Raw genomic sequence first — 115,343 nt, 5'->3', positions numbered from 1 at the left:
TCCCGCCTTACGGCCGTCCACGGATGCGTTGGTATTCAAGCCCATGGCCACGTTGGCATTGACCGAGTAGACTCCCGGGCTGAACTCGCCGCCTCTCGGATTCTTTCTTCCTCTGATATGTCTGCAGTAGCATTCGAACATGTAGCGGAACAGTTCATCCGCATAGTCGTCGTCGTTGCCGTAGTGGTGAACCTTGGAGCTGTTTACAAGAGCGTAAAGCTTTTCATGGCCTTTCCAGTTGTCCTTCACCGCTGCAAGCAGTTCAGAACCGGTACAGCGCTTCTCATCAAACACGAGCTGCCTGATCGCAGCCAGGCTGTCCGCGCAGGTTGCCATGCCGCTGGCCTGCGGGCCGGTGCCGTTATACTTGGCTCCGCCTTCCGTCAAGTCCCTGCCCGATTCCATGCAGTCCTCATAAAATGCGGATACGTAAGGTACCGGCTTTAAGGCGCGGTGGGCGTTGTCGATGATATTCAAGCTGCTGCACATCTGATCGGTCCAGTAAGCAAACTGTTTATCTACACTTTCGAGAACCTCGTCGAAGCTCTGATAGGTATCCAGGCTTCCGGTATCCGGTCCCAGATGGCCGCCGAGGGCGCCGCATTTCTCCCATCTTGCACAGTGAGGTCCGCAGTCCAGACAGCGTCCGCCGTTTAATACCATTTCCATCATCTTCGCCGTGTTGACGTAGGCGGCGTCATGCCAGCCGTACTCCTTGCCGGGAAGATCGATCTCCACACAGCCTACGACACAGTAATCTCTCGCTTCTTCCAGGGTCATGCCTTTTCTCATCATGCCTTTAATCGCCGGGGCATCGTTGAAAAGCTTTGGATGGCCGTAGCCTGCGCGGATACATTCCACGGTCTTGACCTTTAGCTCATAGGGGGTATTTTCATGCATACGCACGCAGACCCACGGATTCATCATGCGGGTATGGGCGGAGCCTTCCAGCATCAGCATCGTCAAGTCATTGGTGGCGTCATTGCCGTCTCTGTCCACGCCGCCTATGGTCAGGCTCTCGCCTCCGAAACCGCGGCCGTTGCGCACAGCCATACTTCCCTTATCCTTTAACTTGGTCGGGTTGTTCATCTTTACGTATTCGACCTCGATCAGTTCCAGGACAAATTCCTTTGTGATAGTGCCGTTTTTCATGTCCGCCTCATAGTACGGATACAGCCACTGATCCATACGGCCGTAGGAAATGGAGTGGCCGTTGCTCTCAACCTGAATGAGTGTTGTGGCTATATTAAATAACTGCATTGCCTGCCAGAACGTCTTCGGCACACCGCCTGCGATCTGACGGCAGTTATCCGCCATGGCTTCCAGCTCTTTCTTTCTCACCGGGTCCTGCTCTTTGGCGGCATACTCATCAGCCAGCTTCGCATAGCGCATGATGTATTTTTTCGCAGCCTCATGCATGATAATCATAGCCTGGTAGGTATCCCGCTTGTCGCCGTATTCCGGATCTCTCTTATCCAGCTTCTCCAGACCCGCTTTGGCATTTTCGATCAGGCCGTTGTAACCGACCCTCATCAGCTTCGCATAATCGATGGCCAGATGTCCGGCGCCTGCGAAATGGTACAGGTTCGTCTGGAAGATCTTCTTTCCTGCTTCGGAACCCTTAATCTGCTCTTCCTCCAGCCGCACATTGATTAAATCATCCACGGTTCTGCCCTGCCAGTATTTGCACAGCTCGATAATTTCTTTTCTCTCTTCGTCATTTCTTATGTAGAACTGGTCGTGTTCGCGCTCCTCAAACGGCGAGTGAAGGATCTCTTCGATGATCCAGTTCACGGAAAACTCCGGATAGATCGGCGATGCCTTGGGCGGCGCGGCGATCTCACCCAGAATCAGATCTCCGTCATCAATATACAGCTTCGTATTGAGCAAAATGTTCTCAAAGGCGTAGGCACACTGAAGCTTGCGGGGACAGACTTCATGCTCTTTATAGCTTTCCGTCACCAGCCTTAGCCGCTCCACATCGACCTCATAAGGTCTGTCTAAAAATGTCTGTCTGAGCATGTTTACCCTTGGAAATGGGGACCAGTCTTCATGGTGAACCTGGTAACCCAGACTGTAGACATGATCGAAAGGTTCTGTTCCACACGCGTTTGTGTGATTCTCGTTCATTGCAATTCCTCCTGAAAATATGATATAAATTGGTTTACTGTTTTTCCTTTGTTCCCACCAGGCAGTGAATTCCCCGGCTGTTAAAATACTCTGCAAGCTCGCCCACATGCTTCTGAAAGACCTTTCTGTTGATCTTCACGTCCTCCATCTGATAGGGCATTCCCAGGGAGGCGTATTTCTCTTCCCCAAGACGCATGAAGCTTAAAAGCTGCAGCGTTCTGACGCGGCCGCCCAGCTCGTTTATGATAAAATCGGCTGTGGCTTCTATGTTGGCCATATCATCGTTGACATTGGGGATCACCGGAATCCGAAGGATCAGTTCCCGGTCCCCGCCGGCCAGTCTCTTTAGATTTTCCAGGATTCTTTCGTTGCCTGCTCCCGTGTATTCTTTATGAATCCTGCTGTCCATGTGCTTGATATCGGAGATAATGAGGTCCGTATACGGCAGAACCTTCTCGACTTCCTTCCAGTCGGCGCAGAATGTGGATTCACAGCAGGTATGGATTCCCTCTTCCTTGCACGCCTGAAACAGCTCCGCCACAAAATCGCTCTGAATCAGCGGTTCCCCTCCGGATACGGTAACGCCCCCGCCGGAACGGTCGTAATAGCCCCGGTCCTTTCGGATCTCCTTCATGCAGTCTTCCACGGACATTGACTGCCCCCACTGCTTGATCGCGTCCGACGGACATGCCTGATAGCAGGCCAGGCAGTTGGTGCATGTACTCCGGTCGATTAAAGTCAGCTTCCCGCGCGTAAATTTAAGCGTGCCTTCTGCCGGACAGGCTTCCTCGCACGAACCGCAGTTCTTGCGGGAAATGCATTTGCTTTTATAGATCCCCGGCTGGATATGCGCAGTCCAGCTCTCGGGATTGCTGCACCATCTGCAGCGCAGCGGACATCCTTTTAGAAACAGTTCCGTCCGCATCCCCGGTCCGTCATGGATTGTGAAACGCTGAATATTGAAAATAATTCCCTGTTGTGACAATCGGCCCCCTCCTCCCAATGGTCGTTCTCTCCGGCACTTCTGCTTGATTGTATCTCTCTTTCGGCTTGATTGTATCTCTCTTTCGTTGTCCCGGAGTTGTTTCTGTATGTTAAAATTATATCAAACCTGACGTGCTGAAAAAAGTGGCCACCTGTAGTATTTCGTATAGGGAATGTTCCCTATTTCGACAGGGAAATGGGAGTCTTTCGGAGTCGCTCAGGTGTTTTCCGGTTTATACATAACAAAAAAACAGCTCAATCAGGAAATAAACCATCTCTGATTGAGCCATTCTCTTCTCACACTTTTATCTCATTTATACGAAAAAACAATTTTCTCCAATACAGCCCTTACCTGGCTGCAAACCGTCCATCCTCTACCGGTTCTATATTCTGTTTCTCCTCCAGCGTCTTCACCAGCACATCATAAACCGTCATACCGGTACTCTCACTCTCGAGGATAAAGCTTTCCGGAACTATGGTATCCATAATGGCAACCGTATAGACCTTCTCCTTATCGACCGCATTTCCATCTGCCGTCTGTATCGTCCCGATTCGCTTTCCCGGTTCCGCTGTGGGGTCATAGCTCATGGAAAGTCCGGAAAAATAGTAAAACCAGCCGGACTGATTCTCCACAACAATCGATTTTTCCAGAGTCTCCATCAGGTTTTCTCCGGTTATTTTTATTACACGCATCTCTCCGGTATCGGGACTCTTCAGATCCGGAAGAATGCATTTTAAATCCACATTCGTCACATCACCTTTGTAGAGTCTGCCGCTCAGTCCCTTGCCGTTATATAAGCCGTCTTTCCCATTATCCATGAACAGGGCGATCTCCGCACCGCTCTGCCCGCGCATGGCGTCCGTAATAAAATTTCCAGTCTGAATCAGGGTGAAGTCAGAAGCCGCTGTTCCATAGATCTCCGGATCAGCCTTATGAACAGGCTTTTTGTTTTGCTCATCCACCATCTGTATCACGTCTTCTTTCGTCTTCTCTCCCCTCAGCATCCCCGCCAGGCCTTCCTCCAGCGCTTCCTGACCATGCTCCAGCTGGCCGAACACCGCGTAGCGGCCGGCGCGCAGTACCGGAATTAACGATTCTATTTCAGGGACATCCGGCAGGTCCGTGTCGTTCAGACTGGAAAACATCGCTCCGGTGTCCGCCATCATGGCCTCCTGTCCCTCCGGCGTGGATATGAAATCCATAATCTTCATCACCTGACGATACTTATCACGATTTTCAGGCTCCGCCAAATGTTTGTTCACTCCCACATAGCATACCATATAAAGCCTTGCCCAGTCGTCGTTGCTGCCTGGATTGAAAAACGGCATGAGCGCAAACTCATCACCCATTTTGGAAATTTCATGCCCTCTTCTGGCCAGAAGCGCAGAGTCCTCGACCATGGCGCACTCCCTGGCGTAAAGCATGGTCTCCCGTTTGGAGTACTCAATCTCCAAATCAGAAGGCTTCCAGATTCCTTCCTCCGTCATCTGCTGAAAGACGTCTAACGCCGGGCTAAAATGATCCCCGAAGCTGCCGGTTCCCTTGTTATAATTCGCGATCCACTGCTGATCCTCCGGCTTGCTGAAGCAGCTGCCAAAATTAAAACCGGTAAACGCCGTATTTAAGACCTCTGAATTCTCAAATCCCAATTGAATTGACCGGATTCCGCTGGCTTCTATAGTTTTACAGAGTTCTGTAAACTCCTCGTAATTACCGGGAACCTCCCAGCCGTTTTCCTGAAACAGGGTCTTATTATACAGAATTCCTCTCACCTGAGAAGGTCCCGGCAGATAAAAAAGCGTTCCATCCCTGGAAATATTATTTAACATTGAAAGCTTGTATCGGCTCGTAAAATCTTCACCAGACAAATCCAGGAGTCTGTCCGCCCAGTACTCTTCCCCTGCATCCAGCGGCCACGTCATCACAATATCCGTCAGATCGTCGTGCTCCAGCCTCCGGCTGTATTCTTCAATCCCCATATCTGGAGTATAATTACCAATCTGGACAATATCGATATCCGGAAATTTCTCTTCCACTGCTTTTTCAAAGCTGTTGATACTGAACGCATACTTTACCAGAATGGTTACCGCAGTCCTGCCCTCTTCCACCTTTTTCTGAGAAATGACGTCATAACTGCCGCTATCCTTATTTCCTCCGCATGCGGTCAGAAACAGCATGCCGCACGCGAGGCCGATCAATCCCGCCTTCTTAACTTTACTCCGGTTCTCCCAACGGATCACTTTTGCGCACCTCCGCTAAACTTTCACCAAAAGCCTTCTGCTCAAACGATGCAATGTTCATGGGCTTATCAAATATATACCCCTGAATGTAGTCGCAGCCTTCCTGCTTCAGCATCTCCACCTGTTCCCTGTACTCCACGCCTTCCGCGACCGTCACCATCGAAAGGGAGTGGGACATGCGGATGATGCCGCCAACCACAGCCTTCAGGCGGTCTAATTCCATCGTCTTATCTTTGAAAAATACCTTATCAATCTTTAAGGTATCAACCGGAATCGACTGAATAAGATTCAAAGAAGAGTAGCCGCTTCCGAAATCATCCATCGAACAACCGAATCCCGCTGCCCTGATTTGTTCAATGATCTTAATCAGGCGCTCCGTATCTTCAAAAACCACACTCTCCGTAAGCTCAATCTCAATCAGGCTCCTGTCAATCTGATATTGATCTGCGATGGCCAGATAGGCCTGTAAGAACTTCTCATTTTTAAAGTGGACGCGGGAACAGTTGACAGAGATCTTCACCGGCTTCACTCCTCGTTCTGTCCAGGAACATAAGGTGCGGCAGACCTCCTCAAATACCCACAGATCCAGCGTAACGACAAATCCGTTTTTTTCAAACAATGGGATAAATTCATCCGGATAGATCATTCCCTCCGCCCTGCTGCACCAACGCACCAGCGCTTCCGCCCCGCCGATCTTTTCCTCGGGCAGGTGGTATTTGGGCTGCAAGTACACCTGGAATTCCCTGTTTTTCAGAGCATCTTCCATCACATCCGACAGCTGCTTCTCCCGAAACATACGGGAACGGGCAGCGTCATCGTAAAATGCATACCGCAGCTTGCTGCCGGCCTGCCGCAGCGTCTCCTTCAGCGCAAGCTTCGCCCTGTCGATCATCTCCGGAAACGGCATATCCTTGTTCTCGATCACATAGACGCCGAATTCGATCTGGGGCATCCCCCATGCGGGATTCAGCCTGCCGATATACGCCTCGGCTCCGGCCGACCAGTCTTCAAATCTCTTTATCATCTCCTCTTCACTCCGGCAGAGCAGCATGATACAGAAATTATCGGCAAACAGCCTGCCCATGCACTCGTTTTTATTCAGTACAGAGGATAAATATTTGTAAAACTGCTTTAGGATCATATCACAGTTTTTCCGTCCGATCTGCGCGTTCAGAATTTTGAAATTTTCTATATTGGTATAGACCAGCGCATACTTCTGCTCCGGTACTGACTCCATCATCTCGGCTGCCAGCTCATAAAACCTCTGTATGGTATTCCCCTCGGTTATTCCATCCACGTAAGCGAGTCTCTCCAGCTTTCTTTTATTCGCACGGAAGATCCAGAACAGGATGGCCACAAGCCCGCAAAACAGAATTACAAGCAGCCCGCAGATACGCAGTGTCATAACCAGCAGCATATCCGACTTCTCGTTCACCGCCTGAAACGGAACAAAGGTCAGAAGATACCAATCATCCGGCTGAATGGGCGTATAAACCATATATCTATGTACACCGTCTAAAGAAAAACTGATCTGGTCCGCGACATTCTTCTCAATGTCGCTGTATACTTTCGCCAGACTCCCTTTTTCATCCATCTCCGCATTCTGAAGCGTGGAAAAAATATTATAACCGCTCTTCATGGCAAACGGGAAGCTGGCCTTTGTCACAAGCGTCCCCGATTTCGTGATAATCTGAGAATATGCCTGACCGTTAAAGGAGGTCATCGACAGCACCTGATTCAGCGTATCCGGGTCATAGCAGGCGGCCAGCGCCATAATCTTTTCCCCGCCGACCGTGACATGATCCAGGGAAACGGCAAAAACAAAGTACTCTTTATTGTCCATAATCTGGGCTTTTGCAATCGCGGACTTATAGGCCAGCATGCTGTCGAGCATGGCATCATCGAAGGAAAAAAATACCGATTTGCTGTCCGCAATATTGTATGCTCTTCCGGATTCCTCCACCAGCATGATTGTATCAAGCTCGCCAAACCCCTGCTGCTTCTGCAGAAGCTGCCTGACTTCCTCCATCGTCTCAGGCTCCGTCGTCTCCAGGGATGCACCCATCATGTTAAGCATGGCGAAATTATCTTTCGTTATGCGGTCAAGATTGGCGGCAACCCTTCTGGAAACCTCCTGAAGATATGCCCTGCTCTCTTCTCTTATGGTCTTATGCAGGTTCCTGTAATACAAAAAACTAAAAGCACTCGCTAAAATACAGATCACTATAAATACAACAAAAATCCACCGGTATGTCCCGTTTTTCTTCTTAAATCCAGCCTTCCTTCGCTCCATACATCAGACCTTATTACCTTTCCCCGCAGGCTTATTTTATTTTGTTTTTGTCAAATGCATTGATTACTGGTCAAATGGCGATGCTCATCCCTTGTTATTCTCTGCTTATGCAGCCCTCCTCCGCTCACATCCTGGCAGCCTACTGCTCTCTGTTTTCCAGCCACTTATATAACTGAAAGCGGCTTTTTACTCCACACTTGGTATAGATATTCTGTACATGCTTCTTCACCGTATGATAGCTGATCACAAGCTCATCAGCGATGGCCTTGTAGGTCAGTCCGTTGTACATAAGCTCCGCTACCCGCTGCTCCGCCTGTGTCAGCGGCAGCATGGTCCCGGAGCCTTCCGGCAGCTTTCCTTCTTCTTTCCTGGATATGGTAATCCAGTGATACCGGTCGATGATTCCATTGGAATAGCTCTGATCGTACGTATAGATTGTAAAAATATAATTTTTAATTACCCGTGTCTGGACCCGGTCCGCCGTAAAATTCTCCTCCTCGCCGCCCAGTAAGAACGGCAGCCAGCTGCACGGTGTGGTCGTGCTGATCTGCTCGGCGATGGAAGGGCCCAGGATCTCTTTTAAATAACTCTGAGCCGTCTTGTTGTAGCTCATGATATGCATAAAGTCATCCGTGACAAAATAGGCCTTTTCACCGGATGAAATGATCTCACTCTGAATATTAGACACGATCTTGGCCTGCTCGTATTTCTTGAAATTCTTATAGGAGTTGGCCACATAGACGTAGATTTCATTCAGCGCCTCAATCTCCTGGTCTGTAAAATCCCCATTCTCCAGGCTCTTAAAAAAGGCGACCTGGATATAGGCGTTAATGCCGAATGCCATCGTCACGCTGTAATGCGCATGGAAATTTTCCTCCAGAAAGCGGACGTAGGCGGAGTGGGCGTAATCGACAGGACTGATAACGTCCGTGGATTTATACAGCCTTGGTATCACATTAAAGTAAGTCAGGTGGTCACGGACCGCGTCCTGATAAACCACATGCCTGATGACATCATTTGCAACAAATTTCCTGTACGGATGTTCTTCACAGTCCAGCAGGATTCCGTTCCGATTGATCCATGAAAGAAATGTTCCATGTGTATCGAAATAGGATATCAGCACATGCTTTAAGCCGAAATTTCTATCCAGAGAATCCAGCAGAACGTTGCTGAAAAATTCACGTGCCGAAATCTGATGTTCCGCCATTTCCGAGAAAAAATTCATCTGGCCGGCATTTTCGTATTTCATGGTTTCTTTCCCCCATTTTTCGTTTTGGATTGCGCTCTTAAGCGGTAAGGCAGGTTCCATCCATCTTACCATACTCCAAATACATGTAGAAATTATAGCATGAGAAGCAGGAACTCTCAAGCGAAATTGATGCTGCCTTTTTCACATTAAATTCCGGTATCCTGGCGCTCTGAAAAGGTACAAAAATAACCGCCCCTCCCGTGAGTTGCGGTCATTTTCATGTGGTTGTATTTTATGCATCTTCGCCCAAAATATACGGAGTTTCCTGATAGACGTAGAAATTCAGCCAGTTACCATACAGCGTGTTCGCCGCGTTCCTCCAGGAGAGCACCGGTACTGCGAAGGGATCGTTGTCCTCATAGTAATTGCATGGGAGTTCCGGATTGAGTCCCTTTGTTAAATCCCTGTGATACTCATTATTCAAAGTCATGCGGTCGTACTCCGGATGGCCCTGGACAAACACCTGGCTTCCGTCGCGCTTCATCACCAGATAGACGCCCGCCTCCTCCGACACTGCAAGAATCACCAGATCAGACACCTTCTCAATGTCCTTTCTGCGCACCTCTGTATAGCGGGAATGCGGGGCCATGATAAAGTCGTCCATGCTGCGTACCAGCGGCACCTTGCGGTCCAGAACCTTGTGGCGGTAAATGCCGGAAAGCTTCTTTTCCCGTTTGTATTTCGGTATCCCGTAATGGTAGTAGAGTCCGGCCTGGGCTCCCCAGCAGATATGTAAGGTGCTTGTCACATGACTCTTGCCCCATTCCATAATCGTCTGAAGCTCTTCCCAGTAATTGACCTCCTCATACTCCAGGTTCTCCACAGGCGCGCCGGTGATGATCATGCCGTCGAACTTCTTATTCTTAATCTCGTCAAAGTAAACATAAAACTTGTTCAAATGGCTGGCCGACGTATTCTTCGACGTATGGGTGGCCAGCATCAGAAATGTGCAGTCCACCTGAAGAGGCGTATTGGAGAGCGCCCGCAGAAGCTGCGTCTCCGTGTCCTCCTTCACCGGCATCAGATTTAAAATAAGAATCTCCAGAGGGCGGATGTCCTGGCTCATCGCCCGGTCCTCCGCCATGATGAAGATATTCTCTTTTTCCAGTATCGCCTTCGCAGGCAGATCTTTTTGTACTTTAATCGGCATATTTTACTCCCCCAGCATCTTGATAAACTCTTCCTCGGATATGATCGGCACGCCTAAATCCTTGGCCTTCTTATTCTTGGAAGAATTGGACGCCACGTCATTGTTGATCAGATACGTTGTCTTTGAAGTTACAGAGCCTGTGGCCTTACCTCCCCGCACTTCGATGGCCTCCTGCAGTTCCTTTCGGTTGGCGAAATGTTCCACGCTTCCGGTGATCACGAAGGTCATGTCCTCAAAGATGGCCTCCTCCGTGGATTCCTCCTCCTTCTCAAATGTGAGTTCTGAGAGCAGGTGGTCCACAATCTCCTGATTCTTCTCATCGTCAAAGTAGCGGATCCATGCATCGGCTAAGACTCCGCCGATTCCATCGACCTCGATCAGCTCCTCCGCTGTGGCATGACGCATGCGGTCAAAATCGAACTTAAACTTCCGACACAGCATCTTCGCATTGGCCAGACCGATCCCGGAGATTCCAAGGCCGTAAACCATCCGTGCAAGAGTCGTGTGGGACGCGGTCTCTGTCGCCCGGATTAAATTATCATAGGACTTCCGGCCGAAGCCTTCCATCTGGGTAATCGTCTCCTCATGCCGGTCAAGATGGAAAATATCTGCAAATTCCTTAATAAAACCGGCGCCGATAAATTTCTCCAGAGTCGCCTCCGAAAGGCCGTCGATGTTCAGCGCGTCGCGGCTGACAAACAAGGCGAAGCTCTTGATGCGCTTGGCCTGGCAGTCTGGATTCGTGCAGTAAAGGCTGCGGACATCGCCTACCTGGCGCACCTCCGTCTTACCGCCGCAGACCGGACATTCCTCCGGAATCCGGATCTTCCCGCTTCTGGTCAGGTTATCGGCAATCTGCGGGATAATCATGTTGGCCTTATATACCGTGATGGTGTCGCCCTCGCCCAGAGCCAGGGACTCCATAATGCTTAAATTGTGTACGCTGGCGCGGCTCACCGTGGTTCCCTCCAGCTCTACCGGTTCGAACACGGCGACCGGATTGATTAAACCGGTCCGTGACGGGCTCCACTCGATATATTCCAGCTTCGTCTCCTTAATCTCGTCCGCCCATTTGAATGCGATCGCATTTCTCGGGAATTTGGCAGTCCGTCCCAGAGATTCTCCGTAAGCGATGTCGTCCAGAAGAAGCACCAGGCCATCGGAAGGGATATCGTAGCCGGAAACGGCTTCGGCAAACTCTTCCACCGCCTCCGGCAGCGTCTCCGCCGTAACGGTCTTGTACTCTACCACATCGAATCCCTGTCTCTTCAGCCACTCAAACTGTTCCTTCCGGGAGTTCTTAAAATCCACGCCCTCGGCCGTAACCAGGGCAAATGCCTCGAAATTCACGTTCCGCTCCGCCGTGATCTGGCTGTTCAGCTGACGGACCGAGCCGCTGCATAGGTTTCTGGGATTCTTATATTTGGCATCCACATCGTCGATGGCCTCATTAATCCGGTTGAATTCCGAATAACGGATGACGGCCTCGCCGCGCAGCACCAGTTCTCCCTGAAAAGAGATGGTGACCGGCACGTTCGCAAACACTCTGGCGTTGCTGGTAATGACCTCGCCGATCTCACCGTTGCCGCGGGTAACGGCCTTCTTCAGCGTTCCGCCGCTGTAAGTGAGGACGACGGTCAGTCCGTCCAGCTTCCAGGAGAGAATTCCCGTCTGATCGCCCAGCCATTCCTGTAAATCGGCTGTGCTCTTCGTCTTGTCCAGCGACAGCATGGGACTCTCGTGGCGCTCCTTCGGAAGTTCGGAGAGGACCTCATATCCTACGTTCTGTGTCGGGCTCTTGGACAGCACAACTCCGGTCTCCTTCTCCAGTTCCACCAGCTCGTCGTACAATTTATCGTATTCGTAGTTGCTCATGATCTCACGGCTTTCCTGATAATACGTCTTCGCCGCGGCCGTAAGAGTGGCAGCCAGTTCTTTCATTCTGCTGATTTTCTCGTCCACTTACAATCTCCTTTTCACTGCGTTCTTTCCTTATTAATGCATGATTGTTGTATTACTGTTTATGATCGATAGTTCTGGGTTCTGGTTCCGATCACTATTACGATTTTTTATTTGATCACTTATACCGACCACTCTTCCTTATCATACCGGAAAAAGTGCCTCTCCATGCATCACTTCCGCTTTCCAGGGGCTTTTTTTCGTTTATCTGTCCGAATTTCCAGATTTTCATTCCGGCCATATTCATTTTTCGTACGACCTTTTAGATCTTCATTCCGACCTTTTTCATTTTTTGTACGGTATTTTGGGTCTTCGTTCCGGCCTTTTTCATTTTTTGTATGGCCTTTTGTATCTTCATACCGGCCTTTTTCATTTTTTGTCCGGCCTTTTAGATCTTCATTCCAGCCTTTTACATTTTTCGCTCGGTATTTTGGGTCTTCATTCCGGCCTTTTTCATTGTACGTACGGTATTTTTGGTCTTCATTACGGTCTTTTTCATTTTTCATACGACCTTTTAGATCTTCATTCCGGCCATATTCATTTTTCGTGCGGTATTTTTGGTCTTCATTACGGTCTTTTTCATTTTTCATACGACCTTTTAGATCTTCATTCCGGCCATATTCATTTTTCGTGCGGTATTTTTGATCTTCATTCCGACCTTTTTCATTTTTCGTACGACCTTTTAGATCTTCATTCCGGCCATATTCATTTTTCGTACGACCTTTTAGATCTTCATTCCGGCCATATTCATTTTTCGTACGACCTTTTAGATCTTCATTCCGGCCATATTCATTTTTCGTCCGATATTTTTGATCTTCATTCCGACCTTTTTCATTTTTCGTACGACCTTTTAAATCTTCATTCCGGCCATATTCATTTTTCGTCCGACCTTTTAAATCTTCATTCCGGCCATATTCATTTTTGGCGCGGTCTTTTCTATCTTCATTCCGGCCTTTTTCATTTTTTCCCCGATCTTTTTCATTCACCGTCCGGTCTTTTAAGGAGAGGCCGGATGTATCTTCCAGCCGGCGCATCAGTTCCGCGTATTCCTTCTTCGATACAGGCCGTGATTCACCGGCTTTTAGATCGCCCAGCTCTATATTCATGATTCTGACACGCTTCAGTTTTCGCACCTTGCAGCCCAGCTGCTCGCACATCCTGCGGATCTGGCGATTCAGTCCCTGGGTCAGTACAATGCGGAACGATTTTTCTCCCGTCATCTCTGCGAAACACGGCTTTGTCGTCACATCCAGCTCCGGGAGAAAGACTCCCTTTCTCATCTTCTGTATAAATTCCGGTTTCACCGGCCGGTCAATAAACACGAGATACTCTTTCTCATGGCCGTTGCTGCCGCGCATCAGACGGTTCACTAAATCACCCTGGTTGGTCATCAGAATCAATCCTTCAGAATCCTTATCGAGACGGCCCACCGGATAAATCCGCACAGGGCTGTCCACCATGTCCACAATATTGGGGGCACGGTCCTTGTCCGAGGTGGTGCAGACGATTCCGCACGGCTTATGCACCGCTAAGAGCACCCGGTCCGGTTTCTTCTCGGCGCCCTTTGTTCCTGCCGCAATTGTCCGTCCATTACAGACAACTGTTTCTCCATTTTTTATCTTCTGTCCCGGAACGGCGGTTCTTCCGTCGACCGTTACCTTACCTTCTTCTATCAGCCGGTCTGCTTCTCTTCTGGAGCAGATTCCAGCCCCGCTTAAGAATTTATTCAGGCGAATTCCGTCATCTCCCATGTCTTATCTCCTTTTGCTCATTAAGTAAAAATTATATCATTGTTCCATGGCAGAAGTCAATTTATTCCGGGAAACGATTTGCGGAATTTTCCAATTTATCCGCGTGTCACGTACGTTTGAGCGAAATCTCTGCAAAGGCGATTTCCTATCGCCTAATTACTCTGTACATATACGTAGAAATGCACAAAGTAAGGAAACTATTCGTACTCCGCCGCACACTTTGGCGGAAAGGGAGCAGAGGTCTCATCAGTTTTCATAACAAAGTATGCAAAAGCCCCCGGGCAGCAAATCATATATCCAGCAATATGGTTTGCTGCATGGGGGCACCCCTCTAAACGTCTACATTCCTACAAAAACGCTCTTGCTATAGTCGTAAACAAAAAGCATACAACAATTCCGGTAACGGTAGGAACCAAGAAGGAAGCAACCGTCCACTTCACACTCTGGGTCTCTTTTTTTATTGTAAGGCAGGTAGTGGAACAGGGCCAGTGCATCAGGGAGAACAGCATGGTGCTGACAGCCGTGATCCAGGTCCAGCCGTGGCTCACCAGAAGATCTCTTAGTACTGACAGATCGCTGATATCCAGCAGACTTCCCTCTGCCATATAGGCCATGATGATGATCGGCACTACGATCTCATTTGCTTGTGTCAAGACATACATAAAAAAATTATCTTCCTAATTAACGGAAGTTCCAATTTATTTCAATTACATGGTCAGATTGAATCCGTATCTCCTGGATCAGTGCTACCAGCAACTCTCTTGACAGTGTTTCCACGAAGGCATACCGTCCCAAGTCATGTTCCTCCACTTGCGCCAATTGTTCAACGTTTTGTAATTGCCGAAACAATTCTTCTTTCTCCGCTTGAAGTGCTGATATCTGTTCAGCAATTTTCTTCTTTTCCATAATAAACTGTTCGCGGTCAATCAAGCCACCTGCAAATCGTTCAAACTGTATCATCTGATTAGATTTATATTTACCCATTTGTCCATCTATTTTTTCAAGGTTCTGTCTGATCGTTGTTTCCGATCCGCTCTTATCAGATGGCTTATTTTCCTGCATAAGCTGAATTTGATACTTCAAAGCAGAAAGAACCGTCTGCTCTAATTCTTTTCTCTCTATACGAATTTCCGCACACAGCGAATCAGGTTCAAATCTTCCGGTGACGCATCGAAAATACGGATTTTTACAATCAATCCGGTCTAATGCTTTTCCACATATTCCACATTTCAAAAGGCCTCTGAATGGTTCCGATGGCGTTACTTTATTCCGATTTCCGCGTCGAACCAGCGCTTCCTGAGCCTGCCCAAATTCTTCTCTTGTGACAATGGCATCCATTGCATTCTCCACTCGAATCCACTCTTTACGGTCATTTAGTTTTATCTTTTTTGTAGAAATATCAATGCGCTGCTTCTTTTTGCTAACCAGAACACCGGTATACCTTTCATCACGAATGATAGCCGCTATCCTGGCCTGCGTCCAGATATTGTGTTCTGTTGCCGTAGGGCATTGAAAATGTTCGTCCATTTTTTTCTGTTTCCGGTAACTCAGCGGGGGTAAAATCCCCTCTTTGTTAAGCAGGACGGCAATCTGAAGCGTCTTAACTCCTGAAGCAGCAAGAGAAAAAATACGTTTGACTATGCCTGCGGCTTCCGGATCTATTTCCAGACCACTTTTAGAATCCTTTGACTTCTGATACCCATAAAATGCAAAACTGCCTGCATAATGGCCGCTCTTCATTTGCTCCTCTTTGACACTGCTGATCTTCTTTGATAAATCCCGGCTGTACATTTCGTAGACCATTGCTTTTAGAGATACATCCAAACCAATGGTACGTCCTGCATTATCATTACTGTCATACCCCTCATTAACTGCAATAAACCGGACGCCGAGGAAGGGGAAAATCTGATCCAGATAGTTTCCTACTTCAATCAGATTCCGGCCGAAACGTGAAAAATCCTTGACAATAATACACTGTACTTCTTTACCGGCCAGTTTCAGAAGCTTTCCAATACCCGGCCGGTCGAAGGTCGTTCCTGACCAACCATCATCCTGAAATTCCAAAACATTCCAATCTTTGAATTCCTGTTTGCTCCGGATATAATGGTATAGAAGATCACGCTGGTTTTGAATTGTGGCGCTTTCGCCCAGATTTTCGTCCTCATTTGACGCCCTGGTATATAAAGCCAATGTATTCATACCTGCACCCCCTCTGTATAGCTTATGAGGGTTTGATACTCGTCTTTAAAATTCCATGTAATATGAACGTCATTCCGTCCCTCTATTGTGATATGATGAATCAATTCCAAAACCATAGCCCGGGAAAGCTGCTTTACTCCATCATATTTGCGGCAAGCCTTTATCCATTCGTTTTCAGGAGAGAGCGTCTTTGCATAAACCACCTGCTCAGCAAGAAGCTGTTCCTGTCTTGATAGTAATTCCGCCGCCTGTACATCGTATCGCTGTTTCATATACAAATATTCTTCATCACTGACCACATTATCATTATAACTTTCAAACAGGGCAGCACGTCTTGCCATATTTTTAGAAATCGCTGTTTGAATCTCAGCCAGGGAACTTTCCAGTTTCCGCTTTGTCTTTTGGTATTCCGGCTGTGCCTTCAACCTTCTCAAAAGATTTTCCTGCTCAATTGTAGCCGCAATTTGAATACGGATACTTTTAAGAATAATGTCAAACAGCTCCTGTTCACCAATACTTTTCAAAGTGCAGCCGCTCATACCTTTGCTGGCTTTACGAATACGACAGCAATATGTATAGCGAATATGTCCTTTGCGGGAGCAATTTTTATACCGCCCCATAGTCCGGCCACAATCTTTGCAGTATACCATACCAACTAATAGATTCTCTGTTTTCGGAAGCTGCCTTTTTTCTGTATTCTTCGTCTTCGCTTCACTGTTTATTCTTTGTACACGATTCCAGGTATCCTCGTCAACAATGGGTGTATGCGTATTGCGTACAATAATCCAATCCTGTCGTTCCATTTCTTTGCGCGGAATCCCTTCACACAAGGAACGTATTTGCTTTCCCTGTGCCATATGTCCCGCGTAAACCATATTATTTGTAATATTTTTGACCGTTTGTGCCACCCACCGCGTTCCTACTGTACGGGGCGAATCTTTTTTAAATTCCCCTCTCAAAAAGCGAACCATTGTAGGACACAGGATTTTCTGCTCATTCAGCCTTTTGGCAATTTCGTCATATCCCAGTCCTTCCAGACGCCATGTGAAGATATCTCGCACGATAGGGGCGGTTTCTGGATCTATGATAAGATGGTTTTTATCCTCCGGGCTTTTTAGATAGCCATAGGGCGTCCATGAACCAATAAATTCTCCCTTTTCCTGTTTACGTCTAAGCGCAGTGCCGGACTTTTTAGAAATATCCTTAGCAAATAAAGAGTTTACAATATTCTTCAGTGAGACGACCATTTCATCACCGTCTGCACACTTCAAGGTGTCATAGCAGTCATTGACTGCCACGAATCGAACCCCAAGAAACGGAAAAATCTTTTCCAGATAATATCCTGTTTCTACATAGTTGCGTCCAAAACGCGACAAGTCCTTCACCACGATACAATCAATCTCGCGGCGGCGGACAGCTTCCATCATACGTTCAAAATCCGGGCGGTCGAAGTCCGTACCGGTCGCTCCATTATCACAGAATATACCAACTAATTTCATGTCCTGCTGTGTTTTTACATATTGTTCTAAAAGGCATTGCTGCATTTGAATAGAATCACTGGTGTGATATCCATTATCCTCTTTAGAGAGCCTCACATATAGACCGACACAGTAAACCCGCTCAACCAGTACCGGAGCAGCAGGCGATACCGTCTGTTTTCTGCTCACTCTCGCCATATCAGACCACCTCCTTTACACCAGAGGCCTGAATCATGGCAAGCGCACGCTCATAGTCGGCCTGATAACGAAATTCGATTTGCAGGCGGTAGTCCTCGTATACGAGAATTCGTTCAATCAGGGTAACGACCATACGGCGATCCAGTGTATCAATGTTCTGATATGCCCTGAAATGTTCAATCCACTGGGAATTTACAGACTGATTTTGCAGAATGCTTTCAAGCTCATCTTTTACTTTCACTTCTTCGCTCCGGGCTTCCTGCATTTTTTTATCATATACAGCCTTTAACTCCAGATATTCCGACTTATCAATCAGACCGTCTGCCAGAGCTTCATAAAGGGTAGCTTTTAATTTCTCATACCTTTTTATTTCTTCCTGTTTACTGACAAGACGGGCATCTGCTTTCTGCACCTCTGCCCTCTGTAAGGGCAATCCAGCCAAAAATTCCAGTGTCTTTTCTATCTCAAGGACAGTTGAAATATGTTCCTTTAAGGACATGAGCACCGAATCTGCAACTGCTTGCTCCGGGATTCGATGGCTGCTGCATCCTTTTTTTGCACGATTGGTACAGCACATATAGTAGCTGTAAGTTTTGCCAGCCTTGCAAACACCATTTTTAACCATGTTTTGACCACAATCACCACAGAAGATCAGACCTGAAAAAAGAGAGACAGTATTCTGATCTGGCGCAACACGGGTGTCCTGCAATAGGAGCCGCCCTACAGCAGAAAATTCTTCTATTGTCACAATAGGCTCATGATTGTTTTCGATCCTTACCCACTCGTTATTCGGCTTTTCGATTGTCTTTTTTACCTTATGATTGGGTGTTGTACGTTTCCCCTGTACTAATGTACCGATATAAAATTCATTGCGCAGAATTCGGCCAACGGCTACTGCTGTCCATTTTGCCTTCGTACTGACCTGGAAGCCGGTACGGTATGCCATACCGCAATTTTTTTTATACTCCATCGGGGAGAGGATGCCAAGCTCATTCAATCGATCCGCAATACGCTGCTGGCTTAGGCCGTCAATCTTCCATTTGAAAATATCCCGCACCACATTGGCTGCAAATTCGTCTACAATGAGTTTATGCCGATTGTCAGGATCTTTTAGATAGCCATACACGGCAAAAGAGCCAACGAAATCTCCTTTTTTTCTTTTGACTTCAAGCTGGCTTCTGACCTTGATAGAAATGTCGCGGCAAAAGGCGTCATTAACCAGATTTAAAAAGGGCAGTAAAACATTATCCGACTGGCTGCGGCCTTTAGCGCTGTCAAAGTTATCATTGATAGCAATAAAGCGAACGCCGTACTCTGGGAAAATCTGATCGATATAACGCCCTGCTTCAACAAAATTTCTTCCAAAACGGGATAAATCTTTGACAATAATACAGTTGATTTTTCCACTCTTTACATCTTCCATCATCTTTTGAAAAGAGGGCCGGTCAAATGTCGCACCGGAATATCCATCGTCAATCTGTTCGTCGACAAGCTGTATGTCCGGTTTATCTGCAAGAAAATGCCTGATCAAATCCCGTTGGTTTGCTATGCTGTCGCTTTCCACTTTATCGCCATCTTCTTTAGATAGGCGCAGGTATGCGTCCGCACGATATATTCTATTATCTGTTAAATTTTTCATAGTGAACCTCCGATTGTAAAAAATCCTCAGCCAAACTTTTCACAATGGGACTTCACCGGTATGCTTATTGGTTTAGAATATACCATTATAAAGCAATGGAGTCAAGCCCGTTTGCTTACAGCTGATCGTCTTGCTTTTCATAGTGTTTTCAGATAGTGTTCCAGCCTATCCTCCAGAGTTACCTCTGTATCGGTAAAGCCTACTTTCACCACAGCCTTCCCACAACGATAGCAATAGGGATTTTTGATTTGACGGATAAAATCCGCCATTCTTTCTTCTCGTGGCAGTTTTCGATTAATATGTACATCGTTTATATCCGCCAGTGATTCTCTGTCAACTGTCCTAATATCAACATTTTTCATTTCTTCCATGTCCATGGCTATAACTGGTTCCATATCCGCACCTCCTTTATTTCAGGATATGTTTTACCAACTTGTCTGAATGTCTGTAATTTATGTAAAAAGCGCTTTTAGCTTCGTTAATAGTATTCACCGTCCAAGTTCTTCGCTGCCATCATTCAGATCAAGCTCATAATCCTCTTCATACTTAGCCTCGTATTCTGGTCCAACACTTCTCATACATTCAGACATTGCCATTACGATATCTTTGAAAGGGCTATCGGCTGATAAATCCGTTCCGTTGACACACTCCACATTCATGGGTATCTGAGCTATATATTTTAATGAACCTAGCAATTCAACTGTTTTTCGTGACAAACGGCTTGCGGCATTGATTAGCAGGGTATCAGCAGCATATTCTTTTGCAGCCCTTTCGATCTCAGCCATATCAGGGCTGTCCGGTTCCAGACTGGAACCGTGTCCCACTGTATAGCCTGAAAGAGTGTACCCACAGGATTCAGCATATTGTTTCAATTGTTCCACCTGATTTTCAATGTCTGTCTGATCGGCTCCACCGCACCGGCAATAGCCCCAGACTCTTTTTTCTATCTGATCCATTTTATTTCTCCGGACTTTTTGCTTTGGAAATATAAAATACCTTAAAGCAAAAAGTATTCTCCAGTTTTTTTCTCTGCAATAAAACGTCTTATTTCTTCAATTCGACCAGTGACCGGCATGTCCGGCAACGCCTTCAACACATCATCACGGTATCTTCCATGTATACCAACTCTGCTGTCCAGAATCGAAAAAACCGCCGTATCCGTTTCTCTCCGAATACCACGGCCAAACCACTGTCTCAGTTTAATAATCATCCCCGGAGTGATGATTTCCTTCACATATTGCGAAAAATCATCATACTTTGTCCGCTCATATTCCAGAATCGGACTTGGCACAGGAAAAGGAAGTTTCACTATTATTACACTGGACAAAATATCTCCCGGTAAATCAATTCCTTCTCCAGCGCTGTCGCTGGCAAAAAGAACGCCATTTCCGCTTCTCCTGAATTTTTCAATCATATCCATTCTCCCTCGTTTCATGATAAAGAGCGGGAATGATTGGATTTCCTGCTTTACTTCATAAAAAATACGTTCCATCAGCCAGTATGATGAAAACAATATCAATGTATGTCCAAAAGTTGCGCAGATTAAATGAATAATCTCTCTGGATATGGCCTCAATATATTTCTCATCATGAATATCCGGGAAAGGCAGCTCCTCTGGTATATAAAGAATTGCATTCTGTGAATAGTTGAATGGGGATAACTTGGAAACCTCCATAACCCGTCTGTTTTGTGGCTGCAGCAAGTCAATTCCCGTCATACGCTTAAAATGATCGAAATTGCCTCCAACCGATATCGTGCCCGAAGTAATAATGCTGTGCACCCCCGTATGCCACAAATCATGATATAAAATGCGTTCCAATTCTCTTGGCAGCGAACAAAATTCCAGGCCCCCGCTGTCCGACTTCTCGATCCAACTGATATTCTGCTTTGCACTTAAAAATACATTGAGCCTGTCCTCTATCGACTGTGCTGTATTCCGGATCGTTTTCACACGGCCACAGGAATCCATTTTCACTGTTACAAATATACGGCCCAATTTTTCCAACATGCCAATCAGATCTCGAATCCATAATCGTGTACTCCTGTCTTCTTCGATGGTCCTGCTGATATTTTCCATTTGATTGGACTGTATGAAAGCTCCGCCAGTCTTTTGAAACAGCCGGGTATTTTTTTCTGACAAACCAGTACAAAGCTCCATCATTTGTCGCTGTGAACTCTTGTCTACAAAACGCTCTGGTGAAATTAAATGAATTAGCTTAGGGATCTCATTCTCTGATAACCGGGTACAGTAAATCTGCCTGGCTGCATCGATCAATTTATGAGCTTCATCAAATACCGCTATATTATAATAGGGAAGTAACTTTTTCTTCCCTTCCCTGCGATTAACAACATCCGCTAATATGTAATTGTGATTTGATATCTGAAAGTCATAACTCTCAGACAGCCAACGCCGACTGAAAGACGCGAACCTGCAATAGGAAGAATGCGGACAAAATTCGGAACACTGAGATACATTGATTCTTTCTTTTACATAGGGTGTTAATGGAAAACCATCCAGATCCAAATAATGTTCCTGTTCTCTCCACAGTTCCCCCAATTGTGCCAAAAGTCCCTGATCTTCCGGACGATTCTGATTTCGAATAGAGCTTTCGTAAGTCTTTAGCCTGGAATCACATACGAAATGAGATTTTCCTTTTCGTACCACAAAAGATAACGGCTTATCAATGATTCGATGCTCCAGCAATATTCGTGAAATCTGGGGAATATACTCTTTTGTAATGGCCTCCTGCAAAGCAATTGTTGACGTTGATATCATTGTCGGAGTTTTACTTTGTGAAAATAGATTATGGATGGTGACCGCCAGAATGTAGGCGTGAGTTTTTCCCGTCCCGACCTCTGCTTCACAAAGTGCAAGCTTATTTTCCTGTAAGGCTCTCAACATTGATAAGGCAAGTTCCTTCTGGCTTTTTCGCTTCGCCATGCCATACTGTGGCAGTATTACATCGAATATATAGGAAAGCAGATGCTGCGCCCTTTTATTCTCATCTAACTCCAGCTCCATATTCTCGTCCAATTCATTAATTTCCAGCTCTGATAAACGCTTGGCTACGATTTTATAACTTTCCTGTGGAAAAGGTGTTTTTCTGGCGCACAGATACCGGGTACGATAATCAAACAGATTTATGGCCCGATAGGTTGTTCTTATTTCTCCTGCATTTTCCAAAAGGGCGCACTGGCCCGCAACCATTACCACGTCTTCATTTTCTCTTAATATCCCTGCTTCATATAAATGATTCCTTATGTCAGCTGGGTAAATCATAATTTTATCCTGCATACTTTTCCGCCTCCTATTATCTCCATGTCAGAGCAGCACAGGCATAGGCTGGAAGGGAGTTTCAGTGAATTTTCTTGACAAATAGGATCCGATCCAGCCCATGGTATCTGCTGCTCTAAAAAATATGCAACAGGCATTCCGCTGGCTGTTATCGAATCAATCTCGATAGCGGACATCATAGACGCCGCCCCGCATTCTTTCTCAAATACGGGTGTGCAGTCTCTCCCGATCGGTTATTGGGAGCCTGAATGGAAGTATCATTATTAAGCCTTGGAGGTCATCGCAGATTCTACCCCGCCACAGGGTATAACAGCCACGAACAGGGATCGCTTGGGATTATGTCCCGCATGGCGCTGTTCTGGCTACGTGCTTTCGGTTATACCGCTCCTTTGGCATTGTACCTGTTACACAAATATTTGATTGTCAATGTACAGGTGAGATATGCTCTCACCTATAGGAGATGGGAAAAGGAAAAATATCGGGTTTGAGAAATCTTTTTGAATTTTTCTTTTGAATACTATAAAGGGTATGGGCAGTACCATTTTGCACTGCCCATAAACCATTGATCTTGTTTTAAGCCTTATTGTTTTAAATGGACGGCTAATCGCTTCAGACCATTTGATAAACGCTCTGATACACTGCTCTGGGAACAGCCCAATTCTCTGGCGGTCTCCTCCTGGGTGTATCCTTCCCAAAAGATCAGTTCAATGACTTCTTTTTGTTTAGTCGTGAGTAATTTTAGTGCAGCTGCTAGCCTCTCATCTCGAACTTGCTCTGTAAAATCTTCATCTTTTCCAGCATAAGATTCCTGTTCCTGGTATCTGGTCATGCTTTCCTGATAGACGAGCTCCTCACTCATCGCATCCAGAGAAGAAAAGTGATATCGCTGTTTTCTGTCTGAATTTGCTATAATCCTGTCTTCCTGTTCCAGGATTTCGATCCAATTAATTGATTCCAATTTGTTCCTCCTGATTTTGAAGTGTGAATTTCAAAATCAGGAAGGCGGCCCGCGAATCCGAAACAACCATTTACTAAAACAAAAAAGCGCAAAATTTGTCGAAAAAAAGAAGCCGTAACCCTGGCTGCGATATGCCAGGATTATGGCTTCTTTTAAACTATTATGTAATTGATTTCGCTTTTTCTCTTTCGTCAATCAGCTGCAACTCCCTTTACAGGAACCGGCCATTGTCTGGCGTCATAATATTCATGACAGGTCCCGGCAATGCTTTTGTATTTGCAGCTGATTATAAAAATTCAAAATAACATTTTCTTAGATGTAACTTAGCAATAACTTAACATTTTTTCGATTCTAATTTAAAACGATAGCCTCCTCCCCTTATGGTTTCAATAAATATTGGATCTGATTTATCCGGCTCCAACTTTTTCCGCAGGCGCATAATCAGTGTCTCTACACTATTGCTTCCCACACCTATATCTTCCTTCCATAGATGATAGTAGATCTGTTCCTTGTTAATCACCTGCCCTTGATTGGAAGCTAAATAATATAAAAGTTGAAACTCTTTTACTGTCAATTGAATTGACCTACCATTTTTCCAGACCGCCATTTTTTCTAAGTCCATGGTCAGACCATTTCGGAAAATGACATGATGATTTTGTCCGCCAATATTCAATTCTGTATATCTGCGGATCAATGCATTTGCCACTGATAAACATTCTTCCAAACGAAAGGGTGCTGCTATCCAGGCATCAGCTCCTAAATCAAGGCAGATGGTCTTATTTGTGATAGAATTTATCAACGAATAAACCAAAATCGGAACAGACTTCACCTCTCGCAGGTACTTTAACATTTCCAACAACCGATTATTTCTGCAATCAATTTCGATTATAACTAGGCAGTACTCTCGTTCCAGATATCTTTTAAAGCCATCTTTTATATCAACAGCATAGTATACATTCGTATACGAATCTTGAAGATTGTACTTAATTAATTTACAGATTAATTTATCATTGACAATTATTAGTATCTGCTTCATCATAACGGTAAACTCCTCCACTTGTTCCATTAAATAAAATTGGGGTAATAAATTCTTTTATATCAAAATGTCTGACTCCCCAACAGAAAAGTTAAAGCATGATCCGTTTATCAAAAAAGTCCGATCCGAATACCTTCCAGATATTTCTGATCGAACTTTTTAACAATCAATTTAATTTTTTAGTTTTAAGATATTCTCTCATCATTCCAGTCCAGTCTGTCTGGATAATATCAAAGCCTTTATCCATCAGCCATCCCCAGCCTTCTTCCGGATTACCTGTAACCGATATATCATCACTATGTCCAGCACTCAAAGGGACCTTGGATGAATACAGGATTCCATTGGCCCACAGCAATTTCCCCTTTTTCTTCATACAATCAATAAACTCATCACTGGCAATCTGCGCCTGTTCCGATGTAAAAGTACACTCCGCTCCAACAAACCGGAGGTTTCTGCCCTCCAGAATCTCAGTACAGTGATCTTCCTCTGATAAAATCGGCATATACATGTAATCCGGCGCCACTTCTTCCAGCATCCGAAAATACTTTTCCTCCGGATGACTTTTTAAAATAACCTGATCCCTCATCTGATGACGTTCCACACATTCCCTTACCAGTTTCCAATCCTCCCAGCAGCGGTCTAAATTAATCAGGCATCTTCCTTTCAATGCTTCCAAAACATCGTCCAGTTTATTGATGCACTGTTCTGTCTCAAAAAAATCTCCGTTCACATAATGGAGTTTTTCTACTTCTGTTGAGGACAGTGCCGTCACATCAATATCGCGGTTTAACTGCATCCGTTCCTTACCTGTATGGAAAATATACAATTGGGAATCCGTTGTCTTAAATACATCCATTTCCAGGATATCCGCCCCCTGTATGAGAGCTGCTTCAAACGCTTCAATTGTATTGCACGCAATATTACCACCTGCCACACCGCGGTGAGCGGCTATCAAAACGCCCTTCTCCTTTACTTTTTCAAATAAATCCATTTCTCTTACCTCCTTATGAGTCCGGTTATTTCCCGCCCTCTCAATTTGCGAAGAAGGTCTTCATATCCGTCTACCGGCTCTTCAAACGCGATGCCTCCCTTGGCCAGGTCTTCTGTCATATGAAAATCGGATCCGGACAACGCAATTAAACCGTATTTCTCAGCAGCCTCTTCTGCCGCACCCGCATCATAGGGCCATTGATGATTCCCGTTATACACTTCGATTCCCTCAATACACGCAGGGTCAGCCAAAACGTTTACCCCCGTTCTCATTGGATGCGCCTGTATTACCAAAGCTCCAGCTTTCTTAAAAATTTCTGACGCCTCTTCTATGGATAACCGGAACAATTCTTCTCTCTCATATAAGAACTGTTCTGTCAGGCCAAAAATCAGAAAATCGTTAATATGCTCGACAGATCGGAACTCAATACCGAGAAAAATATCCATTCCGATTTTCGCTCCTTCCGCTTTCGCCTGGCGGTATCCTTCCAGATAATGATCCACCTTCTCCTTCCACGTCTCATTCGGAAAATGATCAAAAAATTCCCTGTTATAGTGGTCAGTGATAATTAATCCCTGATATCCTTTTTCTTTGTATAAATGTACCACATCTCTAGCAGCCACTCTCGCACAATAGCTGCTTTCTTTCGTATGAATGTGTATATCCATCTGATACATATGACATTCTTCCTTCTTTCTTTGATAATTCTACCACATTAAATCCGAGTGCCTTAATCTTGTCAGAAAAATCATTGGAAAAGTGCATACAGTATACGCGTTTCCTATATTCCACTGGCACCATATCAGCCAAAAGTTCAACGGGACAGTGGGATAAGTGCGGAGTCCAGAATTCCGTTGTATCCTGATAGACAGCTTCAATCCGGCCTTCCAGCAAACGTTTCAATATCGCTGGAGGAACCTCACATGCATCGCCGCTGTAATAGACCGTCCTGCCATATGTGGTAATCAAGTAGCCATAACATTTTAAGTCTTCTACATGTTTTACAGAAAATGCTTTTACTTCAAATCCGGTGAGTTTTAACAAATCCGGTTTCTGGAATATATAAGCCTCTCTTGCAATTCCCATATGATCCAGTAAAGTGATAAGCGAGCGATTCGGATGAATGACCGTCACCTTCTTCTGTTTTACATAATAGCAATAAGAGATCAGGGACGGAAGACTTCCCACATGATCTGCATGGGTATGTGTAATCAATACATAAATCTCTTCATACTGTTCAAAAATCCCAAGTTCAAAAAGGCGTGCATATACACTCTCTCCACAGTCTAAAAGTACAAATCGTTTTCCATCTTCAATGTAAGCACTGGTATTACCCAGTTGCGGATTAAAAGCAGAGCCACAACCTATAAATTCAAGAATAACAATCACCTCATCTCCATCATTTATATCAATTTTCCAGTGAAATCGTACCTTCCCCAGATGCAGCCAGACTCATAAGCCTGATCCTGTCATATCCAGCCGGAAATAGAACAGATGCTTTAATATCATATTTTCCATTTTCCTTCTGACTCCAATCCACTGAAATAATATCTATCTGTTCTTCCGACAATACACTTCTTAATTCATCAATTCCGGCGCTTTGATTCTTAAGCACCAATTTGACAACTTCACCTTTTCGTTCTTTCCCTGTAAAAACCTCTTGATGAAGCAGGATCTGGGCCAGGACAATGAAAAATGCGGTTACTACTCCGATATAATACAAGCCTGATCCCACTGCCATACCAATTCCTGCTGTAGCCCAAACACCAGCAGCAGTCGTCAAACCGCTTATAGAATTATTTCTTACAAATATAATTCCCGCTCCCAAAAAGCCGATACCGCTGACAATCTGGGCCGCAACACGGGAAGCGTCATAGTCTGGGATATCCGAAAATCCATACTTGGATACAATCATGATCAGAGCCGCCGCAAGCGACACAATTGCATGAGTTCTGATCCCCGCTCCCTTATTCCTGCTTTCGCGTTCATAGCCGATAATGCAACCGCAAATACAAGCGACAACAATCCTGAGCAGCAGCTCTGACTGCGTCATAAAACTGTAAAAATCCATCAGCCTTTCAAACCTCCCTGCGATACTCCGGATACAATCTTGTCTGCCATAAAAATATATATAAGCAGCGTTGGCATAAATACAATCACAACAGAAGCAAACATTCCTGCGTAATCTCCCGTAGTAACCATGGACTGTATCGTAGAATAAAGACCAACGCCAATTGACTTGAGCTTCTTATCATTCGCAAATACAAGAGCCATAAAATATTCATTCCACTTTCCTATAAAGTTAAATATGGTTACAGTCACGATTGCAGGCTGAATAAGTGGAAAGATAATGCTCCAGAAAGTTCTTATCGGCCCACAGCCATCAATTGCCGCTGCTTCTTCATAAGTAACCGAAATATTGTTATAGTAAGACATCAAAAAATATGTAGTAAATGGTATGGAAGTAGCCGTATACAAGATAATCAATGTCAGCCTGGAATTCGTCATGCCAATTGCATTGACTACTGAAATCAGAGGCATAATAATCATAACACTGGGAATCCCCATACCAATTACCATGAGCTTCTGCAAAAAGCGATTTCCCCTGAAGACATAGCGCTGCAAAGCATAGGCAGCTGGAGCAGAGAACAAAATAATCAGAATACAGGATGGAACCGTATAGATCACTGAGTTTACCAGATTCAGCAAAGCATCGTTTGCAAATAATGCCTTTATGTAATTCTCAATATGGAAGCCGGAATGAAGAAGTTTATCAGTAAAAATCTCTTTTGTGGTAGAGAAGGAGGCCAGGACAATCCAGCCAATCACTACAATCGTAAACACAGACCACAAGCCAACCAGTATGTGCGCCGGCAGCGCTTTTAATATTCTTTTTCCTTTTTCTTTATTCATCTGGCTTTCCCCCTAATATTCATATTTCTTATCTTTAACAAGCAAATTGGTTGCTACAAATAAGATAATGATAATAACCGTCATCACCACTGCTGATGATGCCGCCACACCTGCATTTGATTCTACCGACACTTCGGTGCCAAACAGTGCATTATACGTATAAACCATAGGCGTAATCGTAGTAGCGCCGCCAAATACCAGTGATAATGCGAAGAATCCAATCACCTTATTGGACCAAAGAGTCAAAGATGACTTAACTGTACTGGCAATGAGCGGAAAGGTGATATAGATCATCTCATGAAGTCTGTTAGCCCCCTCCAGTCTGGCCGCCTCATAAAAGTCTTCCGGTATCCCTTCAATCGCTGCCATATATGTCAACATATAATAGCCTACCGAACTGAACACATAGGCCACGCACATAGCTGTGAATATGTATGACGGCGAAGTCCACGGAATCTCAGCCAGCCCTTTCAATCCAATGGCATGAAACACTTTTGCAAGCAGGCCAAACTTATTATTAAAAACGTACAGCAGCCACATATAGCCAATAGCAATTCCCGAGATAACATTCGGCAGGTAAATAATCGTCCTGTAAATACCTTTCCCTTTAATTCCTCCAACCAAAAGCACCGCAAACAGAAAAGCCAGTCCCAATGCCGCAATTCCACAAAACAGCCAGATCTTGGCAATATTAATCATGGATATACGAAACAATGGTGTAGAAAATAGTTTTGTAAAATTATCCAGCCCCACAAACGACCATTGGGAAATCGGAGTCGTTACATTGGACATTTGAAACAAGCTCATTGCCGTAGTTCTCACCGTAGGATAAAGAAAAACAAACATATATAGCAAAAAAGCCGGTCCCAGGAAAATAAACAGTGTACTTTTTTTTGTTTTCATAGAATATACCTCCTCCAATGGTTCGTCACATCTGTTTTTGTGAGTAACCGCAACAGTACGGCTGCCGCATTTTAGTTAAAAACGGCAGCCCATTCTGTTTTTTTATTATTTCGGTCTGCACTCGCTAATAAACTGTTCTGCAGTGATCTGCCCTGCATACAACTTGATACATGCAGTTTCTATAATTGGCTGTGTATCACTATTCATGCGGATAGCCGTCTGAGACGGATAGCGGTAGGTCAACTGATCAAACACCGTCTTTGCATCTTTTAAAGCTTCCGGCCATTGGGCATCATTTGACATCGGTATAGCCGCAGCTTCTTCCGACATCTTTTGATCCCATTCGCCTGTGGTCAGATACACAGCAAATGCGAATGCCGTATCTGGATTTTGACACTGATTATTTATAGCAATTCCATAGGAACCGTAAGCGCCTGCTTCCAGACCGTCTACACCACCCGGAACCGTGGTAAATGCAAATTCTCCCCAATTAAAATCAGAACCTGCCGTATCCTTCACCTCGTTTGGAAGCCATGTTCCATTTAAGTACATAGCTATCTTTTCTTCCAGCACCATCTCCTGCTGCCCTAAAGGAAGCGTATTGGACCCCACATTCGATGCAAAATATCCCTTCGCTACCATATCCTCGAATACTTTTGCCGTTTCAAGCACTGCCGGATCATCCCACAATTCACCTGTTGTATCGTAAGCCAGCTTCTCAACAAAATCATTTCCTTTTAATCTGGAAAGATAATAGCCAAACATATTCTCCGCATATTTGTCATCCGTAGTAATTGGCGTATACCCTGCGTCTTTCAGAGTTTGACAAACCTCCGTAAATTCCTCCCATGTAGTAGGAACTTTGGTTATTCCCGCATCCTCGAATATAGTTTTGTTGCAGAACCACATGAATGCCTGCGGACAATACGGAACGTAATACAGCTTATCATCACCGATCTGGCGGGCCAGTGAAACCATGGAGGGCATAATTACATCTATGTACTTCTCACCGTTTGTGGTGGGATACGTCTGTTCATAATAATCATCCAACGGAATAATCGTATCCATCCAGTATACCTGAATATTATCTGCATTCGCATCGTACATATCAATCTGTTGTCCGCCCTGCAGCGCTGGATTAACCAGCTTTCGGTTATCTCTTCCATTAAATGTCAGATCAATCTTCACCTCCGGATATAATTTCATAAACTCCGCTGCCGCTGCTTCTATTACTTTAGCCTGAGGTTCTGTAGAGTTCCAGCTTGACCAGTAACTTAAAGAGCCGGAATACTGTGGACCGCCGGCTGTCTCCTCCACTCCGCTTTCCTCTTTCACCTTTTCCGTCTGCTCTGTCTTTGCCGCCGTCGTATCCGCACCTCCATTAACAGTTGACGAACTTCCACAGCCTGCCAGGGTCGATGTACAGACAGCTGCCAGAACCGCTGCTGTAGTGAGTTTTTTTAATACCTTCATCTTCATCCTCCTCAATATGTTTTTGCGTTAAAATATCTTACGATTTTGTTATATCACTTTTATTATAACGTGTCAATATATTTTTTATTATTTTTGTTAGTTTTTCTTTCTTTTATTTATTATTATTTGTGACATTCTTTATTTTAAAGCATTTATGTCAATTAAATCGTTATAAATATTAAGTTTTTAATTGTTAAGTTTTTTTGTGTTACAAAATTTTATCTTTACTTACGTAATTTTCCTTGACAATACATGGGAACGGTTCTATTATAACGTTATAAAATTTCTTTTTTAATGGAGGATACTATGAAATTACAATTAAACGGAACCGGTGCATCTGAAGCTTTTCCATCTCTATTTTGTACCTGTAAATACTGCACAGAAGCAAGAGAGCTGGGAGGTAAAAATCTTCGCCGGCGCACAAGCTCATGCATTGACGAAAAAATTCTTATCGACTTTTCTGCCGACACGTATGCACTCAGTACACAAGCACACGTTGATTTAAGCAAAATTCATCATCTTATTGTAACCCATTCTCATGCAGACCATTTTTTTCCTACAGATTTTCACTATCTACTCCCCCCTTTCTGCATTGAACCGCATCCTTTCACGATATACGGAAATTCATCTGTCCATAAAAAATTCAAAGAAGAGCATAGAGACAATGCGGCACTGCTCTCGCATGTAAAGTTCTGCGAATTGACAGGAGGCGTACCGTTTTTCATTGATGATTATAAGATTACTCCTGTGTCCACGCTGCACGATGCAAAAGAGGACTGTTTTATTTACATTGTGGAAAAAGATTCCAGAGAACTGCTCTACGCTCACGACAGCACCTTCTTTCCTGAAGAAACATGGCGCCATCTGAGTAGTCACCGTTTTTCTCTGGTCGTCTTAGATTGTACCAGTATAGAAGTCGGACACCATTTTCCAAATCACATGGGGCTCCCTGATAATATACTGGTAAAAGAACGGATGCAAAAAGAAGGCATGGCCAATGAAAATACCCGGTTTGTCATCACTCATTTCGCCCATACCTTTAATCCGCTTCACGAACATACAGATTCCCTGGCCCGTACTAACGGTTTCATCGCCGCATTTGATGGAATGGTACTGGATATCTAATATTTCTGCAAAACAAAAAAACGGAAGGCATGTAACTATACGACGTCTTCCGTTTTACTTTAAAATGATGTTAATTTAATAAATCACGTTCTATAGCCTTCTGCGCAGTATCCAGCGCCTCTCCCGGCTCCATTACACCGACGCTCACGTTCTTTACAGCAGTCCCCAGAATGCTTAAAAATTTCCGTTCATTAAATGGTTTCATCTGATCCGGCGGCCGACGCCGGGTCTCTGACATAGCGAAACAATCTTTCGATAATTCGAGCCATGGAAAAACATCAACAATATCGTATATCTCATACGTTTTATTACAGGGAGAGACGCTTCCAAGCGCCGCCAGCGCCGAGGCCACCGGTTCCCTGGTCATCCATTTGATAAACGCCAGAGCATCCTCCGGATGACGACTCTTCTTTGCAATCCCCAATGATCCTCCTCCTATCAAAGGATTCCTCCCTGGAACAAAAGCACACCCCACTTTATCAATGATTTTTGACTGATACCCCAGAATCTCGGAGGCATAATTGCTGAACATAATGGACATTGCCACATCTCCATCGGAAAAAGCCTTTGCTGAATCCGTCCACCACGGCACATTGGCTGGACCGATGCACTTCATAGACTTCATCAAATCATGCAGGGCGCGCACTCCAATTTCATTGTTGATCTCAATATGTCCATTCTCCTGGTAAAGATTTTTCTGGTAGCTGAAAAATCTGGTAAGGAATTCTGTCGCTGCCACCCCCGTATTTCCAAGAGTCAGACTGGTGCCATACCGAACCGGCGAATTGCCATTCATTTTTTTAGTAAAAAAACCTGCAATCCGATTAAATGCCTCAAAGCTTTCCGGAACCTTCAACTCTTCACGATACATCTCCTGATACTGGCGCCTCATCGCCACATTTTCAAACAAATCCTTGCGGTAAAAAAGCAACTGGGCGCTGGGCGTCACGGGAAGTGCATAGACCCTTCCATTTACTTTGGAATATTTGTCCGTAAGCGCCGGTATATATTCCGGAAATATCTCAGAAATATCAGGATCAATCTCATCAATCGGAAGCAGTATTTTATCAGCAAACCACGACAGCCATGTCACATCAATTCGAAAAACATCAAATATTCCGAAATCTTCACAATTCACAAACGCCTCATATATTTCATCATAAGAGAATACTGCTATCTTTACCTCTGTTCCCGTCTTCTCTGTGTAAAGTCTGGCAAGGCCTTTCATGGCAAGCGCTTCCGGACTCTCCAGGGCCAATACATTCAGACACTTCGTCCCGGGTTTTTTCAGTTCTATCTGGTGCCACTTTCTCTGTCCATCATTATCCATGATGTGGTTTTCCAGCTTCGGTTTGTCCTTTATGGATTTAATCAGATTCTCTGCCACCTCTCTACCGAGATAACTATAGTTCAATTCATACTTGCTATAGTCTTTTTCAGGCAGTGTGAAGACCGGAGCAAGCGTGTGTATGGGCAACTCATCTTTTCCGGAAAAAGAGTTCCTTATCTGTCGTATTTTATCCGCAAAGCCGATATTCGTCGTAAAAACCGCATCAACTTTCCTTTCCCCGATCAATGCAGTCAAGACCGTATGGGAGATTCTTCCCGCATCCGTGGAAATGTGGGTTACCGTGCAATCCCCCCCTACCTTTACCATCTGCTTAAATGCTTCTGCAAACTCATTTTCATTCGAAAAACGTGTGGAACCAGTAAATACTAAAATATCCTGATACCCTCTTCTCACGGCAGATTCCGCCATCTCCCGACCTGCTGCAGAGTAGTCGAAACCATAATAATCAGCCGTAAACTGGGGCCTCCGCTCAACAAAGCAGACATTAGTAAAACCGGCCTGCCCATACTTGTTTTCAGAACCTTCCAAACACGAAAACACCGCTATCCCTTCACTCATTGCAGATTTTGCCTGCTGAATCAGAAGAAGTTCCTCCTCCGGATTATCATTAGATATAAGAATATTTGTAGTATAGCCATTTTTGATCGCATAAGCCCTCAGACTGGTATAAAAATCGCGATAATGCCTGAACTGAATATTAGGCAAAATAACCGCTATAATATTGCTGCTCCCCTTCCTCAACATCTTTGCTTTTTCGTTGATAGTAAAACCCAACTGCTTTGCAGCCTCTTCTACTACCTTTATTTTTTCACTGCTAACATTTCCCTTCCTGTTCAGAACATTTGAAACTGTCCCCTGGGAAACACCCGCCAGATTTGCTACATCTAATATTGTCGCCATACGATATCCACATCCCATCTGTTTTATAACGTTACAAACTTATAATTCTATCATAACACATTTTCTTTTCTTCTGTAAAGAAGGTAAGGACACATAAATACTTAGCAATCAAATTTACTTGTCTGATTTAGTATGGAATAAAGTTAATTACCAGGCAGATTAGGTCAGTTTACAAGGAACTACACGCAGACCACGAAACGGGGGCTGCTGACAACAAATAAAGGCTGAGTATCAAGCACCGGGAAAGTGCGGGATATTCAGCCTGTTTTGTTGTCAGGGGTTTCCAAAGGGGCTTGCCCCTTGGCACACGACTTTGCTCGCAAAGTGTAGTGTGTTATACGCTCTGTCGGCGTTGCCGTGAAAATGCCGTTGCCGCCGGAGAGGGCAAGGGCATTTGAAGCGGCAGGAAAGCAGGGCTGTGATTGCGTGGCGTGGAGCCGCAAACGCAGGACTGGTTTTATCAGCAGACAGGGCGTATATGAAAGCCCCCGTTCCTCGTCCCACGCCGGACTTCGGGACAAAATGTCCCGAACTTGTGGACACACTCACGAAAAAACAGACGGATTTTTCTCTCAAAATTGAAATGGGCGGGAAGCCGTTTTAGGGCTTTGCTATTTCCCCGATAAACTTGAAGTTGTACTTATGCACAGGCAATCAAGCATCCCGTTTAATCAAAGCGGCATCGGAGTCCGGGCAATCACAATGACTGCCAAAACAGCGCCCGCAAACGCTGCTGCGCCGATAACTGCCGCCGTTTTTTTGCTGAGGTTCTTCTTTACTGCCTTACAGATTAGCATGGCGCAAACCACGCAAACAGCCGCAACCGCAAGCGCAATAACCAGCGTCTCCCATAACCATGAAAGTTCGTATAATATTCTCATTCGCTCACCATACCTTTCTCTTGCAAACTGGAAGTTACTTTTTCATATACACGCCTTTGCCAAATCCCGATTTATCCCTTTACTTTCTCCCCCGCTGCGGTTTTGGGTTTTTCAGCAAGTCCGACTTCTGCGCAATCCTTTTCAGCCACTTTCTTTCTTCCTCCGACAGCTTCCCATAGTTCAGCTTGAGCCGTTTACAGATAAACGCCATCGCCGCCTGTTCCGGGTCGCTGCCCGGAGTGGACGCTGCTTCTGCGGCTTGCAAAAAATCTTCCAGAGGATTGTCCTCCGGGACGCTGAAAAAATCGTCCTTATGGGCTTCCCGCAGGTCAAGGGCTATGCCGTTTATGTCCTGCTGTATTACATAGCGGCAAAAGCTGTCATCGTCAATATGGGCGGCGATAAGCTGCCTTAGCTGCGGGTCGGACAAGCCGGGATTGTGCTGCTTCATAATGGTTGCGCTCATAATATCCACAATGGCATTTGCGCTCTGTACCTGCTTGACTGCCGTTCCGTTCACATAGATTTCAAGGTCAGCCATGAGCCGGGGGAAATCCGGGTGTACCGCCAGTTCACACAAGAGGAAATTATCCACCAGCCCGCTTTTCAACAGTTCAATCATATCATCACTCACACGCAGGTCTGCAAGATCGGCGTTTGGGTGATTTTTTGTTTCGGACAGCCCCAGCAGGTAATCGGCGGTCACGCTGTAAAACTTCGCCAGCTTGATAAGGGCATAGTGGCTGATGTCCTTAAAATCCTCCGCTTCATAACTGCCCAGCGCAGACTTGGAGAGGTGGGTCTGCTCCGCAAGCTGTTCCAGCGTCAGCCCACGCTCTACACGCAGGTCTTTTAGGCGCTCTTGAATGGTTAAAGCCATATTTTGTTCCTCATTATATTGCCGTTATCATATTTTCTAACTTAAATCTTTCGAGCTGCGGAATGTTCTTGGCAGAAATATTTAGGCCATATTCTGGTTTCGACTTTTTACCCTCGTATGAATGGTAAACAAAAGTATTACTACTGTCGTTATCCCATGTGGTCGCAGGAATTAAATATTCTATGGGGTGTTCGCCATCATTTAGCAAAAGCAAGAACAAGTAAAGTGATTGGTCTGAAATATCAAAATATTCCTCCCGCATAAAAACATAGCCTGTTCCTTTGCGAATGGCTTTAACTTGAAACTTCAAAAATCCTCTCTTGCTTTCTGCAATAAAATCTATTCCATGGTCATCAACCTCGGAAGTATAAATGCTCACTCCATAAGAGGCTAATGACATTTTTGCGTAGTATTCACAGAACGTCCCCAGCTTTTGCCGGGTGAGGTCACTTCTTGACCAATTTAGGTTATACATTTCATTTCCACCTCCTGCTACATTTCTCTTTTTCATTCTACCACAATTCCGAGAGCGTGGAAATAGGCAGTTTTTTTGGCGGATTTCCTACCTCTTGGATATACGGGACGAACGGTCATTTAGGTGTAGACTTAGGGTAGTTCATCGATGGACAGCACCTTGAAAACCGAATGACCGTCCGAAAAGAAATACCCCGGCCGGGGAAGCACCGCAAGGAGACGGACTTCTGGACACTTTGTCCAGAGGTCACTTCGGGACAAGTGTCCAGAAGCTGCGGGGAGCGTGCCAACGCCGGAACACGCCGCAGGAATGGGGCAGGAAGCCTTTTCGGGGCGAACGGCAAAAGCGAAAAATGGAGGGAACGCATGAGAGATAACCCCTATAAAGACTTGCCACCGCTGGAACGCAGGCCGGACGGTTCCCTTTACCGCATGACCCCAGCGCAGCGGAAACAGGCAAACGCCCTGATCCGCCGGGAGTGCTGCTGTTATGAGGACGGGAACTGTATGTTCCTTGACGATGGGGACACCTGCACCTGTCCGCAGACGGTTTCTTTCTCGGTCTGCTGTAAGTGGTTCCGCTGGGCGGTTTTGCCGCTGGACAAGACGCTGGAAGCGGAGATTTTCCGGGATAAGGACTTGAAACGCTGTGCGGTCTGCGGCGGTGTGTTCGTCCCTAAATCCAACCGGGCAAAGTACTGCCCCGACTGCGCCGCCAGAGTTCACAGGCGGCAGAAAACAGAAAGTGAACGGAAAAGGAGGTCTACTGTGGACAGTTAGGGGCTGAAAAGTCCTTGATTTTCAAGGCTTTGCAAGCACAGAACAGGGGCAGGCAATAGAAACTACCGTCTGCCCCCGGAAACAGGCTTCTAACCGTCCACAAAACACGATATGGCAAACACCATTTATATCCATCAGCCGGAAAAGGCGGTCAGCTTTACCCGGCTTCCCAATTTCCTTTTTGAAGCCCCCACATTCACACCCCTGTCCAACGAAGCAAAGGTTCTGTACGCCTTTATCCTGCGCCGGACAGACCTATCCCGAAAAAACGGCTGGGCAGATGAATACGGGCGGATTTACCTCTACTATCCCATTAACGAGGTAGTGGAGCTGCTCCACTGCGGGCGGCAGAAAGCGGTCAATACCCTGCGGGAGCTACAATATGCCGGACTGGTGGAAATCCAGAAGCAGGGCTGTGGAAAACCCAACCGCATTTATCCAAAATCCTATGAAGCGGTTTCAAACACCGACTTCAAGAAATCCGGTTATGGAACGCCGGAGGACTGAAAACCGCACTCATAGAGTACGATAATCAATCCTCTTGAAGTACGAAAACCGGACGGTATATAGAAATACAGAGATTAAAACGATTTTATTTATATCTATTCCATTCCAATCCTATCAGAGATAGTTTCGGCGGGATTTTCCCTGTGGAAAACCCGCTGGAAAAGAATGGAACGAGGAAAGGAGCAGAATGGCACAACACGCAATCTTGCGGTTTGAGAAACACAAGGGCAACCCGGCAAGGCCGCTGGAAGCCCATCACGAACGGCAAAAGGAACAGTACGCCAGCAATCCCGACATTGACACCAGCCGGAGCAAATACAACTTCCACATTGTTAAGCCGGAGAGCAGGTACTACCACTTTATACAGAACCGTATTGAACAAGCTGGCTGCCGCACCCGTAAGGATAGTACCCGGTTTGTGGATACGCTGATTACCGCCAGCCCGGAGTTTTTCAAGAAGAAGCCCCCAAAGGAGATACAGGAATTTTTCCATAGGGCGGCTGATTTCTTAATCGGGCGGGTAGGCCGGGAAAATATCGTATCGGCAGTGGTACACATGGACGAGAAAACACCCCACCTGCATTTGGTCTTTGTCCCTCTGACAGAGGACAACCGCCTGTGCGCTAAGGAGATTATCGGCAACAGAGCCAATCTCTCAAAATGGCAGGACGATTTTCACGCCTATATGGTGGAGAAATATCCCGACTTGGAGCGTGGGGAAAGTGCCAGCAAGACAGGCAGGAAGCATATCCCCACCCGTCTGTTCAAGCAGGCGGTCAATCTATCCAAACAGGCAAGAGCCATTGAAGCCACGCTGGACGGCATTAACCCGCTGAATGCCGGAAAGAAAAAAGAGGAAGCCCTCTCCATGCTGAAAAAGTGGTTCCCACAGATGGGGAATTTCTCCGGGCAGTTGAAAAAATACAAGGTCACAATCAATGACCTGTTAGCGGAAAATGAAAAGCTGGAAGCAAGGGCAAAAGCCAGTGAAAAAGGCAAGATGAAAGATGCGATGGAACGGGCAAAGCTGAAAAGCGAACTGGACAATTTACAGCGGCTGGTTGACCGTATCCCGCCGGATATACTGGCGGAACTGAAACGGCAGCAGCGGCAGCATGGAAAGGAAAGGTGATTTTATAAGTACCACTATCAGATACAAAAAGGAAACGGAAGTCGTGACTTTTCAAGGCAGGGAAATCACGCTGGAAAACCTCTCCCCGGTGTTCACGCCGGAGCAGGAAGCGGCAAAACGCCGGGAACTGGAACAGCAACTTTATGAGGTGTTCCGCAAGTATGCCGACAAACGGCAGAGTGAGGAAGCCGGGGCATAAGGTTTTCCAAAGCCATCGTTGATTTGCGGGGCTGCTGACGGTATAATAAAGGTGTCAGCAGCTCCGTTTCTTTTTTAAGAAAAGGAGCGACAATATGAATAATCGAATAGACGCAATCTATGCAAGGCAATCGGTAGACAAAAAGGACAGCATTTCCATTGAAAGCCAGATTGAATTTTGCAAATACGAGTTGAAAGGCGGTAACTGCAAGGAATACACAGACAAGGGGTACAGCGGCAAGAACACAGACCGTCCGAAGTTTCAAGAACTGGTGCGGGACATCAAGCGGGGCTTGATTGCAAAAGTCGTGGTTTACAAACTCGACCGTATCAGCCGTTCCATTCTGGACTTTGCCAACATGATGGAGCTGTTCCAGCAGTACAATGTGGAGTTTGTGTCCTCTACGGAAAAGTTTGATACCTCCACCCCGATGGGGCGGGCTATGTTGAATATCTGTATTGTGTTCGCCCAGTTGGAACGGGAAACGATACAGAAGCGGGTAACGGACGCATACTATTCCCGCAGTCAGCGGGGCTTCAAAATGGGCGGCAAGGCTCCTTACGGCTTCCACACCGAGCCTATCAAAATGGATGGTATCAATACAAAAAAGCTGGTGGTAAATCCAGACGAAGCGGCAAATATCCGGCTGATGTTTGAGATGTATGCTCAGCCCACAACCTCCTACGGGGACATTACCCGGTACTTTGCCGAACAGGGGATTTTATTCAACGGCAAAGAGCTGATACGCCCCACGCTGGCGCAGATGTTACGCAATCCTGTCTATGTGCAGGCAGACCTTGATGTGTACGAATTTTTCAAAAGTCAAGGGACGGTCATTGTCAATGACGCTGCCGATTTTACTGGCATGAACGGCTGCTATCTGTATCAAGGGCGAGATGTGAAGCCCAGCAAAAAGAACGACTTGAAAGACCAAATGCTGGTACTGGCTCCCCATGAGGGCATTGTTCCCTCCGACATCTGGCTGACCTGCCGCAAGAAGCTGATGAACAACATGAAAATCCAGTCTGCCCGAAAAGCTACCCATACATGGCTGGCGGGAAAAATCAAGTGCGGGAACTGCGGGTATGCCCTTATGAGTATCTTCAATCCCTCCGGCAAGCAATACCTTCGCTGTACGAAACGGCTGGATAACAAGAGTTGTCCGGGGTGCGGGAAAATCATTACTTCGGAACTGGAAGCGGTTGTTTATCAGCAGATGATAAAGAAACTGGCAAGCTACAAGACGCTGACAGGCAGAAAGAAAGCGGCAAAGGCAAACCCTAAAATTGCCGCCCTGCAAGTGGAACTTCTCCATGTGGACAGCGAGATTGAAAAGCTGGTGGACAGTCTGACGGGTGCAAACAATGTTCTGCTCTCCTATGTGAATGTGAAGATAGCGGAACTGGACGGGCGCAAACAGGAACTTGTGAAGCAGATAGCCGAGTTGACGGTGGAAGCCATCAGCCCGGAACAGGTCAATCAGATTTCCGGCTACCTCGACACATGGGACAATGTATCCTTTGACGACAAGCGGCGGGTGGTGGATTTGATGATTACCACCGTTGCCGCTACAAGCGACAGCTTGAACATCACATGGAAAATCTGATGGGTGGAACCCCTCCCGTCAGATACCTACCCTGTGTAGTCCCTTGTAAACTGTACTTTACATTTGTATAAATAATATCTTTTCCGCTTTTATATAAACTTCAACTGTTTATTCATGGTGGTATCAAATTGGCCCCCTCCCCAGGCCAATAAGAAATATAATATAATGCAATAAAACTAATAATCTTAATGTTACAATAGCCAGGCCATCTTCTAAATATTGAAATAGATGTTAATGCATCTTCCATAGTATGTGGTTTATTTCTATTCTCTTTTCTTATATGCACCTTTTTCTTTGTTTCCTCATTTAATTCTTTTGATTTACTTATTCCCGCAAAACAAAGTATATAGAGATTTGATGTCTGCCCATTATTTTTCTCGCGAAAACGACTCTCTTTTTTAACAAAACCACTAACCGTTAATTCCTTTAATGCCCTCTTAACCGTAGACACACTAATATGTAATTCCTGGCTCATGGTAGAAATTGCCGGATAACAAGTTCCTTCTTTATTCGAACGATCAATTAGGTACACAAGTACTTGCAAAGCCCGGCTCTTTAACGTGGATTTATAAGCAATCTGTTTCATTTCATACTGATTCATCAAATCTCCTCCTCGCTGTTCACATCTATTTTCCCGTTATATAAGGTTTTATAATCGTCTTAAATATACTTCCATTTATCACTCCATCAAAACAATCTGGCTGATATTCCATAAACAGCACCCGATGCTTATCTGTAGAAAACGAGTCTTCATAAGCTCGTCGATGCTCCTGGACTACAAATGAAAAAAGAATAGTGGCGCACTGATCCTCATACTGTTCCAACAGCTTCAAAGTATGAGGGAGCTCATAAGGCTTTGTCCCACATACCAATAATAAGATATCTGGCATTGTTTTTGGCTCTCCAATGCCAAAATCAGTTACGACAAACGAATACTCCTGCGTAGACTGCTGCCTATAATATCCCACCTTATCCATAACAAATCCCTCATCTTTCGGCACCATTTCATAATCTATCGCTAAACATTCCATATGCCCCGATTCATTTGCCTCCACATAGCAGGAACGGCCGCCTACCTCCGTCAGCCAATTTGCAAGCCCCAGTGCTACCGTAGTCGTGCCAATCCTTCCCTGTGATCCCACCACCGCGATCTGGATCCGACTGCATGAAAAATTATAGCGCTCCCCCTCATGGTATATCTCTTGTTTCTCCCTGATCCGATATTTTCGAAGTCCCTGACTGCTAAGACACTCCTCAATTTCTTCCTGCTGTCTTTCAATCGCTCTTTCGGTAACAATATTCCCAATCCCTGCCTCCAGAAGTTTTATAAACAACGCCTCTTCCTGCCCCAATCCCTCAGCAATTACAGTCACTCTGGCCTGGTACATCGTCAAGAACTCTTCTATCGCTTGCACAAATGCATCGTCACTGTCTCTGAACGCCCCTCGATCCAATATCAACTCAGTACAATGAGAAAAATTCCGCATATCATAAATAACAAACTGCTTCAGGATAAAACTGCCGGTCATCTTCTTGACCGGCAGCGTTCCTTCCCTTTCAATATAAAAATCAAGCAGATCTGTGTGATCCTGCGTTGTCATATATAAAATCAAAATTATGCTCCTTTCTTTCCAATTGCCCAGAATGGCCCGCCAGCCCCAGCTCCCTTTCTGGCTTCATTCATAATCAGAGATAAATCCCACTCCTGATTGCTGCGTTCTATACTGGCCGGATCCGCTACCAAAATCTTTCCTTCTCGCGTAACTCCTCGCAGGACAATAAAGTGTCCGTTTTTCGTGAAATGCCCCTTTGCCATAATCGCCACTACCAATTCCCTATTTTTCAGAGCATCCACAATCTCCTGAGCCGTTAAATTACCTTTTGCAGTCAAACCATACGATTCGGCCGCTCCCGGTATCAGGCTATGGTAAGAACCGCTTCCTGAGCAATAGTAGCCATTCTGATAGGACCACCCCGCCATATGCGGCGGATCTACTGCTTGTCCGGTCAGTGTAGAAATCACAATACTCATACTCGTAGGCCCGCAGCCACTGCGTCCTATCGTACTGTCTCCATAGGACGCCCCTGCCCATCGTTTATCCAACTGACTGTAATATACAACTTCCGTTTCTCCAGCATCTCCAAATACCACTCCCTCGTAAGTCTGGCCGTTCCCCTGAAGATAGTCGTTTTCATAAATACCGAGATTCTGGTGATAGCCGTGATCAATTTGAAACTCTTCCACCAGCTCCAGCTCCTCTGCATCCAGAAACACTTTTAATACCGACAATGGATTCGTAATCAGGTAAAGAGAGAATGAAATAACGAAAAGCAGGAAAGCCACCGGAGTCACAATTAAGACAATCATCCGGTTTCTGGCCTTTTCATCTGATGCAGCTCGCGCGGCTATGCCCACGGCTGTCTTAATCACAACCGGTGAAATCATCAGCGGCCACCCGCCTTTCCCATATATTGAAACTTGTATTCCGGAATATCAAACTGAATGTGAAGCCGCTTTGCTCCGACAATAAAAAGGGCATGTCCTCTCCGTCTCGCCAGCAGCAATTCTTGTTCGGCCTCCGTAAGATCATAGAGCTGTCTGGTTTCTTTTAAGTTCGGCCCATCCGTTCCCATCAGGATTTTATAGCAGGGCACATCCAAAAGGGCCTGTCCGTACTGCCGGATTGATTCGCTTAGAAAGTCACGGACACTGTGAGAAATAATCGCCACCGCCGCCTCATACTTCCTTGCACGTTTCATCATATTGCGCAAATATACCATAGCCTGTGGAACTTTCTGGTCGATCATCAAATAAGCCTCATCCCCTGCCATTAAAATCCGTTCACTCCTATCCCAGCTCATCAACCGCCAGTTATACAGCATAATCAGGAAATACTGGGCGCGCTGCACATTTTCTCCCGTCTCCTGAAGCGCATGGGTATCCAGTACTAGGAAACGGGCGCTGCTTGCCACTGTGCTGTGCCCATTCCAGATAAAACTGTCAGCTCCGTATACCAGATCGTAGAGAAGGTTAAGCAGTTCCTTATATACAATTTCACCCGGTTGTTCTTCAGCTCGGCTCTTCAGCAGCAGATAAAGGTCTGTAAAAACAGGAAAATCCTTTGCTTCCAACTCTAAAATATCCGTATCCCAATCAATCCGAAACTGCGCATACAGTTCTACCAGACAGCGTTTCAGAGTAGCTTTCTGCATATCCGACAGGGACGGAAGATAGAGGCCAAACCAGATATCGAGATTTTTCAAGTGCATGGCGAGATCATTAATTCCGTAGCCTTCATCACGGTACAGCCGGTTCTCTTCAGGTTCCTCTTCATCATCTCTGGGAGACGGCAGTACCTGCAATGGGTTTAACCTCCCCTTAAAACCGCCTGTAGCGCTGATCCAGTCTCCGGAGAGTTTCTGACACATTTCCTTGTACTCACTTTCCGGATCGATGACAATAATTTTTGTACCTCTCATATATTCAGACAGCAGGATATGCTTCACCGCGGTAGATTTACCAACCCCTGAATTTCCCATGACACAGAAATTGCTGTTAGTCCTGTCGCCTCCCCGTTTCCATGGATCCACAATAATCAGACCGCCGCTGGTATCTTTTGCAAAATAGTAGCCGCTTCCATCGTTAAATCCGCTGCTTGCAAAAGGAAATCCACCCACAAAGGTCGAAATCGGCACTACTTTCTGCAAAATTGTTTCGATCTTACTATGATTGGGGTACGTTGGACTTAAATGCATGAAACACTCTTTCTGAAGGTTTGGAATCACCCGCATCTTGCATTTCATAACGCTGATACTGCTCTCTGCCCTCCGGCAGATTCTTTTGAAGATCTTCTCGTCACTGGAAACCGGCATAACCGACACACTCATAAGCCCCACGGTCTCACCTTCCCGGTCGATCTGTGCGATTACAGTCTCCCCGTCTTCCGCAGCTTTTTCCGCTCTTTGGCGGGAAAGTGGATCTTTCGCCGCCTCCGCAATCCCTCTCTGCTGCACAACACTGCGTGAGATACTATTGATTAATTCCGCATTATCGACGGGATTGAATCCAATGGACACGATTGTACTGGGAATATTAGTAATCTTGGACAGCCACTCAGATTCCACCGTCTGGGGATAACGGATAATCCCGTAGATTTTCCCCACATTTTCTCCTATGGAAAGTTGATTTTTTTGAAATTCCAGGCCAACCGGCGTAATGGTATTTAGCAGGGCTGGATTCTCCCTTATCACTTCCATATCTCGTTTTTTCATACAATGCCCTCCTTCAGCAATGGAATCGTTGCTTCGTAGTCTGGTTCTTCTAAATGAGAATACGCCGGATTATGGACCAGATTCAGCAGCCGGACAATCTCTTTTTCCTGCAAAATATCACACAGTACACCACCAGCACTGAATTTTTCACAGAGCAGAGCCGCCGTTTTCTGTAAATCCGCCTCACAGCCCTCAGCCTGCTTTTCCCAGATCATAAGATAAAACTGGCGTTCCACAATATCTCCGGATAAGGCATATCCACTCATCTGCACAATTTCCTGCTTTAACAGTTCTTTCTGCTTCTCCCCTGCCTCTGGAAGCAATTCAGTCATTTCCTGGATGACTGGTGAGATATCCACTGGTCTGGATACCGCCAGAAATTTAAAAGGTCTCTGAATATCTGATAGTTCTGCTGTTAAAGTCCTGATCAAAGTATTTTTCTCTGAGGTACTGTATAAATCAATGCTGATGGCGTGAATTCTCAAATAAAGAAAAACATAGCCATCCCTCGAATAAAGAAATTTATCCCGGATATCCTTCACGTTCATAAACTCCTGAGCCGTTTGCATGGCAGCTTGTTCTCCGGAAGCCGGCTGCCGTTTTTTATCTGCTCGTAAGAAGTACAAAAGAATACCGCCACCCATAAGAGTGACGGTCAGTGTAACCATCGGTATGATCATAGTCTGCAAAATAGTATCCTCCTCGGTTAGTTGGCAGGACGAATATGCCAGTCAAAAAACAAGTTGCCCCGAACGGTCAGATCATCGGTTAAGTGGATTTTCAGCATTCCCGCCGGGGTCCATGCATCCAGAACTTCTCCATATACTTCATACGGTCCATCCGGAAACCATACCGGCGAAAAATGAGATCTTCGCTGATAGGTACTGTATGGATTCTTTTGTAATTCAAAACTGGATGCATATCCTCCTGCCATTCGTTCTAACAGTCTCCAATACGTCTGATAGGCAAATTCAGGGAAATAGGTTACAACGTTTTGAGCTCCGGTTATTGCTGCAGATGAGGCATCAGAACTCACTCTGGCAGTTGCCTTCACATTAATCCCGTACCCGGATTTCATAACGCAGCCTTCCGCTGTTGGATTCCTCTCGTCGGGCTTGATTGACATGGAAGCGGATATACTGGCAAAGTATGGAATCCAGTCAAATTCATACCAGCCATGATCACAATAATACCCGGACTCATCTTCGCTCCCGTCGTGATATACCCAATGTTCCTGCCACCAGCAATCCCACTCTCCCCAGGTCAGCTCTGTCACATCTCGTTTATTTGGCACGTTTGGAAGGCGGTAGCTGTCGTTTCGATCGTTGGCCTGGGGATCCGGCGGTGGATTTTCATTCAAATCTACAACACGTACCGTCATTTGAGTCGTGCTCAAAGTTCCTTTATTGGATGATATCGTAATCTTGATATCCTGAGGTGTTGAAGGAGTATGCCATTTTACCCACACCAGCTGACTGCCGCCTTCTGGCATTACAATATCGGTCATCTGACACCTTCTCCCCTTAATGCGAAAAGTAACAGTGGCCTTGCTTCTGTTATTGATTTCCCGGTCAGAATACAGGCTTACTGCCGTAATCACATCCGTGTCGACTCGATATTCCTGATCGTATTCCATTTCTGTTACAGGAGGATCTTCTTCCGGCTGTGCCGCATAACTTACTATTCCGATTCCCAAAATCAAGATCATCTCGTTGGTTGTTCTGGCGCTTCCTTTTGGGCCGGTATAAGCCTTAAAGCCTAAATCATCACGCTCTAAAAACATGGATAAGGCAAAATTTTTCATTACAACCGTGGGAAAATGACTTCCTAAGTCTCCATTAGTTGTACGGTTATAAAGCCCGGCTTCCGTAACTGTCATAGCAAAAAATAAGTGATTGTACCAAAGATAGATTACAGGCTCTAAAATCACTTTATACTTGCCGGAAATCAAATCATTTAGCTCAATCCCTGTATAAGAAGCCACCATGGACGCAGCCCCTTCGGAACAAAAATAAGTTTTAATCGCATTCATGTCTGCTTTTCCGCTATTGGTTGTGATGATTTTGGGGATAGGGGTATCCGGATGAAAATACTCGTATTGTGTTTGTATATTCAGTGCTGCGCCATTTCGATATTGAAGTTTGCTCACTTTTCCAAAATTAAAAATATCGCTTGATACAGCCGCCACATTACTGTTGGTAAAATCAATCGGTGACGTCACCTGTTGGCCGGTTCCTGCATCTACTATCGTAATACGAATTCCTTCATAACCAGTTGGCCATTCATATCCTGCTACTCCCTGATTGACATGGCCGCCTCCTCCATCTATATTTCCATCCCCCTGTATCGCAAATGCCTTTGCAGACGGAACCAACCACAAGCATATACAAAGAATAATTGATAACAGCCTATGCTTTAATTTCATATGACTCCCTTCTTAAACGAAAAAAGAGACACCAACTTGGCATCTCTCTCTTTCTAGCGTATTCATCTACTGCATCGTTCCAACCTGTTTATTCCAATCTCCATCAGAATGAGCTGGTATCTCCGTTACTCCGCCTCCTGTCTCCACATAACCAAACCCAGGAACATACACCTGCCCCTGGTCGTTTGTCGAGCCGCCCTGCGGTTCTTCTGGTTTGGCAGTTGGCTGATCGCCCTCCTCATGGTCCGGTTCCACTTCCTGTGGCTCTCGCTCCCTGGCTGGCGGTGTCGCTTCCTCTGGAACCTGCAGCTTCGGTTCGGTCTCTTTAACGGCCTCAGTTGTCATCGTTACTGGATGCGTCTCCATTTCAACTGGACTTTCACGTTTCTCCATGTCAGCTTTCGTCGTCTGTACTTCCGTCTCCTCTGTTGACTCTTCCGTTTCAGCCTCTATAGCCGTCTCCGCCACCGTTATCTCCGGTACTGTTACCGATTCCATAACAAGTTCTGTTGTTTCTTCCAAAGCCATTGTCTCCTCTATCCTAACATCTGGCCTGGATAAATTGTATACTGCGATAATCAGACACACAACAAGAACTGCCAATCCGGCAGTAATTAATTTTCTTCGATTCATCATTTCTTTCATGATGGTCTGCACCTCCTGTTTGTTGTTTCGGATGCAGCGCCGTCTCTTCCTGTTTTATCCATTTTTATCATACAGGAGATCAGACGCTGTGTCCAGAAATAAATTATTACCATTTCCTTACACCTGTCTTGCTCATTCAAATTTGGGCATATAAGCAGATTTCACTTTTATCTGCATTTGAACTGGCGGAAACGATTCTCCGCCAAAAGATATCGGGATTTCCAGCCTTAATTTTGCAGTCACTTCCAGGTTATTTACAGCGCTTCCCGGACGTAAACGGACATTTTTGATATCCACGGACAGATTGGACAAACGGTACTCATATCCATTTTGCATTTCTTTGACATGGTATTTTCCATCACTTTCTGTATCCAGCAGTTCATCCAGCTGTTCATAGATGTCGCCATAATCTAAATTCTCCTCCCACTGATCTCCCGATAACCAGTAACCGCCGCTATATCCCTCGCGCAATCCATTATACACTTCGTCATAATTCGTTGTGGCAACGGATATAACTGCACTCTGCAGAGCATTTCTCACACCGTTTGCAATCACAGAGAGGCGGAAAAACTCTGACAAAGCGCATAAGGTGAACAGCAGCGCCAGAATCAGTGCTATTGTGAGAGGCGTAGTATTTCCATTTTTATCCTTAACAAGTTTCTTAATCTCTCGCATTTTTCCTCCATTACTTGTAATAAACTTCGCTCTTCCCGCTTGCTCTGGCCCTGATTTCAACCGGAAAGGATCCAAATTGGAAAAAACCCAGATTGATCCGGCAGGTCAACGTTACCGCAATATCACCATTAAGCTGGACTTTACTCCCCTCAAAGTAGTCACAATCCCAGGATATCTCCGGGTCTAGTCCTGTTTCCTCCCGTAACTCCTCGATCCTACGATTCACGCTGGTACTTCCCACGATCTCCGCCTGCCGGACAATCTCATCAGCAAACCGGTTCAATTGCTGTTTCACCATAAAAACAGGAAACAGACTCACCGCCAAAGCTATAACCAGCATCAGGCAGAGAATTCCAACGGCGATATCAATGTACCCCTCTCCTCTTTTCTCTCTCAAAACATTCCTCATATTTCCTCCTCTAAAACATACCAGACATGGTTCCTAAAATCTGATACGCCATAACGCCCATATAGATCATCAGCATACAAGCCAACAGCAGGAAAGAATATCTCCGAATTTTAGGCGGCCGTTCCAACGCCAGCTTCTTTAAGCGCTGGATTTCCAGTTGTTTCATATCGTGGCCCATCATTTGGAAATAAGCCACACCGTCGTCACCTCGTATTACTCCAATCAGCCCCCGAACCACATCGGAAACCATAGCGCTTGACACCCTGGATTCCATTCTGGTAAGCGCTGCCTCATAACTTCCGGTCCGCATGTCCGCAGTTGTAACAGACAGTTCTCTTTTCAGGGCAGGACCTGCATGTTTCTGATATGTCTCCAGCATTGATAGCACATCACGGCTGGCAAGCAGTTCCTGTGTGATTGTAGCCACAAACCTTGGCAATTCATATTCGATGGCCTCACGGCTGTCTCTCACAGTCTTTTCTGCTTTGCCGGTTTCTGAAAAGAGAACGCCAATCCCCATAATCAAAAACGCTGGTGCAAGTATCGGTATCACGGCCAGACACGGCAACGCTCCAAAAAATACCAGTCCGGACTTAACGTATGCCTGTGCCAGATATACTTCCGGCGTCTCCTTAATCCCTGCCGAATGCAGAACCATAACAAGTTTTCGTCTTTTATAAGCATCCATAGGCACAAAAGGAGACAGCTTCACAGCCAGTTCCATGATAGCTGCATCCGAATTTTTCGCCTTTTTCTTTTGTCTTCCCACAGATAAAATGGCTCTCCTGGCTCGAAAGGTAGAAATTTTCAATAAATGCGCCAGAATCAAATAAATTCCCATAGAAAAACTCAAGGCAAATAATAGTAAAATATAATAATGCATAGAAACCTCCTGTTAACGCTTATACTCGATGGGCTTTGTATGCTTTACAACAGCGGCAAGGGAGAAAAAGATCACGCCCCCACTAATTGCCAGAAGCATTTTTCCAAAGGCTGTAAACATCAGAGTTTTATACCACTCCTGGTTTAGAAAATATAAAAGCGGAATGCTTCCCAAAACCAGAATCACCATAGTGATGTATTCCTTCACAGGCTCATAAATCAGTAAATCAAGTTCTGCCGATACAACACGCATGTCCGACAGCTTCCCTACAATAGGAACTAACGTGGATTTTAGATTATGGTCATCCTGGCAGGCGATCACCGCCTCCACCCATTCCTGAAACACGTCGCTGTCTATGGCAAGTTTCAGCTTTTCCAGCGCCTCCTTTAAATTGGAATGAATGAGCTTTGATTCCATGAGAAAGTCACGAAAAACCTCTGACACAGGCGGATTAAGATAGGGGAGATTTTCTTCTACTGCCCTTAAAAACGTATTTTTATTTCTCATATAACTCGATGTAATCATGGAAAGCGCTGTTTCCAGTTCTCCGTTTATCTGTTTCTTCTGTTTGGATGCGGTAAATAGAACGTAATAAAAAGGCAGCAAGGGAAACCCCGCCGCCAGGACTGGAACCATAAAAATATTTTTCATGGACAGGGCCAGCAATACCCCAGCCACAAACAGCATCATAGACAGGACGCATATCATGGAGAACTTCTCCTGTCGTCCCGTAATACGTAGAATCGCCTGAACTTCCAGAACCAGCCTCTTCACTCCTTTGGGTGGCTTTTGATTCCGGCTTTCCCGGATCCGACGCTTCAAGCTGTTGTCTTTTGGCTTAATCCATTTAGTCAGTCCTTCCAGAAATTCAAACGGTGATAATCCAATCACTAGAAAACTGCCGCCAATGCATAAAAAAGCTGCTATAGTAATGATTACTGTCATACCTTCTTCTCCCCTTCCAACATCCGATCCAGAAATTTTTGCGAAAGTCCGTTTTCCCGCAGCCGTTTCTGCAATCCTTCCGACAAATTTTCCACGTTCTCATACTGCCCGATAATTTTCGTTTTTCCATCCACAACCAGACTATCTGCGATATGAAATCGGTACAGAGTACGCATACGCCTTGTCCCATTTGGCAGTGTCTCACACTCCGTAATCTCCATCATGCGTCTGGAGTTATCTTCCAACCGCTTTGCAAACGCTACAATAGGAAATGCCTTCGTAGCAAGACTCTGCAGTGTATCATCATCCATTCCCGGCTGTTCCTGTTTGCAGAGCGTCACCATTCGATAATAGGTATCTTCACAGGAATTGGCATGGATTGTGGTAATCACGGAATGACCTGTATTGGCCGCGTTAATGGCCTGCATACTCTCACCGCCTTTCATTTCCGCCACTGCTATGCAGTCCGGATTGATCGTCAGTGTGGTCTCCAACAATTTGATTAAGTCAATGTTTTGTCTCGGATCGTCCGAGGTCCGCGTTACCAGATGGACCACATTGTTTAAGACATTTCCAGATTCATCACTTACCGTAAGATCAAATTCGCGGCAGCCCTGTTCAATGGTTACAATTCGTTTGTGATAGGGGACCTGAGACAGAATCCAACTCATAAGTGTGGTTTTCCCTGACGAAGTGGCACCGGTGATACACATGGAAACACCATGGCTGTAGCATTGGGAAAGAAGCTCCAGCATCTCTTCTGTGGCTGTCCCGTACTCAACGAACTGTTTCATCGTCAGTTTTCTCGGGTTGACAATACGAATCGAAGCTGCCAGTCCCTTATCCTGGTCGATGACACCGTCTCCCATTACCGTAATCCGGACTTTATTATTTAAGTGGCCCACCACAATGGTCTGGGCGTTATCAAAAATCATACCGGATTTATGCAGCAGCCTTCGAATTACATCGACAGCATGGCCAGGGCTGTTAAACTGTTCTTTTGCCGGTAAGATTTCCCCGCTGGAATACGTTATTTTCACATCTTTCCACTGATTAATATTGATTTCCTCCACATCATCCCGATTTAAGTATTTTGTCAGGAATGAAAAACCAGTCATTTCTCCGTAAAGGAGTTCGCACAATTCGCTGCGGTCTATATCTTCCACACACACGCGTTTCTGCTCGATGTATTTTTCGATATAGGACTGAATCAATTCCCGGTTATCGTCCGGGTTGTCCTTTAACACCGACGCATAGGTACTCGATATATATTCCTGAACTTCATGCAGCACTTCCGCAAATGGTTTCTTAATAGCCTCCGGTTCCAGCGCTTTCATGGTGTCCCGGATATTGACAATCTCCTGCATCTCTTTGCTCTCCTTTAAAATTCACCCTTGCTTTTCCGAAACATCAGGGAAAATCTCCCCAATCCCCCGGCTTTTTCTTTGACTGGCTTCGTCTGCTCTTTCGGCTTTGATTTCACTTTTTCTTTCTCCGGCTTTGTGGGGCGAATCTTTTCTTTTTTCTCTGCCGCCGTCTGAGACCTTCTGCTGTTTCCTTCTTCCTGTCCCACCTGATCGGCTTCATCGATCTGATCCGCTAATTTCCTTATTGCCGCCAGGTAAGCCGCTGCCTCCTTACCTGCCAGCGACTCGAAAAGGGCCTGCTCATCGTATTGCTGTTCCAGTGCCATGAGATGCGGCAGTATCCCATCCACTCCGCCATATTGAACAGATACCGCCTCCCACTCCTGGCCGGTCTTTAGATTGCCTAAATACATTCTTTGCTTTTCCGGCTGAAATCTTCGATCCGATAACAAGCTACTCCGCGATTCAAAGTAGGATATTCCCCGTAGATTGGAAGTTCCAATCTTAATGATCTGGTCCGATAATTCCATAGCAAGCATCGACAGTACATCCGCCTCAAACACAGCGGAACAATCCATAATAATAAAATCTGCCAGGTATCGCAGACATACCAGAAAATCCACAGCCCGATCCCTCGTAATCTGTGGATATGCCATCAGGCTGTCTCCCAGTCGATACCCCAACAGACTGATATATCCGTTTTCTTTTATAGGGATGCAGGAATCCAGAATCATCTTCTGGGTGAGCGATGGGGTCGTCAAAAGTGTGCCAACACTGACCTGTTCTTCCGGACAGGAAACTACAAAAGGGATCACCGGTGTGAATGGATCACAGAAAACAAGGATCACGTTTTTCTTTTTCTCCGCCAATTCTGCGGCCAGCTTGATGCTGGCTGTGGTTTTTCCGCTACCCGGGCTTCCCATAACCGCAATAATCTTATTTTGTACCATACTTCCTCCATCATTGCTGCTCATTTTCCACTACCGCATCTCCTGCCGGTTCCAGTTCTGGGTTTGCCCATTCTCCAAGGTCGTCTGTGCCTCCTGACTCATCACGATCCTTTTTGGGGTCTTCTGTCTCTTCTGGATAAAGTTCTTTTAATACCGATGCCTGCTCATCTAAAAACTTTTGAGCCTGAGTACTCTCTCCCCGAAATACCAGGGCGGCATGGAGTTTTCCCGTTTGCTCCAGTTCCGCCAATAGTCTGGACTGCTCCGGCGAAGCTAAAACCGTAATCGTTGACGCCAGTTCCTCTTCTTCCCCGTTCCCACGCTCCTGTACATTCTGATCGCTTCCGCTGCTCCCGGTCGTCGCTATGATTTCCACATACTGCAGTTCCGGATACACAAGCGTCTCCCTCTGGCTTCCCACATCCGCCGCTATGAGAGATACGATATCTCCGGCTTCCAGTTTTCCCGACAGGCCGGAAGCAAAGGATTTAATGGATACAGATATCGCACGATTTTCTCCATTTAGTTTATTCAGATACGCATTCCGAAGCATCGGTGTATCTGACAGCTTGCTTTTTAAGATATAATCCCCTTTATAGAGATCTGCATTTGCGTATTTTCCGACTACCTCCTCTATTTTGTAAATCACATTGGAGGGCAGATTATATCCCACCGCTTCCACACTTGTCACCATTTTATCGGTAATCTGTTCTCCCGTCCTGATTTCTTTGGTCACCCGAACTAAAGTCACTTTCGACTTCAAAGCATCGTTAAACATAGGGGTAATCCCAAAACAAATCAGAAGGGATACCACAATACAAATCAATCCTAATATGATACGGTTTTTTAAAAATTTCTTCATTACCTATTCCTCCATCAATTAATTAAACTTGCCGCCATACATCCGGCTGTTAAATACGGTATCAATGCAAAGGGGGCATTCCGATTTCTCAAGAATGCCCCCTGCACTAATACAGCCAGTGTCAGTCCTATGATTGCCGCAGCAATCCCCTTTTCCATGCCCAGGAAAAAACCGCTGGCTGCCATCAGCTTAATGTCTCCGCCACCGATACTATCAGGCTTTTTCAAGGCCGCTGCCAGAAATGGAAGCGGCACAAGAAAAAATCCAAGCAGGGAAGACAGCAAGCGAATCCCTGGAATTGCTGCCAATAAGATCAGCACATGGACAGAATCAGGAACCGTATGGGTTTTATGATCCCTGACCGACGCATATAGGAGTATCGCATAAAATACTAAATTCTTAACCATACCTCACTACTCCCTTTTCCTATTCTATCCCCACTCGCGCATTGCACGGTAGGGATAGATCTGCTGACTCCTCGAAAAACGGATTATGTTAACGATTTGATCCGCCACACTCAGATTATTCTGATCCTTCGTACACATCATAACGCTGCCAAATATCCCGGTTAAAATCGTCACCACAGTTGCTGCCACATTTCTAAAAATCAACCAGACAGCTCCTGCAGCCAGAAAACCAAAAAGAGCCCCTGCCATGCTCTGCAAAAGCTCTCTTTTTCCAAACCCATTAAACAATTCATTCTCCGATTTCACGCCGCTTGGAATATACAAAATCAGCGTTTCCGTATTAACCACCTGCCTTTTTCGTTTATGTATAGTAATATAGTACTATATCTTTTAACTGCCAGATGCACTCTGCTATGATCCAGAAAACAACGGTATTTTTCGACCGTTTTCGATATTGGCCTGCCTCTTCTTCTGCTCCCGAAAGCCGCACCATACAATAGAGAAAACGCAGCGCAGCTCCCGTCCGGATAATTGATATGACAAACAAAGATAAATCGTCTATTGTTACCTCCATGACTCTCTCCTATTTTCTGATTTTCTGAACCATTCCAGCCAGGCGTACAGAATGATAGACATTGTTAATGACTCCTCCGCCACCGCTGTTTACCAGTAGGAAATCGCGTAAAAAGGATGGCGTTTTGATAGCCAGTACCAGACAGGCCAGTCCCCAAAAGATATTCATATTGATCCCAACGTTCAACATCATTCCTATTCCCAGTTTGCAGAGACTGATCTGGATTACTACAGCAAGAGTGCTTTGAAAAAACTTCATCATGTAATTGCGAAATACACCCTTGTCGTTATCCAAAAGCCCGACACAGGCTAACGGAATTCCAATCCGTAAAATCATGATTTCCAGTCCCCTCATCAGGAACTGGAAATACAGAATAAAATAACAGATAACAAAGATCAGGCCAAAAATAGCGGTTACAAGCCCCAATGACGCCATTCCATCTACCCACGCCTGCCAGCTGTAATTCGTTGCAGCACCGACTCCCGTAAGAAGCTGGTTGATCAACTCTTCTGCTATGCCTGCCAACCAGCCATATAGAAGCGGAAAACAGACGGCAACTACGATTGCTTCTACAAACCGGATCATAAGTCCGGCCGGTTCCATGTCTGGATCTCCATCAGTCCACATGATATAGCACTCAAATCCCTTTTTCAGAAATTTCAAGACAATCATGGATATCCCGAATCCCAGCATAATATCGAACAGCACAGTAACCATGCTGCCACCGGACGTGGCAACCATATAGCGGTCCGCATAGAGTGTCATGGGAATTAAGTCATTCAACATCTGGTCAATAAATGCAATCGCCCCATTTAATACGGCCACCAGCAGTGCAAGCAGGATCGCTTCCAAATAGATTCACCTCCTGCCTGTCTCCACGTTTCATTCATCACCTTCGGTTTCCTTTATAAAAGAATCGTATGCGTTTAAAACGGCTGTTTCAATTCTGGTACGGCAATCGGGTGTAATCGGAAAACATACATCGTGGTACTCTCCATCCGGATCCTTTGTGCTTGGCATAAACACCCGCAAACCGTTTTCACATTCTACCACACGCACACCGGTTACCAGAAAAGAATCTGCCAGACAAAGCGTCGCATACGCTTTTAGGTGTCCGGCCCGCTCAAATCCTTTTGATATTCTTGCAGTTACTTTCAATGAAATCACTCCAATCTTTGAATTAGCCGTTGTAGTTAAAAAGGTTTTGAATTTTAGATTGCAGGGTAGGTAAGATGGTATCTTTGAATAACGTATACAGTCCGGCCAGCAGCAAAGCTCCAACGACAACACTAATTAAAATTTTTAACGCGGTATCCACGAATCCTTCCGCCGTATTCTGTTTAAGAGTCTCAAACACCCTCTCTTTTACCCGAATTCCTCTTACATAGCCTGCAATTAACATCTGGTTCATTTTTTCATTTAATCTTCTCATAATGATTTCCTCTCTTTTCTTTTACTGATAATAACCAATAATTACATTTAACGTGGCGCTGCCTAACACAGCTCCTATGCACGAAACCACCGCAACCATGATCCGGTTGTTCCATTTTTATTGCGATAGGTAAGCCTTTGATTTTATCTCCGGCTTTTCCCCCGCACCAAACCGAGCATGACAGTTTCCCATCACTCGGCTTTCCATCGTAGACAATCCCTGTACTAACCTACACAATTTTGAACCTAAAGAAATTCGTTTTAGATGATTTCACGCCCTGCAAGAACTCTGAATTTGTTCACTTTCGTGAGTTGCTTATTGTCAAGGTTTAGCTTTTCAAGATACTTTGTAATAACATCAGCGTTGACAGCATGGATAAGCCTGTGAACGTCCACTGTTACCAACGATAAGTTCATGTAGCCATCTCCTCCGCCCAAATAGGTAGGGATTTTATGATGGCAGTGCATATCGCCGATTTCCAATGTTGCTTTTGTTACCGCACATTTACCCTTTTGCGCTGAATAAAGCGATAAACGATTGTCGTTGTACTCAATGCTTCTCCCAATGACTGGATTTCGCATGAGATACAAAAGCATGTCCATATCCACACATTCCAGATTTTTGTGTATTTCATTCCTGCCCTCTACCGTGTATTTATTGATTATCAGCTTCTTAAACATCGGATTTTTATGCTGTATAAAGCTGATTGGGGCAAGGGCAGTGTTGTGGACATATTTTAGCTGTTTGCTTTTTCCATACCGTTCTTTGATACATTCGGGAAGATGTTTCCCTGTCTGCTTTAACCCTTTCTTAATTCTTGCTTTTAAGCTCTTTTTGACCGAAAAGGCAATTTGAGAGAAATCCAACGATACATGGGTGGCACTACTGTAATAATTGTGAATACCGATAACGTAGGCGTTATAGTTTAACACTGCCTCGTACCCTGTTTTTCCACCACTTGGTCGCTGAATCTCCTTAATCAGTGCTATGGTTCTTTCTTTAATTTTCTTTGCCGCTTTTGTTCCAACGTGAGATTTTACGGTATATTTTTCTTTCCCTGACTTTTCTTTGCCATTTTTGTGGAGCTTGATTTTGAACCCCACAAATTCGGAGTAGTGACGCTTCAAGTTCATAATTTTTGACTTCTCCCTGCTTATTTCAAGACCCAATCTATCCTTTAGCCATGATTTTGTAGCAGCAAATATTTTTTCAGCGTCCTTGCGGTTACGGCAAAAGATTTTGAAGTCATCTGCATATCTGACAATGTAGCATTCTTTCAGATTTGTTTTTCGCAGTTTGGTATATAGCTTGCCTTTATCAAGTTTTCCATTATCTTTTCTGTGGTAAGCCTTATGGGTATGGGTCTTCATTTCTTCCCATTGACTCGTTATCCACCAGTCCAGTTCATTGAGCACCACATTAGACAACAGGGGCGAAATAATGCCTCCTTGCGGTGTTCCTTCGGTTGGAAAACCAATTCCTGCAACCTCTGCTTTCAACATTGCTGAAATAATACTGATTAACTTTTTGTCCCTTATTCCCAACGTCCATAGCTGTTTCAACAGTTTTCCATGCTTCACGTGGTCGAAAAATCCATGAATATCAATATCTACTACATATTGAAGTCCGTCCACTTGCATGAATTTGTAACACTGTGCCAATGCGTGTTCGGTGCTTCTGTTTGGTCTGAAGCCATTGCTCCGCTCATGAAATTTTGCTTCACAAATCGGCTCTAAAACCTGCAATATACACTGTTGTATCAGCCTGTCCATGATTGTCGGTATCCCTAATGGGCGGGTTTTTCCATTGCCTTTTGGTATTTCAACCCTGCGTACTGCCTGTGGTTCATACCATGCTAATTTCTTTCTCACAAATTGGATTAAGCGTTCGTCTTGCCATTTTGCTAAATGTTTAATGGTTTTCCCATCTGTTCCTGCGGTTTTACTTCCCTTATTTTTCTTGATATTTCTGTAAGCAAGCTTAATATTTTCTTCACTTGCAATCACTTCCACAAGGTTTTTGAATATCTGATTTACCTTGCTTTGCTGATACAGTTCATCTTGAATTTCTTGGAAATTATAGTATTCCGCATTGCGTAATTTTTGCTTTTTCGGTTTCTCTTCGGTTTTCAAAGTCGGCTAATCTCCTTGGAATAGGATTTTGCCTTTTTTAGTCATACTCGAACCTTTGCGTATTGTGTAATTAGAAATTTGAGATTGCAATACGACTACAGCCCATCCCTCCACCGCTTACTTTTTTCACGGTTTCACAGGTACTATGGCTGCTCTATCAGCCGGATAAAAGCAAGTTATACAGCACCTTTGGTGACACTGCTTTCCTTGCCAACGCTTCAATGCGTGCAACCGCTCCACGTTCCGACCTTTCCACGTTCCGATATTCCTATCTGTGCATATATCCGTAGGCTGTCCTATGAGCCTGTGTGCTTGATACCGCCTGTAACGATATAGGGAATTTCATAACCAGAATTTTTACTTTACCCCACACACATCACAATAAAGTGACTGCGACGTTTTCCATCGCCTAATGGTCTAGACCCTTACATTCGGACTTTTGTCAGTAGCTTGTCGCTACATTCTCACCATAGATATTTTATAGACCCCCGACCTAACACCCACAACCACCTCTGGTTTGCGTTTGCCTTACCGTTGTTTCTAATGTTGACCACGAGTAAAGCGAGTGTATTCAGCCGACTTCAACGAGCTGCATCAGGGTTAGGTCAATTTGCAGACCGCCCTTTTGTCGTAGTATTAGGGGAGCGTTTCAAGGCGTTACCCTCTCATTCCACTCATCGGAATATCAGTTAGAAAAGCATTTGCTTTTCCGCTGTTTTTACCTTGTGTTAGGCTTGCACCCAAAACAAGTTTGTTAGCAGCAACGTGTCGCTACACTCTGATCCATCTCGTCAGCCGCAGAACGGCGGATACAAAAGTAAATAATCAATAACCCTGTTACAATGGGGGCTATCACCATCAAAAAGGTGGTCAAGTCCTGAATTAACTGCTGCGTACCGGTCGCTAGTTTACTGTCGCTGATGCCGCCAGTCGCATACGCGGTTATGGTATTCGTCAAAAAAAGCGGCGCAGCCATGATACTGACTTTCGCCGCTTTTTCGCTCCATTCTTTAATCGTCTTCCTCATTGTTTCCTGCACTTCCTCCTCGCTTCATAAATTTTTCTGAAAACAGGGGACTTCCCGGCATAGCCTCACCAAATTGTCTCTGGCGTCCCTCCTGCATTTGTAGTTCTTTGACGTAATAAATCCAAATATTCCACAGCGGAATTTCACCTCCTGTTTCCGTCATGATCGGACGCTTCCGCTCCCGTTCTTCCCTGACTTTCCGATTGTGCTCCTGATCATCCAGCCCCAACATTCGATTAAACTGCCACTTCGATAAATCCGGCGACACCATCATGGCGGGATGGGCCCTGGATACCACAATCTGATACGGCCTCGATACCCGCCTGATTTCATCCGTAGTCAACAAATCTCTTGCAACCAAACTGATGCTGCTGGATGTAGATGGATTGACATACCTTCCATGCTGACTGGATAGCTGATACGCTGAAGTCGTATATTTTCCCAGCTTCTCACATATTTCAGATAGCGTCTCCTTGTCATCTGCCTGTAAATATACCCACGTCTGGCAGTTAGATTTCACGATAGAAGCCGTCTCCTTGCTGTATTTTTCTGTCAATTGCTCGAAACTTTGCAGGAAAAAGTGAAACCGGCATCCTCTTCCTGCCGCGACAGTTAATTTATTGGTTAGATCGTTAATCTTTGTAAAATTGCCGAATTCCTCCATAATGAAATTCACCCGATTTTTCAATCTGCCGCCGCGTTCATCGGATTGATGTACTAAGAGTTCATACAACTGTGAAACCATCAGGCTCGCAATCGGATAATACGTTGTTTTTTCATCAGGCAAAATAAAGAACAATACCTGTTTCTTTCTCCCCAAATCAGAAATATCACGATCCGATCGATGGGTAATCGAATAGATAGACTTTGACGTAAAGAGCCGCAATGTCGTGAGCGCCGAGGTATAAAAACTTCCCTTGGTTCTGCTGGGTGCCACATCAGAAATTGATAAAAGCGCCCTGGCCGGATGCCCCGGCTTTAAGCGCTTCACATACTCCTGCATGGGAGTTTTATTTCCCACAGTCTTACACATTTCAGCCAGAAACCAGTAGACGTTCGTCAGATTCTGATATTCCGGCCTCCTGGCATTGTCCATTACCACACAGAGAATCGCTGCCGCAATCGTTGATTTCTCTCCATTCTCCCAGATTTTTTCATTGCTGGTGTTATCCCCTACCAGGATATTCGTGATATCCCAGGCATACATCTGCGCATGTTCCGTGTCTCCCCGGCTTACTGCATCAATCACTGGCTGCAATAAATTATACCGACTGCTTTTTTCCGTATTCTTAAAATCAAGGCAGATCACATCGTAATTCAGTTTTTCTAAAAAGGCCGATGTATACTCATAAAGTTCTGCTTTGGGATCACTGATCACCATACTTTCTCCGGATAGCGCCATCAGGCAAATGGATTGTAGAACCAGAGTTCTTGTTTTTCCAGAACGAGTGGCTCCGATCGTCAGGGTATGGCTGTCATCCGATATATAGTGAATCTTCTCTCTTCCCCCTTCCTTTTTCATTCCAATTACTATTCCTCCCCTATCCATAAGGCAGTATGGATCCTCTTTTCTGTCCCATTCTAACTGCGGTACTTTTCGAGGTTCCGGCGCTGCCTGCCTTTCAATCGCCGTTTGAAATTGATAATCGACCAGTTCAAAACCTTCCTCTTCTCCTTTCTTTTCGATTGCCTTTTCTCTCGTCTCCTTTTTTTCTATGGGAACGACAACGGGATTCTTTCTTCTGTCCTTTAAATGAACTCCGTTCTCTGTTTCCTGCTTACCATGATTTGGCCCTTTCAAAAAATCGAGTCCTTCAAACCCAGTCCTTATCAACTGCTTCACTACCGGATGAGAGGGATCCAGCCAGAACACATCAAATATCTGATCCTTTTCTTTCTCTCTCAACCACCGGGATGACCCGTGCTGGTACTGTCCAACAGCCACCGGCGTCTCAATATCCTCCGTTACCTTTACAAGATCGCTCTGATACGACCGGCTGTTTTGAATAAAGAACAGCAAACACACCAAAAGAATCATACCTTCAAACGCCAGAAACAGAAGGCGTTGCTGTCTCTGTTCTGCAAGCCCCGAAAGGCATGTTCCTATTGGCAATAAAACCAGGGTACGGTACTGGCGAGACATAAGTCCATGCAGTGATGCGGTAAAATATAGGTTGAACAAAGAACCTATTCCAATCAATGCAGTACTTAAAATGATCCTTTCTTTCAGCTTCATAACTCTGGCCCTTCTGTTTCAAGAATTCCCCGGTTCATTTGTAATCCCGGATAAAGCTGTTGAAGCATTTCTAAAACTTCCGGCCGAATCTCCCCCAGAATCTCTCTCCTGGATACTGCCATACGATCCTCGTCAATTGGATGATACAGATGAACCGTATCACTGAACTTTGCCCCCGGCCCACAACCTGGGCCATGGCTGGCATACCAAATTTGATTGCGTGGCATACGGTATTCCGGTTTTAAACTGCTGTAAGATAGTACAACCAACCGACTTTCATAGTTTCTATTGTGGCTTTCTTCAATACAATCTCGTTCTGACAGTAGCTCATTTCCATCTATGCTGATCGGATAAGATTTTATTTCCAATGGCTTCGGCACATAAAAAACGGGAATGTTATGCTCCTTTGCAAAATTGATTTCTCCCCGCATTCCCTCACTGTGAATCTTTCCCATAACCCAGAGTTCATCTGACTTTTCCAGCATATTGAGCCCCATCTCCAGCCCAGCTTTCCTCTGCTCTGGAATCGTGTCAGGATAAAATTGTGCAAAGTAAAGGTGCGGCGCAAACGCAACCACACCCGATTCCAATGCATTTTTACAATATTGTTTTGCAAGTCTGATATTCGTTTCATAATCCCCTCGGTAGGGGCTGCATAGGTATACCAACCGCATACGGCGCTACCTCCTCTCCGGTGCATAAAAAACAAGAAGTTCCGTCCGGTCTTTTAAAAAGTCAAAATGCAGGTAGTAATCCCGGATCAAATAGTCGCTGTACCGTTTATCAATCGCGTAAAACTTTCGCTCCACGAAATCTACCATTGTTGTATCTGGGATTTCTTCTGCAATGCGATCGTTATAGATATCAAGCAACTGGCTAAGACAATTCTTGCAAAACAGTTTACCTGCCTTCTCTTCTTCCAGATTACTATTTTCCCCTGGCATAACGCTCCCTTTTCCAAATCGCCTTCTTTGATCCGTCGAAACAGCAACCGCACTCCCACCATCTCCTACCGTTATTAAATGATAACTGGAACCGTTTACTTCTTTTTCTGATTTTCCACCATCAGCATCGCTCAGAATAGGAATATCCACAATCTGGCCCGTATTCACGTTCATGAATCCTATAGAATCAAACTCACCGTAATATCCCATCAGCCCTCCATTTCCACATAGATAGCAGCTATTATCAGCTTCCCGCGAAACATCTGTGTTTGCCATTTTTCCAGAACAAGACGTTATAACCAACCAGCTAAGAACAACTACGCCTCCCACCATACCGGCATAGAATCGTCTTTTATGGCTCATATCCATAATCTATATTCTCCCCATAATCATCATCTAACTGTTCCATGGGTTCTGTATCCCGAATCGCCTTCTCTTCCTCATGCCTGTTCAAAAAATCTCCAGGCATACCATTGCTGTCTGGTATCTGCTCGGCTTCCGGCACGATTTTATTAAAGGCGTGTCGATACGCAGGATAGCATGTACATAACGTGGATATTAAATCAATCTCCGACGCAATACAGTCCTGGCATTCATGGAAGATTCCCTTTAACTCATAAAGAGGAATGGCGCATGAATCAGCGGAATAATACAGATAACCGTTTCGTTCTTCTCCATACTCATATGCCATAGGAGAGAGGAAATTCTCTGCAACTGTTTTTTCAACTGCAAATTCTATGGAATCATTTTCTGTCTGACCCTCCCGATTTACAAAGTATATCCCATTACGAACCTTACAGGCACTTTCTCCTTCTGATGGCGGTGGACATTCTCCAAAGTATTCAGGTAGGCTGATCCGTCCGTGATGTTTGATTTCTTCCATCTGTTCCACAAGCTGCGCTTCTAAGCGGCGGCTGAATTCCAATCTCTTTTGCAGTATTTCATAAAGAGGAATATCCATGGTATTATCTTTCCCATAGTAAAGATATTCTCCATCCTCATTTCCAGCTTCGACAGCCTTAGCCGATATCGTCTGTTCTGCCTTCTCTTTTCCAATTACAATTCCTTCCCCATGCTCTGCATAGATGTAATACACATTCAAGGCAATCTCGACACATGTATTGATATTGCCCCAAATAGATGCTCCCTGTGGCTGCTGCATACTTTTATACCTCCTGTTTTGATTCGATTTTACCATAATTATAAAGTTGTATCTACCACATGTGTAGATATCTTATATTTTATTCTCTCATCCCACATAATAATAGTGTGGAAAGTGAGGATCATAACATGAAATTAAACGATCATTTAAAGCAACTTCGTACCTCCAAAAATCTCAGTGTTTACAAACTGGCCCGTATGACCGATGTATCGGAAAATCACATTCGTTCCATTGAAAAAGGCAACTCTCAGCCATCTGTCTTAACATTAGAAAAGCTGCTGACTGCCCTCGGAACAAACCTTGCGGAATTCTTTAACGAAGAACAATCCGTTCTCTACCCCACTGAAATGGAGCAGGAACTGCTTCTGGCAGTTCGACGCTTAGATCCGGAACAGACCAAAGCGTTAATCCAGCTGGCAGCTTTGATGAATCGGGATGAGAAAAATCCGCTTTAACGCTCCAGCATCTGTCCCAGCCCCCAGGCCCCAAACAATTGATTGATCGCAAAAGGCCGCTCCGGTTTGTGGATTCGACCTTCGACTTCATCGAAAAACCTCCTTACTTTTAATGCTCAAATCCTTTATCCTGATTCTTCAAATACCACTCTTTTTGACCTTCTTTGGAAAGCTGGAGTGTTCCCGACCTTCGCCCTTCTGCAAACTCTTCTTTGGAATCCGTCACCCCTGCAAGTATCTCCAGACTCTCTAATACAATCTGTTCTGCATAAATCGCTTTCCGGTCCTGGATGTACTGCATTGTCCGCATTTCACCCTCCAGCCGGATCACCATGCGCACGCCGCTTAAAACTCGGTTTGCCAGTACCTTCCTGGCTTCTTTCTCATATCCTTCTGCTTTTTGAGCCAAGTATGTTGTATCTGTAGAATAGAAAGCAGCCTGGCCTTTCTTTGCTTCACAGTAGGCTTCCACCGCATCTCTCACCGGTTGACAATGGCGGATCATATCTTCTACTACCGCATCTACCTGCATTTTCGCCTCTGGTGAAAGCAATTGATAGGCAATCCTTCCATTTTCCGGCATGGCTCGCCGCAGCTTCAGCAAACGGCTTCCAAGATCATTTACTGCTTTTTCTGAAAACGCCAATTCACAGTCCAATTCCTTTTCCAGCGCTTTGCTGATCTTTTGATATCTGCCAGGCTTTAATCTGCGCAAATACCGTTCAAATTCGTCTACCATCTCATCGGTAATCTGTCTCATGGCGCGCAGGTTCTCATCTTTTTTCTGTCCATATAAGCGGATTTTATCGGCAAATGTGTCTTTTATCATCTGCCTGCGTATCGCCGCCGGAATCGCCGGCGGCACATATGGATTCTTCGCCCGAATCGAAGTGTCCCAGAATACCACATGAATATGAGGATGCGTTTTTTCTCCATGAACGGCGCAGGCCCATTGAAGGTGCTCCCTTTTCATCCTGTTTTTTTCTGCAATCGTCAGGATATGATTTTCAATATAGCGCTGCCAGCTTTTCTGATCGTATAGAAGAAGTTCTTTGGCCGTCTCCTCCGAAAAAGACACCACACTGCGGTACATGGTGATATTCTTTTTTGAATTGGCATAGACCAGCCTTGCAATCTCTTTCCAGTCTTTAAATTCCTGGATGGGCCCCGGCTGCATCTTCCCAAACAATCCGTGACACATACCTTCATTCTTCAGTACTCTGGGCCTGGTTGCAATGTAGCGGATATGAGCGTAATTTGCTTCTGGCGTATCTTTTCGGTTCGGGCTCCGGTGGCGTTGTTTGTAAATTAGTATGGAAATAATTCTTCTCCTTCTTTTACAACATTACCGCTTCAAATTCCATCTTACTCCTATCTTTCATGCTCCTCATTGGCGATAACTTCATCAGCATAAGACGCATATACATCCTCGCTCATGTTTCTCTCTTCCATACCAGAAAATCCTTGATCCATATGATCCCATGTTTCCTCTCTTTCGCTGACCTGGTAAAAACGCTCATTTTCTCTGTCATACGCATAGACCTGATCGGAAAGAATATCTCCTTCCGGCACGGACTCATCATTCACTGACCTTACCGTGGACTGTAGTTCCTCCACATTTATTTCTCCATCGTCTTTCATCAATAACACTTCGTGAATACTACTGGGTAAAATGAAGTAATTTCCCTGAAATTTATCTCCAATTGTTTTTAAGATATCCGGATAGAGAATTGTTGCAGCACCATTCACGATATTGCTATTGGTGAGATAATAAAAACGTTTTTCCTTCATTTCTTCCGGATATTGCTCAGGTACAGGTTCTGCCCTAAAAAGAAATTGACCAGCATCTGCTATGATAAACGGATATTTCTTCATATTTTGTTCCAACGCAGCCTGATACAACTGTTCCTCACGAATCCCCCAAATATCCAGCATTTTGTTTGTTACCTTTACGCTTTCAAATCCGTCCCTGTTACTTGCAACCTCAATCCGGTAAACAACTGCAAGATCTGTTTCCGGAATTTTTCTATGTGTGATTACTTGAAGCTGGCTCTGATTCCTTTCTGCATTAAGAATCTGAACAGAAAGCCGCTCCTTGATCCCTTCAAAAGAATTCAAGTTGATTGCTTCCATTTTGTTCAATTGCTTTTCCGATTTTCGCACCGTCGCCGCGATGTCTTTCATAATGGGTTCCATATCTCCCGTACCCATGTAAGCCACATATGCCTTATCCAAAAAGATATTGGTCGAGTATTCTCTATCCGGTTTACTAAGAACCAGAGCGTCCACTTCCTCAAATAATTTATTTTCGGTTTGCTCAATCTTCATGTCGATCTCTGGGTCCATTTCACCCAAATAGTCCTTGATATGACCCAATACATAACTCTTAAATTCTTCGTAATTCATATAGATCCCTCCTGGAATTCGTTTTTTCTGGTTATAATTTATCTGCCAAATGCATCAGAAAATCGGTATCATACAAAAAGCTGTTGATCTGGAAGTCTTTCTTCTGCATATAATCGACTCCCAGAACAACAGCTTCTGATACCATATGTTCCATTTCCTCCAGACTCCTCCGGTCTGCAAGATGAATCAATACCTTTACCAGCAGGAAAAACATGGCCGCATTGATTTTCCCTGTCTTCATTAACATTTTTGCCAGACGATCTGTACTGTGATCACTGATGGCTTTGATATCCTCCACATGATAGACCGCTGTGATCTCCTGCCGGATTATTCTGGCAATGAAGTCTACCTGTTCTTCATAACCATTTACCTTCAGTCCTTCTTCCACAAAGTTCCGGATTAATTCGGAAGTCGTCGTATGTTCCCTGGCAGCCAGCTTGTCCAGTGTTTTTAATGTTTCCGAGGGAAAATTCACAGAACGCTTTTGGGTTTTCTGATTCAATCTTCATCATCTCCTTCCGGAAAAAGATCAAACAGGCATAATTGATCCGAATCCATTCCCCGGCCTCCATTTACCCACCAATCGTAGAGTTCCTGTCCCGTTTTCCAGCCATGGCGGCTCGGCGGTTTGTTCTCCACACATTTCTGAAATGCATTGAGGTACATGCGTTTAAATTCCGGATTCTTCTCCAGTTCATACTTATTATCTACCATCGGACAGCCCACACAGCCAATTCTCTTGTGCCCTTCCTGATACAAAGGATTGGTAACAATCTGGTATCGGTCAATAAATTCCCACACCTCCGTTGTCGTCCAGTCAATGATCGGATTCACAATTACTTTTCCTTTCACCTGGCAGATTTCCATCAGTTTCCGTTTTGCATCGTTATCATTTTGCAGCTTAATCCGATCCTTCGTAGTCCGCTGGATCTCATAGGCCGCCCGATTCTGTTTTCTCCTGGCGCTTTCCTCCCATCGCACTCCGGTAATAATATACCGGTTGCAGTTCTGCGATTCTTTCGGCACATTACAACACCAGCGCCGGTGACGCAGCGGCGGCCCTTTTAGCGGAATCAATTCCCAAAAGGTGGTCCGCTTTCCTTTATAAGTGGGATAACTGACCGTATAGGAAATTCCCAACTTCTCCCACCGTTTTTTCTCCCTTCTCACGTAATATACGGTTTCCGGATAGTCCACTGTCGTATGGTTATGTACAATTTCAAATGGTACACCTGACAGATATGCCAGCTGCTTAATCACATTGGAATCTTTTCCTCCACTGTCACACACCACAAAACCTCTCGGGTCATTTAGTATTGCCCGATCAGCTAATACTCGGATTCTTTCAATCGCAACCTCTACTTTATCAACTTCACCAAACAATGTAATATCGTCGAGGATAAGACACCTCTTTCATTGCTCGCTGTCTCTTTTCTTGTCATTAAGTCTCGATATCCTTGAAGTTCCAACCATAACCCGCAATTTATACGGGAACCCCGTTGCAGGCTTTGCCTGCAAGCTGTTTTACCGGCGGGTGGAACCCGCCTATTCCTGCCTTAAGCCAAAATCAAAGATTTTGTTCCTAAGTTTTTGATGTCCCGCAAGCGGTCCATCATTCGCTGCGCTGCTTTCAAAAGCGGAAAAGAATATGGTCGGCGCCCTTACCTGTACTCCTCCTCTCCGAGCATTATTCCTAACGCTCATAACCGTTTTCCTCACTTTCGTATAGATTTACCATTGCTATCCCATCTTGAAACTGGTGATCTGCTGGTATGATTCCCTCCTGGTACAAAGAGACTGCCCTGTCTGCTCCAACAATAATATGATCAAATACCTTTATTGCCAATGCACCGAGCGCATCCCTCAATTGATTTGTAATAGCAATATCCTGCTCGCTTGCCTTCAATGAATTCCCCGGGTGGTTATGAGCCAAAACAACTCCTACTGCGTCTAGCTGAAGCACTCTTTTTAAGAGTTCACGGGTAAAAAAAGGTGACCGGTCCACGGTCCCTTCCGCAACTTTTTCGCAGGATATCACCCCACAACCGGAATCAAGATATGCACAAAGGATCATTTCCCGTTCCCTGTAATATGCCAGTTGCGAAATAAAATATTCTTTCGAACGCTCACTGCCACTTAGTATGATCCGTTCCTCCCACTCGATTTTCCTCAACGATTGATATGCATTTAAAAATTCTCTTAGCTGAACGATCTTTTTATACTGCGCTTCCGTCACCCCCGCCGCAATCGGGTGGTCAACGATATGCAATAAATCAAACTGCTTGGAATACTCCTCTATTTTCCTTTTACTGATTCCGGTGATCCGGCTGAATCCGTCCATGAAATGTTCCCGGCTGGTTCGGACTGTCTCCATGATACATCCCTTCCGTCATATGACTCCAACATGGCAATTGCCTCCAATTTTCTCTCAGTCTCTACTGACAGCCCCAGCACAGGATATTCCCTAAGCAAAGCAGTGAATGGATACTTCTCTAAAAAAGTCTCCATTTCTGTCTTTTCTTCTTCATCAACCTCTAGCAGTGAAATCAAGAGATCGGCCAGCAATATCTCCATATGCTTTTTCCCTATCTTTGTTTCCCCTGTTCCTCCCATCACCGTTCCATTTCCTCCCCCTTCTTTTCCTCCTGTTCCTGCTCTGGAAAATGGTAGTATTCCATCAGATCCTGGTTAAAATCCTTCAAGTGCGGTGTCTGAATCGCCGTCCAGTAACCCAGTTTCTCATATTTCTTTTTCATTTCTTCCGCTTTTACCTGACCATGATTATGCGGCGTCCCATCCGGCAGATGGCCCTCGCTGTCATTGTCATAGCAGAAAACAATCTCCTTAATCTCCGGGTGGTTTTTCAAAAAACGTTCCAATGCGCGATCCGAAAGGCAGCCCTCTGAGATACGGTAATCCTTCGTCCAATCAATCCCAAACCGCTTACACAATGTAGCGTGACTAATGGCATCAATCGGTGCTTCAAACTCGTATACCCGTTTGCTTCTGCCAGGCATAAGAAAACCATAAGTCTTATCAGAATTTTCAACATCCTGTCGGAATCCCCCATGGAGTTTCATTTCCCTCAGAGAACAATAACGGGGCGTATCCTCCTGATCGTAGCCCACGAATGCACAGTTAATATATTTCTTCCCATTGATCTCCTGTCTCACTTGAAAAATCCTGCCCTGATCCATCAACGCATAGACAATATCCTCATCCAGTTTCCGATCGCTTACCAGATATAATGCGGCCCGATTATTATTTCTATCACGGGGCGGCAGAACCATCTTCTTCGTTTTCTCTTTAACGGGTTCCGCAACCGTAAACGTGGAACCGTAAGCGCGGCTTCCCAGGACGCTCTCCATGGCTTCCACCTTGCTCAGTCCAAAGTATTCCATGGCAAATTCAACGATATTTCCATGTTTCCCCGTTGTGAACCAGTGAAATCCACGGCCATGCTTAAATAAATACAACCCACCGCTGTTCTTTACGTGGACCGTATTTGCATCACCCTTTTCAAGAATCAAACCATTTTCTACTGCAAAATCAATGATATTCGTATTGTAAATTTTTTCGACCTCTTCCTTTGTAAATGGCATCGGTTTCTGTTTAGTAACCATGTCAACCTCCTCATTGTTCCATACAATCCTCATAAAAACTCTCTGATTTACTTTCTAGCACTTCATCAACAGGAGTATCTTCGGGCCGCTTATCTTCTTCCATCTGAAATTCAAGTTCCAGAGCCAGATGAACCTGTTCTTTTAATAATTCTCTTAACTTTTCCTCATCTTTAAATGGTTTGGACAACTCCAGCTTTGCAGCCTTTAACTGTTTCTCCAAATCTTCCAGCTTCACTTCCATATCCAGTTTTAGCTCATCCAACCTTCCGATCGTATTCTCAATCCTTGTGATATTTCCCAAACTAGATGGACCTGCGGTAAAACCGTATATGCCTTTTCCAGTCAGTTCAACATTAATGATGCCGCTAATGCCACGAGTCAAAGAGATCGTAAATCCCGCGTAACTTCCAATCACCAAAGTGTCTCCCTCACTTTTTCCCAGTCTCCAAAACAGGAGTTCCAAATGATCACTGGCTTCACTCCTGCCTCTGTGGGCCTTATGTTCTAAAGTCATAGAAAAATCCACTCTCTTGTTTTTGTGGTAGCGTTCTACATCGACTCTGTATTTTTCAATCTGATCCCGACATTTCTCGATCCGGCTTGGATAACTGAAAATCACATCATTTTGAAGCTCCTGGTGATTGGCTTTCCAGGAGGCTTTCAGTGTCTGTAAGCGATAAATTTCATTATCTACTTCCATTTTATGTTTCATCCTGGGATCTGCAGCCAATGTCTTAAACTCTGCATATTGCAGTACCGTTTCATCGATATCCTCACAGCTTCTGGCCGCTGAGCGTCCCGTCATAATCTGGCTGATATACTTCTGCTTCTGCTCTAAAATCTGCCACAGATAAGCGTCAAACGTCTGCTCCGTAATATAGTTAAAAATGGAAATCTCCTCATTTTCATTTCCCTGCCTAAGAATACGGCCATTTCTCTGTGTCAAATCAGCCGGCCTCCAAGGCACATCGAGATGATGCAGCGCAATCAATTTATCCTGTACGTTCATGCCAGCTCCCATCTTTTCCGTACTTCCTATCAGGATCCGGATCTCCCCTGTCTTCACCTTTTCAAACAGCTCTGCCCTCTGTATATCCGTATTATAATCATGAATAAAGGCAATCTCCTCATCCTTTACACCCGCAGCCGTCATCTCCTCTTTTAGCGCCTGATAAAAGCTGTAGCTGCCATCCGGTTTCGGTGTCCCCTTATCGCAGAAGATCAGCTGTGTAGACTTTTTTTCTGCAGTTTCATGGTAAATAGACGCTACATTTTGGGCACATACGTTCAGTTTGGTATTCGGGTTGTAAGAAATACTAAAATCCAGGATCCTTGGATCAATGGCTAATAGCCGGGCCTCATTCGTCAGTTTCAAAAAGTTGTCTTCCGTACTGTCCACTCTCCCGTTTCGGATATCCTCTGCCCGCATGACGAGTTCCGCCATTTTTTCTTTCTGTTCCGGTGTAATCATGGTCTTTACTGCCTGAAATGCTCCGGTCCTCAGCTTTGGAACCGGTATCTCCGGAAGCATATCCGTTGTTTTGATATCGGCAACCAGAGTAAACATAGACATCAGTTCTGGAAGATTGTGAAAATGGGCAAACCGGCTCTTCATCTGGTACCCGGTACCCTCCGGTCGAAGCTCCAGGGAAGATTCCACAACACCAAACGTGCTTGCCCAGGAATCAAAGAGAAAAATACCTCTCGATCTTAATTCCGATGGCTGCAGCGCTTTCTGCATCACATACAACTCACTCATAGAATTTGTAACCGGCGTACCCGTTAAATAGATCAGTCCCTTCTCCCCAGTAATCTCATTGATATACTGACTTTTCATATACATATCCATGGCCCGCTGGCTGCTCTTTCCTCCTACACCGGCAACATTCCGCATTTTAGTAAAGCTGTAGTTGTTTTTATAAGTATGAGCTTCATCAATAATCAGGCAGTCCACGCCCAGCTGCTCAAAATTGATTGTATTGTCTTTTTTATCTTCATTAAATAAATAGTCATAGCGGAATTGCAGATTTTTCTGAAATGCACAGAGCTGTTTTAAGGTCCAGCTTTTCCCCAGCCTTCCTTTTTCGTCTGCAATTGCATCGCTGATCTCATTCAACTCTTCCTGAATCGCCGAAAGCTGTTTTTCCTTCGACAGATTGATTAATTCAAAGCTGCTGTGAGCCATGATAATCGCATCGTAATCTCCTGTCGCAATCCGGCTGACAAAGCGTCTCCGGTTCTTCCTCTCCAAATCCTTTTTCGTAGCAACCAAAAGGTTATCCTGAGGATAGAGTTTCATATAATCTGCGGCCCACTGCCCGACTAAGTAATTGGGTACGGCAATCAGCGGCTTATGGCAGACTCCCAGACGTTTTCGTTCATGCGCAATCACAACCGCGCTGAACGTTTTGCCTGCTCCTACTTCATGGGCTCCCAGAACATTCGTATTTCCATAAATCCCACGGGCAATTAAGTCTCTCTGATTTTTTCTCAAGTGGATGGCGCTGTTTAAATCAGGAAACATTAAGCCGTCTCCATTAAATTCTCTGGGCCGGATATTATTGAACCGATCGTTATAGAGCTTCGTAAGCGCATCTCCCCGTTCCGGTTCCTCAAACAGCCAGCTTTCAAATTCCTGCTTCATCTGTGCCTGCTTTTCCCTTGCCAGAAGGGTCTCTGCGCGGTTTAACACGTATTTCACTTTATCTTCCCCGGTGTAAGAGTCCACATATTCTACCCGGTCTTTCACCTCCACGGTCCTCAGATTTAAGGATATCTCCAGGATTTCATAAGCATTTTTCCTTGCGGTTCCATAAGTTGCGTTGACGCATACGGAATTCGGTTCCGCACTTTTTCGGGTGATGTGATACTCTCCGGTATAGGGAGCAAATTCAATTCCGATGCCAGAACTTCCGCCCTGCAGATAACTCGGCGTCTCAAACTTTTCGTACATAAATGCTTCATAGTACTCGGTCGGTATCCAGGTGGCTCCCAATGTAAAACTGATATCCTCCGGTGTCAGCGGCTGCGGCTGAACCTGTTGCAGTGCTTCCACATTGCGGTTAAATCGCTCCGGTTCTTCTTTTGCGTAGAAAACAGCTTCCTTCAGCTTATCTTTTACGTAACCGCTCAAATACTCTTCCGCTATGACCCAGCCTTTATAGGGTTTCCCATCATAGGCAGCCGGATCCTGATAAATTCTCGTCCCCAATTCTGCAATGATCTCATCCTTGCTGAAATTTTCATGATCAGGCGTGTGGTATAGATACTGTATATAATCCAAATCAATACGGCCTTTCATGTTAATGGATAACTGAAGCGCTTCTTCCGCACTATCTGCCCGTTTCGGAACCATTTTCGGTCTCACTGTTGCCTGATAGAATACAATAGCCTTTTGATACTCTCCTTTGATCTTTTTTCTGTCTTCGTCCTTTTTGGGGTCCTCAATGGAACGAAGCAGTGGACTGTCACTATCCTTTGCAAAAGCAGTTATATTGGCAAATGAGTTCACATACCCATATCTGGCAGTAAACCGGTCATATACCAGATTCAGTTCATTTAAATATCGTTTCAAACCGATGTCAAAGTCCGCAGGGTATCCGTCATCAATCCGTTCCTCTTCTGTCCTGGATTGGAAATTAATTAAGTTCCATAGTGCGTCCTTTATCTCCAGAAGCCCTTTTATCCGTTCTTCCTTCATTCCACCGATGGCCTGCAAATACATTCTGGAATCTTCCCGATAGTACAGCTTGTCTTCGATCAGGGCATAGCAGCCATTCTTCACCTCAGGTCTTGCCGGAAGCCAGTCTTTCACTTCCGAATCACCATCCACTGCAAGCTCTGTATCGGGCTCCCGATAAACTGCCTGCAGCTTCCCCACTGCATTGTTAAGCAGCTCTTCCAGAGGCTGATCTTCAAAAGGAAGGCAGCTTGTAGTAGCCTCATTCGCATACATACTCGCGTCAAATGCCATTGTTCCCAGTATCATTTCCGGATGATCGATGAAATAAGAATTGACAGGAACACCATTTTCATCTTCCTCGATAGAAAGCCAGTTAATCTCCCTTTTATCCGGAACAATCTCCTGTTCCCGTTTCTGTAAAAACAAAATATCCGTCGTCGCTGTCGTTCCTGCAACTTGATAAAATGCATTTTTCGGCAGACGGATCGCTCCAATCAACTCTGCACGCTGCGCGATGTAGCTTCGGATCGAAGAATTTTTCTTGTCCAGGGTAAACTTCGATGTAATAAATGCAATGATTCCACCAGGACGGACTAAATCCAGTGTCTTTGATAGCGATAGGTAATCCTTTGAAGTTATCTTCGGATTTTCCCCCGCTCCACACCGTGCGTGCGACTTTCACCGCACACGGCGTTCCACCGTTTATGATTCGGTATTAACTAAAGTAAACTTACAATTTTCGAGCAGTAAAGAAACTCATTTTAATATTAGATGGCTTGCATATTTGCCAGTTGGCGTAGCTTGTTCAGCTTTGCCTTTTGTTCGTAGGTGAGCTGTAGTTGTGAGAGGTAAGCCTTGATTGTTTCTTCTTTTGTTGCGTGTAGCAATCGGTGTATATCCTTGTGTAAAATAATCAAGTTTTCGTATCTGTCGTCTCCACCTTGACTGACAGGCTTTTTGTGGTGACAATGAATTTCGTGTAATTCCAGTATTTTCCCTGTAATTGCACATTTTCCGTACTGTGCCACATAGAGAGAAATTCGGTTATCCATATACTCAACACTTCGACCTACTTCCTTTGTTCTCATAAGGAGAAGCATTGTTCTGGTATCTATGCCAAGATTTTTATGAATTTCTCGTCTGCCCTCTGACGTGTATTTGCCTACCGATTTTTTCTTCCACATTGGATTTTTGTGCTTAACATAAGCAACGGGTATCAAAGGTTTGCCACTATAGAATCTGATTTGTTTGCTTTTTCCGTATTTCTTTTCAATGAACGAAAATCCTTTGTAATCTCCTTTTGCGGAAAGTGCCTTTCGCTTTAATTGGCTTAGTTTCACAACATCAACTTCTCGCCCCATATCTGCGAAATCCGAACTCACACAGGTTGCAATCTGAAAATAGTTATGCATACCCATAATCATAGAATTGTATTCGTTGATAAGAGTAGCTCGTTCCTCATCGTTTTTGGGATGTGCTATCTTTTTGATTTGACCTTTCAGTTTGTCCGTTTCTCGGCGCTTTGCTTTGTCGCATATATGCGATTTGACAACATAGGACGCCCCTTTTTTCATAAGAGTGAGCTTAAACCCAAGAAATTCCGAATAGCCTTTTTTCAGATTGACGATTTTAGACTTTTCTTCGCTGATTTCCAGCTTCAATCGCTCCTGAAGCCACGCCTTCGTTGCATGATATGCTCTGTCGGCATCTTTTCGGGTAGCGCAAAATATCTTAAAATCGTCAGCGTATCTTACCATGTGCATCTCTTTTAATCCCGATTTACGAAATGCGTCATAAGCTCGCCCTCTGTGGATTGCTCCTGTTTTCGTGATATGGTCACGAACATTATGGGCAGGTTGTTTCTCCCACTGGCTTATTATCCACCAGTCCAGTTCATTAAGAACAATGTTGGACAGTAGAGGCGATAGGATTCCGCCTTGCGGCGTTCCTTTCTGGGGGTAAATTGTGTCGCCGTTTGGCAAAACAATCGGAGCTTTTAGCATCTCCTTAATCACACATAGCAACTTTTTGTCCTGTATTCCTATGTTCCACATCTGCTTTATCAGCTTGCTGTGGTTGACATTATCGAAGAATCCTTTAATATCAATGTCCACAACAAAGTGCAGATGGGATTTTTGCATAAACGCATATGCTTGTGCAATAGCGTGCTCTGCTGACCTGTTCGGTCGAAACCCATTGCTTCTGTCGCTGAATTTAGCTTCACAGATAGGTTCAAGGATTTGCAAAATACATTGTTGGACTATCCTATCCCATATCGCAGGGATACCGAGCGGTCTTAACTTTCCGTTCGGTTTTGGAATTTCAACTCTTCTTACTGCTTTGGGTTTATACCATTGGAGTTTCTTTCTCACAATTTCAACAAACTTTGTTTCGGGAATCTTTTCAATATCCTTAATCGTTAGCCTGTCTATTCCGCTTGTATTGCTTCCAGAATTGCGTTTTATGTTTCGATAAGCAAGGCGAATGTTTTCTTCGCTCTCAATGAGTGGCATGAGATTATTGAAAATCTTCCCACGCCCGCTATCTGCGTACAATGTGTCAAGCGTATTTTGCAAGTCATAATACTCCAAATGGCGTATTTTTGAGTTCTTTTTCTGCTTCGTAGTTGTCACAGGCATCTCCTCCTTTCGGATTTGATTTTCTTTGTCATACTCGAAGCTGTGAATGTTTACTTTGTTATTATTTGAAAATCATAGACGGCTAATGGCTGTTCCTCCGTTCCCATTACAGGAACATCAACGGTCGTGCCATCGCTCTCACAGAAAACTCACGCAGTTATGATTTCCTGCGTTAACTAACCTTTGGTTAGCTTTTCTGCTTTCCTCGTTCCAACAATTCTATCTATACATATACCCGTAGGTGTCCTCTCTGAACCTGTATGCTTGATCCCGCCTGTAACGGCATAGGGTATTTCATATCTTCGATTTTTACTTTACCCCACATACTATCCCTCTGGATAACTGCACATTTCTATACAGCCTACTTATAGACCCTTACATTCGAGGATTCGTCAGACTTTTTACAGTCATTCTCACCATAGATATTTTGTAGACCTCCGGCATATAGGCTACACCATCCACCTCTGGATAGCTTTCGTTACAGTTGTTTTCACAACTGTAAGACGGTAACTCTCTGCCGACTTCACCGAGCTTCTGAACATCTGCCTTTTGAGCAGAGCCAGTCGGAGTATCAAGGTTGGCGTTTCTGGGCGTTACCCCATCATTCCACCAATCGAATTGTTAGTTTGCAAATATACTGTTTCACCTCGCTTTCCAATTTACACCTAAGCTTTTCACTTAGGAACGAGTCGCACCGATAAAATAGTCATGGATTCGGAATCCATATCGGTCATACCGGCGGTCACTGATCTTAATAGAGTTAAATGGAATATTCCCCACCGCCACATCAAAGAAGTTATTAGAAAATTCTATATCCTCATATCCCTTTATCTCGATATAGGCGTTGGGATATAATTCCTTTGCAATGCTTCCCGACAGCCGGTCAATCTCTACCCCATAAAGAGCCGATTTTTTCATGCTGTCTGGAAGAACCGAGTAGAAATTTCCGGTTCCCATAGCGGGATCTAAAATATTTCCTTTTTGGAATCCAAACCGTTCTAAAGCTGCATAAATATGTTTAATAATCTGCTGTTCGGTATAATAAGCTGTCAGAGAAGATTCTGCAGCACTCCGCATTTCGTCCTCATCGAGAAGGTTCTGCAGGGTATCGTATTCCTTTTCCCAGCCGCGTTTTTCTGGTGTCAGTGCGTTGGCAAGCCCTCCCCAGCCTACGTATTTAGCAAGGGTAAGCTGCTCTTCCGGCGTTGCATGGCGGCCTTCCTGTTTTAGTGTTTTTAACAGGCGAATCGCCTCGATATTGTTTCGGCATTTTTCTTTCGGACCGCCATCGTATAAATGGTGATTTTCGGAATAGACGTAGTTATATCTGACTGCAGGCGGTTCTTCTGTGACTGATTCTTCTTTGGTTGATTCCTCTTTGGTCGATTCTTCTTTGGTTGATTCTTCTTCGTCTGTTTTTTCTATTGTCGATTTATCTTTATTTGATTCTTCTGTAGTCTGTTCCTCAGTGACTTGTTTTTCTGTAACTGATTCTTCTCTACTTGATTTTTCATCTTTTCCCTTAGATGCTGGTGGTTCTTTGATGACTGGTATTTCTATCGCGGTTTTATCTGGAATCACTATTCTCGTTTCTTCAGGAAGTTCCCCCAGAATACCGCCCACGTCATCGGTATTCTCATCAACTAATCCGAATTTGAAAAGGCTAATCTGGGAATCGCTATCTTTCTCAAAATCTCTTCTATCTCTTACACTTCGCTCTGCAAGATCTGCTACTGGATACAAAATCGTATCCGTCAAAATCTCCCTATAATACTGCCGGTTCTCTCCATCGTTGTATCTTCGTGGTACAAAAAAAGCACGCCCCGATGAACCTTTCTCTCCATCAGACCGTGCTGTTTCTCTGTCTTCTATTCTGTTTATCTCATCTGGCAGACTACTTCCCGAATAATCACTTCTTCCGCTGTCATCATTAAAAGATTCATGTGTGCCGCCCGGTTCATCATGGTTCCATTCACCGGCATCGGCTGATTCTCCAATAATTTCTGTATCAGCTGTTCTTTCCGCTCCTCCGCTTCCTCGTCTACTTTCGTTATCATCCGGTTGATTTCTCCCCTCAGGATTAACTCGGTCATCCGTTCCGGATGGCATTCCATCATGAACTCCTTCCAGATTTTCCCGTATTTTCCGGTCGGTATCTGGTCGTACTGTTTCTCCTTTGAAATGTTCAGGTTCGGATACAGCATTCCATCTTCCCTCTCGGTGTATTCCAGAGGCATTAAGGCTTCTCTGCTCATATAAGCGGCTCCTTTCTTCCTTGATATTCTCTATTTCCTGATAAATCTGCCTCAAAACCGTTCGCGCAGCTGCTGTCGAACAGGCACCCAGCTGCATAAATAATTCCAGGCTTCCATAATGGCTGATATGGTTAAAAGCATCTTCACTTATGATATCCGTGGAAAGACCACATTTCTTTAATACGATATAGACAGCGCTGTTTTGAACGTATGTGGCAAATTCATCTTTCACAGCCTCCAGTGGCGCTCCATATAAGATTGATTCCGGTTCCCGCACCGCAAAGCCTTCCATATAAAGGTTCAATATTTTTTCTGTTTGCTGCATAACCATCTGAACCAGTGCTTCTTCAATACTCTTTCCGGCAGTTCCATATTTCTCTTGAAAACGCATCAGCAGATCAGATTTATACTGATTTTCTACTTTCCAGATCAGTTCCATCGTCTTCTGAAGGCTCTCCAAGTCTCCATGCGTATCGGCAAAATCGAAATAATACGTTAATCTTGCTTTCGGATCGCTCATATCCAGCACGGCAATCGCTTTTGAGTGTTTATTGACATAGCGGCCGGTTCTGATATTCCAGTCCCTCATTGTGGCAATCAGCCCGGCCTCCGGTCTCTGCATATACACCAGCACATTTTTATCGAAAGACAGCTTATAAAATTTAGCTGCGCTTGCCAGAAGTCCGATCCATTCCTGCGGGTTCTGGGTCAGCATTTTGACAGCGTTTTGATAAAGTTCACATAAATCAGTTGCTCTTGACAACGGTCTGCTCCTTCATCTCGTCTTTGGAAAAATATAATTCCAAAGCCTTTTCAATGGTCTCTTCAATCTCCTTCTTACTTTGAACGGGTGTAAAATAGCGTGAAATAACAGTCGGCTTTAATCGAAAAGTTTTATGCTTTGCTATTTCTAATATTTCACTTTTCTGCCCTGACAAAATCTCTGCTATCGTTTTCTCCGTGAGATTGCCTTCTTTCGCATAAGAATGGAACAGTGCAGCTTTTGTTGTATCCAGACGATATCCACCTTGTAAGTATTCTTCCAGTATTTCCTGATACGCTGTGTTTTCGATAAAAGAAAGATCATAGGCCGCGAGAAACGTGATCTCTCCCTGGTCAAACCGTTCTAATAAAGGTGGAATCAATCCAGCGATCCGGACATATTTGGCAACCTTATCCCGGTTTAATCCATACTTTTCTCCCAGCTTTTCATCGGTCCGAAACCTCGTCACAGTTTTTGACACAGTTGATGCTTCGTTCTCTGGCGTTTCACCATTCTGCGACCTCGTCACAGATTCTGACACGGTTGAAGCACCTGCGTTATCATCAGAATTTAGTAACTCATCTAATTCATTTAACAGGTCTGTACGTTTCCCCTGACTTTTTAAAGCATCATAATGCTGCTTCAAACAAAACGCGCGCTCAGACTCGCTTAAATCAGAGAAAGAACGCTGTCTTAAATTCGTCTCCGCCATAATCAAAACAGCCTCTTCATGCGACAGGTTCTCCTTTATCACCACAGGTGCTTTCTTTAAACCTGCCAGGATTCCCGCATTCCGCCTGTTATAACCGCTGAGGAGAATATATTCCTCCCTCCTATGCCACAAAATCAACGGCTGCAAAATACCATAATTTCTTATGCTGTCCACCATATCTTCCAGGCGTTTTCCTGTATAGAGTTTAAATCGGTGATCGGAAAATGGCTTCATCTGATCAAACTCCATCTCTAGTTGTTCTTTTGAAGCAGCAGAAAATTGGTTCCTTTCCGTTAATACTTCCGACACTCCTGGTTTCTCTGGTTCCCCCTTTATCGGGAAATCCAAAACATTATCTGCACTTTCCAGACTGATTGACAAAAGCGAACTCTTTGTAGGAATTTTCGGAATTCTAGTTGCCACTGTCGATCACCTCCTGCGCAAATCTCTCATATGCCACGGCTGCCGGGTTCGCCGGTTCCAGTTCGCAGATTGTCATTCCAGCATCCACGGAATCTGCAACCCTGACAGAACGCGGTATGGTATTAGAAAAAATATGTACCTTTTCTCCCAACGAGTTCTCCACCTGACTTTTCACTCGCTTGGAGACCCTGGTCCTCTGATTGTCCATCGTAAAAAGGATTCCTTCTATTTTCAAGTTCTTATTGCATCGGCTCTGTATCTTATGGTAAGCCCGTAGAAACGCGCTCATTCCCTCTGCCGCCAGCGTCTCAGATTGCAGCGGAATAATAAGACTGTCCGCACAGATCATAACATTAATCATTGGAATTCCCATCTTTGGCATACAATCAATGATAATATAGTCATAGCTGTCTCGAATGGTATCCACGAACTCTTTTAGTTTGTACTCACAGAACGTAGCATCACTCATCAGCTTTTCAAAGTTATCGAGTTTCTCATTGGCAGGTATTAGGTGAACACCGTTTTCTGTCTGAATGACATACTCGCCTGCCTCCGGCAATGGCTCATCCATTACCAGCCTTTTCAGAAGATCATAGATAGTAAATGGTAACTGCTCCGGGCACAGCACTCCGGAAAGAAGTGTACTGTGCCTCTGGCCGTCAAAATCAATTAATGCAACCTTGTACCCCCTTTTCGTTAGCAAGTACGAAAGAGTGGTGGCGGTAGTGGTTTTACCCACTCCGCCTTTCTTATTTACGATACCGATTACCTTTCCCATTTTTGTAATTCCTTTCTTGCTGCTTCAAAGTTTGGATAAAAAAGAAAAAACGACACGATCCTCCTCTCATTGGTACTTTACAGTATGTTTTCTCTTCACCTATTCAGATTAAATGGATCAACTGTAGTCAGATATCAGGACTTCAATGCAGACAGCTCTCCTTCATTAATTTTGTCACTGTAATATTCCATTCTCTACTGTTTTTATCCCCTACGTCTGAATTGCTGAATGAATAGAAAATAAGCATAACCCGGTGAAAGCCGCATGGTTGCAAGCTTTTCTGAGGTTATGCTTATTATAACTCAGGCGTTTGCCGGGAATCCGAGGATAAAGGCCAGCAGTATGACGCCGTCCATTCCGATGACCTGAGCGAACGGATCCAGAAATCCGGAGCAGTGTGCAAGGAGTGTCGCATCACCCACGGAAATATTGGCCATCAGCCAGATGATGAGTCCCGCCGGTGCCGCCACTACGATGGCACGGCCCAGGACGAACAGGGTTCTGTCAAAGATCGAGCGGACGATAACTTTTCCGATCTGCGGCTTCCGGTATGGCGGCAGCTCCAGCGTGAAGGAAGATGGAACGCCTTTTAATACCGTGGCGGACAGAATCTTCGAGATCAGAAGTGTCATGAGCACTCCCAGAACGATGACTCCGGCCAGAATTGCAGCGGACAGGACTGAGGAGAATGCCCCGGCAGCGCTTCCTACGAAAAACATGGTAATAATGGCGATCATCGTCGGGAAACGTCCGTTACAGGGCACGAAGTTATTGGTAATCATGGCGATCAGCCGCTCCCTCGGAGAATCGATAATACGGCATCCGATGATTCCGGCGGCATTGCAGCCAAAGCCCATGCACATGGTCAGTGCCTGTTTTCCGCAGGCGGCACACCGTTTGAAGCACCGGTCCAGGTTAAACGCAACTCTTGGAAGGTAACCGAAGTCTTCCAGCAGCGTAAACAACGGGAAAAAGATTGCCATTGGAGGCAGCATAACCGATATTACCCATGCCAGAACCCGGTAAACGCCATGAACGAGGAGATCATTTACAAGCACTGGCATACCGATGGCGAGAAACAGCTCGCTGATCCGGTCTTCCACCCAGAATAAACCGGTGCTTAAAAGTTCGGACGGGTAGTTGGCTCCCGTAATCGTCAGCCAGAAAACGCCTAAAAGAATCAGAAACATAATGGGGAATCCGGTTGCTTTGCTTGTAAACAGACGGTCCAGAAGACGATCCTTCTTATCATACTTCTGATTCTCGTACACCACCGCTCCCCGGCAGATAAACTCTGCTTTTCGGACAAAGACCGATGCCATGTCATCGCTTACGCGCTTCTGCGTGATGCCCCGTTCCTTCCACTCTTCACGAATTTCCGCCAAAAGGGAGCTTACTTCCAGCGATTCTGCCACTGGAGCGAGATATTTGCGGACGGCTTCCATCAGGTTCTCGTTGGAATCCAGGAGACGGGCGCAGAGCCAGCGGATATTGACGCCTTCGCCAGCCGTCTTCCTTACCACAGGTGTGAGCCGGGCGATGGCCGCCTCGATGTATTCCGGATACCGGATCAGAATCCGCGGCGCCGGATTTTCATCGAATCGTCTGTCTGCTGCCTTTTCTGCTGTTTTTCGAACTTCGTTTTCTATGTCATTTACGTTTTCAGCCGCTGCTTCCATATTTCTTGCTTCTATATCTCTTGCTGCTATGTTTTTTGTTTCCGCCTCTGCTTCCTTTACAGTTTCTGCCGCTTCTGCCTCTTCTGCCTCTTCTGCTTCTTTTGATCCCGCTTCCTCTATTTTCATTTTCGCTTCTGCATTTTCTGTTTCTTCTGCTTCCGCTTCCGCTTCTGCTTCCACTTCCACGTCTTCCACTTCCGCTTCGACTACTGCTTCCATTTCCACGTCTTCCGCTTCTGCTACTGCTTCCACTTCCACGTCTTCCACTTCTGCTTCTACTACTGCTTCCATTTCCACATCCACAGCTTCCGTCTCAGCATATTCGCCCTCCACCACTTCCATATATCGGGCGCTCTCCAGCCTTTTGTTCAGCTCCAGCACGTGTTTCAGGCCTTCATAAATCTGTTCCAGTCCTTTTCCGCTCCTGGCCGCAGTTCCGATAACGGGCACACCCAGGCGCTCCTCCAGGACATCGAACCGGATAGAAATCGATTTTTTCTTAGCCTCATCCATGAGATTGACGCAGACCACCGCCCGACGGTTAGCCTCCAGAATCTGGAGCACCAGATTTAAATTTCGTTCCAGACAGGTGGCATCACAGACAACGATAACAGCGTCCGGATTTTCAAAACAGATAAAATCTCTTGCCACCTCTTCCTCTGTGGAATGGGCCATCAGAGAGTAACAGCCAGGGATATCCACCATAACATATCCCTGCTCTCCGTCGTTTGCATAGCCCTGGGCGTTTGCCACTGTTTTCCCGGGCCAGTTACCGGTGTGCTGATTCATCCCTGTCATTTCATTAAATACGGTACTCTTTCCCACATTCGGGTTGCCGGCCAGGGCGATCACCTTATCGTCTTCCTGGCGCTTCCTGATTTCCAGCCCGCAGTCTACGGACTTGATTCCGACAGAATCTCTGCTTAACCCCATATTACGTCCTCCGTTTCCTCCTGTTCTGACTTGCCCTCACAGATCGAGGCAGTATCTGCGGCCGAAACCATGCCTGGATTCTTCTCCGCTTTTGCTTTCCGGTATCCCGGCTCCATCCTGCATACCATCACACGTCCGGAGTCTTCACTCCTCAGCGCAATGACGGCCCCGCGGATCACATAAGCGCAGGGATCTCCCAGAGGGCTCTTCCCCACACACTCCACCACGGTTCCTTCAATCAGACCGATGTCCTGAAGACGTCGTCTCATATCATCAAAAACGGCCAGCTCGGATATAACTGCCTTCTGGCCCTTTTTTAAATCGGTTAACTGGATTACTTCTGCCATTAAAATTTACCTCCGAAAATGTTTCCATATCCTAACATATGCGAAGGCTGGTACAGTGGTTCCGCAGGATTTTTGCATTTTTTCAGACAGCAGGCCAGTTTCCCTGACCGCACTAATTATGAAGCTCTTCCCCAGGCCTGTCATAGAACGTTCGCCGCCGGAATATACTAAACTGATATGCGGACACCGACAAGGAGGTAACAAATGGACCAGGAAGATAATTTTTATACATTAAAAGGCTATTCTCTGCTGGAACACGTTCAGATCACCTACTCCATGGAGGACTATTTGGAAATGATCTGCCGCCTCAGTCAGGACGGCACTCCGGTCCGGATCGGAGACCTTGCCAAATGCCTTCATGTCCGGCCTTCATCCGCCTCAAAAATGGCCGGAAACTTACGCAGCAGCGGGCTTGTGAGGTTTGAAAAATATGGTACGGTCACGCTGACCGAGGCGGGCCTTCAGCTTGGGCGCTATCTCCTGTTCCGCCATACGGTGCTGCAGAATTTCTTCTGCTATATTAATCAAACCACTGATGAGCTGGAACAGGCCGAGAAAGTAGAGCATTTCATCGACCCGAAAACCGTGTATAATTTGAAAAAATGGCTGGATAAATTTACATAGACAGTCTTGTGCGAATCCGTAATTCGTCGTATACTATAGGTTACACAATGAAATTCAAGTCACTCTTCCAGGTGTACAATGCTTCGCCCAGTGGAGATGATGAGAATCAAACGCATGCGGTCAAAGTACGCCCGCTAAGTGTTCATAACAAGGAGGAACAGACACATGGATAAGATTAAGATGACAACCCCCATCGTCGAGATGGACGGCGACGAGATGACCCGGATTCTCTGGAAGATGATCAAAGATCATTTACTGCTTCCCTACATTGACTTAAAAACAGAATACTACGATCTCGGCCTGGAATACCGCGACGAAACAGACGATCAGGTCACCGTCGATTCCGCCAACGCCACTAAAAAATATAAGGTTGCAGTCAAATGTGCCACCATCACCCCCAATGCCGCCCGTGTAAAAGAGTACAACTTAAAAGAGATGTGGAAGAGCCCCAACGGCACGATCCGCGCAATTCTGGATGGCACCGTATTCCGTGCTCCGATTGTGGTCAGGGGAATCGAACCGTGTGTAAAGAACTGGAAAAAGCCGATCACCATTGCAAGGCATGCTTACGGCGACGTATATAAGGGTTCCGAGATGAAGATTCCGGGAGCCGGAAAAGTCGAGTTAGTCTATACGGCAGAAGACGGAAGCGAGACCCGGGAACTGGTACATAATTTCGCAGGCGCCGGTATTGTACAGGGCATGCACAACATAAATAATTCCATAGAAAGCTTTGCCAGAAGCTGTTTCAACTACGCTCTGGATACGAAACAGGATTTATGGTTTGCCACCAAGGACACCATTTCCAAAAAATACGATCACACCTTCAAGGATATTTTCCAGGATATTTTCGACGCAGAGTATACTGCAAAGTTTGAGGAAGCCGGAATCACTTACTTCTACACTCTGATCGACGATGCGGTCGCCCGTGTCATGAAGTCCGAAGGCGGCTATATCTGGGCCTGCAAGAATTATGACGGCGACGTTATGAGCGACATGGTTTCTTCCGCATTTGGCTCTCTCGCCATGATGACCTCCGTTCTCGTATCTCCGGATGGCGATTACGAATATGAGGCCGCCCATGGAACCGTACAGCGCCACTATTACAAGCACTTAAAGGGAGAAGAGACCTCCACCAACTCGGTGGCCACCATTTTCGCCTGGACCGGTGCTTTGAGAAAGCGCGGAGAGTTAGACGGCAACAACGACCTGATGGATTTCGCTGACAGACTGGAGAAAGCCACCATCGATACCATCGAAAGCGGTGAGATGACAAAGGATCTGGCACTCATCACCACCATACCGAATCCTACTGTATTAAACAGTGAGGATTTCATCAAAGCAATCGCTGCCCGTCTCTAAGGGAGAGCTTCACTCAACGGCCTTCCCTCACCGGCCTTCAGCGAAACGTAATCTGACTGCTGCTACTGCAATCCCTCCGAACCGCGGGTCTTCTCACGGTACCGGGGGGATTTTCATAAACCAGCACTGGTATTTACGCCGGGAGGCACTAACTATTCATTATTATCAGGAGGCTCTGTCCATGAGATACAAACCCAAAGACCACACACTGAAAAACGGCGTTCTCTGCCACTTAAGAAGCCCTCTTCCCGCCGACGCGGCCGCCATCCTTCATCTGATGAAGGCCACCTCAGACGAGACAGACTTCATGGCCCGGTACTCCGATGAAATAACCATGCCCACCCTGCGGGAAGAAAAATTTCTGGAGTCCACGCTGAGCAGTCCCGCTGACTTAATGATCTGTGCCGTTGTGGACGGAACCATTATCGCCAATGCCGGCTTAAGCCCTATCGCCCAGAGGGAACGGTACCGCCACCGCGCGACCTTCGGCATATCCATCCGGAAAGAGTACTGGGGCCTGGGAATCGGCTCCCTTCTTCTGTCGGCCATCATTACATGTGCCGGAGAAATGGGGCTGGAGATGATCGAGCTGGAGGTTGTCTGCGAAAATAAGCGTGCGATCGCCCTTTATGAAAAACATGGCTTCCGCATCTACGGCACCCGCCCCCATTCCTTTAAATACCGGGATGGCAGCTACGCAGATGAGCATCTCATGCTGCTGGACCTCTGATTGTCCGGACTTCGAAGTACGGTTTTCAGACTGTCTCCCATGACTCTTCTGTGAACCATCCTGATTTTCGACATTAATTTTAAAAAAAGGACAAAAATCCCTGTTCAATTCATTATCAGAATGATATAATATTTATTATCATATGTTGTATTGGTAATGGAAGGGATCCTGATCATGAATTTAAGACATCTTACTATCTTCAAAACCGTCTGTGAAGAGGGCAGTATTACAGGAGCGGCGAAATCGCTGTCCATGACTCAGCCGGCTATTTCTCACGCGATCAATGAACTGGAGGAATCCGTAGGCGCCTCTCTCTTCGACCGCGTTTCCAGGAAAATCGTCATCAATGAGAACGGCAAATTCTATCTCTCTAAAGTGATACCGCTTCTGGAGCTCTATCACGATCTTGAAACCTGTTCCGGCTCCTTAAACCGCCAGACTCCTCTTCGGATCGGCTCCTGTGTGACTCTGGCCAGCTTCCTGCTGCCCGGAGTTATTTCCCGTTTTATGAAAAGCAATCCGGAGTCCGTCGTCAAGGTCACGGTGAATAATTCCAAAGAGATTGCACAGCTGCTGCTGAAAAATGAACTGGATATCGGTCTGATCGAGGGCGTCGTGCCCAACGAACAGCTGGAGAAAATCCCATTTTCCTCCTATCCGCTGGCCGTCATCTGTGCGCCCGACCATCCATTCGCCCGCCTGGCCAGCCAGCCCGTATCCCTGGAACGCCTCGTGGAAGAGCCTCTCATCCTGCGCGAGGAGGGCTGCACGATCAGAGACGCCTTCGACTGCGCCCTGACTCTGCACAACTTAACCGCCGCGCCGCTGTGGTCCAGCACCAATTCCGACGTAATCGTCCAGGCCGCCCGTGAGAACCTGGGAGTAGGCGTTGTTCCCCGAATCTTTGCAGATCCCTACATTCAGCGCGGGGAGATTGTGGAGATAGACGTAAAGGAATTTGATGTCAGCTGTATGAACCATGTGGTATTTAATAAAGATAAATTTCAGAGCGAGAGTTTCCAGGCGTTTATTAATCTGGTGCTATTCGATTAATCTTGTTATCCAAAAAGTATGGCGGCGAAACAGAATATTCTGTTTCGCCGCCGTACTTTTTACGTTTTCTCCTAACCGTAAGCAACAGGCTATTTACAAATCCACTACACTACCACAGAAAAACCTCTTTCCCCGCAAGCTTCATCAACGCCTCCAGAAAGTAGTAATCTCCATATATAATCGAAAATTCGTGTTCCGTGTCGTGGTAGGCCGCCGTACATTTCTCCAGCAGCTGATCTTCTTCCTCATTCCAATTGCACCGCTCCGAAGCAAGCGTTCTCAAAAGGCGCAGCGCCGCCTGCAAATAGACACGGCTTTCCCGGCCCTTTTCCTGCTTTGCAATCTCAATAAGCCCGCAGGCGCCGATGGCGGCGGCGGTGGAGTCTTCCAGCCCGCAGTCCTCCGGCTGCCGGAAATCCACCGGAATCAGATTGCTCTCCGGAATATTGGCGATAAAGTAGTTGGCAATTCTCTTGGCGGTGTCGAGATACTTTCTGTCATTCGTGTGTAAGTAGCTCAGGACAAATCCGTATAAGCCCCACGTCTGGCCTCTCGTCCAGGAAGAGCCTTCGCCGTATCCCTGGCCTCCGTAGTCTCTGACCATCTCCCCCGTCTCAGGATTGAATTCCACGATATGACGGACAGACCCGTCAGCCCTGACAAATGCATTCATCGCAGTATCCGCGTGATCCACGGCGATCTCATAGAATCTCGGATCCTTCGTCTCCTCAAAAGCCCAGTAAAGCAGCGGAAGGTTCATCATGCAGTCGATGATGGCCCAGCCGCGGTTGTCTTCCTGCCGATACCCCATCCCGTCATTCCAGGCCCGTAAGAACCTGCCCCGCGGATTGTAGCGGCCCGCCAGATTACAGGCGGCCAGCATACTGCGGTTTTTCGACTTCTCGTCACCGGTCAGCCGGTAATCGGCGACGGAGGTCAGAAGCCACTTAAATCCATTATCATGGGTCAGCCCTTCCGCACACATCAAGTTTCTGTCCATCTTCTCTTCCGTTTCCACGGCGATTTTCTGATATTCCTCGTCCTGAGTCAGAGCGTACAGCTGCCACATCATGCCTCCCCAGAATCCATTGGTCCACCAGTCTATCTGGTCATCCCCCGACCGGTCGTCATGGACGCCGTCAACGGTCGTATATGGAATCTTGTGGGCGGAGCGTCCGCTCACCTTCTTAAGCTTCTCTTCTGCCCTCTTCAGAGTTTCGCCGGCCCATGCCATCTCCTCTTCCTTTAATGGTAATTGTTCTGTCATATTTTCGTCTCCTCCGTCAACCTTTCACCGATCCAATCATAACGCCCTTTACAAAGTATTTTTGAATAAACGGATAAATCACAAGCACGGGAACCATGCTCACCACGATCAGCGCGTACTTGATTACGCCCGCCGCCTGGGCGAGCTGTGCCTGCAGCTCCGGATCCGTCACAGTGGATGGATCGATCTGATCCGCCATTAAGATCTCCCGCAAAAACAGGGTCAGCGGATACAGTGCCTTGTCATGAAGATAGATCATGGCATTGAAGTAGGCATTCCAGTGTCCCACGCCGTAGAACAGCACCAGCACCGCCACAATCGCCTTCGAGAGCGGCAGGACGATCCGGATAAAATACATGAAATCCGAGCAGCCGTCTATCCTGGCTGCCTCCAGCAGCTCTCCGGGAATCGAATTCTGGATAAATGTCTTTGCTATAATCAGGTTGTAGACCCCGATCGCCCCCGGAAGCAGCAGCGACCACACCGTATTCAGCAAATGCAGCTTCTGCACGAGTATGTACGACGTAATCATACCGCCATTAAAGAACATGGTAAATGTAAAGACCAGCATGATCGCGTTCCGCCCCGGAAGATCGTCCCTGGACAGGCAGTAAGCCGCCGTCAGTGTCATGATAATATTGACTGCCGTCCCCACAAACGTGTAAAACAGGGAGTTACGGAATCCCGTCCACACCGTCTTCGTATGAAACACGGTCTTATAGCCCTCGAGACTGAAATCCACCGGAAACAGGACCACCTTGCCGCTCTGCACCGCGGTGCCGGACGAAAATGACGCGCTGATCACATAGACACAGGGATACAGCACAAGGACAAAGAAAATCGTCAGGAGAGCCGTAATCACAACGTAAAACACTTTGTCATTCAGACTGTAATTCTTGAATTTTCGCATTTTTGCCCTCCTTAAAAGATCCCATTGCCGCTCAGCTTCTTGCTCCCCCAGTTTGCTATCATCAGAAGGATAAAGTTGATCACCGAGTTAAACATACTGATGGCTGTCGATAGCGAGAAATCATTGATTCCGCTGGCGAGTCCCACCTTGTATACATAGGTCGATATAATTTCACTGTAATTCAGATTCAGATTATTCTGCATCAGCAGGACTTTTTCAAATCCCACATTCATGATGTTGCCAACCGCCAGAATCAGCATAATGCTGGCGGTTGGGAGTATGGTTGGAACGTCGATGTAGAGCAGCCGCTGGAACCTGCTTGCCCCGTCAATCTCAGCCGCCTCATGAAGGGACTGGTCCACACCGGCCAGCGCAGCAATATAAATAATCGCACTGTAGCCCGTGCTCTGCCATACCCCCGACCAGACGTAGATGTGCTTAAACAGCTTCCCGTCCGCCAGAATATTCGGCGCCGTCCGGTTGGTAAACATCGTATAAAGGCTCCCATAGATTCCGCTCCGGTTGTTCAGCACCTGGAAAATCAGCCCCACCATGACTACGGTCGAGATAAAATACGGCACGTACGTGATCGTCTGGATCGCCTTCTTATACCGTTTTCCCAGCATTGCATTCAGCAGCAGCGCGAAGATAATGGGAATTGGAAATGACACCGCGAGGCTGTATAAGGAGATCATCAGCGTATTTTTCATGATGATCGGGAATTTGTATGAGGTGAAGAACTTGACAAAGTTGTCAAGTCCCACCCATGCGCTGCCCCAGATTCCCTGCCTCACATTATATTTCTTAAACGCGATCACCAGCCCGCCCATGGGGACGTATGCAAATACCGCTATGTAGATGAGCGGCAGCAGCAGCAGCAGATACAGCTGCCATCTGGCGAGAATCTGTCTCTTCAAATCTCTTTTGCCCGCAACCGGGCTGTCTTTTCTGTTTCCTGCCACAATAAATTCCTCCGGGTTCCTCTCTATTCCACAGAGCGGTCATAGGCCGCCTGCGCGCACTTTTGCCACTCGTCGAGGCCCATTCCCTTTAGTTCTGACATATAAGCATCCCATCCGCTCTCAATATCTCTTGCCCCGGTGATAAACTCTGCCATCGTCTGGTTTACATAAGTTGGTATATTAGAAAGGGCTTCCTGAATCTGTCCTGCCTCATCCTCGGTATAGTGAAGAAGTGGGAGAACCTTCTCCGGATGCTTGTCAAAATAATACTCATAGCTCTTGGCATTTAGCTGTGTCTTGTCTTCCGGGTTGTACGTTACCATGCCGTTTGCAACGGTGTTCATCTCCGCAAGGCTCGCATATCTCGGTGATACGCCGTGCCATGTCTTTGCTGCCGGCTCCAGCCAGTAGTTGGAGATATAAGCCAGCGTCACCTTGTCGTAGAGGCCGGCCGCCACATAGGCATTGTTCATCTTCTCCAGTTCCGCCGGGTCTTCGGTATAATCAACACCCTTTTCACCGAATCTGGCTACCGTGGAGGCCTCATGATCGTAGAACGCATCCGCCAGTTTCACAGCCAGATCTACATTTTTACAACCATTAAAAATAAAGAATTCCTGGTTTGGCGAGTATTCTGTATATGGTGTATAGTTGGTTCCGTCCGGCCCCTTAACCGGATTTAAAATCTCCATTTCCAGATAGTTGCTGTTGTTTGCCGCATCCGGATAGTTGGAGAGGGAGCCGAAGGACACCAGCCCCACCACATTGGTTTCCTCGTTTAAAGTTGCCTTAAACTGCGTATCGTCATCGGTAAAGATGGCCGGTGAGAGCAGGCCCTCTTTGTAAAGATCGTTCATGTAAGTCAATCCGGCCTTCCAGCCCTCCGTCGTAAACGGAGCGATAACAGTCTTTCCGTCCTTGTCAAGGGCGAGGCCGCCGTTTAAATTGCCGCCGTTCCAGAATTCAAAGGAATTCATGAGCGCAGCCGTGATATTCTGGCCGTAGCCGCCGGCCTGATAGCCGTAAGCGCCGATCTCATCCTGCACGCCGTTTCCGTTGGGATCCTGATCATGGAACGCCTTCAATACGGTTTTCAGTTCATCCGTTGTCGTCGGCATGGTCAGTCCCAGCTTGTCGATCCAGGCTTTATTGATAAACATACGATTGGGCGTCACATTCCAGGTCTCCGGTTCATATTTGGATAAGCTGTACATGTTACCGTCCGCCATCGTCTGGGCCGCTTCCATCACCTTCTTGTCTTCTTCCGGGATTGCGTTGTAATTCGGCATCCTGGAAGCATCCTCTGTATATTCGTTTAAAGGCAGGAACACTCCGCTGCTGCCGTATTCCAATATTGTCTCCGGTGTCAGAGCATTATCCACAATCAGCACATCCGGCAGATTGTCATTGGAGGTGGCCATGAGGGACACCTTTGTCCTGACCTCATCCGTAGCCGCCGGAAGCTGATAAAACTCAATCTCAATCCCCAGCTTGTCTTCCAGATATTTCGTGAAGTAGTTGTTATCGTAATCCGTCACATAGCTGTTTGTCTGGATCGCAACCACCAGCTTGTTGTCTCCGCTTCCCTGTGCCTCCGTCACAGCCGCCGTCGTATCACCTTCTGCGCGGTCTGTCCCGCCGGCCGGCCCGCCGTTTCCTTTCTGGCAGCCCGATAATGCGGCTGCGGCCATCACTGCGGCCATTCCCAGCGCCACTGCTCTCTTCCCATTTTTTCTCATGATACTTCTCCTCCTTTATGATCGTTTCTCATTACTGCTTCGTGGAAGGAATACGTGCGGCCATCGGAAAAAGCCACCTCCATATCCCCGTCCTCTATGTTTTCACCCCCGTAAGCGCGGCAGGCCGTGACCTCCCCTGCGCCGTGCGGGTATAAAACCGTTACCATTCTAATAGTGTCAGACTGTACACGGGCGACGATACAGTTGATCTCCCGGTACATTCCCTGCTCGGTCCCTGTGGCCACATATCCCTGCCACTCCGGCTCTTCTCTCCCGCGGATTATTTCCATGGTTTTCTCGTTCCCGGAAACGCAGACGGCCATCTCCTCCAAGTCCACCCCCGCCTCCGTGATCACTGGATTTTCACTGTCTACATGCCAAAGGAAATCGTACACATGAGGATTCCGGGACTCCAGCCGGTCTACCACAAGGAAAAACGGGTTCAGGCCCTCCGGCGCTTTTTTGATAAAATAGACCGATCTTGTATGACGCACTCCGGTCTCCTTGGGCGGAACCTCGTCTTTTGCATTCTCCTCATTCTTTCCGGGTTTTCCCCAGTTCCAGCATTCCATACCGCCGTACGCCCCGTCATAGCAGCCCTCCGCCCAGTCACAGGAGTCTCCGATTCCCCACTTCATCCCGGAAAGCTTTTCGATATCGCTGTCTTCCCAGACATACGAAGCTCTTCGGTTCTGCCCCTTATGGTCCACCAGGACCGTATTGTGTGCCCTGGAGGACAGACAGTAGCGTCTCATCTCGGAATCGTCGTAGGCATAATTTCCGCCCTCGGTCAGCAGGTACTTCCCCTGTGCGTAGATGAGTAAATTCAGCTTATCCTCATGCTGATGGCCCCGTCCAAATGGCGCGGCGTCCAAAAGTCCCCAGACGCTGCCGTTCTCCCATCCATTTCTCATAATGAAGAAACCCGAATAGGGAAGTGCGGCTGACAAGTAATCGGGACGGGTTCCCCGTGTTCCGCCGCTGGCCGCCCAAAGGATGGTTTCCGCCTTCTCTTCTCTTATGAAGGAAAGCTTTGGCTCCAGCAGTTTCCGGCTCGCCTCCATCCTTCCATCGTTGATATCCGGCAGACATCCATCAGGCATCATGAGCTTCACATCGATCTCACAGGCGGTTGTCAGCCGTTCCGTCATTCGTTCCGGAACCGGGACATCGAACGCCCTGGCCGCCAGAATCAGCCGCTCGTAGTTATTGATTACAACATCGTGATATCCCGTGGACAGTTCATACTGGAAGCCATCCGGATAGATCTGACGCCCCAGCTCCTCCTCCAGCGCGGCAAACGCAGACTGAAGCCACTCTTCCCGCTGTTTAAACTGAGGATAGAGAATTCCAATCTGAGCCAGCCCGTTCATCTCCATAATCAGCCAGTTTCCATGCGTCCTGTTTCTGTAAAGCCTCTGCCCGTGTTCCCAGACCGATTGATACCAGTCCACCAGAAGATCGTCGGTAAACGCCTCCGTATCAAAGAATGTGAAAAGCACGTACGGCCAGTTCGCTCCCATCCGGATCCCGCATTCGATCGTCCTCCAGCACTCGGTATCGTACCCGGATACTGACTGCTCCGGGCGTACCGCCTGGCGAACCCAGGAACGAAAAAATTCCGCAGCCTGATAAGCGTATGCCTCCTTCTTTGTTCGGTTGTACTCGTGAGCCAGCATCTTCCACTCATGATGGCGGTTCAGCTGCCACGTCCACTCCCTGTACTGATTATAGGTAGGATTGGCTTTCCAGTTTATCTCCCCCGCTGCCCCAAAATCACAGGGGACCCCTACCGAGATCAGGACGTGCTTTCGCAGACGCTCACATGCCTCCTCATCCGTCTCGCCCGGATATTTATAGACATTCTCCGGTTCCTCATACGGGATTGCCAAAAAGCGTTCCCTCCTCGCGGCAAGCCCGGACCGCAGTGAAGCAGCCAAAGCGCTTCTTGCCTGACCGTAATCATGGTTCTCTGCAAAATGACGCACTTCGCTCATTTCCGGCCGGTCCAAATCGAGACAGCTATGGAAAAATGTCTCATCCGTAAGAAGAGGGCCATTTTCTGTTTCCGGCATCTTTATGCCTCCTCTCCAATATGTAATTTTTTGTATGGCCGTATCGTACCATACCTCTCTGTCTTTTGGATACTGTCATTGAGTAAAAAGAATACCGGAGGGTAAGAAAATGGTATCTCATATTTTTCCTGCCCTCTCATATGGTAAGAATTCAAATTAGAAGAAAAAATTGTAAAAAATCTTGTTAAATTATTTGAGGATGAGCAGCAAGTCTATTATGATAAAGCGATTTATTTTATGTAAACAAAACGATTGGGCTTTTGATTCCTGGCTAAGATTTCTGCTGTCACAGAGTGTACCGTCAAAACAACATAAGGGACAGCGCTGATAAAATTCCTTCAGGCTGTCCCTTTTATGATCTGACATAAGAGTCCCTTACCGGGCCTCACAGTTTTCCTTATACACCTTCGGTGTGACGCCCACCTGTTTGCTGAAATTCCGATAAAATGTATTGACCGCACCGAAGCCGGTCATCTGGGCGATCTTATCGTTGCTGTAGTCCGTCGTCGCCAAAAGTTCCTTCGCCTTCTCAATCCGCAGCCGCAAAAGGTACGAGGAGAATGTCTCACCGGTCTGTTCCTTCAGAAACTGGGATAAATACTTTTCGGAGATTCCGATCTCGCTGCTGGCCCGGTAGGCCGAGAGACCGGCCTCCTCGTAATGGCTGTTTAAGTACTGGGTAATCTTCTCCTTCAGCCCCTCGTTCTTGCTTTTCTTCGTCTGGCTGATGAAGTCACAGAGTTCGGCAGAACTTCTCCGCAGCATCTCCATCATTTCCCCGCACTTTAGATTCTTCTGGAAGACCGGAAAATTCTCCCTGGAATCCGTCTCTCCGTCCAGATGGAGCCAGGCCGAATACAGGATATTCCGGATCGAATAGAAAATCTGTTCCTTCTGTGCCTCATATAAGTAAGGCATCCTGCTGTAATAGCTCTCCACCTTATCCAGCTGGGTGCAGATTTCCTCCTGCTGCCCACATATGAGAAGCGTATAGAGATGATTCAAAAAATCCATATTGACCGGATTTGCGTAGAGAGCGTTGGCAGAGATATCGTACGTCTTTACCACATTTTCATTGCTGCAGGCATACTGTGCCCGAACAACCTCACGGGCCTGCTCATAACATTTGTTCACATTGGCAAGGTCTGTTCCGATGGCACTGATCCCGACATGAAGAATCACGTCGTACGCGGAGGTAACCATGACGGCCACCTCCTCAAAGAGCTTCTTGATGCCGGAAACATTGGCCTCCTGTTCCGGTTTCAGTTCAAAAAGGAACAGTTCGTCGGTCAGACCGCTGTATACATTCGTAAATTTCCCGGGATAATGCTTTTTTAAGTACTCCACCATGGCAAGTGTTATGATATCTGAATTTCCGTATTCCTTCTGCTGAAGGCGCACCACGGCCACGCAAAAGAATTCCGGCACCTTCTCAAAGCATTTCTCAAATACCCGCCGTTCCTCGGGAAGCCAGATTCCCATAACGATCAGATGCTCCAGCATCATGGCTTCATTCTGCTTCGCCAGTTCCTCCATCTTCGCGCGGTACTCATTGCCGTTCTTCTTCAGAGCCAGTATATTGTCTGTCAGAATCCCGTACTCGTCAAACCTCTTTTTGCTGCTCTCCACTCCATTTTCCGCAGGGAGGGCAAACAAAACCCGTTTCATGCCGGTATACTGCTGGTAGCTGTAAAATGCAGTCAGCCCGATTACCAGCAGCAGACCGATGCAGAGATAGATGATCAGGAGTCTGCTCACCGGCCAGATCTGGCTATTGATAAATGTCATGGGAATCCCGGTAACGATCTTCCACTGCAGGTCATCCTGCTGCTTCACAATCAGGCGGTAACTGCCCCCGTCCCCGACGACCTGTCCATTCTCATACGCGCCGATCCCCTCCGGGACATTCCCATACTCCAGCAGGACATCCCCGGTCCTGGAATCCTGAATATAGAGGAATCCATCCTTCTCCAGCTCCGGCATCATAATGCTTTTAATCAGATAGTCTCTGTCGATGACAAAGCACGACAGGTACTGCGGGTTCAGCCGCGTAAATTCACTGCTCGTTAAGTAGAGGATCGCGTCATGAAGCTTTCGTTCCTTCTCATTATAGATAAACTTTATCTGATCCAGGCGGACGAACTGGCTGTGTTTCGCATACCGGCCAAACAGTTCGTCACGCACGGCATCCGAGTCAGAAAAGTCCACGCCTTCCCGCTGGATCCGGAGAAATTTATTGTAGTAGTCCTGGAAATTGAAGCTGCACTGGCTGGTGGATAAGTACAGGTCATTATTTTTAAACAGCATAAATACATAGGGGGTGTAGTCCGCCACAAAGCCAATCTCACTGAACATTTTATTGGCCTCCTTTAGCTTGAGCACATCCTCCTTTGGAATCTTCCCCTGCTGGTAGACAATAGTGCTGAAGGTCTGATTCTTCGCCATCATTTCATTGATCAGCTCCATTTTATTTACCATCTCATAAATACCGTTGATTCCCTCCTGGTTCTTCATCTCCCCTTTTTCAATTATGTAGTCCTCAATACTGCGGCTGGCTACGAAGGCCACCAGAATACTGCTCAGGAAAACAATCAGAAAACCCAGAAAGTATTTTGTTATGTAGTGCATCAGCATTTTTGTAAATTTCATAAAATTCGGCTCCATTTTTACTTCGACTGTTTTAATCATCGTGTGTTGAGGCTGTGATTCATGACTTTGCCGGCAGTATACCGACAAAAATAAAGTAACATATCGTATTATAGAATGCAAACCAAGTATCAAAAAAATAAGGCACAGAATACTTATATTTCTGCACCTTACTTTTCTGTTCCTATCTATTCATAAAATTCGATCCTCAGTTCATCTCAGCCAGCAGCTTATCAATGCTCACAATCTTCACACAAAGTGCGAATAATTCCATCGCCAGAATCAGGTCAGATAACGGCGGATAGGAAGGAGCGATACGGATGTTGCTGTCGTGCGGGTCCTTTCCATATGGATAGGTAGCGCCGGCGCCGGTCATGATGAGACCTGCTTTTTTACATCTGCCAACGATGGACTTCGCACATCCGTCCAGAGAATCGAAGGAGATGAAGTATCCGCCCTTCGGACTGGTCCAGGAACCGATTCCAAGGCCGCCCAGTTCTCTCTCCAGAATCTCGATTACGGCTTCGAACTTCGGTCTCATGATGTCTGCATGCTTTCTCATGTGCTCCACCATGCCGTGGATATCTCCGAAGAAACGCACGTGACGCAGCTGGTTTACCTTGTCATGGCCGATGGTCTGGATCTTTAACTGTTTCTTGATGTCTACCAGGTTGTTCTGGCTGCAGGCGATGGCCGCGATACCGGAACCCGGGAAGCTTACTTTGGAGGTAGAAGCGAACTTGTAAACCAGGTCCGGATTTCCCGCTCTCTTGCATTCTGCCAGGATTTCGATTAAGTGATCCTGGTCGTGGTCGTATAAATGATGGATCGTATAGGCATTATCCCAGTAGATTCTGAAATCCGGAGCAGCCGGTTTTAATCTTGCAAAACGGCGTACAGTCTCGTCGGAGTAGGAGATACCCTGTGGATTGGAGTACTTCGGCACACACCAGATTCCCTTGATGGAGTCGTCATTTGCAATCAGTTCTTCCACGATATCCATATCCGGGCCTGTTGGCGTCATGGGGACATTGATCATCTCGATACCAAAATATTCCGTAATGGCAAAGTGTCTGTCGTATCCCGGAACCGGGCAGAGGAATTTTACTTTGTCTAATTTGCACCATGGTGTGTTACCCATCACGCCCTGGGTCATGGAACGTGAAACCGTGTCATACATGACATTCAAGCTGGAGTTGCCGTAGATGATAATCTGGTCCGGATGAACCTCCATCATGTCGCCGAGCAGTTCTTTCGCTTCCTTGATGCCGTCGAGCACACCGTAGTTGCGGCAGTCTGTACCGTCTTCACACGTTAAATCGTCGTCGCTGCTTAAGACATCCATCATTCCCATGGATAAATCCAGCTGATCCACACTTGGCTTTCCTCTGGACATATCAAGGCGTAAATCCTTGCCCTGATACTCCCTGTACTTGGTGGAAAGCTGCTTTCTAAGTTCCTGTAACTCTTCCTTCGTCATCTCTGCATACGGTTTCATCGCTTTCTTCTTCCTCCTCATATTATCTCCTTCATTCGTTTCCGGGTTTTTGCCTCCCATGGCGGCATCTGCCCGGGTTACAGCAGTTCCTCTAATACCTTGTTTACCATGGCGGGGTCAGCTTTCCCTTTCATCGCCCGCATCGTCTGTCCTACCAGAAAGCCTCTGGCTCTCTCTTTCCCATTATGGTAATCTGTCACAGACTGTGGATTTGCTGCTATAACCTCCCGGATCACGGCGCGGAGCGCTCCCTCGTCATTTACTACCTTAAGCCCGTTCTCTTCTACGTAGGCCTCGGGATCGATATCTTCAGCGAATATTTTTTCAAATACTTCCTTCGCTACCGTGCGGTTAATAGTACCATTATCCACCAAAACAATTAATTTTGCAAGATTTTCCGGTGAAAATCTTATGGCCTCCGGTTCCTGGCCCTCTTCCTTCAACAGCCTCATGGCCTCGACCATCAGCCAGTTGGCCGCTTCTTTCGGCTTTCCGCACAGGGAAACAGTGGCTTCGAAGATATCGGCCATGTGCTTCGCCCCCGTGATGATATCCGCGTCATACGCGGAAAGGCCGTACTCTTCCTGGTATCTCGCCATCTTCTCGGTCTTTAGCTCCGGCTGGCGGTCCTTTATCTCCTGAATCCAGGCGTCGCTTATGGTCACCGGCGGCAGATCGGGATCCGGGAAATAGCGGTAATCTTTGGCGTCCTCTTTGGAACGCATGGCACGGGAGCTTTCCTTATTATCATCCCAGCGCCGCGTCTCCTGAACCACCTTCTTCCCCTCCTCCAGAAGCTCGATCTGGCGCTTCCGCTCGCCCTCGATCGCTCTGGCAATGGCCTTGAAGGAGTTTAAGTTCTTCATCTCCGTCCTGGTACCAAACTCCAAAGCTCCCGCTTCCCGGACGGACAGGTTCACATCCGCCCGCATAGAGCCTTCAAAAAGCTTGCAGTCCGACGCTCCGAGATACTGGATGATCAGCCGCAGCTTCTCCAGATACGCGATCACTTCATCGGCGCTTCGCATATCCGGCTCCGAGACGATCTCAATGAGCGGAACGCCGCTTCTGTTATAATCCACCAGGGAACAGTCTTCCCATTCATCATGGATCAGCTTTCCTGCGTCCTCCTCCATGTGGATCTCGTGAATCCCCACCTTCTTCTTACCGGCCGCTGTCCAGGTTTCCACGAAACCGTCGTGGCAGATGGGGAGGTAGAGCTGGGAGATCTGGTAGTTCTGAGGATTGTCGGGGTAAAAATAGTTTTTCCGGTCAAACCGGCAGTACTGGTTGATTTCACAGTTCACTGCCAGCCCCACCGCCAGCGCGTATTCCACCACCTGCCTGTTAAGGACAGGAAGCGCCCCCGGCATCCCGGTGCACACCGGACAGGTGTGGGTATTGGGCGCTCCGCCAAACTCCGTGGAGCAGGAACAGAAAATCTTCGTTTTCGTGGCAAGCTCCACATGGACCTCCAGTCCGATGACTGTCTCATACTGTCTGCTCATCTGCTCTGCCTCCTTTCCTGCTGACGGCTCCTCTCAAACGCATACCCCGCGCGGATAATCTGATTCTCCTTAAAGCAGTCTCCGATTAGCTGCAGGCCAATCGGAAGGCCTTTGGAATCTGTCCCGCAGGGAACGGAAAGCCCCGGAAGTCCGGCCAGGTTGACGGAGATCGTATAGATGTCGCCGAGATACATTTTCAGGGGATCGCTTAAGCTCTCTCCCAGTTTCGGCGCCGTAACCGGAGAAGCGGGTCCCAGTATCACATCGTAGCTCTCGAACGCACGGTCAAATGCTTCTTTGATCAGCGCCTTCGCCCGGAGAGCCTTCAGATAGTAGGCATCGTAGTAGCCGGAGCTCAAGACGAAGGATCCCAGCATGATACGGCGTTTCACCTCCGGCCCGAAGCCCTGGGAACGGCTCTTTTTATACATATCGTGAAGCCCTTCATACTCCTTTGCCCGAAAGCCGTATTTTACGCCGTCAAAACGCGATAAGTTGGAGCTGGCTTCCGCGGAAGCGATCACGTAATAGGCAGGAATGGCGTATTCCACCATGCCAAGATCGAATTCCTCCACGACAGCGCCCTTTTCTTTCAATACCGCCGCGGCTTTTAAGATGGCCTCCTTTACCTCCGGATCGAGGCCGTCTCCCATATAATCCCTCGGAATTCCGATTCTCATTCCTTTCACGTCGTCCACCAGAGCCGACGTAAAGCGGGCACTCTCCTGCACTTCGCCGGAGCTGTCGTGACGGCCTGACCAGTCATACTCCCCGCGGTCCATGGAGGTGCTGTCTTTTGTATCATGGCCTGCCAGCGTTTCAAGGATCACCGCACAGTCCGTCACATCCTTCGCCACCGGACCGATCTGATCCAGAGATGATCCGTAGGCAATGAGACCATATCGGGAAACGGTTCCGTAGGTTGGCTTTAAACCGGTCACCCCGCAGAATGAGCTGGGCTGCCGTATGGACCCGCCCGTATCGGAACCAAGCGCATAAAAGCATTCATTTGCCGCAACCGCGGCGCAGGAACCGCCTGACGAACCGCCTGGCACATGATCCGGGTTCCAGGGGTTTCTCGTGACTCCGAAGGCGGACGTCTCCGTCGTACTGCCCATGGCAAATTCGTCCATGTTCGTCTTGCCGATGATTACGGCCCCCGCCTTCCTTAAGCGTTGTACCGCCTCCGCCGTATAGGCAGGCACGAAGTTTTCAAGAATCTTCGAGCTGCAGGTGGTACGCATGCCTTCGATACACATATTGTCTTTTACTGCGACCGGGACCCCGGCCAGCAGTCCGGTAAGGGTGCCTTCGTCTATCCCCCTCTGTACCTCCTCGGCCTGCTTAAACGCCTTTTCCTCTTCCAGTGTTACGTAGCAGTTAAGCTCCGGCTCCCGCCTTCTTATCTGGGCAAAGACGGCCTCCAGCGCCTCTCTGCACGTTACTTCTCTCTCTTTAATCTTCTTTCCCAGTTGAACCGCAGTCAGTGATAATATCTCTTTTTCTTTCATGGGATCTCCTCCTTATTCCACTGTTTTAGGAACCTTAAACGCACCGTTTTTCTGCTCTGGTGCATTTTTCAGGATGGATTCCCTGTTGATGAGCTCGCGCTCCGCCAAACCAGGATGAGGAAGGCTTTCTTCTCCCGGTATATCCTCCCGGAATACATTGGTCAGGGGGAATCGGTGAGTCATGGGTTCTACGCCCTCTGTATCCAGCTCGTTCAGCTTGTCGATATAGGCAAGCATGCGCTCCATGTCCTTTTTGGCTTCCTCTTTTTCGGCCCCGGACAGCTCAAGCTTTGCCAGAATTCCCACGTATTCGATCATCTCATCACTTACCACCGGACGAACGTGAATGGGACCGGCTTTTGAAGTCTTTTCTGTCATATCTGCCATGGTTCTTTCCTCCGTTTCTATGGCTCCAGTCTGGTCACGTCGCGCGGAAACATCGTCGTCTCACGGACATTCTGCTCGTTTAACAGCCGCATGGTCAGTCTCTCCAGACCGATTCCGAGACCTCCGTGAGGCGGCATACCGTATTTGAATATCATCAGGTAGGATGCCAGTTCCTCCGGGTCCATGCCCCTCGCTTCCATCTTCTTTATGATGGCATCGTAATCGTGGATTCTCTGGCCGCCTGTGGTGATCTCCAGGCCACGGAACAGCAGGTCGAAGCTCAGCGTATACTTCGGATCCTGGGGATCGTCCATGGCGTAAAACGGCCGCTTCTTTGACGGGTAATGTGTGACGAATACAAAATCGCTGCCGAACTCCTCTTTAAAATACCGGCCGATCAGATTTTCTTCCTCCGGCTCTAAATCGTAGGGGTTGCGGATCGGACGGCTGTATTTCTCTGAAACGAGTTCCTTGGCCCGTTTAAAGGTTACAGCGGGAATCTTTGATACGTCCGGAAGTGTAACATTTAACATCAGGAGTTCCTTCTCATATTCCTCAGAAAGAAGCTTCATTACGTATTGAAGCATGGCAGTCTCCATGGCCATCACATCTTCAAAGCCGTCGATATACCCCATCTCAAAATCTAAACTGGTGTACTCGTTTAAATGACGGGTGGTGTTGTGCTTCTCGGCACGGAACACCGGAGCCGCCTCGAATACCCGGTCATAGACACCCACCATGGTCTGCTTGTAAAACTGCGGGCTCTGTCCCAGCTCTGCCTTCTTGTTAAAGTAATCCAGCCGGAACACATTGGAGCCGCCTTCTGCGCCGCGGGCCACGATCTTCGGCGTGCGGATTTCCGTAAAATGCTGGGAATGAAGGAAATCCCGGAAGCCTCTGACGATGCCTTCCTGAATACGGAATTTCGCCCGTTCCATGGGGTTTCTCAGCGTGATGGGGCGAAGGGCAAGCTTCGTCTCCAGGGAAGTGTTCAGCTTCCACTTGCTGACGGCGATGGGAAGAACCTCGGCCGGAACCGAGAGAACCCGAATCTCCGACACGCGGATTTCCAGGCCGTGGGGAGCACGCGGCTCCGGCGACACGGTGCCGGTGACGATGACGGTGGATTCTTCTTTTAAGTCATCGGCGGACGGCTGTGCCGCGCCCTCGGGGGACCGCTCGCGGACACACTGGATTAAGCCTTCTGCTTTTCTCAAAATGATAAAGCTCACTTCTCCCATGTCGCGTATGGTGTGGACCGCCCCGCTTACGGCTACGGTCTTTCCGGTGTAAGCACCAGTGAGTAAATCGGCCAGTTCTGTTGTTTCTTTCTTTTGGATACCTTTGATAAATTCCATGTCTGCACTCTCCTTACCATAGCTACTAATGGTTGGATTCCGGGAGAGGGGTGCCTGTTCAGCCTGGCTGACCAGTCCGCAGGAACCTTTCAAATGCTCTGCCTTCGCGAAAAAAAAGAGCCCCGCCCCGGAATACAGTTACATATTCCGGGACGGGGCTCTCTATGATAAGATCCCGCGGTACCACCCGCATTGAGATACTTTGCTTGCTATCTCCACTCTTTCACTTAACGCGTGTCACGGACATACCTACTCCTGACACCGGAATACTTCCGGCCGCTTCGGGATGTCGGCTCCAGAGTGTTCCCTTAACTCAGTCCCTCATGACGGCGCTCTCAGTCGGTGACGCCCTCTTCCTGTCAAGTTTCTTAAGTCAGAGTCTCTTTCTCAGCCTTTGGTCTTATAAACAATTCACCACTTCACTACGATGAATTTCATTTATGATAGCACACCGGTTTTCTCTTTGCAATACCTATTTTTCACAAAAGAATCGGGGCTTGTTGACTTTTATTGTCGAAAAGGTTACAATTATCTGCACGTTTACTACGTAAGATAGGGGGGTTTTACATGTCAAATATTACCATCTCCGAGGCGCCGGCTGAAAACAAAATGGGTGTCATGCCCGTCAACCGCCTGCTGTTCTCCATGTCTCTGCCCATGATACTTTCCATGCTGGTTCAGGCCTTATACAACATCGTCGACAGCATCTTTGTGGCTCAGATCGGAGAGACCGCACTGGCGGCCGTATCGCTGGCATTTCCGGTGCAGAACTTAATTATCGCGGTGTCCGTCGGCACCGGAGTCGGCGTCAATGCGCTTCTGTCCCGCTCTCTGGGAGAAAAGAACCAGGAAACCGCCAACCTGGCGGCCGTCAATGGGATCTTTGTGTTCTTTTTAAGCTATCTGCTGTTCGCTGTCTTCGGCCTCTTCTTTGCCAGGATGTATTTTTCGGTTCAGACCTCGAACCCGGAGATCATCGAACAGGGTACCATTTACTTATCCGTCTGCTCCATCTTTTCCTTTGGGATCTTTTTAGAGATTGCGCTGGAGCGGATCATGCAGTCCACCGGGCGGACAATCTATAATATGATTACGCAGGGACTGGGAGCCATCATCAACATCATTCTGGACCCGATTCTCATCTTCGGGCTGTTCGGATTTCCCCGAATGGGGATTCTGGGCGCCGCGGTGGCCACGGTAATCGGCCAGATTATCGCCATGCTCCTGCTGCTCTATTTCAACATCAGGAAAAACAGCGACGTGAATCTGAATATGCGCCGTTTCCGTCCGGACACAGCGATTATCGCTGAAATCTACAGAGTTGGGCTGCCTTCCATCATCATGCAGTCCATCAGCTCGGTCATGACCTTCGGTGTCAATAAGATCCTGCTGCTCTTCTCTGAGACGGCGGTATCCGTATTCGGAATCTATTTCAAGCTTCAGAGCTTTATCTTCATGCCAGTATTCGGCTTAAATAACGCGATGGTGCCGATCGTCGCCTACAACTACGGCGCCGCGCGGAAAGACCGTATCATGAAGACCATCCGCTCCAGCGTGACTGCGGCGGTCGCCATCATGCTGGCAGGGCTTGCCATATTCCAGATTTTCCCAGAGCAGCTTCTGTATCTGTTTGACGCTTCGGAGCATATGATGGGAATCGGCGTTCCGGCTCTCCGCATCATCAGCTTAAGCTTCCTGTTCGCAGGGTACTGCATCGTGATCGGCTCCGTATTCCAGGCGCTCGGCAACGGCGTCTACAGCCTGATCACCTCTGCCGCCAGGCAGCTGGTATGCATACTTCCCGCCGCCTGGCTCTTCGCTTCGGTGTTTGGCCTTCACGCGGTCTGGTACGCATTCCCGCTGGCGGAAATCATATCCGTCGTACTTACGACCCTCTTATTCCGCAGGATCTATCAGAAGAAGATTCAGTTGTTGTAAAGATTCAGCAAAAGGCTGGCGCATCTGCCAGCCTTTTTATTTCCCCTCACGCTCCTCCGGCAGCACCAGGCAGTACGCCTGCCGGTACTCTTTGGCCGTGATTCCCATGTATTTTTTGAACAGCCGGCGGAAATAATCGACATCCGTGTATCCGCACTCGTAGGCGATCTCACTGCCCGTCAAACTCGTTTCAATCAACAGGCGGCAGGCCCGGTTGATTCTGGCTTCGTGGATGGCATCGGTTAAGTTTCTGCCGTACACGGCGTGATAGACCCGGCCCAGATGATCCGGGCTGCATTCCAGCCTGTCGGCGAGAAACGAGGCGGACAGCGGCTCTTTCCAGTGCTCCCTGATATACCGCGCCGCCTGGTTGGCCAGATAAACCTTCTGCCCGCTGACCTCCAGCGGAGAGAGGGAGTCGGAAAGCTCACACAGCAGCTCCAGAAGCACCAGATTCAAAAATGTCTTATCATCGCGGCATACGTTCTGCCTCCGGATAAACCGCCGGAACAGCTCCTCAAACGCCTCCGGCTTCGCCAGACGTATCAGCTGCGGAAGGGCCATAATATCGCTGCCCATGCGGAGAGCCTCTTCCTCTATGGTAAAATGGAGCCAGTAAAAAGTAAGGTCCTCGTCAAAATCCCTGGTTCCCCCATGATGGCGTCCCGGAAACAGGATGAGCGCCTCCCCTTTTTCCACATCGTACTCCACGTCCTCCTCGAATATCCCCAGAGTCCCCGAATTGACGTATATAATCTCAAATGTATCCATGGTACGCTCCACATGGCGTCCCCGTCCCTTTGTCACCAGATAGCCGGCATTTAACGCCTGTACCGGCAAAAGTGCTTTTAAATGCAGAAAATGTTCCATCCTTCTCTTTTCCGATAGTCGGAATCCTCCAGTTATTCTCTCCTTTCTCCTCTTGTATAATGCCACGGAAACTGGCAAGATAGAGAAAGATAAGAATTCTTATAAACGCGGAAAAAACCGGTCCATTTCCCGCCTTACCAACACAAGAATACCAGAAAATTTTATAAATGAAAAGAGGATAGCGGCAATTCAGCCGCAAATATTGGCTTATGGTTACAGTTCTACAAATTAAGCAGATGGTGTCCCAGGCCTATTTCGGGGATGCTGTCATGACGGAAACGGATTATTCCAGGGGCCGGAAGCTGTTTATCGCCGAAGGCTGCTGCGCCAACGGCGTCGTCACCCTGACAACGGGGGCGTTTCTGTCCGGCTACGCAGGCTATCTCGGCGCTGACGATTCTTTAAACGGAATCATCGGTTCTATTCCGGTGCTCTTATGCACCCTGCAGATGTTTTCTTCCGTCGTCCTGGAAAATTTAAGACAGAAGAAATTTTTAATCGCCTGCTTCGCGCTGATCCACAGGCTTCTGCTCTCCTCTGTCTTTTTTGTGCCTCTGGTGGTCGAAGATAATGCGGGCCGCCTGGTGGCGGTCGTGGCCATCTATGTAGTCGCCCATTTCTTCGGCGCGTTTATCGGCACCGGTACGGGCAGCTGGCTTCTCTCCCTGGTTCCGGAAAACATCCGCGGAACCTATCTGGGGCGGAAGGACGCGTTCGCCTTTGCATTTACCACGGTACTCAGCCTGCTCTGCGGCCGTATTCTGGACTGGATGAGAGGCGCGCATCAGGACCTGCTGGGGTATTATATCATCGGACTTATTGTACTTTCCACCGCCTTCACGGATTTCTGGTGCCTTTCCTCAATCCGGGAACCGGTGCAGGAGACTCACCGGCGCAGCTTAAAGGCCGCTGTCATCGATCCGCTCCTCGACAGGGAGTACCGGAAGGTCATCGGCCTTTACATGTTCTGGAACCTGGCCCTGCAGGTAGCCGGACCATTTTTCAGCGTGTACATGGTTACCGGCCTCTCGCTGGATTATACCTATATCACCTTCCTGGGGCTGATCGCTTCCTCCGTCCGTGTCGTGGCGGCCTGTTTCTGGGGACGTCTGGCAGACGCCACCTCCTGGCTTCATGCGGCGCGCTGCTCCATGCTCCTGCTGGGCCTTGTACATACGTCGTGGCTGTTTATGACACCGGCCACCTGCCTGATTTTACAGCCCATACTCCAGGCTCTCTCCGGGGCCGCGTGGGGCGGAATCGCCATCGCGGTTTTCAGCCTTCAGTACCAGTACGCCCCGGCCGACAAGCGGGTCACGTACGTCAGCGCCAACTCCTCCTACGCAGGCTTATGCGGATTCTTCGCCACGCTGCTTGGCGCGTCCCTGTTAAAGATCCTTCCGGAGTTTTCAGTCGGGGGATTTAAAGTGTCCGGGATGCAGATGATTTTCGCATTGTCCGGAGTGTTGATTATGCTGTGCGTGAGATACATGAGACGGTTAAAATAAACATTTGCCCGCTGCAGAAAAAGGCAGCCGCTTCAGATTATTCTTTAGCGGCTGCCTTTTTCCTATCGGTATGCATCCATGCACTGATCCAGATATCTCGGATAATTTTCATTGATCCACAGATTGGTAAGAAGAGTCTCGGCCTCCTCAAAGCTGGCTTTTCCATAGTCTGTTTTATCCAGCACCTTCAAAATTCCCTGGGAAGCTCCGTAATCCAGACAATCGCTGTACTGTCCCGCAGACATGCCTCGGGTCTGCTCCGCAAGCCAGGCCAGCTCTTCATTATCGCGCGGCAGCTGGTTCGAATCATATTCCACCTCTTCATATTCAATCGGTGTCGAAAATCTTTGGCCGGCCGCCTCTGTAATCAGCTCCGGGGGCGTCCCATTCTCCAGTTCCTCCTTCACAAAGGCCCATACTGACTGTAATTCTTCAGGATACTCCCCGACCTTCATGCCATAATACATATAGATACCAACCCTGGCTTTACAGCCCTTATCCAAATAAGCGGCGTCCGCCTGCTCATATAACTCCTGAAGCTGTTCTTTCGTTGGCTTCAGCCTGGTCTCCAGGAGTTTTTCCTTCAGGGCATCCCTTACTTCCATCTGCGTCCTGGATATGTATTCCATCAGACCGTATGTTTCCGGCCCATAGGCAGTCTGTCCAGGTTCCGCTCTCCTCTTATTTTCCCTGTCCAGGGATTTTTTTATGTCATCCAGAGTGATGTCCACTTCGATTTCGTACTTGGCTGCCTCAATCCGCTCCACCGTATCCGTAAACAGCGCATTGACCGCCTCTGTCCGCAGAACCTGGGAAGGTGTCTCCCCCCCAATCGTGCTGTCCCAGAATCCCTTTTCGTTGGGGTCCTGCTGATAGGTCTGGTAGAAATAGGAGCTGACCTTTGCCCGGAGATCATCCTGGTACAGCGCCAGATGTTCCCGGGTGATCGCATAGTTTCCGATCCGCATAACAGGCTTATCCGCCTTTTTATACAGCCAGATTCCCGATGCCACCACTCCCGCCATCAAAAGCCCCAATAAAATGCACATCACCGCATTGGGGTAGGAAAGCTTCTCAAGTTTTAATCGAAACGCCATTCGCCTCATGATCTCCTCCGCTCCTCATTTCTGCCGTCACATTCGGGTATGAGCTGTTTTCAGCCCATACCCGCCATAACTCTCTTAATTCTTTCTGTATTTTACCATTTCCTGTGTCAAAAGTCTCTCTATTTCGTGAATTTCTTCCATAGAAGCATCTGCATCGGCAAGTATGCGCTCTGCATCAGCGATAAGCTGTTTTAATCTGGCTTCATCTACATGACTGAACTCGCTTGTTTGAATCTCCTTTGCCAGATTCACGATGAAGCTGAGATTCTTTTTCACTATTTTTTCCGGCTCATACTCTGATTTCCACGTTAATGCCGGTTTTACCGCTCCCTCCTTTGCAGTTCTGGAGGAGTGGATTCCTACATAATTGTTTGAAGCTGCTGTCGGGATACTGATCTCAAAGGATATTTCTTCTTCCCCTGCGCGGATCGCATCACGCACAGCTTTGGTCACATCAAGCTGTTGGATCAGACTTTCCGACGCCATGCTCTTTGTCATAACTGCAGCAGGTTCTGCATCGACTCTTTCCGGGAAGCTGTTAAAGGTTACTGTCGCTCCCTCCCAGTCATTCTCCACCCGGTAGATATGAAGCAGCTCGAAATCAGCGCTTGGCATGCCAGTTAATTCATATGACAAATAAATATGTTCCGCGTCCCCGGGCACATGTTCCAGATCAAACTTCATTAAGGACTTTCTCGTATAACTCTGAGCGCCCGTATCGTATTTTACAATCAGGCTGGAGGAGCCGCTGAAATTCTTATCTCCATCGGTTCCGCCCTGAACGTAGACGTCATCCATCGTGGCCGCCGCTTCATCTCCCACCTGTACCTCTACCGATGCGGTAATTCCTGCGGTGTTAAAAAGCCCCTCTGTCAGCTGTAAGCTTCCGGTCAGTGTATACACACCGTAAACGTCCTTTTGATAATCGCCTCTCTCCCAGGTAATTCCCAGCATATGGGTATTTCCCGCGTTGTCATAGGCCTTAACGGTCTCCGGAAGCGCTATCCCGGCAAATTTTGTTCCAGGCGCCACCTTGATTCTGTCAAACTCTTCGGCAAGCCCGACAAGCTCAGGCTTATCCGTTTCAGCGATTTTCAAAGTCACTTCGCTCGTCTTTCCCGTCGTTCCTGCGGTTTTTACGGACAGCTTAATAAATGGTGTCTTCTGAATCACCTCTACGTTAGCAGCCTTTTCTACAATCTCTCCTCCGGCGTATGGGATTGAGACTTCGATGGTTCCGTTATTTTCCTGTGTCGGGTCTGACACGCCTACCGATACCAGTCCATCGCTTACCTGCATGGTCACGGAAGCGGCCTTGTTTGAGGTGATCCCTTCCACCGTCTTTCCCTTGCTGTTCCAGAAATTCACAGCGGTCAATCCCAGTGAGTTTTCTCTTACTGCATGAGCGTCCCCGCTGCATTCCAGGATTTCAATATCAGGATTGGCAGCATAATTTTCCGTTTCTTGCGCATCCTTCCCCGGCAGAATGACATAAGAGTAATCCGCATCGGTTGGTTTCTTCCCGTGCTCAAACCAAAAAGTCGCAAACTGGTTTGTCTCTTCGCCTTCCGTGGTTCCCTGGGTATTCCAGTTGCCGGTTCTCTTCTCTTTTAAAGCCATGATATCGGCTTTTCCAGGGAAGTAATAACCAATGTCGGAATGATCGGTATTTCCTTCCAGATAGAGCCACGATGCCTCCGGTATTTTTGTTCCTTTTCCTGCGCTTTCAGCACCGTCGTCTCTGATCGATCGTTCTTCACCGTCGATTAAGACCTGGTTGCTTCCATCTTCCTTTAATTTCCTGTTTTCAATCACTGTTTCCACATAATTTCCTGTGGAAGAGGTAATTCCGCTTCCGACTGCAACGATCTCATCGTCAAACAGGAACCAGGACTTTTTCGCATCCGTACCGTTTCTTGTGCTTCCACTGTTTCCCAGTGTTTTATAATGCATTCCGGCCGTTCCGTAATCTCCCAGGCTGGAGCCGCCAACCCAGCTGTAGATATTCCTGGTGCGGTCTCCTGCTCCGTCTGGACGCGTGACGTACTCTGTCGTTGTTCCTGCCAGACGCTTCGGATCCACCGTAGCCCAGTAACCGGTTCCGTATTGATCCTGATCCCCGTTATAAAGGTAGGTCATGCCGTCTGAAATGTTCCAGGTGCGTTTTCCTTCATCATTGATCAGTTCATGTCCATATGTTCTGTCTGAGTGCATCGACAGTGCAAAACCGTAATCCGGCCTTATATGCACCAGCTTATCCATGCTGGCAAACAGCTTATGAAGCACGTATTCGCTTCTCGGCTCAATGGAACCGTCATTCATGATCTGATTTGCCTTCATCAAGGATGCGATATGGCTGCTCTGGCTATAATAATACGCCTCGTCAATGCCGACATAATATTTGATCATGCTGTTAAAGCGCTCCTGCTGCTCTTTTGGCATCGCATCCCCGATCAGCATCATTGCATCCAGGATTTTGGCCCCTCTCAGCCTGTCATTGGACGTATTTCTCGTTATATCTCTTCCTGAAATCATGTCCATACACAATCCATTGTAAATAAACGGTTCAATTCCATCAAATACCATATCGAAGATGAGCTGCTCCGCTTCGTCGTCATAAGTCAGCTCGTACTCCGATCCGGCAAACACGCTGAACAGGATACTCAGCTTTTCATACAGCTGCGAACCGTATCCGCCCATATAGGCCAGCGCCTGATGTTGAATAAAGGAACCATCTTTGTAGAAGCCGTCTCCCGAAGTCACATACTCAAACACGGTCTTGTACGCATTTTTTACATGCTCCAGTTTGCTTCCGTTATCCGTCAGAAGCCCTGCCTGAGCCACTACCATACCTTTATCGATCAGGTTGGCCCCCGTCATCGCCGGTGATCCGGGATATCCCGACGGCTTGTCACATACATTGGTAAACCGGTTGACTGCCGCCGCATAGTTGGTGATCTGCTTCAGGGTAAGATCATCGTAAAGAATCAACGCCGTATCCATAAAGGCAATCGGCCCGCCAATCTCCCAGTGCCACCAGTTTCCAAAGAACGGGGTCTTATCGTCACTGCTGCTGTAATGGTTTTCATTCATAAAGTCGAGAGCCCGGATCAGCTCTTCTTTCAGTTCATCGTTTTGATACAGCACACAGCCTTCCGTCGCCCACGCAATCGCCATGTCCTTCAGGCGATAGAATGTCTGAGCCACATTTCCGGAATGCACCTTTGCGTTTGCTCCCGTCCCTGCTATATAGCTCATATCGAGATCACTCCAGAGATTGGTTCTGGAAGCGTCATCGCTCTTAATCATGGAGCTCCAGTACTCTCCGGCCTTCTCATCCAGACCTGTTATGTACGTCACCACAGCCTGATTTCCAGTATCCAGGGTGCCGCCTAACAGGTTATTCAGCCATTTTTCTCTCAATTCCACAAACTCCGGATCCACTGGCTTGTCCGTTTTTGAGGTGCGTGTGACAAGCTTTGGCGCCTGCTTTCCTTCTGCTCTCGTAGAGTAGAAATCAATCATGTTGTCATTGGCCTCTGTCGGGCAGCTGATCTCAAAGGATATTTCCGTTTCTCCCTTTGCCAGAGCGTCTGTCACCGCTTCACTGACATCAACCGTCACCAGTTCACCGGATATATTCGCTTTTGTAATAACTCCTGCCGCTTTTTCCGCTGTTTTTTCCGGAATCGTATTCCATGTGACGGCGGCTCCGGTCCACTGGCTGCCGATCTTTTGTACGAGAGCCTCCGTAAAGTCTTTCGCAGGATTGGAATTGCTGATGCCTCCGGTCAGCTGGAGGACCAGCTCTGCCTCCTTTGTGTCACCGGCAGCCGATGACAAATCAAATTTCAGCAGTGTTTTCCGGGTATAGCTCTGATTGCCGTCCGAATACTTTACCCGCAGCTTCGCCGCATCGTAGTTGCTGAATGACGTGCTCACTTTATCGGCATCCGTTCCGCCCTGCAGATATACATCCTGAATCGCCGTTACGGCTGATTCACTGGATTCCAGTTCTGCGATTGCAGTGGCCATCTCCGCGGCCAGTTCATTGATTCGCTTTCTGACCGGCTCCGTAAATAGGCTCTCAGAGGGCGGCCCCACCTTTTCATACGTCAAATCACTCTGATCATACTCCGTTGCAAAAAGGGCTTCCGCTTCTTTCATAAGGGTTTCCAGTTTTTGATAAGAAGCCGCCGTATAATCAGCCGCATTCCGCTCTTTTGCATTTTTATACACTGCCGGAAGATTCGGCAGGGTTACCGTGATATCATATTCCGGCATCCAGGCTGAGGTCTTAAAGTTTCTTGCCTTGAACACAATACTGTCATCGTATATCTTCACGTGATAGCCGGTTCCGGTTTCCTTCACCCCATTCTCAGAATCATTATACGAGGGCAGATCAATCATGGTACCGAATCCGCGGTCAATGGCTTCCACAACTCCAAACCCGTTATGTATATGGCCTGACAGATAGATTACCTGAGGGTATTTCGAGAATATCTCCTTTACCCTTTTATCCTGATTGCCAAAGTCATTTAGAATATTGCTTCTCCAATGAGTATCCTTTAATGCATTATGCCCCAGCACAAAAATCGGTTTGTCAGGACTGGCGTTTTCCGCCAGCGTTTTTTCCAGCCATTCCAGCTGATCGTCTGATAAATACATCGCATCCTTGATGCCGTTTTCTGTGTTAATGGCGATAAAATGATATCCGCCCAGCCAGCGGTCAAAATACACCTTTCCGTCCGTATCCGGCATATATCTGGAATTTCGCTCCAGGTAAAGTGCCTTTGCCGTCGGCCAGTACTTGCTGATCACGGTCTCGTCCTTATTCCAGTCTGCGGAGCTGGTCCCTCTCACATCGTGATTTCCCAATGTGATCATGATCTTATCGTCCGAAACAGGAGAATACTGATCCATTATCCTGTACATCGCGTCATACTGGGCCTTCGTGCCGCTCTGGGTAAAGTCTCCCAGATTCATGATGCCAAGCGTGTCCGGATCCATGGTCCTGATATCCTTCAGCCCCGCAATCATATTGACTGCGTTTGTTTCCGTGAGGTCATCTGATTTTATATGCACATCCGACACGACCTGAAAGCTGGCCAGAGGCTTGCTGCCTTCCAGAAACTGATTGTACCTCTCTTTCAGTGCTCTGACTGCAGCCATAGCTGCAGCCGTTGTCATTCCCTCCAGAGCACTCTTCGTTTGCCTTATCTCTTCTGCCATAGAATCAATTCTGTCCTGTGGATATTCAGAGCCGGGTTTTATCACAGACAGCTGCTCCGCCATCTGGTCAACGATGGCCGAAGCCCCTTCTGCCTCATAGATGGTTTTTACGGTTGTATCCGCAAGCACCTTGTTATAAACCCGAAGCTCATCCACCAGGCAGCCGCTCATGCCATAACAGCCTCTGCCGTCACCTCCCAGGATAAAATCAAGCTCCGTATCCACAGTTTTTCCACTGTGTTCCGCCATGGAGATGGAGGAATACTTCTCCCCATCCATGTAAACAGTCATGCTTCCATCACGGTCAAACGTGCCGACTACGTGATGCCACTGGTCATCATT

The 115,343-nt window shown here is 46.6% G+C and carries 94 protein-coding genes and 1 pseudogene (2 of these 95 running past the window's edge); 13 read left to right on the top strand and 82 right to left on the bottom strand.

Annotated elements, in window-relative coordinates:
• The 24 genes and pseudogenes from hpfG to H8S80_RS24305 form a co-directional block, all read right to left on the bottom strand.
• Positions 1-2,130: the 5' portion of a (2S)-3-sulfopropanediol dehydratase gene (gene hpfG / locus H8S80_RS24420; protein ID WP_117623983.1), read on the bottom strand. The gene continues 390 nt to the left of window position 1, outside the view; 2,130 of the gene's 2,520 nt are visible here — the first part of the coding sequence; its start codon is at positions 2,128-2,130; its stop codon lies beyond the left edge, outside the window.
• 34 nt (positions 2,131-2,164) lie between these two features.
• A complete protein-coding gene (gene hpfH / locus H8S80_RS24415) occupies positions 2,165-3,115 on the bottom strand; it encodes a (2S)-3-sulfopropanediol dehydratase activating enzyme (RefSeq protein WP_117623982.1) in 951 nt (316 codons plus the stop codon).
• A gap of 347 nt (positions 3,116-3,462) precedes the next feature.
• Positions 3,463-5,355 carry a 5'-nucleotidase C-terminal domain-containing protein gene (locus tag H8S80_RS24410; protein WP_117623981.1) on the bottom strand — a complete coding sequence of 631 codons (1,893 nt, stop codon included), beginning with the start codon at positions 5,353-5,355 and terminating at the stop codon, positions 3,463-3,465.
• Positions 5,330-7,648 carry a bifunctional diguanylate cyclase/phosphodiesterase gene (locus H8S80_RS24405; RefSeq protein ID WP_117623980.1) on the bottom strand — a complete coding sequence of 773 codons (2,319 nt, stop codon included), beginning with the start codon at positions 7,646-7,648 and terminating at the stop codon, positions 5,330-5,332. Before H8S80_RS24405 ends, H8S80_RS24410 begins: the two co-directional genes overlap by 26 nt.
• A gap of 139 nt (positions 7,649-7,787) precedes the next feature.
• Positions 7,788-8,897 carry a response regulator transcription factor gene (locus H8S80_RS24400; protein ID WP_117623985.1) on the bottom strand — a complete coding sequence of 370 codons (1,110 nt, stop codon included), beginning with the start codon at positions 8,895-8,897 and terminating at the stop codon, positions 7,788-7,790.
• A gap of 232 nt (positions 8,898-9,129) precedes the next feature.
• Positions 9,130-10,047: a homoserine O-acetyltransferase MetA gene (gene metA, locus H8S80_RS24395; RefSeq protein ID WP_002601296.1), complete on the bottom strand. Its 918-nt coding sequence runs from the start codon at positions 10,045-10,047 to the stop codon at positions 9,130-9,132.
• 3 nt (positions 10,048-10,050) lie between these two features.
• The gene (ligA, locus tag H8S80_RS24390) at positions 10,051-11,988 is read right to left on the bottom strand and encodes an NAD-dependent DNA ligase LigA (RefSeq protein WP_207729881.1); all 1,938 of its coding nucleotides are present in this window, start codon (positions 11,986-11,988) and stop codon (positions 10,051-10,053) included.
• A 1,040-nt stretch (positions 11,989-13,028) separates the two neighbouring features.
• A pseudogene (locus H8S80_RS35150) lies at positions 13,029-13,757 on the bottom strand (pseudouridine synthase); the annotation flags it as partial.
• A 347-nt stretch (positions 13,758-14,104) separates the two neighbouring features.
• Positions 14,105-14,419 carry a nucleoside recognition domain-containing protein gene (locus H8S80_RS24380; protein WP_025529847.1) on the bottom strand — a complete coding sequence of 105 codons (315 nt, stop codon included), beginning with the start codon at positions 14,417-14,419 and terminating at the stop codon, positions 14,105-14,107.
• Between the two features lie 19 nt (positions 14,420-14,438).
• The gene (locus H8S80_RS24375) at positions 14,439-15,956 is read right to left on the bottom strand and encodes a recombinase family protein (protein WP_006772941.1); all 1,518 of its coding nucleotides are present in this window, start codon (positions 15,954-15,956) and stop codon (positions 14,439-14,441) included.
• A complete protein-coding gene (locus H8S80_RS24370) occupies positions 15,953-17,632 on the bottom strand; it encodes a recombinase family protein (RefSeq protein WP_006772940.1) in 1,680 nt (559 codons plus the stop codon). Before H8S80_RS24370 ends, H8S80_RS24375 begins: the two co-directional genes overlap by 4 nt.
• Before the next feature lies 1 nt (position 17,633).
• On the bottom strand, positions 17,634-19,271 hold the full coding sequence (locus H8S80_RS24365; RefSeq protein ID WP_006772939.1) for a recombinase family protein: 1,638 nt from the start codon (positions 19,269-19,271) through the stop codon (positions 17,634-17,636).
• Between the two features lie 137 nt (positions 19,272-19,408).
• Positions 19,409-19,666, bottom strand: coding sequence for a DUF6870 family protein (locus H8S80_RS24360; protein ID WP_006772938.1), 258 nt, complete (start codon positions 19,664-19,666; stop codon positions 19,409-19,411).
• Positions 19,667-19,759: 93 nt separating this feature from the next.
• The gene (locus H8S80_RS24355) at positions 19,760-20,227 is read right to left on the bottom strand and encodes a recombinase family protein (protein ID WP_006772937.1); all 468 of its coding nucleotides are present in this window, start codon (positions 20,225-20,227) and stop codon (positions 19,760-19,762) included.
• Between the two features lie 41 nt (positions 20,228-20,268).
• Positions 20,269-22,566, bottom strand: a complete 2,298-nt coding sequence (locus tag H8S80_RS24350; protein ID WP_006772936.1) for an ATP-dependent DNA helicase — start codon at positions 22,564-22,566, stop codon at positions 20,269-20,271.
• Between the two features lie 580 nt (positions 22,567-23,146).
• Entirely contained in the window at positions 23,147-23,524 is a 378-nt protein-coding gene (locus tag H8S80_RS24345; protein ID WP_006772933.1) for an RNA polymerase sigma factor, read from the bottom strand.
• Positions 23,525-23,858: 334 nt separating this feature from the next.
• Positions 23,859-24,563 (bottom strand): response regulator transcription factor, encoded by a 705-nt coding sequence (locus H8S80_RS24340; RefSeq protein WP_039891402.1) that lies wholly within the window; start codon positions 24,561-24,563, stop codon positions 23,859-23,861.
• A gap of 163 nt (positions 24,564-24,726) precedes the next feature.
• Entirely contained in the window at positions 24,727-25,551 is an 825-nt protein-coding gene (locus H8S80_RS24335; protein WP_006772930.1) for a glycerophosphodiester phosphodiesterase family protein, read from the bottom strand.
• Between the two features lie 5 nt (positions 25,552-25,556).
• Complete coding sequence (locus H8S80_RS24330; protein ID WP_025529845.1) at positions 25,557-26,228, bottom strand: PHP domain-containing protein; 672 nt, start codon at positions 26,226-26,228, stop codon at positions 25,557-25,559.
• Positions 26,164-26,940 (bottom strand): MBL fold metallo-hydrolase, encoded by a 777-nt coding sequence (locus tag H8S80_RS24325; RefSeq protein WP_006772928.1) that lies wholly within the window; start codon positions 26,938-26,940, stop codon positions 26,164-26,166. Before H8S80_RS24325 ends, H8S80_RS24330 begins: the two co-directional genes overlap by 65 nt.
• Positions 26,941-26,959: 19 nt before the next feature.
• Positions 26,960-27,604, bottom strand: a complete 645-nt coding sequence (locus tag H8S80_RS24320) for an MgtC/SapB family protein (protein WP_050797777.1) — start codon at positions 27,602-27,604, stop codon at positions 26,960-26,962.
• 17 nt (positions 27,605-27,621) lie between these two features.
• The gene (locus H8S80_RS24315; protein WP_006772926.1) at positions 27,622-28,464 is read right to left on the bottom strand and encodes a carbohydrate ABC transporter permease; all 843 of its coding nucleotides are present in this window, start codon (positions 28,462-28,464) and stop codon (positions 27,622-27,624) included.
• Positions 28,465-28,476: 12 nt separating this feature from the next.
• Positions 28,477-29,367: a carbohydrate ABC transporter permease gene (locus H8S80_RS24310; protein ID WP_006772925.1), complete on the bottom strand. Its 891-nt coding sequence runs from the start codon at positions 29,365-29,367 to the stop codon at positions 28,477-28,479.
• 105 nt (positions 29,368-29,472) lie between these two features.
• A complete protein-coding gene (locus H8S80_RS24305) occupies positions 29,473-30,840 on the bottom strand; it encodes an ABC transporter substrate-binding protein (protein ID WP_207729876.1) in 1,368 nt (455 codons plus the stop codon).
• A 306-nt stretch (positions 30,841-31,146) separates the two neighbouring features.
• Here H8S80_RS24305 and H8S80_RS24300 point away from each other — a divergent pair, with 306 nt between their 5' ends.
• Positions 31,147-31,965: an MBL fold metallo-hydrolase gene (locus tag H8S80_RS24300; protein ID WP_025529841.1), complete on the top strand. Its 819-nt coding sequence runs from the start codon at positions 31,147-31,149 to the stop codon at positions 31,963-31,965.
• 70 nt (positions 31,966-32,035) lie between these two features.
• Here H8S80_RS24300 and H8S80_RS24295 read toward each other — a convergent pair whose 3' ends face one another.
• From H8S80_RS24295 to H8S80_RS24280, 4 genes are all read right to left on the bottom strand, one after another.
• Positions 32,036-34,216, bottom strand: coding sequence for an extracellular solute-binding protein (locus H8S80_RS24295; protein ID WP_006772922.1), 2,181 nt, complete (start codon positions 34,214-34,216; stop codon positions 32,036-32,038).
• A 671-nt stretch (positions 34,217-34,887) separates the two neighbouring features.
• The gene (locus tag H8S80_RS24290) at positions 34,888-35,097 is read right to left on the bottom strand and encodes a hypothetical protein (protein ID WP_003503778.1); all 210 of its coding nucleotides are present in this window, start codon (positions 35,095-35,097) and stop codon (positions 34,888-34,890) included.
• Between the two features lie 79 nt (positions 35,098-35,176).
• Positions 35,177-35,977, bottom strand: coding sequence for a helix-turn-helix domain-containing protein (locus tag H8S80_RS24285; RefSeq protein WP_006772920.1), 801 nt, complete (start codon positions 35,975-35,977; stop codon positions 35,177-35,179).
• A 13-nt stretch (positions 35,978-35,990) separates the two neighbouring features.
• The gene (locus H8S80_RS24280) at positions 35,991-36,488 is read right to left on the bottom strand and encodes a hypothetical protein (RefSeq protein WP_006772919.1); all 498 of its coding nucleotides are present in this window, start codon (positions 36,486-36,488) and stop codon (positions 35,991-35,993) included.
• Between the two features lie 329 nt (positions 36,489-36,817).
• On the opposite strand from H8S80_RS24280, the gene H8S80_RS24275 reads away from it, so the two are divergent.
• The 5 genes from H8S80_RS24275 (at position 36,818) to H8S80_RS24255 (ending at position 40,675) form a co-directional block, all read left to right on the top strand.
• Entirely contained in the window at positions 36,818-37,231 is a 414-nt protein-coding gene (locus tag H8S80_RS24275; protein ID WP_009256047.1) for a cysteine-rich VLP domain-containing protein, read from the top strand.
• A gap of 111 nt (positions 37,232-37,342) precedes the next feature.
• The gene (locus tag H8S80_RS24270; protein ID WP_006772917.1) at positions 37,343-37,738 is read left to right on the top strand and encodes a replication initiator protein A; all 396 of its coding nucleotides are present in this window, start codon (positions 37,343-37,345) and stop codon (positions 37,736-37,738) included.
• 187 nt (positions 37,739-37,925) lie between these two features.
• On the top strand, positions 37,926-38,870 hold the full coding sequence (gene mobV, locus H8S80_RS24265; RefSeq protein ID WP_006772916.1) for a MobV family relaxase: 945 nt from the start codon (positions 37,926-37,928) through the stop codon (positions 38,868-38,870).
• Positions 38,871-38,913: 43 nt separating this feature from the next.
• Positions 38,914-39,069, top strand: coding sequence for a hypothetical protein (locus tag H8S80_RS24260; protein ID WP_187383133.1), 156 nt, complete (start codon positions 38,914-38,916; stop codon positions 39,067-39,069).
• A gap of 94 nt (positions 39,070-39,163) precedes the next feature.
• The gene (locus H8S80_RS24255) at positions 39,164-40,675 is read left to right on the top strand and encodes a recombinase family protein (protein ID WP_006772914.1); all 1,512 of its coding nucleotides are present in this window, start codon (positions 39,164-39,166) and stop codon (positions 40,673-40,675) included.
• A gap of 112 nt (positions 40,676-40,787) precedes the next feature.
• On the opposite strand, the gene H8S80_RS24250 is transcribed toward H8S80_RS24255, so the two are convergent.
• The 26 genes from H8S80_RS24250 to H8S80_RS24125 form a co-directional block, all read right to left on the bottom strand.
• On the bottom strand, positions 40,788-41,276 hold the full coding sequence (locus H8S80_RS24250) for a helix-turn-helix domain-containing protein (protein ID WP_006772913.1): 489 nt from the start codon (positions 41,274-41,276) through the stop codon (positions 40,788-40,790).
• A 25-nt stretch (positions 41,277-41,301) separates the two neighbouring features.
• Entirely contained in the window at positions 41,302-42,288 is a 987-nt protein-coding gene (locus H8S80_RS24245; protein WP_025532133.1) for a hypothetical protein, read from the bottom strand.
• A 2-nt stretch (positions 42,289-42,290) separates the two neighbouring features.
• On the bottom strand, positions 42,291-43,121 hold the full coding sequence (locus H8S80_RS24240; protein WP_006772911.1) for a C39 family peptidase: 831 nt from the start codon (positions 43,119-43,121) through the stop codon (positions 42,291-42,293).
• Entirely contained in the window at positions 43,121-44,947 is a 1,827-nt protein-coding gene (locus H8S80_RS24235) for a VirB4 family type IV secretion system protein (protein ID WP_006772910.1), read from the bottom strand. The genes H8S80_RS24240 and H8S80_RS24235 overlap by 1 nt, the downstream gene beginning before the upstream one ends.
• Positions 44,944-45,627, bottom strand: a complete 684-nt coding sequence (locus H8S80_RS24230) for a TraC-like domain-containing protein (RefSeq protein ID WP_006772909.1) — start codon at positions 45,625-45,627, stop codon at positions 44,944-44,946. The genes H8S80_RS24235 and H8S80_RS24230 overlap by 4 nt, the downstream gene beginning before the upstream one ends.
• Positions 45,628-45,653: 26 nt before the next feature.
• Complete coding sequence (locus H8S80_RS24225; RefSeq protein ID WP_025532131.1) at positions 45,654-47,372, bottom strand: DUF8195 domain-containing protein; 1,719 nt, start codon at positions 47,370-47,372, stop codon at positions 45,654-45,656.
• A 66-nt stretch (positions 47,373-47,438) separates the two neighbouring features.
• Positions 47,439-48,005, bottom strand: coding sequence for a DUF6550 family protein (locus H8S80_RS24220; RefSeq protein ID WP_333491729.1), 567 nt, complete (start codon positions 48,003-48,005; stop codon positions 47,439-47,441).
• A gap of 144 nt (positions 48,006-48,149) precedes the next feature.
• Complete coding sequence (locus H8S80_RS24215; RefSeq protein WP_243006203.1) at positions 48,150-48,752, bottom strand: hypothetical protein; 603 nt, start codon at positions 48,750-48,752, stop codon at positions 48,150-48,152.
• On the bottom strand, positions 48,703-49,101 hold the full coding sequence (locus H8S80_RS24210; protein WP_006772905.1) for a DUF4320 family protein: 399 nt from the start codon (positions 49,099-49,101) through the stop codon (positions 48,703-48,705). The genes H8S80_RS24215 and H8S80_RS24210 overlap by 50 nt, the downstream gene beginning before the upstream one ends.
• A gap of 10 nt (positions 49,102-49,111) precedes the next feature.
• Entirely contained in the window at positions 49,112-49,870 is a 759-nt protein-coding gene (locus H8S80_RS24205; RefSeq protein WP_320959168.1) for a type II secretion system F family protein, read from the bottom strand.
• A 126-nt stretch (positions 49,871-49,996) separates the two neighbouring features.
• Positions 49,997-50,929 (bottom strand): type II secretion system F family protein, encoded by a 933-nt coding sequence (locus tag H8S80_RS24200; RefSeq protein WP_006772903.1) that lies wholly within the window; start codon positions 50,927-50,929, stop codon positions 49,997-49,999.
• Positions 50,926-52,296, bottom strand: a complete 1,371-nt coding sequence (locus H8S80_RS24195; RefSeq protein ID WP_117502196.1) for a CpaF/VirB11 family protein — start codon at positions 52,294-52,296, stop codon at positions 50,926-50,928. The genes H8S80_RS24200 and H8S80_RS24195 overlap by 4 nt, the downstream gene beginning before the upstream one ends.
• 14 nt (positions 52,297-52,310) lie before the next feature.
• Positions 52,311-53,246, bottom strand: a complete 936-nt coding sequence (locus tag H8S80_RS24190; protein ID WP_181987982.1) for an AAA family ATPase — start codon at positions 53,244-53,246, stop codon at positions 52,311-52,313.
• A gap of 10 nt (positions 53,247-53,256) precedes the next feature.
• Complete coding sequence (gene cpaB, locus H8S80_RS24185; RefSeq protein WP_006771455.1) at positions 53,257-54,108, bottom strand: Flp pilus assembly protein CpaB; 852 nt, start codon at positions 54,106-54,108, stop codon at positions 53,257-53,259.
• A 14-nt stretch (positions 54,109-54,122) separates the two neighbouring features.
• Positions 54,123-54,515, bottom strand: a complete 393-nt coding sequence (locus H8S80_RS24180) for a prepilin peptidase (RefSeq protein WP_006771456.1) — start codon at positions 54,513-54,515, stop codon at positions 54,123-54,125.
• A 24-nt stretch (positions 54,516-54,539) separates the two neighbouring features.
• The gene (locus H8S80_RS24175; RefSeq protein WP_006771457.1) at positions 54,540-54,863 is read right to left on the bottom strand and encodes a hypothetical protein; all 324 of its coding nucleotides are present in this window, start codon (positions 54,861-54,863) and stop codon (positions 54,540-54,542) included.
• Positions 54,864-54,876: 13 nt separating this feature from the next.
• The gene (locus H8S80_RS24170) at positions 54,877-55,089 is read right to left on the bottom strand and encodes a hypothetical protein (protein ID WP_006771458.1); all 213 of its coding nucleotides are present in this window, start codon (positions 55,087-55,089) and stop codon (positions 54,877-54,879) included.
• Between the two features lie 9 nt (positions 55,090-55,098).
• Positions 55,099-55,941 carry a conjugal transfer protein TrbL family protein gene (locus H8S80_RS24165; protein WP_006771459.1) on the bottom strand — a complete coding sequence of 281 codons (843 nt, stop codon included), beginning with the start codon at positions 55,939-55,941 and terminating at the stop codon, positions 55,099-55,101.
• 30 nt (positions 55,942-55,971) lie between these two features.
• Complete coding sequence (locus H8S80_RS24160) at positions 55,972-56,256, bottom strand: SpoVG family protein (protein WP_006771460.1); 285 nt, start codon at positions 56,254-56,256, stop codon at positions 55,972-55,974.
• 13 nt (positions 56,257-56,269) lie between these two features.
• Complete coding sequence (locus H8S80_RS24155; protein WP_006771461.1) at positions 56,270-56,521, bottom strand: DUF6133 family protein; 252 nt, start codon at positions 56,519-56,521, stop codon at positions 56,270-56,272.
• A 260-nt stretch (positions 56,522-56,781) separates the two neighbouring features.
• Positions 56,782-58,653, bottom strand: a complete 1,872-nt coding sequence (ltrA, locus tag H8S80_RS24150) for a group II intron reverse transcriptase/maturase (RefSeq protein ID WP_006771462.1) — start codon at positions 58,651-58,653, stop codon at positions 56,782-56,784.
• A 754-nt stretch (positions 58,654-59,407) separates the two neighbouring features.
• Positions 59,408-59,680, bottom strand: a complete 273-nt coding sequence (locus H8S80_RS24145) for a hypothetical protein (RefSeq protein ID WP_006771463.1) — start codon at positions 59,678-59,680, stop codon at positions 59,408-59,410.
• Positions 59,664-61,916 (bottom strand): VirD4-like conjugal transfer protein, CD1115 family, encoded by a 2,253-nt coding sequence (locus H8S80_RS24140; RefSeq protein ID WP_006771464.1) that lies wholly within the window; start codon positions 61,914-61,916, stop codon positions 59,664-59,666. Before H8S80_RS24140 ends, H8S80_RS24145 begins: the two co-directional genes overlap by 17 nt.
• A complete protein-coding gene (locus H8S80_RS24135; protein WP_006771465.1) occupies positions 61,913-62,590 on the bottom strand; it encodes a DUF7768 domain-containing protein in 678 nt (225 codons plus the stop codon). The genes H8S80_RS24140 and H8S80_RS24135 overlap by 4 nt, the downstream gene beginning before the upstream one ends.
• 6 nt (positions 62,591-62,596) lie before the next feature.
• Positions 62,597-63,229 (bottom strand): hypothetical protein, encoded by a 633-nt coding sequence (locus tag H8S80_RS24130; RefSeq protein WP_006771466.1) that lies wholly within the window; start codon positions 63,227-63,229, stop codon positions 62,597-62,599.
• Entirely contained in the window at positions 63,213-64,022 is an 810-nt protein-coding gene (locus tag H8S80_RS24125) for a hypothetical protein (RefSeq protein WP_025531006.1), read from the bottom strand. Before H8S80_RS24125 ends, H8S80_RS24130 begins: the two co-directional genes overlap by 17 nt.
• A gap of 128 nt (positions 64,023-64,150) precedes the next feature.
• Here H8S80_RS24125 and H8S80_RS24120 point away from each other — a divergent pair, with 128 nt between their 5' ends.
• Positions 64,151-64,477, top strand: coding sequence for a helix-turn-helix domain-containing protein (locus H8S80_RS24120; protein WP_025531005.1), 327 nt, complete (start codon positions 64,151-64,153; stop codon positions 64,475-64,477).
• A gap of 109 nt (positions 64,478-64,586) precedes the next feature.
• Here H8S80_RS24120 and mobP3 read toward each other — a convergent pair whose 3' ends face one another.
• From mobP3 to H8S80_RS34885, 14 genes are all read right to left on the bottom strand, one after another.
• Positions 64,587-65,786, bottom strand: a complete 1,200-nt coding sequence (gene mobP3, locus H8S80_RS24115) for a MobP3 family relaxase (RefSeq protein WP_278321480.1) — start codon at positions 65,784-65,786, stop codon at positions 64,587-64,589.
• Between the two features lie 62 nt (positions 65,787-65,848).
• Entirely contained in the window at positions 65,849-66,883 is a 1,035-nt protein-coding gene (locus tag H8S80_RS24110) for a DUF5688 family protein (RefSeq protein ID WP_006771470.1), read from the bottom strand.
• A gap of 31 nt (positions 66,884-66,914) precedes the next feature.
• Entirely contained in the window at positions 66,915-67,385 is a 471-nt protein-coding gene (locus H8S80_RS24105) for a ribbon-helix-helix domain-containing protein (protein WP_006771471.1), read from the bottom strand.
• Positions 67,382-68,173 carry a phosphoadenosine phosphosulfate reductase family protein gene (locus H8S80_RS24100; RefSeq protein ID WP_167594004.1) on the bottom strand — a complete coding sequence of 264 codons (792 nt, stop codon included), beginning with the start codon at positions 68,171-68,173 and terminating at the stop codon, positions 67,382-67,384. Before H8S80_RS24100 ends, H8S80_RS24105 begins: the two co-directional genes overlap by 4 nt.
• A 403-nt stretch (positions 68,174-68,576) precedes the next feature.
• Positions 68,577-69,224, bottom strand: coding sequence for a JAB domain-containing protein (locus H8S80_RS24095; RefSeq protein ID WP_006771474.1), 648 nt, complete (start codon positions 69,222-69,224; stop codon positions 68,577-68,579).
• Complete coding sequence (locus tag H8S80_RS24090) at positions 69,179-69,499, bottom strand: hypothetical protein (protein ID WP_147335879.1); 321 nt, start codon at positions 69,497-69,499, stop codon at positions 69,179-69,181. Before H8S80_RS24090 ends, H8S80_RS24095 begins: the two co-directional genes overlap by 46 nt.
• Entirely contained in the window at positions 69,496-70,506 is a 1,011-nt protein-coding gene (locus H8S80_RS24085) for a DUF3991 domain-containing protein (RefSeq protein WP_029467356.1), read from the bottom strand. The genes H8S80_RS24090 and H8S80_RS24085 overlap by 4 nt, the downstream gene beginning before the upstream one ends.
• 10 nt (positions 70,507-70,516) lie before the next feature.
• A complete protein-coding gene (locus H8S80_RS24080; RefSeq protein WP_006771477.1) occupies positions 70,517-74,686 on the bottom strand; it encodes a helicase-like domain-containing protein in 4,170 nt (1,389 codons plus the stop codon).
• A gap of 269 nt (positions 74,687-74,955) precedes the next feature.
• Positions 74,956-76,827 (bottom strand): group II intron reverse transcriptase/maturase, encoded by a 1,872-nt coding sequence (gene ltrA, locus H8S80_RS24075; protein ID WP_117502192.1) that lies wholly within the window; start codon positions 76,825-76,827, stop codon positions 74,956-74,958.
• Positions 76,828-77,505: 678 nt separating this feature from the next.
• Positions 77,506-79,845 (bottom strand): class I SAM-dependent methyltransferase, encoded by a 2,340-nt coding sequence (locus H8S80_RS34405; RefSeq protein WP_039890683.1) that lies wholly within the window; start codon positions 79,843-79,845, stop codon positions 77,506-77,508.
• Positions 79,829-80,980: a ParB N-terminal domain-containing protein gene (locus H8S80_RS24060; RefSeq protein ID WP_006771480.1), complete on the bottom strand. Its 1,152-nt coding sequence runs from the start codon at positions 80,978-80,980 to the stop codon at positions 79,829-79,831. Before H8S80_RS24060 ends, H8S80_RS34405 begins: the two co-directional genes overlap by 17 nt.
• The gene (locus tag H8S80_RS24055) at positions 80,970-81,758 is read right to left on the bottom strand and encodes a ParA family protein (RefSeq protein ID WP_006771481.1); all 789 of its coding nucleotides are present in this window, start codon (positions 81,756-81,758) and stop codon (positions 80,970-80,972) included. The genes H8S80_RS24060 and H8S80_RS24055 overlap by 11 nt, the downstream gene beginning before the upstream one ends.
• Before the next feature lie 302 nt (positions 81,759-82,060).
• Complete coding sequence (feoB, locus tag H8S80_RS24050; RefSeq protein WP_117622158.1) at positions 82,061-84,370, bottom strand: ferrous iron transporter B; 2,310 nt, start codon at positions 84,368-84,370, stop codon at positions 82,061-82,063.
• The gene (locus H8S80_RS34885; protein ID WP_002601301.1) at positions 84,361-84,717 is read right to left on the bottom strand and encodes a FeoA family protein; all 357 of its coding nucleotides are present in this window, start codon (positions 84,715-84,717) and stop codon (positions 84,361-84,363) included. The genes feoB and H8S80_RS34885 overlap by 10 nt, the downstream gene beginning before the upstream one ends.
• A 204-nt stretch (positions 84,718-84,921) precedes the next feature.
• Here H8S80_RS34885 and H8S80_RS24040 point away from each other — a divergent pair, with 204 nt between their 5' ends.
• The 4 genes from H8S80_RS24040 (at position 84,922) to H8S80_RS24025 (ending at position 88,486) form a co-directional block, all read left to right on the top strand.
• Positions 84,922-85,341, top strand: coding sequence for a metal-dependent transcriptional regulator (locus H8S80_RS24040; RefSeq protein WP_002601302.1), 420 nt, complete (start codon positions 84,922-84,924; stop codon positions 85,339-85,341).
• A 165-nt stretch (positions 85,342-85,506) separates the two neighbouring features.
• Positions 85,507-86,703, top strand: coding sequence for an NADP-dependent isocitrate dehydrogenase (locus H8S80_RS24035; RefSeq protein ID WP_002601303.1), 1,197 nt, complete (start codon positions 85,507-85,509; stop codon positions 86,701-86,703).
• Positions 86,704-86,884: 181 nt separating this feature from the next.
• Positions 86,885-87,433, top strand: a complete 549-nt coding sequence (locus H8S80_RS24030) for a GNAT family N-acetyltransferase (protein ID WP_117622157.1) — start codon at positions 86,885-86,887, stop codon at positions 87,431-87,433.
• Positions 87,434-87,607: 174 nt separating this feature from the next.
• Positions 87,608-88,486, top strand: a complete 879-nt coding sequence (locus H8S80_RS24025; protein ID WP_002601305.1) for a LysR family transcriptional regulator — start codon at positions 87,608-87,610, stop codon at positions 88,484-88,486.
• A gap of 109 nt (positions 88,487-88,595) precedes the next feature.
• Here the strand turns inward: H8S80_RS24025 and H8S80_RS24020 are convergent, their stop codons facing one another.
• The 11 genes from H8S80_RS24020 to aspS form a co-directional block, all read right to left on the bottom strand.
• Positions 88,596-89,753 (bottom strand): glycoside hydrolase family 88 protein, encoded by a 1,158-nt coding sequence (locus tag H8S80_RS24020; protein ID WP_117622156.1) that lies wholly within the window; start codon positions 89,751-89,753, stop codon positions 88,596-88,598.
• A gap of 16 nt (positions 89,754-89,769) precedes the next feature.
• A complete protein-coding gene (locus H8S80_RS24015) occupies positions 89,770-90,663 on the bottom strand; it encodes a carbohydrate ABC transporter permease (RefSeq protein ID WP_055658963.1) in 894 nt (297 codons plus the stop codon).
• Between the two features lie 11 nt (positions 90,664-90,674).
• A complete protein-coding gene (locus tag H8S80_RS24010; protein WP_002601308.1) occupies positions 90,675-91,625 on the bottom strand; it encodes an ABC transporter permease in 951 nt (316 codons plus the stop codon).
• 23 nt (positions 91,626-91,648) lie between these two features.
• Positions 91,649-93,364 carry a type 2 periplasmic-binding domain-containing protein gene (locus tag H8S80_RS24005; RefSeq protein WP_117622155.1) on the bottom strand — a complete coding sequence of 572 codons (1,716 nt, stop codon included), beginning with the start codon at positions 93,362-93,364 and terminating at the stop codon, positions 91,649-91,651.
• Complete coding sequence (locus tag H8S80_RS24000; protein ID WP_117622154.1) at positions 93,361-95,439, bottom strand: alginate lyase family protein; 2,079 nt, start codon at positions 95,437-95,439, stop codon at positions 93,361-93,363. Before H8S80_RS24000 ends, H8S80_RS24005 begins: the two co-directional genes overlap by 4 nt.
• Before the next feature lie 375 nt (positions 95,440-95,814).
• A complete protein-coding gene (locus H8S80_RS23995) occupies positions 95,815-98,088 on the bottom strand; it encodes a helix-turn-helix domain-containing protein (RefSeq protein ID WP_181987981.1) in 2,274 nt (757 codons plus the stop codon).
• A 205-nt stretch (positions 98,089-98,293) separates the two neighbouring features.
• Positions 98,294-99,583, bottom strand: coding sequence for an aspartate aminotransferase type Ic (locus H8S80_RS23990; protein WP_055659025.1), 1,290 nt, complete (start codon positions 99,581-99,583; stop codon positions 98,294-98,296).
• A 77-nt stretch (positions 99,584-99,660) separates the two neighbouring features.
• Positions 99,661-101,091: an Asp-tRNA(Asn)/Glu-tRNA(Gln) amidotransferase subunit GatB gene (gene gatB / locus H8S80_RS23985; protein ID WP_117622152.1), complete on the bottom strand. Its 1,431-nt coding sequence runs from the start codon at positions 101,089-101,091 to the stop codon at positions 99,661-99,663.
• On the bottom strand, positions 101,088-102,602 hold the full coding sequence (gatA, locus tag H8S80_RS23980) for an Asp-tRNA(Asn)/Glu-tRNA(Gln) amidotransferase subunit GatA (RefSeq protein ID WP_117622151.1): 1,515 nt from the start codon (positions 102,600-102,602) through the stop codon (positions 101,088-101,090). The genes gatB and gatA overlap by 4 nt, the downstream gene beginning before the upstream one ends.
• Positions 102,603-102,614: 12 nt before the next feature.
• Entirely contained in the window at positions 102,615-102,989 is a 375-nt protein-coding gene (gene gatC / locus H8S80_RS23975; protein WP_117622150.1) for an Asp-tRNA(Asn)/Glu-tRNA(Gln) amidotransferase subunit GatC, read from the bottom strand.
• Positions 102,990-103,006: 17 nt separating this feature from the next.
• Positions 103,007-104,347, bottom strand: a complete 1,341-nt coding sequence (aspS, locus tag H8S80_RS23970; RefSeq protein ID WP_117622149.1) for an aspartate--tRNA(Asn) ligase — start codon at positions 104,345-104,347, stop codon at positions 103,007-103,009.
• Positions 104,348-104,914: 567 nt separating this feature from the next.
• On the opposite strand from aspS, the gene H8S80_RS23965 reads away from it, so the two are divergent.
• Entirely contained in the window at positions 104,915-106,285 is a 1,371-nt protein-coding gene (locus H8S80_RS23965) for an MATE family efflux transporter (RefSeq protein WP_117622148.1), read from the top strand.
• Between the two features lie 36 nt (positions 106,286-106,321).
• Here H8S80_RS23965 and H8S80_RS23960 read toward each other — a convergent pair whose 3' ends face one another.
• A complete protein-coding gene (locus H8S80_RS23960; RefSeq protein WP_117622147.1) occupies positions 106,322-107,155 on the bottom strand; it encodes a helix-turn-helix domain-containing protein in 834 nt (277 codons plus the stop codon).
• A gap of 269 nt (positions 107,156-107,424) precedes the next feature.
• Between H8S80_RS23960 and H8S80_RS23955 the strand changes: the two genes are divergently transcribed.
• Entirely contained in the window at positions 107,425-108,663 is a 1,239-nt protein-coding gene (locus H8S80_RS23955) for an MFS transporter (protein WP_243009711.1), read from the top strand.
• Between the two features lie 62 nt (positions 108,664-108,725).
• On the opposite strand, the gene H8S80_RS23950 is transcribed toward H8S80_RS23955, so the two are convergent.
• On the bottom strand, positions 108,726-109,760 hold the full coding sequence (locus tag H8S80_RS23950; protein ID WP_243007932.1) for a hypothetical protein: 1,035 nt from the start codon (positions 109,758-109,760) through the stop codon (positions 108,726-108,728).
• A gap of 84 nt (positions 109,761-109,844) precedes the next feature.
• Positions 109,845-115,343, bottom strand: the 3' portion of a protein-coding gene (locus H8S80_RS23945) for a polysaccharide lyase family 8 super-sandwich domain-containing protein (RefSeq protein ID WP_117622144.1). Its footprint extends 615 nt past the window's final position; the window shows 5,499 of its 6,114 coding nt (coding positions 616-6,114); the start codon falls outside the window, past its right edge; its stop codon occupies positions 109,845-109,847.

The organism is Hungatella sp. L36, assembly GCF_014288035.1.
Note: the sequence above shows the minus strand (reverse complement) of the source record. Positions and strands in the feature narration are given on the sequence as shown.

Excerpts from the sequence above, each read along its gene's own strand:
- H8S80_RS24405 (WP_117623980.1), bottom strand. The coding sequence starts at position 7,648 with ATGGAGCGAAGGAAGGCTGGATTTAAGAAGAAAAACGGGACATACCGG.
- H8S80_RS24400 (WP_117623985.1), bottom strand. The coding sequence starts at position 8,897 with ATGAAATACGAAAATGCCGGCCAGATGAATTTTTTCTCGGAAATGGCG.
- metA (WP_002601296.1), bottom strand. The coding sequence starts at position 10,047 with ATGCCGATTAAAGTACAAAAAGATCTGCCTGCGAAGGCGATACTGGAA.
- ligA (WP_207729881.1), bottom strand. The coding sequence starts at position 11,988 with ATGAAAGAACTGGCTGCCACTCTTACGGCCGCGGCGAAGACGTATTAT.
- H8S80_RS24380 (WP_025529847.1), bottom strand. The coding sequence starts at position 14,419 with ATGTATGTCTTGACACAAGCAAATGAGATCGTAGTGCCGATCATCATC.
- H8S80_RS24375 (WP_006772941.1), bottom strand. The coding sequence starts at position 15,956 with ATGAATACATTGGCTTTATATACCAGGGCGTCAAATGAGGACGAAAAT.
- H8S80_RS24370 (WP_006772940.1), bottom strand. The coding sequence starts at position 17,632 with ATGGCGAGAGTGAGCAGAAAACAGACGGTATCGCCTGCTGCTCCGGTA.
- H8S80_RS24365 (WP_006772939.1), bottom strand. The coding sequence starts at position 19,271 with ATGAAAAATTTAACAGATAATAGAATATATCGTGCGGACGCATACCTG.
- H8S80_RS24360 (WP_006772938.1), bottom strand. The coding sequence starts at position 19,666 with ATGGAACCAGTTATAGCCATGGACATGGAAGAAATGAAAAATGTTGAT.
- H8S80_RS24355 (WP_006772937.1), bottom strand. The coding sequence starts at position 20,227 with ATGGATCAGATAGAAAAAAGAGTCTGGGGCTATTGCCGGTGCGGTGGA.
- H8S80_RS24350 (WP_006772936.1), bottom strand. The coding sequence starts at position 22,566 with ATGCAGGATAAAATTATGATTTACCCAGCTGACATAAGGAATCATTTA.
- H8S80_RS24340 (WP_039891402.1), bottom strand. The coding sequence starts at position 24,563 with ATGATGAAGCAGATACTAATAATTGTCAATGATAAATTAATCTGTAAA.
- H8S80_RS24335 (WP_006772930.1), bottom strand. The coding sequence starts at position 25,551 with ATGGATTTATTTGAAAAAGTAAAGGAGAAGGGCGTTTTGATAGCCGCT.
- H8S80_RS24330 (WP_025529845.1), bottom strand. The coding sequence starts at position 26,228 with ATGTATCAGATGGATATACACATTCATACGAAAGAAAGCAGCTATTGT.
- H8S80_RS24320 (WP_050797777.1), bottom strand. The coding sequence starts at position 27,604 with ATGACGCAGTCAGAGCTGCTGCTCAGGATTGTTGTCGCTTGTATTTGC.
- H8S80_RS24315 (WP_006772926.1), bottom strand. The coding sequence starts at position 28,464 with ATGAATAAAGAAAAAGGAAAAAGAATATTAAAAGCGCTGCCGGCGCAC.
- H8S80_RS24310 (WP_006772925.1), bottom strand. The coding sequence starts at position 29,367 with ATGAAAACAAAAAAAAGTACACTGTTTATTTTCCTGGGACCGGCTTTT.
- H8S80_RS24305 (WP_207729876.1), bottom strand. The coding sequence starts at position 30,840 with ATGAAGGTATTAAAAAAACTCACTACAGCAGCGGTTCTGGCAGCTGTC.
- H8S80_RS24300 (WP_025529841.1), top strand. The coding sequence starts at position 31,147 with ATGAAATTACAATTAAACGGAACCGGTGCATCTGAAGCTTTTCCATCT.
- H8S80_RS24295 (WP_006772922.1), bottom strand. The coding sequence starts at position 34,216 with ATGGCGACAATATTAGATGTAGCAAATCTGGCGGGTGTTTCCCAGGGG.
- H8S80_RS24290 (WP_003503778.1), bottom strand. The coding sequence starts at position 35,097 with ATGAGAATATTATACGAACTTTCATGGTTATGGGAGACGCTGGTTATT.
- H8S80_RS24285 (WP_006772920.1), bottom strand. The coding sequence starts at position 35,977 with ATGGCTTTAACCATTCAAGAGCGCCTAAAAGACCTGCGTGTAGAGCGT.
- H8S80_RS24280 (WP_006772919.1), bottom strand. The coding sequence starts at position 36,488 with ATGAAAAAGAGAAATGTAGCAGGAGGTGGAAATGAAATGTATAACCTA.
- H8S80_RS24275 (WP_009256047.1), top strand. The coding sequence starts at position 36,818 with ATGAGAGATAACCCCTATAAAGACTTGCCACCGCTGGAACGCAGGCCG.
- H8S80_RS24270 (WP_006772917.1), top strand. The coding sequence starts at position 37,343 with ATGGCAAACACCATTTATATCCATCAGCCGGAAAAGGCGGTCAGCTTT.
- mobV (WP_006772916.1), top strand. The coding sequence starts at position 37,926 with ATGGCACAACACGCAATCTTGCGGTTTGAGAAACACAAGGGCAACCCG.
- H8S80_RS24255 (WP_006772914.1), top strand. The coding sequence starts at position 39,164 with ATGAATAATCGAATAGACGCAATCTATGCAAGGCAATCGGTAGACAAA.
- H8S80_RS24250 (WP_006772913.1), bottom strand. The coding sequence starts at position 41,276 with ATGAATCAGTATGAAATGAAACAGATTGCTTATAAATCCACGTTAAAG.
- H8S80_RS24240 (WP_006772911.1), bottom strand. The coding sequence starts at position 43,121 with ATGATTTCACCGGTTGTGATTAAGACAGCCGTGGGCATAGCCGCGCGA.
- H8S80_RS24235 (WP_006772910.1), bottom strand. The coding sequence starts at position 44,947 with ATGAAAAAACGAGATATGGAAGTGATAAGGGAGAATCCAGCCCTGCTA.
- H8S80_RS24230 (WP_006772909.1), bottom strand. The coding sequence starts at position 45,627 with ATGATCATACCGATGGTTACACTGACCGTCACTCTTATGGGTGGCGGT.
- H8S80_RS24225 (WP_025532131.1), bottom strand. The coding sequence starts at position 47,372 with ATGAAATTAAAGCATAGGCTGTTATCAATTATTCTTTGTATATGCTTG.
- H8S80_RS24220 (WP_333491729.1), bottom strand. The coding sequence starts at position 48,005 with ATGAATCGAAGAAAATTAATTACTGCCGGATTGGCAGTTCTTGTTGTG.
- H8S80_RS24210 (WP_006772905.1), bottom strand. The coding sequence starts at position 49,101 with ATGAGGAATGTTTTGAGAGAGAAAAGAGGAGAGGGGTACATTGATATC.
- H8S80_RS24200 (WP_006772903.1), bottom strand. The coding sequence starts at position 50,929 with ATGACAGTAATCATTACTATAGCAGCTTTTTTATGCATTGGCGGCAGT.
- H8S80_RS24195 (WP_117502196.1), bottom strand. The coding sequence starts at position 52,296 with ATGCAGGAGATTGTCAATATCCGGGACACCATGAAAGCGCTGGAACCG.
- H8S80_RS24190 (WP_181987982.1), bottom strand. The coding sequence starts at position 53,246 with ATGGTACAAAATAAGATTATTGCGGTTATGGGAAGCCCGGGTAGCGGA.
- cpaB (WP_006771455.1), bottom strand. The coding sequence starts at position 54,108 with ATGAAGAAATTTTTAAAAAACCGTATCATATTAGGATTGATTTGTATT.
- H8S80_RS24180 (WP_006771456.1), bottom strand. The coding sequence starts at position 54,515 with ATGGTTAAGAATTTAGTATTTTATGCGATACTCCTATATGCGTCGGTC.
- H8S80_RS24170 (WP_006771458.1), bottom strand. The coding sequence starts at position 55,089 with ATGGAGGTAACAATAGACGATTTATCTTTGTTTGTCATATCAATTATC.
- H8S80_RS24155 (WP_006771461.1), bottom strand. The coding sequence starts at position 56,521 with ATGAGAAGATTAAATGAAAAAATGAACCAGATGTTAATTGCAGGCTAT.
- H8S80_RS24145 (WP_006771463.1), bottom strand. The coding sequence starts at position 59,680 with ATGAGGAAGACGATTAAAGAATGGAGCGAAAAAGCGGCGAAAGTCAGT.
- H8S80_RS24140 (WP_006771464.1), bottom strand. The coding sequence starts at position 61,916 with ATGAAGCTGAAAGAAAGGATCATTTTAAGTACTGCATTGATTGGAATA.
- H8S80_RS24135 (WP_006771465.1), bottom strand. The coding sequence starts at position 62,590 with ATGCGGTTGGTATACCTATGCAGCCCCTACCGAGGGGATTATGAAACG.
- H8S80_RS24130 (WP_006771466.1), bottom strand. The coding sequence starts at position 63,229 with ATGGATATGAGCCATAAAAGACGATTCTATGCCGGTATGGTGGGAGGC.
- H8S80_RS24125 (WP_025531006.1), bottom strand. The coding sequence starts at position 64,022 with ATGCAGCAGCCACAGGGAGCATCTATTTGGGGCAATATCAATACATGT.
- H8S80_RS24120 (WP_025531005.1), top strand. The coding sequence starts at position 64,151 with ATGAAATTAAACGATCATTTAAAGCAACTTCGTACCTCCAAAAATCTC.
- H8S80_RS24110 (WP_006771470.1), bottom strand. The coding sequence starts at position 66,883 with ATGAATTACGAAGAATTTAAGAGTTATGTATTGGGTCATATCAAGGAC.
- H8S80_RS24095 (WP_006771474.1), bottom strand. The coding sequence starts at position 69,224 with ATGGACGGATTCAGCCGGATCACCGGAATCAGTAAAAGGAAAATAGAG.
- H8S80_RS24085 (WP_029467356.1), bottom strand. The coding sequence starts at position 70,506 with ATGGTTACTAAACAGAAACCGATGCCATTTACAAAGGAAGAGGTCGAA.
- ltrA (WP_117502192.1), bottom strand. The coding sequence starts at position 76,827 with ATGCCTGTGACAACTACGAAGCAGAAAAAGAACTCAAAAATACGCCAT.
- H8S80_RS24055 (WP_006771481.1), bottom strand. The coding sequence starts at position 81,758 with ATGGGAAAGGTAATCGGTATCGTAAATAAGAAAGGCGGAGTGGGTAAA.
- feoB (WP_117622158.1), bottom strand. The coding sequence starts at position 84,370 with ATGGGGTTAAGCAGAGATTCTGTCGGAATCAAGTCCGTAGACTGCGGG.
- H8S80_RS34885 (WP_002601301.1), bottom strand. The coding sequence starts at position 84,717 with ATGGCAGAAGTAATCCAGTTAACCGATTTAAAAAAGGGCCAGAAGGCA.
- H8S80_RS24040 (WP_002601302.1), top strand. The coding sequence starts at position 84,922 with ATGGACCAGGAAGATAATTTTTATACATTAAAAGGCTATTCTCTGCTG.
- H8S80_RS24035 (WP_002601303.1), top strand. The coding sequence starts at position 85,507 with ATGGATAAGATTAAGATGACAACCCCCATCGTCGAGATGGACGGCGAC.
- H8S80_RS24030 (WP_117622157.1), top strand. The coding sequence starts at position 86,885 with ATGAGATACAAACCCAAAGACCACACACTGAAAAACGGCGTTCTCTGC.
- H8S80_RS24025 (WP_002601305.1), top strand. The coding sequence starts at position 87,608 with ATGAATTTAAGACATCTTACTATCTTCAAAACCGTCTGTGAAGAGGGC.
- H8S80_RS24020 (WP_117622156.1), bottom strand. The coding sequence starts at position 89,753 with ATGACAGAACAATTACCATTAAAGGAAGAGGAGATGGCATGGGCCGGC.
- H8S80_RS24015 (WP_055658963.1), bottom strand. The coding sequence starts at position 90,663 with ATGCGAAAATTCAAGAATTACAGTCTGAATGACAAAGTGTTTTACGTT.
- H8S80_RS24005 (WP_117622155.1), bottom strand. The coding sequence starts at position 93,364 with ATGAGAAAAAATGGGAAGAGAGCAGTGGCGCTGGGAATGGCCGCAGTG.
- H8S80_RS24000 (WP_117622154.1), bottom strand. The coding sequence starts at position 95,439 with ATGCCGGAAACAGAAAATGGCCCTCTTCTTACGGATGAGACATTTTTC.
- H8S80_RS23995 (WP_181987981.1), bottom strand. The coding sequence starts at position 98,088 with ATGAAATTTACAAAAATGCTGATGCACTACATAACAAAATACTTTCTG.
- H8S80_RS23990 (WP_055659025.1), bottom strand. The coding sequence starts at position 99,583 with ATGAAACCGTATGCAGAGATGACGAAGGAAGAGTTACAGGAACTTAGA.
- gatB (WP_117622152.1), bottom strand. The coding sequence starts at position 101,091 with ATGAGCAGACAGTATGAGACAGTCATCGGACTGGAGGTCCATGTGGAG.
- gatA (WP_117622151.1), bottom strand. The coding sequence starts at position 102,602 with ATGAAAGAAAAAGAGATATTATCACTGACTGCGGTTCAACTGGGAAAG.
- gatC (WP_117622150.1), bottom strand. The coding sequence starts at position 102,989 with ATGGCAGATATGACAGAAAAGACTTCAAAAGCCGGTCCCATTCACGTT.
- aspS (WP_117622149.1), bottom strand. The coding sequence starts at position 104,347 with ATGGAATTTATCAAAGGTATCCAAAAGAAAGAAACAACAGAACTGGCC.
- H8S80_RS23965 (WP_117622148.1), top strand. The coding sequence starts at position 104,915 with ATGTCAAATATTACCATCTCCGAGGCGCCGGCTGAAAACAAAATGGGT.
- H8S80_RS23960 (WP_117622147.1), bottom strand. The coding sequence starts at position 107,155 with ATGGAACATTTTCTGCATTTAAAAGCACTTTTGCCGGTACAGGCGTTA.
- H8S80_RS23955 (WP_243009711.1), top strand. The coding sequence starts at position 107,425 with ATGACGGAAACGGATTATTCCAGGGGCCGGAAGCTGTTTATCGCCGAA.
- H8S80_RS23950 (WP_243007932.1), bottom strand. The coding sequence starts at position 109,760 with ATGGCGTTTCGATTAAAACTTGAGAAGCTTTCCTACCCCAATGCGGTG.